At 40.4% G+C, this 115343-nt stretch carries 115 protein-coding genes, 1 tRNA gene and 1 pseudogene (1 of these 117 running past the window's edge); 67 read left to right on the plus strand and 50 right to left on the minus strand.

The features are described from left to right. Positions 1–287: 287 nt before the first annotated feature. Positions 288–986, plus strand: a complete 699-nt coding sequence (locus RBR61_RS00005; RefSeq protein WP_320341461.1) for a Bax inhibitor-1/YccA family protein — start codon at positions 288–290, stop codon at positions 984–986. Continuing rightward, entirely contained in the window at positions 979–1386 is a 408-nt protein-coding gene (locus RBR61_RS00010) for a thiamine-phosphate pyrophosphorylase (RefSeq protein WP_320341462.1), read from the plus strand. The genes RBR61_RS00005 and RBR61_RS00010 overlap by 8 nt, the downstream gene beginning before the upstream one ends. Positions 1387–1474: 88 nt before the next feature. On the opposite strand, the gene RBR61_RS00015 is transcribed toward RBR61_RS00010, so the two are convergent. The 5 genes from RBR61_RS00015 to soxC form a co-directional block, all read right to left on the minus strand. Further along, positions 1475–2440: an MBL fold metallo-hydrolase gene (locus tag RBR61_RS00015; protein ID WP_320341463.1), complete on the minus strand. Its 966-nt coding sequence runs from the start codon at positions 2438–2440 to the stop codon at positions 1475–1477. Positions 2441–2570: 130 nt separating this feature from the next. Then, positions 2571–2861: a thiosulfate oxidation carrier complex protein SoxZ gene (gene soxZ, locus RBR61_RS00020; protein WP_320341464.1), complete on the minus strand. Its 291-nt coding sequence runs from the start codon at positions 2859–2861 to the stop codon at positions 2571–2573. Positions 2862–2914: 53 nt separating this feature from the next. Continuing rightward, positions 2915–3370 (minus strand): thiosulfate oxidation carrier protein SoxY, encoded by a 456-nt coding sequence (soxY, locus tag RBR61_RS00025; RefSeq protein ID WP_320341465.1) that lies wholly within the window; start codon positions 3368–3370, stop codon positions 2915–2917. A gap of 39 nt (positions 3371–3409) precedes the next feature. Then, positions 3410–4561, minus strand: a complete 1152-nt coding sequence (locus RBR61_RS00030; protein ID WP_320341466.1) for a c-type cytochrome — start codon at positions 4559–4561, stop codon at positions 3410–3412. Between the two features lie 13 nt (positions 4562–4574). Continuing rightward, positions 4575–5912, minus strand: coding sequence for a sulfite dehydrogenase (gene soxC / locus RBR61_RS00035; protein WP_320341467.1), 1338 nt, complete (start codon positions 5910–5912; stop codon positions 4575–4577). Positions 5913–6179: 267 nt separating this feature from the next. Between soxC and RBR61_RS00040 the strand changes: the two genes are divergently transcribed. Continuing rightward, positions 6180–6626, plus strand: coding sequence for an MOSC domain-containing protein (locus tag RBR61_RS00040; protein ID WP_320341468.1), 447 nt, complete (start codon positions 6180–6182; stop codon positions 6624–6626). On the opposite strand, the gene RBR61_RS00045 is transcribed toward RBR61_RS00040, so the two are convergent. Genes RBR61_RS00045 through RBR61_RS00060 form a run of 4 tightly spaced genes read right to left on the minus strand, consistent with a single transcriptional unit; the run spans position 6608 to position 9771 of the window. After that, the gene (locus tag RBR61_RS00045) at positions 6608–7300 is read right to left on the minus strand and encodes a methyltransferase domain-containing protein (RefSeq protein WP_320341469.1); all 693 of its coding nucleotides are present in this window, start codon (positions 7298–7300) and stop codon (positions 6608–6610) included. The genes RBR61_RS00040 and RBR61_RS00045 overlap by 19 nt on opposite strands. Further along, the gene (locus RBR61_RS00050; RefSeq protein ID WP_320341470.1) at positions 7297–8118 is read right to left on the minus strand and encodes a metal ABC transporter permease; all 822 of its coding nucleotides are present in this window, start codon (positions 8116–8118) and stop codon (positions 7297–7299) included. The genes RBR61_RS00045 and RBR61_RS00050 overlap by 4 nt, the downstream gene beginning before the upstream one ends. Then, the gene (locus RBR61_RS00055) at positions 8096–8860 is read right to left on the minus strand and encodes a metal ABC transporter ATP-binding protein (RefSeq protein ID WP_320341471.1); all 765 of its coding nucleotides are present in this window, start codon (positions 8858–8860) and stop codon (positions 8096–8098) included. Before RBR61_RS00055 ends, RBR61_RS00050 begins: the two co-directional genes overlap by 23 nt. Then, entirely contained in the window at positions 8857–9771 is a 915-nt protein-coding gene (locus RBR61_RS00060) for a metal ABC transporter substrate-binding protein (RefSeq protein ID WP_320341472.1), read from the minus strand. The genes RBR61_RS00055 and RBR61_RS00060 overlap by 4 nt, the downstream gene beginning before the upstream one ends. A 96-nt stretch (positions 9772–9867) precedes the next feature. Between RBR61_RS00060 and secG the strand changes: the two genes are divergently transcribed. From secG to RBR61_RS00100, 8 genes are all read left to right on the plus strand, one after another. Next, entirely contained in the window at positions 9868–10200 is a 333-nt protein-coding gene (gene secG, locus RBR61_RS00065; RefSeq protein ID WP_320341473.1) for a preprotein translocase subunit SecG, read from the plus strand. A 95-nt stretch (positions 10201–10295) separates the two neighbouring features. After that, positions 10296–10853, plus strand: a complete 558-nt coding sequence (gene frr / locus RBR61_RS00070; RefSeq protein WP_320341474.1) for a ribosome recycling factor — start codon at positions 10296–10298, stop codon at positions 10851–10853. Positions 10854–10859: 6 nt separating this feature from the next. After that, entirely contained in the window at positions 10860–11468 is a 609-nt protein-coding gene (gene pyrE / locus RBR61_RS00075; RefSeq protein WP_320341475.1) for an orotate phosphoribosyltransferase, read from the plus strand. 87 nt (positions 11469–11555) lie between these two features. Beyond that, complete coding sequence (locus RBR61_RS00080) at positions 11556–12662, plus strand: glycoside hydrolase family 3 N-terminal domain-containing protein (protein ID WP_320341476.1); 1107 nt, start codon at positions 11556–11558, stop codon at positions 12660–12662. Then, positions 12662–14134, plus strand: a complete 1473-nt coding sequence (locus tag RBR61_RS00085; protein WP_320341478.1) for a sodium:solute symporter — start codon at positions 12662–12664, stop codon at positions 14132–14134. The genes RBR61_RS00080 and RBR61_RS00085 overlap by 1 nt, the downstream gene beginning before the upstream one ends. After that, entirely contained in the window at positions 14127–15233 is a 1107-nt protein-coding gene (locus RBR61_RS00090) for an anhydro-N-acetylmuramic acid kinase (protein ID WP_320341479.1), read from the plus strand. Before RBR61_RS00085 ends, RBR61_RS00090 begins: the two co-directional genes overlap by 8 nt. Beyond that, positions 15226–16164 (plus strand): phosphotransferase, encoded by a 939-nt coding sequence (locus tag RBR61_RS00095; protein ID WP_320341480.1) that lies wholly within the window; start codon positions 15226–15228, stop codon positions 16162–16164. The genes RBR61_RS00090 and RBR61_RS00095 overlap by 8 nt, the downstream gene beginning before the upstream one ends. Next, the gene (locus RBR61_RS00100; RefSeq protein WP_320341481.1) at positions 16161–16823 is read left to right on the plus strand and encodes an N-acetylmuramate alpha-1-phosphate uridylyltransferase MurU; all 663 of its coding nucleotides are present in this window, start codon (positions 16161–16163) and stop codon (positions 16821–16823) included. Before RBR61_RS00095 ends, RBR61_RS00100 begins: the two co-directional genes overlap by 4 nt. On the opposite strand, the gene RBR61_RS00105 is transcribed toward RBR61_RS00100, so the two are convergent. Continuing rightward, positions 16810–16959, minus strand: a complete 150-nt coding sequence (locus tag RBR61_RS00105) for a hypothetical protein (RefSeq protein WP_320341482.1) — start codon at positions 16957–16959, stop codon at positions 16810–16812. The genes RBR61_RS00100 and RBR61_RS00105 overlap by 14 nt on opposite strands. Before the next feature lie 105 nt (positions 16960–17064). Here RBR61_RS00105 and RBR61_RS00110 point away from each other — a divergent pair, with 105 nt between their 5' ends. After that, on the plus strand, positions 17065–18039 hold the full coding sequence (locus RBR61_RS00110) for a lytic murein transglycosylase (RefSeq protein ID WP_320341483.1): 975 nt from the start codon (positions 17065–17067) through the stop codon (positions 18037–18039). A gap of 7 nt (positions 18040–18046) precedes the next feature. On the opposite strand, the gene RBR61_RS00115 is transcribed toward RBR61_RS00110, so the two are convergent. The 5 genes from RBR61_RS00115 to RBR61_RS00135 all read right to left on the minus strand — a co-directional run bounded on the left by RBR61_RS00115 (position 18047) and on the right by RBR61_RS00135 (position 22994). Next, a complete protein-coding gene (locus RBR61_RS00115) occupies positions 18047–18298 on the minus strand; it encodes an iron oxidase oxidoreductase (RefSeq protein ID WP_320341484.1) in 252 nt (83 codons plus the stop codon). Positions 18299–18432: 134 nt separating this feature from the next. Next, entirely contained in the window at positions 18433–19269 is an 837-nt protein-coding gene (locus RBR61_RS00120) for a D-hexose-6-phosphate mutarotase (RefSeq protein WP_320341485.1), read from the minus strand. Further along, entirely contained in the window at positions 19266–20504 is a 1239-nt protein-coding gene (locus tag RBR61_RS00125; protein WP_320341486.1) for a sugar MFS transporter, read from the minus strand. The genes RBR61_RS00120 and RBR61_RS00125 overlap by 4 nt, the downstream gene beginning before the upstream one ends. A gap of 37 nt (positions 20505–20541) precedes the next feature. Next, on the minus strand, positions 20542–21369 hold the full coding sequence (locus tag RBR61_RS00130; RefSeq protein WP_320341487.1) for an HAD-IIB family hydrolase: 828 nt from the start codon (positions 21367–21369) through the stop codon (positions 20542–20544). 5 nt (positions 21370–21374) lie between these two features. Further along, complete coding sequence (locus tag RBR61_RS00135; protein WP_320341488.1) at positions 21375–22994, minus strand: cation:proton antiporter; 1620 nt, start codon at positions 22992–22994, stop codon at positions 21375–21377. 165 nt (positions 22995–23159) lie between these two features. Here RBR61_RS00135 and RBR61_RS00140 point away from each other — a divergent pair, with 165 nt between their 5' ends. The 5 genes from RBR61_RS00140 (at position 23160) to RBR61_RS00160 (ending at position 31298) form a co-directional block, all read left to right on the plus strand. Next, positions 23160–24788: a CTP synthase gene (locus RBR61_RS00140; protein WP_320341490.1), complete on the plus strand. Its 1629-nt coding sequence runs from the start codon at positions 23160–23162 to the stop codon at positions 24786–24788. Positions 24789–24799: 11 nt separating this feature from the next. Continuing rightward, positions 24800–26401, plus strand: coding sequence for a single-stranded-DNA-specific exonuclease RecJ (gene recJ, locus RBR61_RS00145; protein ID WP_320341491.1), 1602 nt, complete (start codon positions 24800–24802; stop codon positions 26399–26401). Between the two features lie 132 nt (positions 26402–26533). Continuing rightward, positions 26534–28012: an FAD/NAD(P)-binding oxidoreductase gene (locus tag RBR61_RS00150; RefSeq protein ID WP_320341492.1), complete on the plus strand. Its 1479-nt coding sequence runs from the start codon at positions 26534–26536 to the stop codon at positions 28010–28012. Positions 28013–28105: 93 nt separating this feature from the next. After that, the gene (locus RBR61_RS00155) at positions 28106–29080 is read left to right on the plus strand and encodes an MBL fold metallo-hydrolase (protein WP_320341493.1); all 975 of its coding nucleotides are present in this window, start codon (positions 28106–28108) and stop codon (positions 29078–29080) included. 85 nt (positions 29081–29165) lie between these two features. Continuing rightward, positions 29166–31298 (plus strand): hypothetical protein, encoded by a 2133-nt coding sequence (locus RBR61_RS00160; RefSeq protein ID WP_320341494.1) that lies wholly within the window; start codon positions 29166–29168, stop codon positions 31296–31298. On the opposite strand, the gene fliI is transcribed toward RBR61_RS00160, so the two are convergent. Together fliI and folE are read right to left on the minus strand one after the other, a co-directional pair. Continuing rightward, positions 31279–32592, minus strand: a complete 1314-nt coding sequence (gene fliI / locus RBR61_RS00165; protein ID WP_320341495.1) for a flagellar protein export ATPase FliI — start codon at positions 32590–32592, stop codon at positions 31279–31281. The two genes, RBR61_RS00160 and fliI, sit on opposite strands and share 20 nt — an antisense overlap. 27 nt (positions 32593–32619) lie before the next feature. Next, on the minus strand, positions 32620–33204 hold the full coding sequence (gene folE, locus RBR61_RS00170; protein WP_137011082.1) for a GTP cyclohydrolase I FolE: 585 nt from the start codon (positions 33202–33204) through the stop codon (positions 32620–32622). 313 nt (positions 33205–33517) lie between these two features. Between folE and RBR61_RS00175 the strand changes: the two genes are divergently transcribed. Together RBR61_RS00175 and RBR61_RS00180 are read left to right on the plus strand one after the other, a co-directional pair. Next, complete coding sequence (locus RBR61_RS00175) at positions 33518–34753, plus strand: hypothetical protein (protein ID WP_320341496.1); 1236 nt, start codon at positions 33518–33520, stop codon at positions 34751–34753. Positions 34754–34864: 111 nt separating this feature from the next. Next, positions 34865–36370, plus strand: a complete 1506-nt coding sequence (locus tag RBR61_RS00180; RefSeq protein WP_320341497.1) for a multicopper oxidase family protein — start codon at positions 34865–34867, stop codon at positions 36368–36370. Positions 36371–36378: 8 nt separating this feature from the next. Here RBR61_RS00180 and RBR61_RS00185 read toward each other — a convergent pair whose 3' ends face one another. The 4 genes from RBR61_RS00185 to rsmA form a co-directional block, all read right to left on the minus strand. Beyond that, a complete protein-coding gene (locus tag RBR61_RS00185) occupies positions 36379–37101 on the minus strand; it encodes a PAS domain-containing protein (protein ID WP_320341498.1) in 723 nt (240 codons plus the stop codon). Positions 37102–37141: 40 nt separating this feature from the next. Further along, the gene (locus tag RBR61_RS00190; RefSeq protein WP_320341499.1) at positions 37142–38773 is read right to left on the minus strand and encodes an EAL domain-containing protein; all 1632 of its coding nucleotides are present in this window, start codon (positions 38771–38773) and stop codon (positions 37142–37144) included. Between the two features lie 177 nt (positions 38774–38950). Beyond that, positions 38951–40897 (minus strand): ribonuclease J, encoded by a 1947-nt coding sequence (locus RBR61_RS00195; RefSeq protein ID WP_320341500.1) that lies wholly within the window; start codon positions 40895–40897, stop codon positions 38951–38953. Continuing rightward, positions 40869–41672, minus strand: coding sequence for a 16S rRNA (adenine(1518)-N(6)/adenine(1519)-N(6))-dimethyltransferase RsmA (gene rsmA / locus RBR61_RS00200; protein WP_320341501.1), 804 nt, complete (start codon positions 41670–41672; stop codon positions 40869–40871). The genes RBR61_RS00195 and rsmA overlap by 29 nt, the downstream gene beginning before the upstream one ends. 253 nt (positions 41673–41925) lie before the next feature. Between rsmA and hisF the strand changes: the two genes are divergently transcribed. From hisF to RBR61_RS00220, 4 genes are all read left to right on the plus strand, one after another. Further along, positions 41926–42684 carry an imidazole glycerol phosphate synthase subunit HisF gene (gene hisF / locus RBR61_RS00205; protein ID WP_320341502.1) on the plus strand — a complete coding sequence of 253 codons (759 nt, stop codon included), beginning with the start codon at positions 41926–41928 and terminating at the stop codon, positions 42682–42684. Then, positions 42684–43229: a purine-nucleoside phosphorylase gene (locus RBR61_RS00210; RefSeq protein WP_320341503.1), complete on the plus strand. Its 546-nt coding sequence runs from the start codon at positions 42684–42686 to the stop codon at positions 43227–43229. The genes hisF and RBR61_RS00210 overlap by 1 nt, the downstream gene beginning before the upstream one ends. Further along, positions 43226–44314, plus strand: a complete 1089-nt coding sequence (gene rlmN / locus RBR61_RS00215) for a 23S rRNA (adenine(2503)-C(2))-methyltransferase RlmN (protein WP_320341504.1) — start codon at positions 43226–43228, stop codon at positions 44312–44314. The genes RBR61_RS00210 and rlmN overlap by 4 nt, the downstream gene beginning before the upstream one ends. 137 nt (positions 44315–44451) lie before the next feature. Then, positions 44452–44691 carry a hypothetical protein gene (locus RBR61_RS00220; RefSeq protein WP_320341505.1) on the plus strand — a complete coding sequence of 80 codons (240 nt, stop codon included), beginning with the start codon at positions 44452–44454 and terminating at the stop codon, positions 44689–44691. Between the two features lie 426 nt (positions 44692–45117). Here the strand turns inward: RBR61_RS00220 and RBR61_RS00225 are convergent, their stop codons facing one another. Then, positions 45118–46035: an RluA family pseudouridine synthase gene (locus tag RBR61_RS00225; RefSeq protein WP_320341506.1), complete on the minus strand. Its 918-nt coding sequence runs from the start codon at positions 46033–46035 to the stop codon at positions 45118–45120. Positions 46036–46128: 93 nt separating this feature from the next. Between RBR61_RS00225 and purB the strand changes: the two genes are divergently transcribed. The 6 genes from purB to RBR61_RS00255 all read left to right on the plus strand — a co-directional run bounded on the left by purB (position 46129) and on the right by RBR61_RS00255 (position 53509). Continuing rightward, a complete protein-coding gene (gene purB / locus RBR61_RS00230; protein WP_320341507.1) occupies positions 46129–47460 on the plus strand; it encodes an adenylosuccinate lyase in 1332 nt (443 codons plus the stop codon). A gap of 96 nt (positions 47461–47556) precedes the next feature. Next, the gene (locus RBR61_RS00235; RefSeq protein WP_320341508.1) at positions 47557–49923 is read left to right on the plus strand and encodes a ribonucleoside-diphosphate reductase subunit alpha; all 2367 of its coding nucleotides are present in this window, start codon (positions 47557–47559) and stop codon (positions 49921–49923) included. A gap of 1 nt (position 49924) precedes the next feature. Then, on the plus strand, positions 49925–50290 hold the full coding sequence (locus RBR61_RS00240; protein WP_320341509.1) for a hypothetical protein: 366 nt from the start codon (positions 49925–49927) through the stop codon (positions 50288–50290). 90 nt (positions 50291–50380) lie between these two features. Next, positions 50381–51766, plus strand: a complete 1386-nt coding sequence (locus RBR61_RS00245; protein WP_320341510.1) for a Do family serine endopeptidase — start codon at positions 50381–50383, stop codon at positions 51764–51766. A gap of 9 nt (positions 51767–51775) precedes the next feature. After that, entirely contained in the window at positions 51776–52198 is a 423-nt protein-coding gene (gene trxC, locus RBR61_RS00250; protein ID WP_320341511.1) for a thioredoxin TrxC, read from the plus strand. Between the two features lie 33 nt (positions 52199–52231). Next, positions 52232–53509, plus strand: a complete 1278-nt coding sequence (locus tag RBR61_RS00255) for a citrate synthase (RefSeq protein WP_320341512.1) — start codon at positions 52232–52234, stop codon at positions 53507–53509. 14 nt (positions 53510–53523) lie between these two features. Here RBR61_RS00255 and RBR61_RS00260 read toward each other — a convergent pair whose 3' ends face one another. From RBR61_RS00260 to ruvC, 3 genes are all read right to left on the minus strand, one after another. Beyond that, complete coding sequence (locus RBR61_RS00260) at positions 53524–53835, minus strand: pyrimidine/purine nucleoside phosphorylase (protein WP_320341513.1); 312 nt, start codon at positions 53833–53835, stop codon at positions 53524–53526. Positions 53836–53879: 44 nt separating this feature from the next. Then, on the minus strand, positions 53880–54845 hold the full coding sequence (locus RBR61_RS00265) for a PAS domain-containing protein (protein ID WP_320341514.1): 966 nt from the start codon (positions 54843–54845) through the stop codon (positions 53880–53882). A gap of 74 nt (positions 54846–54919) precedes the next feature. Further along, on the minus strand, positions 54920–55399 hold the full coding sequence (gene ruvC, locus RBR61_RS00270; protein ID WP_320341515.1) for a crossover junction endodeoxyribonuclease RuvC: 480 nt from the start codon (positions 55397–55399) through the stop codon (positions 54920–54922). 151 nt (positions 55400–55550) lie between these two features. On the opposite strand from ruvC, the gene dnaA reads away from it, so the two are divergent. From dnaA to queF, 5 genes are all read left to right on the plus strand, one after another. Continuing rightward, the gene (gene dnaA / locus RBR61_RS00275) at positions 55551–56858 is read left to right on the plus strand and encodes a chromosomal replication initiator protein DnaA (RefSeq protein ID WP_320341516.1); all 1308 of its coding nucleotides are present in this window, start codon (positions 55551–55553) and stop codon (positions 56856–56858) included. A 169-nt stretch (positions 56859–57027) separates the two neighbouring features. Continuing rightward, entirely contained in the window at positions 57028–58095 is a 1068-nt protein-coding gene (dnaN, locus tag RBR61_RS00280) for a DNA polymerase III subunit beta (protein WP_320341517.1), read from the plus strand. Positions 58096–58243: 148 nt separating this feature from the next. After that, entirely contained in the window at positions 58244–60553 is a 2310-nt protein-coding gene (gyrB, locus tag RBR61_RS00285; protein ID WP_320341518.1) for a DNA topoisomerase (ATP-hydrolyzing) subunit B, read from the plus strand. 13 nt (positions 60554–60566) lie between these two features. Further along, the gene (locus RBR61_RS00290; protein ID WP_320341519.1) at positions 60567–61967 is read left to right on the plus strand and encodes a GGDEF domain-containing protein; all 1401 of its coding nucleotides are present in this window, start codon (positions 60567–60569) and stop codon (positions 61965–61967) included. Between the two features lie 16 nt (positions 61968–61983). Beyond that, positions 61984–62361 (plus strand): preQ(1) synthase, encoded by a 378-nt coding sequence (gene queF / locus RBR61_RS00295; RefSeq protein WP_320341520.1) that lies wholly within the window; start codon positions 61984–61986, stop codon positions 62359–62361. Here queF and RBR61_RS00300 read toward each other — a convergent pair. Beyond that, the gene (locus RBR61_RS00300) at positions 62350–63585 is read right to left on the minus strand and encodes a CCA tRNA nucleotidyltransferase (RefSeq protein WP_320341521.1); all 1236 of its coding nucleotides are present in this window, start codon (positions 63583–63585) and stop codon (positions 62350–62352) included. The genes queF and RBR61_RS00300 overlap by 12 nt on opposite strands. 144 nt (positions 63586–63729) lie before the next feature. Between RBR61_RS00300 and typA the strand changes: the two genes are divergently transcribed. Together typA and RBR61_RS00310 are read left to right on the plus strand one after the other, a co-directional pair. Further along, on the plus strand, positions 63730–65532 hold the full coding sequence (gene typA / locus RBR61_RS00305) for a translational GTPase TypA (RefSeq protein ID WP_320341522.1): 1803 nt from the start codon (positions 63730–63732) through the stop codon (positions 65530–65532). 110 nt (positions 65533–65642) lie between these two features. Continuing rightward, a complete protein-coding gene (locus RBR61_RS00310) occupies positions 65643–65912 on the plus strand; it encodes a hypothetical protein (RefSeq protein ID WP_320341523.1) in 270 nt (89 codons plus the stop codon). Between the two features lie 18 nt (positions 65913–65930). Here RBR61_RS00310 and RBR61_RS00315 read toward each other — a convergent pair whose 3' ends face one another. After that, positions 65931–66782: a bifunctional methionine sulfoxide reductase B/A protein gene (locus RBR61_RS00315; protein WP_320341719.1), complete on the minus strand. Its 852-nt coding sequence runs from the start codon at positions 66780–66782 to the stop codon at positions 65931–65933. Positions 66783–67225: 443 nt separating this feature from the next. Next, positions 67226–68320: a methyl-accepting chemotaxis protein gene (locus tag RBR61_RS00320; RefSeq protein ID WP_320341524.1), complete on the minus strand. Its 1095-nt coding sequence runs from the start codon at positions 68318–68320 to the stop codon at positions 67226–67228. 276 nt (positions 68321–68596) lie between these two features. Between RBR61_RS00320 and RBR61_RS00325 the strand changes: the two genes are divergently transcribed. From RBR61_RS00325 to RBR61_RS00360, 8 genes are read left to right on the plus strand one after another with little or no spacing between them, the layout of a single operon-like run. Next, a complete protein-coding gene (locus tag RBR61_RS00325; protein WP_320341525.1) occupies positions 68597–69619 on the plus strand; it encodes a ribonucleotide-diphosphate reductase subunit beta in 1023 nt (340 codons plus the stop codon). Then, positions 69603–70346 (plus strand): carbon-nitrogen hydrolase family protein, encoded by a 744-nt coding sequence (locus RBR61_RS00330; protein ID WP_320341526.1) that lies wholly within the window; start codon positions 69603–69605, stop codon positions 70344–70346. The genes RBR61_RS00325 and RBR61_RS00330 overlap by 17 nt, the downstream gene beginning before the upstream one ends. After that, a complete protein-coding gene (locus tag RBR61_RS00335) occupies positions 70330–70977 on the plus strand; it encodes a protein-L-isoaspartate(D-aspartate) O-methyltransferase (protein ID WP_320341527.1) in 648 nt (215 codons plus the stop codon). The genes RBR61_RS00330 and RBR61_RS00335 overlap by 17 nt, the downstream gene beginning before the upstream one ends. 50 nt (positions 70978–71027) lie before the next feature. Beyond that, positions 71028–71861, plus strand: a complete 834-nt coding sequence (locus RBR61_RS00340) for an FAD-dependent thymidylate synthase (protein WP_320341528.1) — start codon at positions 71028–71030, stop codon at positions 71859–71861. A gap of 4 nt (positions 71862–71865) precedes the next feature. Then, positions 71866–72078: a hypothetical protein gene (locus RBR61_RS00345; protein WP_320341529.1), complete on the plus strand. Its 213-nt coding sequence runs from the start codon at positions 71866–71868 to the stop codon at positions 72076–72078. A 13-nt stretch (positions 72079–72091) separates the two neighbouring features. After that, positions 72092–72649, plus strand: coding sequence for a PhnA domain-containing protein (locus RBR61_RS00350; RefSeq protein WP_320341530.1), 558 nt, complete (start codon positions 72092–72094; stop codon positions 72647–72649). Between the two features lie 38 nt (positions 72650–72687). After that, positions 72688–73851 carry a GGDEF domain-containing protein gene (locus tag RBR61_RS00355; protein WP_320341531.1) on the plus strand — a complete coding sequence of 388 codons (1164 nt, stop codon included), beginning with the start codon at positions 72688–72690 and terminating at the stop codon, positions 73849–73851. A 14-nt stretch (positions 73852–73865) separates the two neighbouring features. Continuing rightward, positions 73866–74963 carry a deoxyguanosinetriphosphate triphosphohydrolase gene (locus RBR61_RS00360; RefSeq protein ID WP_320341532.1) on the plus strand — a complete coding sequence of 366 codons (1098 nt, stop codon included), beginning with the start codon at positions 73866–73868 and terminating at the stop codon, positions 74961–74963. A 40-nt stretch (positions 74964–75003) separates the two neighbouring features. On the opposite strand, the gene rpsU is transcribed toward RBR61_RS00360, so the two are convergent. After that, positions 75004–75216, minus strand: coding sequence for a 30S ribosomal protein S21 (gene rpsU, locus RBR61_RS00365; RefSeq protein ID WP_021286775.1), 213 nt, complete (start codon positions 75214–75216; stop codon positions 75004–75006). 434 nt (positions 75217–75650) lie between these two features. Between rpsU and dnaG the strand changes: the two genes are divergently transcribed. Beyond that, positions 75651–77303, plus strand: a complete 1653-nt coding sequence (dnaG, locus tag RBR61_RS00370) for a DNA primase (RefSeq protein ID WP_320341533.1) — start codon at positions 75651–75653, stop codon at positions 77301–77303. Here dnaG and RBR61_RS00375 read toward each other — a convergent pair. Continuing rightward, complete coding sequence (locus RBR61_RS00375) at positions 77293–78117, minus strand: hypothetical protein (RefSeq protein ID WP_320341534.1); 825 nt, start codon at positions 78115–78117, stop codon at positions 77293–77295. The two genes, dnaG and RBR61_RS00375, sit on opposite strands and share 11 nt — an antisense overlap. A gap of 97 nt (positions 78118–78214) precedes the next feature. Between RBR61_RS00375 and RBR61_RS00380 the strand changes: the two genes are divergently transcribed. Genes RBR61_RS00380 through RBR61_RS00390 form a run of 3 tightly spaced genes read left to right on the plus strand, consistent with a single transcriptional unit; the run spans position 78215 to position 80967 of the window. Beyond that, positions 78215–79486 (plus strand): DEAD/DEAH box helicase, encoded by a 1272-nt coding sequence (locus RBR61_RS00380; RefSeq protein WP_320341535.1) that lies wholly within the window; start codon positions 78215–78217, stop codon positions 79484–79486. A 44-nt stretch (positions 79487–79530) separates the two neighbouring features. Then, complete coding sequence (locus RBR61_RS00385; protein WP_320341536.1) at positions 79531–80508, plus strand: argininosuccinate synthase domain-containing protein; 978 nt, start codon at positions 79531–79533, stop codon at positions 80506–80508. A gap of 42 nt (positions 80509–80550) precedes the next feature. Then, positions 80551–80967, plus strand: coding sequence for a hypothetical protein (locus RBR61_RS00390; RefSeq protein WP_320341537.1), 417 nt, complete (start codon positions 80551–80553; stop codon positions 80965–80967). Here the strand turns inward: RBR61_RS00390 and RBR61_RS00395 are convergent. Then, entirely contained in the window at positions 80954–81199 is a 246-nt protein-coding gene (locus tag RBR61_RS00395) for a hypothetical protein (RefSeq protein WP_320341538.1), read from the minus strand. The genes RBR61_RS00390 and RBR61_RS00395 overlap by 14 nt on opposite strands. Positions 81200–81295: 96 nt before the next feature. On the opposite strand from RBR61_RS00395, the gene RBR61_RS00400 reads away from it, so the two are divergent. The 15 genes from RBR61_RS00400 (at position 81296) to RBR61_RS00470 (ending at position 96874) form a co-directional block, all read left to right on the plus strand. After that, the gene (locus RBR61_RS00400; RefSeq protein ID WP_320341539.1) at positions 81296–82930 is read left to right on the plus strand and encodes a flagellar hook-length control protein FliK; all 1635 of its coding nucleotides are present in this window, start codon (positions 81296–81298) and stop codon (positions 82928–82930) included. Between the two features lie 60 nt (positions 82931–82990). Beyond that, entirely contained in the window at positions 82991–83656 is a 666-nt protein-coding gene (locus tag RBR61_RS00405; RefSeq protein WP_320341540.1) for a FlgD immunoglobulin-like domain containing protein, read from the plus strand. An 18-nt stretch (positions 83657–83674) separates the two neighbouring features. Continuing rightward, positions 83675–84931, plus strand: a complete 1257-nt coding sequence (locus tag RBR61_RS00410; RefSeq protein WP_320341541.1) for a flagellar hook-basal body complex protein — start codon at positions 83675–83677, stop codon at positions 84929–84931. Between the two features lie 148 nt (positions 84932–85079). Next, positions 85080–87239 carry a flagellar hook protein FlgE gene (flgE, locus tag RBR61_RS00415; RefSeq protein ID WP_320341542.1) on the plus strand — a complete coding sequence of 720 codons (2160 nt, stop codon included), beginning with the start codon at positions 85080–85082 and terminating at the stop codon, positions 87237–87239. 168 nt (positions 87240–87407) lie between these two features. Then, a complete protein-coding gene (purT, locus tag RBR61_RS00420; RefSeq protein ID WP_320341543.1) occupies positions 87408–88571 on the plus strand; it encodes a formate-dependent phosphoribosylglycinamide formyltransferase in 1164 nt (387 codons plus the stop codon). After that, on the plus strand, positions 88572–89501 hold the full coding sequence (locus tag RBR61_RS00425) for a D-2-hydroxyacid dehydrogenase (RefSeq protein WP_320341544.1): 930 nt from the start codon (positions 88572–88574) through the stop codon (positions 89499–89501). Positions 89502–89535: 34 nt separating this feature from the next. After that, a complete protein-coding gene (locus RBR61_RS00430; RefSeq protein ID WP_320341545.1) occupies positions 89536–89907 on the plus strand; it encodes a DedA family protein in 372 nt (123 codons plus the stop codon). A 29-nt stretch (positions 89908–89936) separates the two neighbouring features. After that, positions 89937–92531, plus strand: coding sequence for an ABC transporter substrate-binding protein (locus RBR61_RS00435; protein ID WP_320341546.1), 2595 nt, complete (start codon positions 89937–89939; stop codon positions 92529–92531). After that, positions 92521–94128, plus strand: a complete 1608-nt coding sequence (locus RBR61_RS00440; RefSeq protein ID WP_320341547.1) for an FAD-dependent oxidoreductase — start codon at positions 92521–92523, stop codon at positions 94126–94128. The genes RBR61_RS00435 and RBR61_RS00440 overlap by 11 nt, the downstream gene beginning before the upstream one ends. Next, positions 94118–94828, plus strand: a complete 711-nt coding sequence (locus RBR61_RS00445) for a 2Fe-2S iron-sulfur cluster-binding protein (RefSeq protein ID WP_320341548.1) — start codon at positions 94118–94120, stop codon at positions 94826–94828. Before RBR61_RS00440 ends, RBR61_RS00445 begins: the two co-directional genes overlap by 11 nt. 52 nt (positions 94829–94880) lie before the next feature. Continuing rightward, entirely contained in the window at positions 94881–95378 is a 498-nt protein-coding gene (locus RBR61_RS00450) for a YajQ family cyclic di-GMP-binding protein (protein WP_320341549.1), read from the plus strand. A gap of 12 nt (positions 95379–95390) precedes the next feature. After that, positions 95391–96029 (plus strand): DNA-binding protein, encoded by a 639-nt coding sequence (locus RBR61_RS00455; RefSeq protein ID WP_320341550.1) that lies wholly within the window; start codon positions 95391–95393, stop codon positions 96027–96029. Positions 96030–96089: 60 nt separating this feature from the next. Then, positions 96090–96177 (plus strand) — tRNA-Ser (locus RBR61_RS00460). A gap of 42 nt (positions 96178–96219) precedes the next feature. Continuing rightward, positions 96220–96528 carry a nucleotidyltransferase domain-containing protein gene (locus RBR61_RS00465; protein WP_320341551.1) on the plus strand — a complete coding sequence of 103 codons (309 nt, stop codon included), beginning with the start codon at positions 96220–96222 and terminating at the stop codon, positions 96526–96528. Continuing rightward, positions 96521–96874: a HepT-like ribonuclease domain-containing protein gene (locus RBR61_RS00470; protein WP_320341552.1), complete on the plus strand. Its 354-nt coding sequence runs from the start codon at positions 96521–96523 to the stop codon at positions 96872–96874. The genes RBR61_RS00465 and RBR61_RS00470 overlap by 8 nt, the downstream gene beginning before the upstream one ends. 36 nt (positions 96875–96910) lie before the next feature. Here the strand turns inward: RBR61_RS00470 and RBR61_RS00475 are convergent, their stop codons facing one another. Next, positions 96911–97315: a hypothetical protein gene (locus RBR61_RS00475; RefSeq protein WP_320341553.1), complete on the minus strand. Its 405-nt coding sequence runs from the start codon at positions 97313–97315 to the stop codon at positions 96911–96913. A 113-nt stretch (positions 97316–97428) separates the two neighbouring features. Here RBR61_RS00475 and RBR61_RS00480 point away from each other — a divergent pair, with 113 nt between their 5' ends. After that, positions 97429–97908, plus strand: a complete 480-nt coding sequence (locus tag RBR61_RS00480) for a hypothetical protein (RefSeq protein WP_320341554.1) — start codon at positions 97429–97431, stop codon at positions 97906–97908. On the opposite strand, the gene RBR61_RS00485 is transcribed toward RBR61_RS00480, so the two are convergent. From RBR61_RS00485 to RBR61_RS00520, 8 genes and pseudogenes are all read right to left on the minus strand, one after another. Further along, entirely contained in the window at positions 97905–99830 is a 1926-nt protein-coding gene (locus RBR61_RS00485; protein WP_320341555.1) for a LapD/MoxY N-terminal periplasmic domain-containing protein, read from the minus strand. The genes RBR61_RS00480 and RBR61_RS00485 overlap by 4 nt on opposite strands. Beyond that, on the minus strand, positions 99827–100450 hold the full coding sequence (locus RBR61_RS00490; protein WP_320341556.1) for a transglutaminase-like cysteine peptidase: 624 nt from the start codon (positions 100448–100450) through the stop codon (positions 99827–99829). The genes RBR61_RS00485 and RBR61_RS00490 overlap by 4 nt, the downstream gene beginning before the upstream one ends. Positions 100451–100479: 29 nt before the next feature. Then, positions 100480–101979: a DUF4080 domain-containing protein gene (locus tag RBR61_RS00495; RefSeq protein WP_320341557.1), complete on the minus strand. Its 1500-nt coding sequence runs from the start codon at positions 101977–101979 to the stop codon at positions 100480–100482. Between the two features lie 155 nt (positions 101980–102134). After that, a complete protein-coding gene (locus RBR61_RS00500; protein ID WP_320341558.1) occupies positions 102135–103562 on the minus strand; it encodes a methyl-accepting chemotaxis protein in 1428 nt (475 codons plus the stop codon). Continuing rightward, positions 103531–104016, minus strand: a complete 486-nt coding sequence (locus tag RBR61_RS00505; RefSeq protein WP_320341559.1) for a PAS domain-containing protein — start codon at positions 104014–104016, stop codon at positions 103531–103533. The genes RBR61_RS00500 and RBR61_RS00505 overlap by 32 nt, the downstream gene beginning before the upstream one ends. 191 nt (positions 104017–104207) lie before the next feature. Beyond that, positions 104208–104567: a CZB domain-containing protein gene (locus RBR61_RS00510; RefSeq protein WP_320341720.1), complete on the minus strand. Its 360-nt coding sequence runs from the start codon at positions 104565–104567 to the stop codon at positions 104208–104210. 33 nt (positions 104568–104600) lie between these two features. Continuing rightward, a pseudogene (locus tag RBR61_RS00515) lies at positions 104601–105518 on the minus strand (methyl-accepting chemotaxis protein); the annotation flags it as partial. Beyond that, entirely contained in the window at positions 105484–105975 is a 492-nt protein-coding gene (locus tag RBR61_RS00520; RefSeq protein WP_320341560.1) for a PAS domain-containing protein, read from the minus strand. The gene RBR61_RS00520 and the pseudogene RBR61_RS00515, both read right to left, overlap by 35 nt. 139 nt (positions 105976–106114) lie before the next feature. Between RBR61_RS00520 and RBR61_RS00525 the strand changes: the two genes are divergently transcribed. After that, positions 106115–107230, plus strand: a complete 1116-nt coding sequence (locus RBR61_RS00525; protein WP_320341561.1) for an MFS transporter — start codon at positions 106115–106117, stop codon at positions 107228–107230. Here the strand turns inward: RBR61_RS00525 and RBR61_RS00530 are convergent. From RBR61_RS00530 to RBR61_RS00575, 10 genes are all read right to left on the minus strand, one after another. Next, a complete protein-coding gene (locus RBR61_RS00530; protein WP_320341562.1) occupies positions 107214–108083 on the minus strand; it encodes a DUF481 domain-containing protein in 870 nt (289 codons plus the stop codon). The genes RBR61_RS00525 and RBR61_RS00530 overlap by 17 nt on opposite strands. Beyond that, positions 108080–108901, minus strand: a complete 822-nt coding sequence (locus tag RBR61_RS00535; protein WP_320341563.1) for a mechanosensitive ion channel domain-containing protein — start codon at positions 108899–108901, stop codon at positions 108080–108082. The genes RBR61_RS00530 and RBR61_RS00535 overlap by 4 nt, the downstream gene beginning before the upstream one ends. Before the next feature lie 45 nt (positions 108902–108946). Further along, the gene (locus RBR61_RS00540; RefSeq protein WP_320341564.1) at positions 108947–109699 is read right to left on the minus strand and encodes a DUF481 domain-containing protein; all 753 of its coding nucleotides are present in this window, start codon (positions 109697–109699) and stop codon (positions 108947–108949) included. 17 nt (positions 109700–109716) lie between these two features. Next, positions 109717–110040: a DUF309 domain-containing protein gene (locus tag RBR61_RS00545; protein WP_320341565.1), complete on the minus strand. Its 324-nt coding sequence runs from the start codon at positions 110038–110040 to the stop codon at positions 109717–109719. Next, complete coding sequence (locus tag RBR61_RS00550) at positions 110033–110344, minus strand: hypothetical protein (RefSeq protein ID WP_320341566.1); 312 nt, start codon at positions 110342–110344, stop codon at positions 110033–110035. Before RBR61_RS00550 ends, RBR61_RS00545 begins: the two co-directional genes overlap by 8 nt. Position 110345: 1 nt before the next feature. Then, positions 110346–111095, minus strand: coding sequence for a metal ABC transporter permease (locus tag RBR61_RS00555; RefSeq protein WP_320341567.1), 750 nt, complete (start codon positions 111093–111095; stop codon positions 110346–110348). Beyond that, positions 111092–111970, minus strand: coding sequence for a metal ABC transporter substrate-binding protein (locus RBR61_RS00560; RefSeq protein WP_320341568.1), 879 nt, complete (start codon positions 111968–111970; stop codon positions 111092–111094). Before RBR61_RS00560 ends, RBR61_RS00555 begins: the two co-directional genes overlap by 4 nt. A gap of 147 nt (positions 111971–112117) precedes the next feature. Then, a complete protein-coding gene (locus tag RBR61_RS00565) occupies positions 112118–113401 on the minus strand; it encodes a hypothetical protein (protein ID WP_320341569.1) in 1284 nt (427 codons plus the stop codon). Between the two features lie 179 nt (positions 113402–113580). Then, the gene (locus RBR61_RS00570) at positions 113581–113847 is read right to left on the minus strand and encodes a hypothetical protein (protein ID WP_320341570.1); all 267 of its coding nucleotides are present in this window, start codon (positions 113845–113847) and stop codon (positions 113581–113583) included. Between the two features lie 33 nt (positions 113848–113880). Beyond that, on the minus strand, positions 113881–114378 hold the full coding sequence (locus RBR61_RS00575) for a 2'-5' RNA ligase family protein (protein WP_320341571.1): 498 nt from the start codon (positions 114376–114378) through the stop codon (positions 113881–113883). Positions 114379–114471: 93 nt separating this feature from the next. Between RBR61_RS00575 and RBR61_RS00580 the strand changes: the two genes are divergently transcribed. Then, a complete protein-coding gene (locus RBR61_RS00580; protein WP_320341572.1) occupies positions 114472–114636 on the plus strand; it encodes a hypothetical protein in 165 nt (54 codons plus the stop codon). Positions 114637–114673: 37 nt separating this feature from the next. Then, a protein-coding gene (locus RBR61_RS00585) for an HAD-IC family P-type ATPase (RefSeq protein ID WP_320341573.1) crosses the window boundary here: on the plus strand, positions 114674–115343 show its 5' end (the start). It continues 1898 nt past the right edge of the window; the window shows 670 of its 2568 coding nt (coding positions 1–670); it begins with the start codon at positions 114674–114676; the stop codon falls past the right edge of the window.

A 115343-nucleotide genomic window follows, 5' to 3' on the forward strand; every position in this document is an offset into this window, starting at 1 on the left:
TCCAGCACCTGTTTTCCAGTTCGCTATCGCTCACCTAGAAACTTCGCTTCGCTTGTTTTGTGGAGGGGAATTATAGACAAATCAATCTTAGAAGTCAATACTTTTGCCTGAGAATTTTAAAACTTTTTTCCGACTGTTAAGTTTTCCATCTACTTTAATAATTTTTACTAATAGTGCTAACTATATAAATATATTGCCATGTTGCTATTTATTAACTCTTTATCTATAAAATTCCTAAACATACAAATATGTAAATCATTTTGTATTACATATATATAAGGAATAACATGGGACTTTACAATCGTGATTATGCGAGAGGAAATGCATCTGCATACAGCACTCAGTCTAGAAGCGAGACGCAAATTGTATCTTTTGTAAAAGAGACTTACAAGCTTTTTGCAGCTTCTATGATGGCAGGTGCCGTTGGCGCTTACGTTGGTGTACCTATGGCTGGGACTATCGCAGCTAACTTTTTCCCTCTACTAATTTTAGAGATTGGACTTTTAATAGGTTTACACTTTGTAAAACATAAGCCTGGTATCAACTTGGCTGTAATGTTTGGCTTTGTATTTATGACGGGTTTAATGTTGTCACCGTTGCTTTCACACACACTTGGAATGAATGGCGGCGGAACTATTGTAGGAAACGCTTTTGCAATGACGGCACTTGTTTTTGGGGCTATGAGTTTTTATGCCATCAAGACAACTAAGGATTTTTCAGGTTATGGAAAGCCGCTAATGATAGCTCTTGTTGTTATTATTGCGTTTTCTATTATTAATATCTTTTTAGGAAATCCGCTAATGGCTGTAATTATATCTGGAGCTGTTGTAATCCTATTTAGCTTTCTAGTAGTTTATGACACTCAGAATATAATCAGAGGCGCTTATGAAACACCGATTGACGGTGCGATTGCGCTCTACTTAGACTTCCTAAACATATTCACCTCTCTTCTACACCTCTTTGGTATATTTGGAAGTGATGAATAACCAACTCTCACCCGATCTTTATCGGGTGATTGATGCTAACTTAAACCGCCTCAAAGAGGGCATTAGAGTTGTTGAAGATATTGTAAGATATAGAGACAACGACAAAAAGCTCTCCTCCCAATTAAAACAACTAAGACACAAAGCAAAAATCGAAGAGACGCTAGAACTGCTTAAAGAGCGTGACAGTGTAAACGATGTACTTCGCCCTACAATCAAAAGCGAGCTCAATCGCACAGATATATCAGCAATAATCCTCGCCAACTTTAAAAGAGCACAAGAGTCTGCAAGAGTACTAGAGGAGCTTTATAAACTACACAGCTCTGAATATAGTGAGAACTTTAAACAGATCAGATATGAGCTTTATACTTTAGAGAAAACTATATTAGTCGGTAATAAATAAAATATTTAGTTGAGATTGGTTTTTTAAGAAGTGAAAAATTAAGAAGATAGGATTTGGCATAAAGCCAAATCCCAAGTAGTACTATTTTTTAGTCTAGACCCATATCAAATTCTAAGTATGCTCTAGCAACATTACCTGCATGAAGTAGATCATAAAGAGCTTTGTCTTTGAACTCTTCTAAAGGCACTGCCTCAACGATGCCTGTACTGTCTACACCATCATCCATTGCAGCTTCAACTCTCTCTTGTAAAAGAGTGAAATATTGTACATACTCATCCGTAGCAGTCTTATCTATAGTAAATCCATGGCCAGGTATAAGAGTTGTCCAGTCTTTAGAGTTGATTGCTTCTAAAGCAGCTAAAGAGCCTACAACAGAACCATCTCTATTTGATGTAACTCTTCCGTTCATAACCAAGTCGCCAGCCAAAATAACTTTATTATCCGGCATATATAAGAAATAATCTTCAACCGAATGGCCCATTCCAACAGGAACATACTCAAGATTTACGCCTGCAACCTTAAACTTTATAGTCTCTTTGTACCATTTGTCAACATGAATGATTTTCGTGCCTCTAATAGCATTTTTAGAGAGAGTTAAAAACATTCTAGAATCTTCATGACCGATCGGATAGTTCTTGTTAATAGATTCAGGCCCTATGATCTCTGCTCCATGAACTTCTTTGTAGTAGTTATTTCCTAACCAGTGATCATCATGCTCATGGCTTAAGATAACATGTTTTACAGGAAGTTTTCCAGCTACTTTGCTTACCGCTTCATAAGCTTGCTTAGCGTATATATAAGATGGTCCAGTGTCCCATAGAACGTAACTGTTGTCACCTTTAATATAACATGTATTTACCATGTTACCGCCGTTCTCTTTTGTCGGAATCTCAAGTGCTCCAAAAAAACACCAGACATTCTCGCTTACTTGTTTTGGCTCTAGATTATACTGAAAATCCGCCTCAGCCTCATGACCGTCTGCAAAAGAAGCTGTTGCAAGCGGCAACATTGCTACTGCAGTTACAAGCAATGGTTTGATCATCTTGTTTAACATATCTGTTTACCTTTTTGTTTAATTTACTCTTTGTAGTAAGAATATAGTTGAAGTGTTGCGTAACAACACATCAAATTTACTCTTTTTGTGAATTGTAGGGACTTCTCTCAAAAGAGAGAAGTGCGAAAAATTATTTTACTTGATCTTTATCGCTGTCAGTGTTGCCTTTGTTATCGATAGTTTCGATAACAAGTTCATCACCTTTTTTACCCTGTACGTTAAACATAAAGTAAGGGTTTTTAGATAGGAATGGTCCTGTTGACGCTTCCCATACAACTTTGCCGTTTATTTTAGCAGTGATGTGAGTAAGATAATCAACTTCTGCTTTTCTTGTCTCAGCTTCTTCTTTACCGATCATCGGGCTGTCAAGTAAGATCTTAACTTCAACTAAACCTTTTTTTTCTTTTGCTTTTATTTTCATAATCTAATCCTTTTTTTTATTTTGTTTATATCTGCAATCTGTTTAGGTTTGGATCAACCTCCACAGCCACCGATCGAAACTTCTACTTTTTGTACAGCTGAGTACAGTTTACCGTCTCTGCCTTTTGCAACTACCGTTACGTTAGCAGTCTTTCTCATCTTAATCTTAGTCATAAGATCAGCAACGCTACCTTCAGGAAGTTCCATTACTACAACAGCACTTCTTGGGTTTGCATCTTGGAATAGTGCAACTACAGCTAAATCTAATTTAGACTTGATACCGATTGGCACAGCGCCACCGTTTTCAGCCAACTTTGGAGCTTTGATCTCGATTTGTCCGTCTATCATCTCTGATGAACCGAATAGCGCCTCGATAGCCTCTTTTGAACTAGGAGCTTCCCAAGCTTTTGGAGCAGTAGCTCTAAAATCAGTAGCACTTAAACTAGCAGGTAATACAGATGCAGCAGCAACCGCTGTAGCACCTAAACTTAAAAATTTTCTTCTTTGCATTTTTTTTCCTTTATATAATGTTAGTAGATCCAATAAGTCTTACTTACTAGATTCTATCATAAATTTAACAATATCTTTAACTTGATCGTCACTAAGGTCCATAGCACCGCCTTTTGGAGGCATTCCGCCAATACCGTTTATTGCATTGTGGTTTACTCTATCCATACCTTGCTCCATTACTGTAGCCCAAGCATTTTTATCTCCAAGTGCAGGTGCGCCCATTGCATCAGTCTTATGACAAACTGCACAAGACTTCTCATACATCTTTTCAGCTTCTGATACTGGTCCAGCATCTTCACTTACAGGAGGAAGATTTCTTTCTGTAGAGTATGGAGGTACTACGGCTGTGATCTCGTTTGCAATTCTTGCTACAGGCTCTTTACCACAGTTAGTCATACAACGAGTTCCGACTGCACCGAAGTTTTTAGGCTCAGCAAAAAATGCTCTAACATTTTCAACACCCTCTGGTCCATCAATATTCGGATAGAAACCGTCACGGTTTGGCATTACGATCTTTTTGAAGTTATCTTGATTTAACTCTTCAATATCTTCACCGTCTATTTGAACACCATTCTCATACAGCAAGTAAGCCGTCATAGCATACATCTGATCAGGTGTATAGCTTTTTGGGTTTGCGTATGGCATAGCATCACGAATATACCAGATAAGTGTACTAGCTTGTGGCCAGTATGAACCAATCGTTCTGTTTGGAGCATCTTTGCCCGGACATGTTCTCTGGTTTTTTAGTGATTCTATTGAACCACCTGTTAGTGTTGGATAACCTTTTCCACCTGCACCAAACTCACCGTGGCAAACAGCACAATCTCTATCATAAAGAACTTCACCCTCTTCAACAGTACCGCTACCCTCAGGCAGACCTGTACCATCCGGCATAATATCCGCATCCCAAGCCTTTAGCTCATTTGGAGTCGGAGCTCTACCGAAGTTAACACCGGTTGTCGGCTGCTCATTAAGAGCATACGCAGTATACATACCGTTTTCTCTCTTATATGTAACACCACCGTCCAAAGCATCTTTAGTCGGGTTGTACATGCCGTTTGCAGCAGACTCTACTTTTGCAGATGACGCACCTGCAGAGCTGCTTGAAGCGAAACAGCCCGTGAAGAACAGCGCACTACTTGCAACTACAGAAACTCCAAGAATAATTAGTTTACTATTTAATTTTATCATTTTCTTCATCTCCCTAACTTGGACAGTTGTCTGTTCTAACTTGAACATTATGAACTGAACCATCTTGTCTTACTTCCCAAGTACAAATTGAGTTTCTATGATAAACACCCTCTACACCTATGATCTCTTTTTCTTGAGTAACAGACGGCTGAACGAATCCTGCATCATCCATTGCACGAGACTGAATCAATAGAGGTTTTCCTTCATATCTATACATATATGAGAATCTTGTCCATGACTTAGGAAGAACGAGTCCTTTAAGACTTGCTTCAACATAGTTGTCTCCGCCATCAAATGATATATCTACAGCCGTAATAGTTCCGTGACCACTCCACGCAATACCTTCAACTTCTACCAAGTCACCCTTTTTAAGGTCAGACCATGGTTTTTCAGGACAAGGATTTGTGATAATTGAGTTAACTTCTAACGGGTAGAAGTGTTGGATAGCTTTACCGCTAGCAGTAAGAACCGTATACTTAGAAGTCTCTTCTTTACAGTACCACGGCTCTGCACCGAACTCTAGACGCTTTAACCACTTAACACACAGGTTAGCTTCCCAGCCCGGCAGCATCAGACGAACAGGATAACCCTGCTCAGGTCTTAGTGCTTCACCGTTTTGAGCCCAAACGATCATCGCATCGTCAAGTACTTTTTCTACAGGAACAGTTCTACTCATCTCTGAGCCGTCAGATCCCTCTGCCAACATCCATTTTGCAGTCGGCTTTAAACCGATCTCATCAAGGATAGTTTTTAGACGAACACCTGTCCACTCTGCATTACTCATCATACCTTTTACGAATTGTAAAGAGTTGAATTGGGGACCCTTCCACTCAGCAGCACCGTTCGCAGGACACTCAAGGAAAAGGATTCTGCTCTCTGCAGGATATTTTTTTAACTCATCCAAAGTCAAAACGATCGGTTTCTCAACAAGACCGTGGATCATCAATCTGAACTTGTTTGGATCAACATGCGCAACACCGTTGTGCGTTCTAGTGAAGTGTAATCCGTTTGGTGTAATAATACCCTCTAGCTCATGTAGCGGCGTCATAGAAACAGCAGCATGCATGTCTCCAGCCGATGAAAGAAGACTTGATGTTCTTCTTACAACATTGTGCTCATACTTTGACGGTATACCATATGGATACTTATTAAGCTCGTCACCTAAAGTTGTTCCCCACTCCACATGGTGAATAATATTTTCATCGTCAGCTGACAACTTAGCCGGCGCTAAGATACTTGTAGCAGCGATAGCACTTACAGAATAAGCAGCAGTTCTTTTGAAGAAATCTCTTCTACTCGATTGCTCTACATTTGTAGTAGTTTCTAAGTTATTTTCAGAAATTTTACTCATTTATCATCTACCTCCTTCTCTTTATCTTGTAGATTTTATAGTATGCACAGTACAAACTTTATGCATAGTACAAAATGCAAGACGGAGATTATATATGAAATTAAATTAAATTGTCAAGCAATATAATCAATAATGTAATAATTTTCTCACATTTTTATATTTCTTCACACTTTGTTAAAAAATTAACCTGACTTATAGTTTTTATAATTGATACTAAAAATATGTTAGAATTACGCAATTATAAAGTTGCTAAAAACGGTGAAAGAAATGTCAAAAAAACGTGTCGGAAAAATAATAGAACTTTTCATCTCCACAAAGGAGAGCTCTACAAGAGTCAATAAGCCTCTTTTGGAACTGGAGCTAGCCGGAGCTGTAGGAGACAAATTTTACGACAAAGACAACAGCCGTTCCATCCTAATTACCTCTGAGGATAGCTACAACCTAATAAAAGAGTATGATATAGAGATGCCCTACGGTTATTTGGGTGAAAATATTCTAATGGACTACAACCCTTACGCATTAAGCATGGGGAGCAGATTTCAGATCGGCACTGCACTACTTGAGATAAGTCAAAACTGTACCATATGCAACCACCTCTCCACACTTGACAAACGCATACCGAAGCTTTTAAAAAATGACAGAGGCATATTCGCCAAAGTTGTCAAACCCGGAAAAATATCAAAAGGTGATGATATCTATATGTTGGAAGAGTAGATAAAAGTTACCTCGAACTCCAAATAGCTCAAAGGGTACTCACGCAGAAGCTTTTTGCTCTCTTTATAGTTCAATATCTTTCTTGACCCGCTAACACCGCTCTTTTTTATATATCTAAACATATCTCTTGTTGATTCAAACTCTAGTCTATAGTTTACAACTTCGCTCTTGGCATCAAAATATCTCTTCGCTAGCTCACACACCTCGTCCGCACTTTTAAGTATGGAGCCAATTGATGCCGTTTTGTTTATGGTCGTAAATGTATTTGAGGTAAATATTGCCAGAGCGACAGGAGCATTTAGTCTCTTGATATTGTCAAAGACTCTCTGTAGATCATCCGCCCACTGAAGAGCTGAAGCGGAAAATATGAAATCATATATATATGTAAGCTTACTTTTAAAAAGAGCATCATCGTTAAAGTCTGCATAGATAAGCTCGATCTTTGGTGATCTTGGATGCAGCTTTAGCATACCCTCTGCAAAATCTACTCCGGTAAAGTGCTCATAATCCCAGTCGATAGCTCTGCAAAGATTTCCGCTTCCGCACCCTAGATCCAAGATATTTTTCGGCTTATGCTTTACATGAGAAAGCAGTTTCTCTATGACTTTTTTTTGTATAACATTGTAGCTGTTATACTCAAGTGCATACTTTGAAAACTCTGAGCTTATCTTCATCTTCTGTTCGCGATAAGGGATATAATGAATACTACGATAATGCACAGCACTATAGTCGCCCCTGAAGGGAGTGAAAAATGAAATGAGAGAAACATGCCAAGCAGTACGCTAAAGAGCGAGAATGCAAGAGAGATAAGTACCGTTTTTAAAAATCCGACTCTAAACTGCAGCGCTGCAATGGTAGGTATGATCATAAGAGCGCCGATCAGAAGACTTCCGACCACCCTGATAGAGAGGGCAATAATAATGGCAACAACGCTCACAAGCACAAAGTTTAAAATATTTACCTTAATGCCGCTTGTCTTTGCAACCTCTTCATCATAGGCGATAAAATAGAACTCTTTTGAAAATAGCAGCAATACCGACAGGGAGATAGCTCCAAAGATCGCGATCACAACAATATCATCGCTGCTTACAGAGAGTATTGACCCAAATAGGTACGAAAAAAGCGAGTTGTTAAACGCCCCTCCAAGAGATACGATTATGATCGCAACAGCCAAAGAGCCTGAGAGCAAAATGGCAAGAACAGCGTCGCTGTAGAGCGTGAATGAACTTCTTAGATACTCGATCAGCCAAGCCGACAAAACGGCAAAAAGCACCGCCGACCAAAGAGGATTGTACTCTGCAACAAGACCGACGGCCACGCCCAAAAGAGCCGAGTGCGCCAATGTCTCACCGATCAAAGAGTACCTTCTTAAAACAACGAACGTACCGCTGATGGAAGCCAAGACGGCAATAATGATCCCTGCTAAAAGCGCTCTTTGCATAAAATCATATTCAAACATCTCTAACATATCAGTGCTCGTGCTTATGAACATGAAGAAGATGCGCGTCTATTCCGTATAACTCGCTCATCTCTTCACAGCTAAGTGCTTGTTTTGGGTTGTTGCAAATTATAGCTTTTTGGTTTATCGTAAAGAGTCTTGCTATATCATCTGCTATTACCCCTATATCGTGTGTTATAAAAACAATAGTGATACCCTCTTTTTGATTTAACTCTCTAAGCAGTGCATAAAACTTTTTTTGAGAAGCGACATCTACGCCTGTATTTGGCTCATCCAGTATCAATATCTCAGGTTTTGAAGCAAGTGCACGGGCTATCATGACACGCTGTCTCTGCCCACCCGAGAGCGTTCCCACCATCTTATCTTTTAAATCACTTATATCCATCTTAGCCATTGCGTCATCCACATACTGCTTATCGATCTTGCTAAAAGCTCCAAACAGACTCCTTTGTGATGTTCTGCCCATCTTTACAATGTCTAAAACAGTTGCCGGAAAAGAGCTGTCTATAAGTGAAGCACGCTGTGGAACGTACCCTATCTTGTGCCACTCTTTAAAGCGTGAGAGTTTTTTGCCGTATATCCTCACCTCGCCGCTTGTCGGTTTCTCAAGCCCAAGAAGCATCCTGATCAGCGTTGTCTTGCCTCCGCCGTTTGGTCCTATGATAGCGATATATTCAGAGGAGAATATCTCCAAAGAGATGTTTGATAAAATAGTCTGCTCTTTTAGAACAAAACTCAAATTTTTAACATCAAATATCGGAACTGTGAATTTCATCGGCACTTTAGGGCTTTTGATATTTTTTGCAGATTTCTTCTCATAATATCCTCATAGCTCAGCTTCTCTTTAGCCTCATCAGCGGTGATATTGCCAAGCGGCTGAAGAACATCGTAAGATACTCCTGCCTCTTCTGCTATGCTTTTTATCGTTTTCTCATTTGCGAACTTCTCAAAAAAGATAGTCTCGACTCTGTGCTCTTTAATAAACTTGACAAGCTTTATCATGCTCTTTGCGCTTGGCTCGGCTTCAGGAGATAGTCCGCTTAGAGCCTTGGTATGAAAAGAGTATCTATTTGCCAGATAAGAGAATGCGTTGTGATTTACTATGATAGTATCGAGCTGACACGAGGAGAGCTGCTCTTTGTAATCTTTGTCAAGATTTTTGAGCATTGCGATGTAGCTCTCTCTGTTTTTCATGTAAAACTCTCTGTTTTTTGGAAAGAGTGCAATAAGTTCTTCTGTTATGCGTTCTGCCGCGAGCATCATATTGTGCGGATCTTGCCAGTAGTGAGGATCTACTCTGTCGTGGTGGTGGTCATCATGATCATGCTTATGTTTATCTTTGCCAAGCTCTATCAGTTCTACATACCGACTTACGTCCACCGCCCTGTTTTTAAACTCAAAACCATCAATCCAAGGCTCAAGACCTGCACCGCTGTAAAGAACAAGATCGCTTCTTGATATCTTTATCATATCTTTTGGGGTCGGCTCGTAGCTGTGCGCATCCACTCCGAATGGAAGGATCATAAAGGTCTCTGCGGTATCGGATGCTATATTTTTTGCTATGTCATAGAGCGAAAAGGTGCTTGCAGCAACCGTTGCTTTGTCACCGCTCTTTTGTTCAGCTGCAAGAGATATTGATGCAATAAGCAGGATTGCTGCTAAAAAAAATCTGTTTTTTAAATTCATTAATGCTTCCGATATTTTTTTGAAATTATATCTTATTTTGCAACAATTGGTTTTTTTGGGTATAATTCGCAACTTTTAAAACTCAGGATATATATAATGACAGCTAGTTTTCTACTTATTGTTCAAATAATTTTAGTCGTAATGATTATAATAGCAGTGCTTCTGCAAAAAAGCTCAAGTATCGGTCTGGGAGCGTACAGCGGCTCAAACGACTCTGTTTTTGGAGCAAAAGGTCCTAGTAGTTTCTTGGCGAAGACAACTTTCACCATAGGCTTTTTATTTGTTGTAAACACAATTGCTCTGGGCTATATGTACGCATCAGCTGCAACTGAATCTGTCGTTGACAATATGATCGAATCAACAGACGTTCAAGCTCCGTCTGCAGCAACTCCGGCACCCGCGCAAAGCGAAACTACACCTCCAAAATAGTTGCAATTTTTTGCAACTACGCACCTTATAAAATCTTTTTTTTAGAGATTTCTCGCTACAATAACGCCACTATTTTTGATATATAAGGAAACTAAATGTTAGATGAAGTATTCGACAAATGCGAATCAGAGATGAGAGCAAGCGTAAATCATATGCTAAAAGATTTTAAAACCCTAAGAACAGGTAAAGTTACTACTTCTGTTTTAGACAATGTAAAAATCGATTACTACGGTACTATGACCTCGCTTGATCAAGTAGGCTCTATTTTGGTAGCAGATGCAACGACTATTGTTGTCAATCCTTGGGAAAAAAATCTTCTCTCAGCTATTGAGACTGCTATATCAAAAGCAAATGTAGGTGCAAACCCGAATAACGACGGTGACCAGATCAAACTATTTTTTCCTGCAATGACTGTTGAGCAGAGACAAGAGTCTGTAAAACAGATGAAAGGGATGGGCGAGACTGCAAAAATCGCTATCAGAAACGATAGAAAACATGCAAATGATAAGATCAAAAAGCTTGAAAAAGATAAAGAGATAACGGTAGATGAGTCCAAATCTGCTCAAGACAATATACAAAAACTTACAGATAAATTTATTGCCGAAGTCGATGGCATACTCAAGACAAAAGAAGCAGAGATACTAAAGGTATAACTTACTATGGATATTAAAAAAATATATATGGATTCAGATGCTCTTTTAGAGGGGCATTTTAAACTAAGCAGCGGCAACCACTCACAATTTTACCTCCAGTCCGCAAAGGTCTTAGAGAATCCAAAAACAGCAAAACTTCTCGCCGATGCACTGGCACTTGAGATCAAAAAAAGCGGCTTGGAGGTAGATACGGTCTGTGCTCCGGCTCTTGGCGGTCTTATCGCAGGTTTTGCTCTTGCTACCGCACTTGATGTACGCTCTATCTTTGCCGAGAGAGTAGATGGCAAAATGACTATCCGCCGCGGTTTTGAGATAAAAAAGGGCGAGAGGGTATTGATGTGTGAAGATATCATTACAACAGGCGGCTCTGCCATGGAAGCCGCAGAGGTCGTAAAGAGCCTTGGCGGAGAGATTGTAGGCGTTGCCGCACTTGCCAACCGCGGGTTTTGTAAGCGCCAAAACAGCAGTGTAACAACGAAACCGAACTGTAAACTTCCGCAAGATATCCCGTTTTTTGCGCTGGAGGATTTCACATTTGAGATGTACTCGCCTGATGAGTGTCCTATGTGTAAAGCCGGAAGCGAAGCTATAAAACCCGGCTCAAGAGGAAATTAGCTGATGTTACGCACTATAATGAGCAAAGCCCATTATAGCGGCAGGGACACTAGTGTCCCTACAACCCCCTAAAGCTACTTCATTAAAATGAAGAGATTTTTTACACTACTTATTAGTACTATAATAACTCTTAGCGCAGCACAATCCCAAACTCTTCCAAATGATGAGAAACTAAAAAAGATGATAGGCAGAATGCTTATCGTCGGATTTGACGGCGAGAGCGTTACCAAAAAGTCCAAGATCGCAAAAGATATACAAAAGTATCACATCGGCGGTGTCATTCTATTTGACCGCCACTTCGACGATAGAACTAAAACAAAAAATATCAGCTCGCCAAAACAGCTAAAAGCACTTACCTCATCGTTAAAGTCATTTGCCAAAAAACCGCTTCTTATATCTGTAGATCAAGAGGGAGGAAAGGTCGCAAGACTAAAGAGCGCCTACGGTTTTGAAGCCACACCATCTGCTAAAGTAGTCTCAGAGATGGATGCCTACATGACAAAACGTGTCTATGACAATCTTGCAAAGACACTCCAAGATGCAGGCATAAACTGTAACTTTGCACCTGTGGTCGATCTGGCCGTAAATCCTCAAAACAGAGTTATATCAGGGCTTAGACGCTCCTACTCAAGCGAACCAAAAGAGGTCGCAAAGTACGCAAAGATATTTATGGATTCACTTCAAGAGAGGGATATTCTATCTGTTTTAAAACATTTTCCCGGTCACGGTTCCTCACTTGAAGATTCACACAACGGATTTGTAGATATTAGCGAAACATGGAACGAGATCGAACTGGAACCATACATAGAGCTTATCCACTCAGGCGGTGTCTCTATGGTAATGACGGCTCATGTATTTAATAGATATCTTGATGAGGTCTATCCAGCAACCCTCTCATACAGAGTAAACACGGAGCTGCTTAGAGAGAGGCTGGGTTATGATGGAGTAATAGTCAGTGATGACTTGCAGATGGGAGCTATCGCTAAACACTACACTCTTGAAGAAATAGTGACACTCTCTATAAACTCGGGAGTAGATATGCTGCTCTTTGGCAATCAGCTTGCCAAGCAGGATACTCATGAACTCGTAGAGACGATCTTGGCTCAAGTAAAAAACGGTTCTATCTCTATGGATAGAATTACAGAGTCAAATAGAAGAGTAGAACAGTTGTTCACCAAGATAAAAACCAAATAATGCAAAGTGCTTTTTCAACTCTGGACTGGATCGTATTTGCCTCCTACTTTATCCTTCTTGCTATTACCTCTGTTGTTTTAAGCCGCACCAAGATCAACACTTCAAGAGACTATTTTTTATCTCCGCATGCGATGCCTATATTTGCCGTCGCACTATCTGTTTTGGCTACATCACAATCAGCCGCTACTTTTTTGGGTGCTCCAGAATACTCTTATACAAAGGACTTTACCTTTATAGGGTTCTACTTCTCCGCACTTTTAGCCGTTATCTTCGTAGCGTATGTTCTCATTCCAAAATATTACGAGATGAAGGCAGTTACCGTTTATGAGCTCCTGGAGTCCAGATACGGAGAGAGCGCAAAAAAGCAGGCGGGGGTTATGTTTCTTATAGGAAGAGTCCTTGCCAGCGGAGCAAGACTCTACATTGGAGCACTGGCAATATCGATGATAATATTTAGCGATATTATCTTCTTGCATGTTGCGCTCTCCATCCTGATCTTAATGCTTGGAGCGCTTGCATACACCTACTTCGGCGGCGTGCGCTCTGTCATACTTAGCGATGTTATTCAAGCCGTTACATACATAGGAGCCGGGGTCGCTGTTCTTATCTATCTCTACTACTCGCTTGAGCATATTGAGATCATAAAAACTCTTAGCGAACATAACAAACTAAACTTTATTGACGGCTCACTTGATGGCAACTTTAGCATTTTCACGCTTCTTGGCGGCTGGCTTCTCTTAAACATTGCGGCATTCGGACTTGATCAGGACATGACTCAAAGGGTACTTGCCTGCAAAAACAAGAATGAGGCGGCAAAATCGCTTATTATCTCCATTTTACTTACCATTCCCGTCGTACTTCTATTTTTGGCAATAGGAGCACTTCTATATCTTTTTTACATGCAAGGCGGCGTGGATCAGAGTTTTGATGGTGAGAAGATCACTATTTTTATGTACTACATACTCAATGAGATGCCTGATGGGCTCAGAGGCTTGGTCACGGTCGGGGCTATTGCGGCTGCACTCTCAAGTACCAACTCCGTTCTTGGCGCTATGGCTTCTATTGCGGTTGAGGACATCTACAAGCCTTGGAGATTAAAACAGAGCCAAATAGAGGAGCAGCACTTTGTAAAAGCCTCAAGATTTGCGGTACTCTTCTTTGCAGCAGTTCTCTCTCTTATGGCGATGGCAAGCTACTTCTGGCAGCGCTACAGCGACCTCTCGCTTATCAGTTTTGCGCTTGGTGTTATGGCATTTGCATATACTGGACTTTTGGGTGTATACTTCTCGGCAATATTTACGTCGCGCGGAAATGAAAAGAGTGTTTTTTGGGCTCTCTTTGGCGGATTTGTGACTGTTTTGGCACTTCAGCCATACAGTTTTGGAATAGAGCTCGCCTTTTCATGGCAGATAGTCATCGGTACCGTTGTAGCATTTTTTATTGTTCAGCTTGGAGGAGCAAAAAATGAGTGAGTATTACATAGGCGTAATGTCGGGAACCAGCCTTGACGGGATAGACATAGCTTATTGCCAGATCAAAGAGCACAGCTTTGAGCTGTTACAATCTGATTCCTACTCTTTTGACAAAGAGATAAGAGAAGATGTTTTAAAAGCTATAAAGACCCCATTGACACTAAAGCAGATAGGCGAACTGGACACACGTCTTGGAGAGATGTATGCAGGCGCGATAGAGCGTTTTATATCTCAAAAGAGGATTGATAAAAAACAGATAACCGCCATAGGCCTGCATGGTCAGACACTGTGGCACGAGCCAAACAGTACGCACCCATTCTCCATGCAGCTTGGCAATCCAAATGTCATAACGGCACTAACAGGCGTTAGCGTTGTTAGTGATTTTAGAAGAAAAGATATGGCGCTTGGCGGTCAGGGCGCTCCGTTTGCTCCCGCTTTTCACCAATACCTCTTCTCAAGGCTAAAAGCCAAGATAGCCGTTGTAAATATCGGGGGAATGGCAAACCTGTCTATCTTGGGAGAGAGGCTTATAGGGTATGATACTGGCTGCGGAAATGTTCTTATGGATCACTGGATCTCACTCAATAAGAAAGAGACCTACGACAAAGACGGAGAGTGGGCTAGATCTGGAACTTTTGACAGAGACCTCTTGGAGCAGATGCTCAAAGAGCCATATTTTTCAAAAGCGATTCCAAAGAGTACGGGGCGTGAACTCTTTAACGCGGACTGGCTTGAGAGAGAGCTGAGAAAGTTCTCCCCAAAAAAGAGCGGCGCACTGAGTATAAAAAAAGAGGATGTGCAGGCAACGCTTTTAGAACTTAGCGCCATGAGTATATCAAATGAGGTCAAAAAAAGCGGTGTAGATATGCTTATAGTTTGCGGTGGCGGCGTTAAGAACAGCTACCTTATGCAAAGATTGGGAGATAGGCTCACAGGAGTAGAAGTTGTTTCAAGCGATGAGTGCGGCGTAAGCAGTGAGTTTATGGAGGCCATGGCATTTGCGTGGCTTGCCCATGAGAGAGTGCACAGAAAATGTGTCAAACTATCCTCCGTAACAGGAGCGTCAAAAGATTCTATATTAGGTGCTATTTATGAGTAAAACCCAAACTTGGTTAAAAACAACATCTTTTAAAAACTATATCATCGAGTCTGCTCTTGCAGATGCAAGCTTTAGAAAATATTACAGACTGCGAGACGGCAGCAAAACTGCACTTTTAATGGACTCATCTCTTGAGATAGCCTCTCTGGGTGCTTTTATAAATGTAACATCAAGACTCCAGGGCGTGGATGTGGGTGTGCCTAAAATATTTGAACACAGCCTCGATGAGGGCTTCTTGATACTAGAGGACTTCGGAAGCAAACACTATCTTGATATCTTGAATCAGAACAACTTTAAAGCATACTACACAAAGGCGATGAACACTATCTTAAAGATGCAAAAAGCCGATGCTGCAGGACTTCCGCTTTACGACAGAGAGTTTTTGCATACGGAGATGGATCTGATGCAGGAGTGGTACATAGAAAAATATCTTCGTCTAAAGCCAAGCGATGCACAGATAAAACTAATAGCAGACACCCTTGAAGCGATCTCGGGCGTTGTACTGGAGCAGCCGCAAAACACGTTCGTTCACAGAGATTTTCACTCAAGAAACATCATGTTAAAAGAGAATAACAAGCTCGGTATCATAGACTATCAGGATGCAATGTGCGGAGCCATTACATACGACCTTGTCTCACTGTTAAAAGATTGCTACGTCGCTTACGACAGAAGAAGCATAAAAGAGCTGGCTCTGGAGTTTCGCGACAAAAAGGGTCTTAAGGTGGACAATGAGACCTTTATAAAATGGTTCGACTTTATGGGGCTTCAAAGACATATTAAAGTGCTTGGTATCTTCTCCCGCCTGCATATCAGAGATAAAAAGAGCGGCTATCTAAAAGATATACCTCTGACATTGAAGTATGTTATAGATACGGCAGGCAGATACAGTGAGACAAAAGAGCTTGCCAACTTTTTAGGAAATATCAAATGAATGCGATGATACTCTCAGCTGGTCGTGGAGAGAGAATGCGCCCGCTCACCGACAAGACCCCAAAACCGCTCTTAAAAGTTCACGGCAAAAGCCTTATTGTCTGGCATATAGAGAGACTTGCTTCTTTGGGGTTCAGTCAAATAGTCATCAATATAGACCATCTCGGAGAGATGATAATGAATAGCTTGGGAGACGGCTCAAAATGGGGAGTCAACCTGCTCTTCTCCGACGAGAGACAAAGCGGAGCGTTAGAGAGCGCAGGCGGCATCATAAACGCGCTTCCTCTAATAGACAGCGAAAAGTTTTTAGTCGTAAACGGCGATATCTGGTGCGACTATGAGTTTGAAACAGGATATGACCTAGGGGATGATCTGGCTCATCTTATCTTGGTTAAAAATCCACAGCATAATCCAGAGGGAGACTTTGCTCTGCATAAGAACAGAATCAGCAACGACACTAAAGGAAGATATACATTCTCAGGCATCGGATACTACTCTGCCAAACTTTTTGAGGGACTGGAGAACAAAAAAATGCCTCTTGCTCCAATTCTTAGAGAAGCCGCAGAGAATGGCAGAGTAAGCGGCTCGCTCTACGACGGGAAATGGTACGATATAGGCACGCCTGAAAGATTGAAAGAGATAAACGCTACTTCTGTATAAACTGCCCGCACGCCTTTGTCTCGGTGCCTTTAAAAGTTTTATAATCTTTATTGCCGTCCAAGTACGATTGATATCTTGCGCACTCGTCGCTCTTCATGCATATCTTGTTATCACACGCTTTATCTACCTGCTGCACATAAAATCCTTAATTTTTTCGCAATTATATCAAACAACAATATCTTAAAAAAGCTCATTTGACATAAAATGATATACTTGGGCAAACAATTATAGAGAGTTTATTATGAAGAATATACTATTTGCCCTTTTACTGAGCGCACCCCTTTTTGCGAAGTATGACAACTGCGTATTTAAGAACAAAGATTATATGGATATTTGTGAAAATGTCGTAAAGAACGGTGTTTCATACGAATATGCGAATAAGTTTCTGCTCTCTTACTTTAAAACAAAAAAATTCGATGAGGTCAGCTACAAATATCTGCAGCCAAAATATATTAAAACCCATAAAAAAAATGAGAAAAAAGCAAACAACGTCCTTGTAAAATATGTTCCCGATATGGTAGCACACCTTAAAGAGTATGCCGAAGTTTATGATTTTACAGAGAAGAAGTATGGCGTGAACCGTGAGATAATCGCCGCTATTTTGATAAAAGAGACAAAACTCGGAAAGATAAAACCGACCCATGACGCATTTATAGTCTTTAACACTTTGGTTGTTCGAACAGAGCCAAACAGCCCAAGAGAGAAGTGGCTTTTAAAAATGGGCAAAACGAATATGGCTTCCATAATAACCCACTGCTATAAAAAAGGGGTTACACCCGAAGAGTGCAACCTGCCAAGCTCCTACGCCGGAGCCGTCGGAATACCTCAATTTATGCCCAACAGTTTTGTATATGCTCACGGCTATAAGACAAAAATCGCGGATTTGACAAAGATGGAGGATGCAATAGTCTCAGCAGCCAACTTTCTGCATCAAAAAGCAGACTTTTCCAAGCTCATAGATTGGAGCAAGATACCGGATATCGTAGATATAGAGTCAACCTGGTATGACTATGAGTTTGAAAACGACAACGCCTCGCTTGTCTATGAGAAAAACTCAAAATCCGGAAAAACGTACGACTGTTTTACCTGTGACAAGGCAGAGCTGCAATACATAAGAGAGTATGCCAAAAAAATAATGCGCTACAACAACTCTTCAAACTACGCCATCGGCGTTATGCGTCTGGCGTATGATGCACACACAATGCTTGAGAAATAAAGTTTGGCTACTTTTTTCTCGGGTCTTTAAAGTAGAGCACACACCAGCCATCCGGGCTGATAGACCCTTCGACTATTTTACACTCGTTCGTATCCGGCAAGAAATGTAGGCAATCTACACACTTTTTTCCATCTTTTGGGCTATCCTGATACATCGTCTTCTCTTTTGTGCCTTTTGCCAAAAGCGGTGTGACACCCCACGTAGCAAGCCCTAAGATAGCCATATATCTGAAAAAAACTCTTCTTGATGAACTGTTCATGGTCATCTCCTAATAGGAATTTATAAGAGATTACATTTAGTTCATAAATGTTACTCTTACAACCATACTCTATTCTTTTTCTCTTAAATTGCCATAAACAATAAAATCTACTCTTTTAATAAAATTTTATTTTATTAAAAAATTTCGGCTTTAAGAGTGTGTGACTTTTGTGGCTTTACTACTCTTGCATCATCAAACGCGTTTGCTGATTCTATGCAGAGCATATGCTCATAAGCATCTTCTTTCATCGCGCTCATTCTTGAAGTTTTCTCTATCCACGGGTTCCAGACGACTACAGAAGATGAGTTCTCATTTCTAACATGTAGCGTTCTGTTTTTATCGCTTAGAGTTATCTCACCATCTACCTCTTGGTAAACCCTATCAACCTCTTGATTAAAGGTTATATCGCCCTCTTGCACCTCTTTTTTCCAAGTAAGCGCATCAAGATATGGCTTTTTATCAAGCCCTTTTATAACGGCATCCGATATATGAGAGAGTGAGAAATATGTGTGAAGAGCCTGCGTTATCTTAAAAGAGTTGCGATCAAGATTTGTAGTTTTTAACTCCATCGTTAACTTATCGGAAATAGTTAGATGTAAATCCAACTCAAACAGATAAGGCCACATCTTTAGACTCCCTTGGCTGTGTGTAAGCCTCAAAATAACAGATGAACTCTTCTCATCAGCCTCACTGCAACTGACGCAGTCCCACATAGCCGTTCTTGCAAAACCGTGCTGAGGCAGAGATCTGTCTTGATGAAATCCAAACCAAGGCCAGCAGATAGGAACTCCTCCGCGGATAGCTTTGCCAGCCTCAAAATCACTCACTTCGCTAAGCCATAAAATAGGCTCTTCGCCAACTCTTTTGTAGTGAAACAGATGTGCACCCTGCAGAGCTATTTTTGCCTCTGCAGAGCTGTTTTTAACCTCAATATATTCAAAACCGTTTGGCAGTTTCTTGTGAGTTATCACAACTCATCCCAAGACTTTATCTTGTGCCACCTCAGGGCGTAGAGGAGTATAAAAAGATAACAGATCATACCCATAAGATAGGTTGACTGCATATCTCCGCTGATATATGATATCTTTCCAAATATAAGAGGAAGGATCGCACCGCCCGCTATTGCCATTATCAAAAGCGCGCTTCCTTGCGCCGTATATTTTCCCAGCCCTTCGAGCGCAAGCGGCCAGATCGTCGGCCACACAAGTGCGTTTGCAAATCCCAAAAGCGCTACAAAGGTCACGGTATCGGGTAGCGTTGCAATACCGCTCCATCCCCATAAAATCTCTGAAATTCCATGACTTTGAGACGAAGAAACTACTCCGAACAAAAATAGTATTCCCAAAAGTGCAGAGCCTATGAGCGCTCTCTCCTGTGAGATATATTTCGGTATAAGTGCGACACCGAGCGCGTATCCAAGCACCATAAAGAACATTACGTAAGAGGTTAGTGAAGTAACATTTATCAAACCAAGATGCTGACCATAAAGACCGATAGTATCGCCTGCTATTACCTCTATGCCGACATAGAAAAACAGAGCGGCTGCACCTAAGACCACGCGCGGAAACGCAAAGATACTCTTCTCCTCCGTCTCTTCATCTTTCTCAAACTCAAGTTCGGGAAGCTTAGAGAACTTCACAAGAGCGATAAGAGAGCCAAGCAGCAGAGCCATAATAATGTAGGGAGCTATAAGTTTTGAGGCAAGCTCCTCTTTTGATTCGGCGGATAGATCTTCCAAAGAGCCTATACCAGAGAGTATAAAGGCGGTAAAAAGAAGTGGTGCGATGACCCCCGCCCCCTTGTTTATAAGCCCCATAATGCTTATACGCGTTGCCGCGCTCTCTATCGGTCCGATGCAGACTATGTAGGGGTTTGATGCGGTCTGCAATATGGTAAGACCCGATCCAAGTGCAAAAAGAGCAAGCAAAAACAATATAAAGCTCGCACTCTGTGCTGCCGGTATAAAGAGAAGACTTCCCGCCGCCATAATCGCCAGACCGAGTGCCATTGAGTTTTTATACCCTATTTTTTCTATCACGTAAGACATAGGCAGAGCCGTTACGGTATAGGCTATGTAAAACACAAAGGTAACAAAGAGAGCTTCAAACTCGTTAAGATCGCATATAACCTTTAAAAACGGGATAAGCGAGCCGTTAAGCCACGTGACAAAACCGAAAATAAAAAAAAGCACTCCTATTATCGTCATAGGAACTATTGTGTGAGTATTCAATATTTTAAGGCTTTTAAACATTTTTGAGGCTCTTAAGATAGTTCGCAACTGCGTCTTCATCGTTTGTGTGGGGCAGAACTATTTTTGCCGCTTTTTTTACGCCCTCTTGTGCGTTTGCCACGGCAATTGATGTTCCGGCCAACTCAAACATGCCTATGTCGTTGAAGTTATCTCCAAAAACACTCAGCCTATTTAGATCAAAACCGATCGCTTCGCTTACGCTTTGTATGCCGTGGGATTTGTCAGCATCTTTGTGAAGAAGCGTCAAAAAGTAGCAGCCCGCATAGGCTTCGGGAGCTAAAATATACTTTATAGTATCCCCAAAAACAGCCCTTAGATGAGATGCCACTCTTCTTAAAAGCTCCTCCTCGCCAAAATAGACTATCTTAAAGTTATCGCTCTTGGCGCGAAGATCTCTCTCCTGATGGTGATGGTCATCTTTTTTATAGTTTTGAAGTATCTTTGTCTGATATGCATTTAGAGTCGTAGAGTATGAGAAAGCTTCGCTCAGATTTTTATCAGCCAAAGAGAGAACAAAAGGGTAGATACCGAACTTTGCGCCCTCCTCTATGATGGCATCCCCGAGCTCTCTGTTTATGAACTTCGTATCGATTATATTTTTGTCCATCGTAGCTATCAGTGCACCGTCAAGCAGTATCATGGGAGCATTGACATGCACATCCTTTAAGAACTGTGCCGTCTTTTTATATGTTCTTGCCGTTGCTATGCTAAGAACAGAGTCAGATCTAAAACTGTTCCATATCTCTTTCGTAAATGGGCTAACTGATAGATCGGTTCGCAAAAAAGTGTGATCCAGATCTGTAATATAGGCATTTTTCATCTTGCTTAATACCGCATTTTACATGTGAGCATTTTTTCAACAAGAAGTCGTCCGACTTCGACCTTGGTATCGACGATAGATGTAATATCGAGATCTTGAAGATTCTCCTTATCCTCAAGCGTAGCAACTTTTACTATAAGGTTTATATCTTTTGTGTGTTTTAAAACGGCCTCGCAAATCGCTCTTTTTTTCTCTATATTATCAAGCGTTACTATTACTGCCGCCGAACTCTCGGCATGAAGCGCCTCTAAGAGAGAGAGCTTTGACATATCTCCCAAATAAGCCTCTTTTCCTGCTGATAAGGCTTCATTGACATGTTTCGGGTTGTTGTCGATTATGACATAGGGAGCACCAAGCTCATCAAGGTTTTTGGCAACAAATTTACCGATGACACTGTAGCCGCACACGATCACATGGTTTTCTCTCGAGACAAATGCGGATGTATCAAGCCCTAAATATTCAAAGCGCGTAATAAAGGCAACAAACCTGTTGATCTTGGAGATAAAGAACGGGGTCACTATCATGGAGAAGATGACCACAAGGACAAAAAGGGACTCAAGCTCTTTTTCCAAAAGACCTCCCATGCTCGCAACCGCGAATATAACAAAAGAAAACTCCCCGACCTGAGAGATCGCCAAAGCGGTCTTTAAGGAGAGCACATGGGAAGATGTTATGCGCACGACAAGATAAGTGATTATCGTCTTTAATACCAGAACAAGCAAGAAGATGCCGACAATAAGCCAGAAGTTATCAATAAAAAAGAGAACATCTATCTTCATACCAACTACGATAAAGAATGTTCCTAGAAGTATATCTTTAAAGGGCGCGATGTCCGATTCTACTTTATGATGATACTTTGTCTCGGCAATTATCATCCCCGCCACAAACGCTCCAAGAGAGTATGTAAAGCCCGCGTATGAGGCTAAAAGCGCAGCAGAGACCACGATAAAAAGAACCGAACCCATAAAAAGCTCATCAACCTCGCTTGACGCCGAGAAGTGAAGAAGCCACGTCATAACCCTTTTTCCGACTATAAACATAAAACCTATGACAAGAACGGCACTTATAAAAGTATCCCTAAGAATAAGAACGACAGACTGATCGCCGCTACTTGTTAAAAATCCCAAAAGTATAAGTATAGGGATGACGGCGATATCTTGAAATATGAGTATCCCGGTCGCACGCTGACCGTACGGGTTGTGTATCTCTTTTGAACTCTTTAGATAGCTCAAAACAACGGCGGTTGACGAGAGCGCAAAGGCAAGTGAGAGGATAAGAGCGGAAGTCGATTCAAGCGAAAAGAGATAGTGGCTTATCGTATAAACGACCAAAGCGGTAAACCCGACCTGCAAAAAGCCGTTGAAAAATATCTCTTTTTTCATGCTGTTCATCTTGGTCAGAGATATCTCAAGACCTATCGTAAACATCAAAAAGACTATACCGAACTCGCCTATATGCTCCAGGGTCGCCGAATCGTTCATATATCTCAAATCAAGCGCATAAACCATTATGGTACCGGTAAATATGTAGCCTATTATCTGAGAGATACCAAAACGTTTTAAAAAGAGGTTTAAAACGGTAGAGACACCGAGTGCCATGACAATATACAAAAGTGCTGAATCCATAAAACTCTTTCAGATATTATTTTAAGGGTTTTAAGAGAGCCCTTGAAGTTTTGTTATTATAGCAAAAGAAACTTTTAGCTTATGCGGTTTAACGGAATCATATACTTAATTTTAAGAGATTCTATAATATAATCGCGATTATGTTTGACATTTTGGAGCTATTTTATGACTAAATATATTTTTGTGACCGGTGGAGTTTTAAGTTCTCTTGGAAAAGGGATAACGGCAGCCAGCATAGGCACGCTGCTAAAACATGCCGGCAAAAAAGTCGGTATGCTGAAAATAGATCCATACATCAATGTCGACCCCGGAACTATGAGCCCGCTTGAACACGGTGAAGTTTTCGTGACAAAAGACGGTGCAGAGACTGACCTTGACATCGGAAATTACGAGAGATTTTTAGATACTTCTTATCTTAAATCAAGCAACTTTACTACAGGTCAGGTCTACTCCAGCGTAATCGAGAGAGAGCGCGCGGGCGGCTATCTTGGACAGACCATCCAAGTTATCCCGCATATCGTGGGTGAGATCGTAAAGCGTATAAAAGAGGCAGGCGAGGGTCATGAGATACTTATCGTCGAGCTTGGCGGAACGGTAGGAGACATCGAGGGTCTTCCGTTTATGGAGGCTATCCGTCAGATGAAACATGATGAAGAGGTAGAGGGGACATTTTTTGTTCACGTTACTCTCATCCCTTACATCAAAGCTGCGGGCGAGCTAAAGAGTAAACCGACACAGCACTCCGTTCAGGAGCTTCGCCGTATCGGTATCACTCCGCAGATGATAATTGCCAGAAGCGAGAACGCGCTGCCGAAAACTTTCAAGAAAAAACTGGCTATGAGCTGTGACGTCTCGGCTGACAGCGTTATTGAGGCGCTTGATGCAGCTTCTATCTATGATGTTCCTATCTCGTTTTTAAGACAAAATATCTTAAAGCCTATATCAAAAGAGCTTGAGCTCGGCGAATTAAATCCGGATATGGAGAGATGGGACTCTCTGGTCAAAAAGATAGTCCAGCCGAAAAACCGTATAGTATTGGGCTTTGTAGGAAAATATCTTGAACTTAAAGAGTCTTACAAATCATTAACGGAATCTCTTATCCACGCAGGCGCGCACCTTGACACGCGCGTAGACATCCACTGGGTGGACAGCGAAGAGATAGAGAGCAGAGATACGGAAGCACTTCTAAGTGACTGCGACTCTATCTTGGTTGCCGGTGGATTTGGAAACCGCGGTGTTGAAGGTAAGATCAAAGCTATAGAGTATGCACGCGTAAACAAGATCCCTTATCTTGGTATCTGCCTAGGTATGCAGCTTACACTTGTAGAGTATGCAAGAAACGTACTCGGCTTAGAGGGCGCGAACTCTGTGGAGTTTGATGAGAACACACCTCATCCGATGATCTATCTTATTGACAACTTTATGGACCAGAGCGGAAATACTCAGCTTAGAACACATAAATCTCCGATGGGCGGCACACTTCGTCTAGGAGAGTATCCGTGCGATACAAAAGAGGGCTCTATCATACGCAAAGCTTACGGCGGAGCAAAGACCATATATGAGAGACACCGCCACAGATACGAGGCAAACCCTGCTTACAGAGCACAGCTTGAAGATGCGGGCATGATCGTAACAGGTGAGTCAAACGGGCTTATAGAGGCGGTAGAGATAAAAGATCATCCATGGTTTTTAGGAGTTCAGTTTCACCCTGAGTTCACCTCAAGACTTCAGACTCCAAACCCTTCTATTTTGGCATTTGTCGAGGCGACTCTAAATCTTTCGCAGCAGAAGTAACCCGCTTAGATATGCATCTTTTTGATGATCTGCCTATACTAGACAAGTCGGCTCTTTTTGAGCTGCTCTCTAAAAGATTTAACAACGAAGAGAAGAAACTCTCGCAGATCCCAAGCCCACAGATGCTTCACGATGCCCAAAAAGCTGCCAAGAAGATAGCAGACGCCATAAGAGAGAGAAAAAAGATAACTCTAGTTGGTGATTATGACGTTGACGGCGTAAGCGCAACGGCTATAATGATAGACTTTTTCAGACAGATACCCTACCCGCTTCAAACAATTATTCCAAACCGTTTCAGCGACGGTTATGGGGTAAGCCCGAACGTATTAAAGAGAGTGGATGCGGATATTGTTATAACCGTGGACAACGGCATAACAGCCATTGAGGCTGCCGAGATCTGTAAAGAGCGGGGAATAGAGCTTATCATAACCGACCATCACACTCCGCTTGAGACCCTTCCCGACGCTTATGCCATCGTAAACCCGAAGCTCTCAAGCTGCAGCTACCCCTTTGAAGAGATCTGCGGAGCTCAAGTCGCCTGGCTTCTTCTTGGGCTTTTAAAAAAGGAGCTCTCCCTCCCCATCGATATGAAAGCGTTCCTGGATATTTTGTGCATAGCTGTGATCGCGGACATCATGCCTCTTACCGATATAAACAGAGCGATCGTAAAAGAGGGTCTCAAGATCTTGATGAACTCGCAGCGACCCTCTTCCATTATAATAAGAGATTTTCTAAACAAGAGCTCCATTACATCCGAAGATATAGGTTTTGCCATAGCGCCTCGCATAAACTCTGCGGGAAGACTTGAAGATGCGAGTATCGCCTTGGAGTTTTTGACTGCTGCAACAACGAATGAAGCCTATACACAATTTGAAAAACTCAACACATTAAATGAAACAAGAAGAGAGACGGAAGCAAGAACTACGGATGAAGCACTTGGACTAGTAGATGAAAAGGATAGCATTATAGTGGTTGCAAAAGAGGGATGGCACGAGGGCGTTGTAGGGATAGTAGCATCCAGACTTGTAGATCACTTCTCCAAACCCGCAATTGTTTTGAGCATAAAAAACGGTGTTGCAAAGGGAAGTGCCAGAAGTATAGGGAATATAGATATATATGAACTTATCAAAGAGAACAGCGCTCTTTTGACAAAATTCGGCGGTCACAAGATGGCAGCGGGTCTCGGGCTTGAAGAGAAAGATATTGAACTCTTCAAATCTGCCATCAACCAAACTGCTTTAACACTTGATCCATCAGACTTCTTATCCTTAGATGAGGTTATCGGCATTCTTCCAAGCAGCGAGATAGACTTTGAGCTCTTGGAGCTGCTGGAGAGTTTTGAACCATACGGAGAAGCAAACTCTCGCCCGCTCTTTTTAATGAAAGATGCCCATATAGTAGAGATAAAGTATTTCGGCAAAGAGAAATCACACACAAAAGTAGTGATTAAACAATCCGTCCACGAAAGAAAGCCAATTGAGCTAATACTATTTAAGAAAACTCTTGAGATGCCTAGTGAAAAAAAGTTAACGTGCAGTTACCGGGTAACAAAAAATGAGTTCAATTCACGAGTATCAGCTCAACTTATTATAAATAAAATATATAATTATTAAGCAAAAATCACCCCATAAAATGATACATCAGTGCCTTAAATAGCATTATTGTTAGAAAAACCGCTATTTTTAAAACTATCTTAAGGCGCAAGGATGTAAAATTGATAACTTTATCACAAAAAAAGGAAAATCATGAAGAAGAACGAGATCTTAGAAGAGATTTTAAACGAAGTAGATAAGCATCCCGAGATTATGTCTCGTCGTGAGGCTTTAAAATACCTAACGATGTCTCCGTTAGCGGCATCTGTTATTGCAAGTGCTACCGTTGGTACTACTGCTGCATCTGCATCTGCGGACGTAAAAGGTAAAATAGTTATTCTTGGTGGCGGTTTAGCAGGTATGAGTACGGCGGCACGCCTTAACAACACTATCTCAAATGCAGATATTACTGTAATTGAGCCGGATCCGTTATCTGTTTCTTACCAGCCTGGTCAAACACTTGTAGCTAGCGGTGTTTGGGAAATTGATGATATTATCTACAAAAGAGACGATTTCGTTCCAAGCGGAGTTAAGCTGATCAAGGGGAGCGTTACTTCTATAGATCCTGAAAACAACAAAGTTGTAGTTGACGGAAGCCAAGATGTAACTTACGATCAACTTATAGTTGCAGCTGGGGCTAACCTTAACTATGCGGCTATCAAAGGCTTAGAGGGAGAGATCACATCTTCTGGAAAAGATAATGCGGCTACAAAAAAAGTAGTTACTCAAAACGGTGTACACTCTCTTTACTTCCAAGACGGTGCTGTTGCAACATGGGCAGGTATTCAAGAGCTTATAAACAAAGCAAAAGCGCATAAAGGACCTGAAAAACTACAGGCACTATTCTCTAACCCAAGAGGGCCTTTCAAATGTGGTGGTGCTCCGCTTAAGATCATGTATTTAACACACGCTCGTCTTGTAGAAGCTGGTGTACGTGATAAAGTAGAGATGACTTTCAATACAAACAACGGCGCTCTATTTGGTATTCCTGATTATAACGCTCCGATCGTTAAGCAGTTTGAAGAGAGAGGTTTCAAAGTAAACTACAAGCATAACCTTGCTGAGATAGACCCTGCTGCTAAAACAGCTACATTCAACAAATGGTGGATGGAGAAAAAAGAGTTTGAAGATGAGATGGGTGATCCGATCTTCAAAGAAGTTGAAGTTAACGAGCCTGTTACATTTAAGTATGACTTTATACATGTTGCTCCACCACAAAAGACACCTGACGTTGTAGGTAAGTCAAAAATTGGTTCAGCTGGCAGCTGGGTTACTGTTAACAAAGAGACTCTTCAATCATCTTTCTTCCCTAACGTATGGGCTGTAGGTGACTGTGCAGGCGTTCCAATGGGTAAAACAGGTGGTTCTGCTCGTAAGCAGTACAAAGTTGTTGTTGATAACGTAATATCTGTTATGAGCGGCAAAGAGCCGACTGCTAAATATGACGGTTATACAGTTTGTCCACTTATTACAGGACTTGGAACTGTTATGCTTGCTGAGTTCAACTGGACTAAAAAGCCGACACCTTCATTCCCTCTTGATCCTACTAAAGAGAGATGGATTATGTGGTTGTTAAAAGTTTATATGCTTAAGCCAATGACAATTCACGGTATGCTTTCAGGTAGAGCGTAAAAGAAAACTACTTAATCCTCCTTATGGAGGATTTACACCGCACATAGTATAATAATCCCCGCAATTAAAATTTTACACAACATAGGAGAGAAGATGAAAAAAGCTACTATTATAGCTTCGATTGCCATGCTCTTTTCAATCTCACTAAATGCTTTCACATTGGGAAATTTAGGTGAGTTCAAATTTGAGAAGATGAATCAGAACGTTTACGTTATGCATGGACCTGAGCTTGAGCCGAACAAAGAGAATGAAGGCTTTATGAACAATCCTGCCGTTATTGAGAGCCAAAACGGACTTATCGTAATTGATCCCGGCGGAAACTACAACGTAGGTAAAAAGATCCTTGCAGAGATAGAAAAACTGAGCTCTAAACCGATAATCGCGGTTTTCAATACGCACAAGCACGGTGACCACTGGTTTGCTAACAAGAACATTAGAGAGAAGTATCCTGAAGTGCCTATCTATGCACTTACATATATGATAGAGCAGGTTAAAGACAATGCGGCTGAGACTTGGTACGGTATCTTGGATAGATTGACAGGAAACCTCGAGGGTACAAAACCCTTTACATTTCCGAGTGATGGCGTTGAGAACAAGCAGACCGTCGTTGTAGATGGAGAGACTTTTGTAATGCGCCACTACTCAAAAGGGCATACAGATACTGATATACTTATAGAGCATACGAACTCGAACACGCTCTTCATAGGTGACAACCTTATCATAAACCGTTTCGGGGCATTTGATGAGTCATCAAGCATTATTGAAAATATAAAACTGCTTGAGAAGATCAAAAATCAAGAGGACGAATTTAAAAAATATACGCTCTACGTTCCAGGTCACGGACCATCAAGCAGCGAAGTAAGCGAAACCATAGATCCATTTTTAAACTATCTTAAAATTATAGTTGAAGGTGCTCAAAAAGCTTATGACGAAGGTATGGCAAGCTATGAAATAAAGCCTGAAGTCGATGAGAACCTAAAAGATTACCACTCTTGGGATGCTTACGAGGGTCAAATGGGTAAACACCTAATGAAAGCCTACTCTGAAATAGAGATGCTTGACTTCTAAAAACAGAGCTGCTCTTTGGCGGCTCTAACTCTTTTTTTACAAAAAATTTCAGTTCTAAAACTACCTTTTTTATCTATAATATTTCATGCCTAAAATTTACAAATGCCAAAGAGCAAAATCAGATATTACTATACTAAAAGCACTTGATGATTCCCTTGTTGCATACTGTACAAAGTTCCACGGCATCAAAATATTTGACTTTAATGAGTGCGAAACAAAAAAAAGTATTGCCAACGCCTATCTGGGTGCAAATGTAGCCGCCTCTGCTTTTAGTCCTAACAATGAACTCTTTGCTTTTGTGAACAGCAATTTCATATATATTTTAGAGATGCAGTCCAAAGAGATCATCCATACGATCGAGGTGCATGACGAAGATGTCGAGATTATAAGCTTTGATCCGTCTTCAAACTATATTATTGCCGGAAGCAAAAACGGAAGGGTTCTGCAGTACAAAACGAACCAGCCCTCACTTCTCTCAAGACTCTGCTCTTTCCCCTATGACAGGAAAAACATAACCAGAGAGAAGCAAAACTTTGTAAGCTCTTTCGCATTTTTCAACAACTCTTTTGCCTGCAGCGGCTACGGAGGTGCTATCTACATAATCGACCTCTATACGCAGACGAACAGAAGCGTTATCACATACAACAAAACCCGTATAAACGCTCTTTGCTTCTTGGATGAAGATACTCTTATATGCGCGAAAGATAACGGGAAAGTAGACATTGTCTCCCTCATGGAGGAAGGCGGTCACAAAAGTATAGATACGCCTATCTCATCGATCAATACAATAATAATAATGCCAAATCCAAACTATATTCTGCTCAGCGGAAACTCAAATATAATTACGATAATTGATATAAAAAACTGCAAAATTGCCCATAGCAAGTATATTGAGGTTGAGTCTAAAATAAGATTCGTCGATATCGTAAACAGCGACTCGCTGGTTGTCGCACTTCAAAACAACGAGATTCTGCATATTGAGCTTCCGGGTATCGCAAGACTCAAATCCCTTATTGCGCACAACTCGCTTAAAGAGGCTTTTGAACTTATTGACAAAGAGCCTATGCTTCAGGGCTCAAGTGAGCATAAAATCCTTGAAGAGAGATTTGAAAAGAGCTATGAGATCGCCCTCAAGGCTCTAATCAACCAAAACAGAGCTCATGCCTCTGGGGTTTTAGAACCATATAAAGAGATAAAATCTAAACAGAGCGTAATAAAAGAGCTATTTAGCGCTTTTGAAAACTATCTAAGATTTCAAGCGCTGTTTTTGGAGAAGAAGTACGCTCTAGCATATAGCATGTGTTCCAAATATGAGCCTTTAAAAAGAACTGTCCAATACAAAAAGATGGAGCAGGTCTTCAGGCTCGCTTTCTCAAATGCACAAAGACATATTATACAAAACAACGTAGCCGGCGCGAGAGCTCTTCTTGCCGAGTACAATACCGTGGTCTCAAAAAAACCTCTTATAAAGCTTCTAATTACTCAAAACAAAGAGTTTGTAGATCTCTTAAGGGCCATACAAAAGAGGGATTTTAAGACAATTAACAAACTTGTAGACAAAAACGAGCTCTTTAGGCAGATACCGAACTATATAGCTATGAACAACCAGATAGAGGAGACTCTCCTCGAAATAGAAGATAGCATAAAAGCGGCACAGACTCACAAAGCAGAAAAACTTCTACTTACACTTGAAGAGATACCTCACATAAAAAAGAGAAAAGATGAGCTGCAACTAAAGTGCAAACATGCCGTATTGCTTCAGGATGCATATGAAAAGAGCGATTTTAAGAGCTGCTATGAACTTTTGGACATATATAAATTTCTGCGAAGTACAGAACTCGGTATGCTTCTGGAGAAACACTGGTCAAAACTTATGAAAAAGTGCGAAGAGTACGCGCTGGATGGAAATATAAAAGATATTAAAAAAGAGTTGGGTCAGCTTCTTGGTTTACCAAGCAGAAGCAACAAGATCGGAGATCTGCTGAGGGTAAGTTTTCATACAAGAATAGGTATATTGATGAAGAAAAACAATTTTAAGGGCGCAGAAGCGATAATATACACATATATAGACATATTCGGGTTAGACAGCGAGATAACTCATCTTATGAAAAAGTTTGAAAAGGTCTCATCGCATAAACTTGCCATAACACAGACCCATGGAGACAGGCCTACAAGAGATAGTTGGAGAGATAACGATATTATAATGAAGGGGCTGTGATCTTTAAAAGTGTCTCTATAGTATCTTTAAAATCGCTCTTTTGCATTGCATTTTGGATCAGAAACTTCTCCATATCATCTTTTTTTCTAATAGCCTCATCCAGATCAGGATCCGTACCTTTTGTGTATGCACCTATGCGGATGAGCATCTCATTCTCTTTTAGTGTGGTGTAGAGTCTTCTGAATTTCAAAACAGCCTTTAGATGCTCATCCGAAATAATGTCGTTCATAACCCTTGAAGCAGAGTTTAGTATGTGAACAGGCGGATATATGCCAAAGTCTGTAAGTTCTCGTGATAGCACTATATGCCCGTCCAAGATGGAGCGTGACTGATCTGCTATCGGGTCGCTCATATCATCCCCTTCGATCAGAACCGTAAAAAAAGCTGTAATTGAGCCTTTGCCCTCCTCTTTTCCTGCGCGCTCCATCAGCTGTGGGAGAAGTGTGAGCGATGATGGCGGGTAGCCTTTGGAGGTCGGAGGCTCTCCAAGAGCCAAGCCTATCTCTCTTTGAGCCATTGCAAATCTGGTTACCGAATCCATGATAAAAAGGACATCAAGCCCCTGATCTTTAAAAAACTCCGCCACGCTCATAGCCGCAAAAGCGCCATATTTTCTCATAAGCGGGGAGTCGTCAGACGTAGCTACCACTATTACCGTATTTTCAAGGTTCCCGCCCAAGTTCTTCTCTATAAACTCAGGAACCTCCCTGCCCCTCTCGCCTATGAGTGCGACAACTTTTATGGGTGCGTCCGAGCCTCTTACAATCATCCCCATCAAGGTTGATTTTCCGACACCGCTTCCAGCAAAGATACCAAGCTTTTGACCTTTTCCGCATGTCAAAAGAGCGTCTATGCTCTTTACGCCGACACTAAAGACCTCATCTATCATACCACGTTTCATAGCAGCTATAGGCGGCTTGATTATCGGCATAAGCTTTGAACCGTTGACTACGCCTTTGCCGTCAATTGGTCTCATAAACGGATCGACCACGCGCCCAAGCAGAGATTGACCCACAGGGATGCTCAAACCCGTCTGGTCCAAAAAGACCCTGTCTCCTGAACAAAATCCCTCCACAAAACTAAACGGAGTGATGTAGAATGTAGGGCCGTCTATCTCTGTGACCATCCCTATGGTCTCTTGGCTGGTCTCGTTTGAGATTATCTTTACTATATCGCTTATGCTTACTTTTAGCCCGCGAGCGGTAATAACGGTTGCGTTTATTTTGACTACTTCACCAAATGCTACCGAATACTTTTTATTTGAGATTTTATCTTTTAATGAAGAAAAAGGCACTAAAAATCTCCTCGCTTTTGAGCTCGTCTAATAACGTGAACCTGTGGGAGAGTTTATCAGAGAGAAGAACTCGCTTCTTGTTTTCTCGTCTTTTTTAAACAGTCCGCGCAGAGCCGATGATGTAGTAGTCGAGTTTATCTTCTCTACACCTCTCATCTCCATACACATATGTCTTGCCTGAATTACAACGGCTACGCCTTTTGGCTGGATAGTATCCATGATAGCATCGGCTATCTGCTCGGTAAGCTGCTCTTGTATCTGCATACGACGGGCAAAAACATTGACTACACGCGGGATCTTTGAGAGCCCGACCACCTTCCCATCAGGTATGTATGCCACATGCACACGCCCGATGATAGGCAGTAGATGGTGTTCGCAAGTGGAGTAGAACTCTATATCTTTTAAAAGTACCATCTCATCGTTTGAACTTGTAAACAGCGCAGATTTGAGTATCTCTCTTGGGTCCTCTTTATAACCGCCAAATATAAACTCGTATGCCTTTTTGACTCTTTGAGGAGTCTTTAAAAGCCCCTCTCTGCTCGGGTCTTCCCCAACATGAAACATCATGGTCTTTACGGCATCTTCAAATTTTGTATCTTGTTTATCAGACAATGTCATACCTTTAAAGTTTTTATTACGATAGAGTATCAAGAAATAGCTGAGAAAATGATGTGATTAAGCACTTTGAGAATTTTGCGTAAAAGTTTCTTTTTTACTTACATGTTATCTTCTAACTAACACTTTTGTATGTTATTTCTCTATATGGCATTTAACACACACTATATACATAAGAATAGTGTAATTTGTCGTATTTTTTAATAATCAACACACATTTGGAATCTTAGTTATTTTCGTTTTTTTAGGTTAATAGGTATATAATGCATTTGAATGAATAGTTAGGCAAATAAAAAATAGAAGGTGTCCTATGGATTCAAACTTATGTATGTTGAAGTACTACAAAAAACATATTTTTCTATTAAAAGACAAGCTAAATGAGCTTGACCCTACCAGTAATGATTTCACCCCACTATTAGAACTTCAACAATATATTATTGAACGGATTCTTGACACTGAGCATAAAATTAAGATAAAAAAAGAAGTGCTTTCTGAATTAAAAAAATCGTTGAAAAATCGAATTAATACAAAAATACAATCAAAAGAGATTAAGTCGAAAATTAAAAAAGCAAATAATTCAATAAATGGTTATAAATATTTATTATATGTTTGGCGTTGTTTTGGTGATGGCATTGTTTTTAAATATGTCAGTAAATGGAATTTAAAACGTTTATTATTCGAAAGCGATTCATCTGAAATAAAACAGACATCAGGATTTATAGGTGGTAAAACTGGGATTAAAAAAGAATGGAGTTTGATAAAAGATGCAACTTCAAACAACGTACCAGCTATCCTTTGTGACATTACAAATGCTATAAGACATGGTGATATATGCCTTTTAGGAGCAAGTGACCCCTATGTAATTGAAGTTAAATCAAGCACAAATACAAATAAACGTGTTGATAGACAAGTTAATGCCATTGATACTATTCATAGCTATTTAAATAATGACGAAGGGAATATCGGAGGTGTTGAAGGAATGTGTAGAGTTGACATTCCTGTGGACGAAGTACATCATAATAATGCAATCAATACTGTGATTGTATCAGCAATGAATGGGGAAGCTATTTCGCTTAGCCCCGAACCAGGTTTATACTACATTGGATTGAAAGTAGGAACAGACAAAAGTTTTGATGAGTTATTCAAAGGTATTAAAGAACCTGTTGTCTACATGCTAAATCAAGCAAAAACGGATAAACGCTGGGATAATTATTACCCATTTACTCTTTCTATAGAAACTCCAGAATCATTATATGCTTTTTTAAATGGTGAAGTTTTTTTACTAGTAATTTTAGATGGTGTAATAATAAAAGAGTTATCAAAAGCAATAGGCTATGATCTTGAAATTATCATGTCTGAAGAGGTCGGTTTCATTTATACAAAAAAAATCGAAGGTTTAGATGAACCATTTAAAGGAATCGCTTCAGAACATTATGTTGGTAGATTAGGGATGGAATTCCAATCGTTAAAGTGGTTTTTTCAAAAAGAAAAGCACTTACTTGCTGAAATAGAAAAAAGTCTCAATGAGCAAGTTCAAAATGCCTAACAAATCAGAGGAGCCAATAAATTACCACCTGTAACTAACTTCTCATCTTAAGCATTTTTTCACACCATTGTCGTCATACTTTTTAAAGCAGCTTTTTATAAGGAGGCGAAGATGAACAGAAGAAATTTCTTATACTCTTTCTCTTTTTCGGCAGCAGCGGCTATTTTGAGCGGTTGTGAAAAAAAGTCTGATAAAAATGCCGAGCTTGAGAGCAAAAGCAATGAAGTTCAAAAAGCAGTTCAGGAATCTCCAAAAGAAATCCTAAACGATAGGCTTGAACCATTTACTCAGGAGCTGAAAATTCCAAAAGAGATCAATTTTAAGCATATTGCAAAAGCGAAGTTTAACGCCCAAAAAAGCCTCTCTGCACTCTATAAAGAGAAAGAAACTGATGTCTTGACATTTCAAGGCGATTTGCCGAACGCTACGATTCGGATCAAAAAAGGAGACGATTTTGAGCTCGATTTTACAAACAGCCTGGAAAAACCGACTATCATCCATTGGCACGGCCTGCTCGTACCCGAGACGATGGACGGCCATCCAAAGGACGCTATCGCCACAAATATGGTAAAAGAGTACAAATACAGAGTCAATCAAAGCGCGGGGACGTTCTGGTACCACACCCATCCGCACGGCAGAACAGGAGAAGAGATCTACTACGGGCTGGCAGGTCTTTACATTATAGAGGATGAGAATGAAAAAGCATTAAATCTTCCCTCAGGTGAGTTCGAACTGCCTCTGATCATACAAGACAGAAGGTTTGATAAAGAGGGCAATCTTGTCTACAAAGAGACTCTGCAGGACAATGTCGGGGTTTTAGGCGATGTTGTCATGGTAAACTCAACTCCTCACCCATACAAGAGTGTTAAAAATAGAAAATACCGCCTTAGAATTCTAAACGGCTCAAGTGCAAGAATCTACAAACTTGCCTTTGAGGGCATCGAAGAGTTCACGTTGATAGGAACTGACGGCGGGCTTCTTGAAGAGCCTGTAACCGTAAAAGATATTTTGATCGCAGTGGCAGAACGCATAGATATCATAGTTGATTTTAAAGATAAAAAAGTGGGTGATAGCGTAATGCTCAAAACTCTGGGATTTAAAGAGGGCAGCAATTTTGGAACAAATTCCGATTATCCGGGCTTTGGTGCAAAAATGGATATTATGAAGTTTCAAATCACGGAGCTCTCAAACGATACAGCCGTTTTGCCTGCAAAACTAACAACTATCCGCAGAATAAAAGAGTCTGATGCGACAAAGAGCAGAACTATCACCATGGAAGTGATAAAAGGCGGCATCTGGACTTTAAACAAAAAGCCTTATGATATGCACAGGGTCGATGAGAGGGTCAAACTTGGTTCTACTGAGATTTGGGTACTTAAAAACAGTGTCCACATGGCACACCCTTTTCACATGCACGGGGTTCAGTTTCAAGTGCTTGACAGAACAGGCAAAATAGACTTTCCGACTGACAAAGGATGGAAAGATACGGTTCTTGTTATGCCTGCGGAGACCGTTCGCATTATAGTAAAGTTCACTATACCGGGTATGTTTGTTCATCACTGCCATATCCTAGAACATGAAGATCACTCCATGATGGCAAATTTTTTAGTAGAATAAAAATTCTTCTAAAGAACTTCTTGGATTTTTTTCAAAAAGAGCGGTACCGATCTAATATCTTTGTATATGCCTAAAAAGTAGCTAAGCTGCTCTTTTTGTTTATCAAAGATAGGGCTTATAGTAATATCTTCATAGACCATATCTCCCTCTTTGGTATAGTTACATATATTTACCTCTACGGACTTCTGTGCACTTATTGCTTCTCTTATCTGCTTAAGGGCTTCTTGCTCCGTATCGTCGCCGTGTAAAAAGCGGCAATTTTGACCTACCGCTTCTTCATACTCATACCCAAACAACTCACAAAATGCCTCATTTACATAAATAATTGGGTTATCATATTCATTTGGGCTAGTGACCACTATTGGGTTTTTTGATTGCTCTATTATCTCAAAAAACTGCTCTTTAAGCTTTAAGGATCTGCTGATCTGCTCACTCTTAAGCATATAATATCCGCCGTATATATTTACAAGGTTTAAACATGGAGCCGATTTTCTAAGCCCTGTTATAAAATTACGTACACTTTTTTCATTGAACTCTTTGTCATGCGAGTCATTGAGCTCATACAATATATCCAGATTTAAAACAGGTTTGTTTATATTCTTAATTAGAAACTTAAAGAGCTTTTTCTGTGAGATGGACAACCTGACATCCACTCCATCTACAAAAAGAGACTCTGTATCCATGCTCCAGTAGCATCTCTTTGTCAATCTTATTAAATTATTACCATTCATTTTTCATTCTTATTTAAATTTTTTAATTCTTTTTATACTATCAAGCTTTATTACAATAGTGTATAAAATCATCCATGCTCAAGGCACTTGAGTGATAAAAACCTTGTGAAAAATCACATCCGATTTTTTTTAACTCTCTGTACTGCTCTTTAGTCTCTATCCCCTCTGCCTGCACTTTGAGATTAAACAATTTTGCCGTATTTACTATAGATTTTACAATATTTAAATCACTTTCATCTTGAGCTATGTTTTTTATAAACGATCTGTCTATCTTTAGCTTGTCTACTTTAAACGTTTTTAGATGATTCAGGCTTGAGTGCTCGATTCCAAAGTCATCCAAAGCTATTTTAAATCCCATTAAATGGAGATTCTCTATATTCTCTTTTGCTACAGAGGCGTTTTTCATTATCTGACCCTCTACTACTTTAAACTCTATCTGCGATTTGTCTATCAAGTAGTTTTCAGATGCATCCGATACATTTAAAGAAAAGGTCGGGCTAAAAAACTGATCTTTTGATATATTGACAGATATGATCAGCTTTTTATTTAAAAAAGTTTCATTCATTATTACCAAATCGTTTAAAACTTTTGAGATAACCATACAGTTGAACTCTTTATCCATATCTCCGGATAAGACAAGCTCAAGAAAATCATCAGGTTCCAGTATGCCCCTTTTGCTGTGCTGCCATCTAACAAGCGCCTCCGCCCCGATAATAGAATCGGTGTGAAAATCTATGACCGGCTGATAATGCATGACAAATTCATTTTGCTCAAGCGCTTTTCTTATCTCTGCCTTCATTGAGAGTTTTGTAGCAGCCTCGCTTGACATAGAGCTGTTATAAATTTTAAAATCATCTCTTTTCGTTTTTTTGACCTCATACATGGCGATGTCGGCGTTCTTCAAAAGCTCCTGCCTTGTTGTTCCATGTTCGGGGCATATAGCAATACCGATAGATAGCGTCACATTGAAGATATGCGTATCTATCTCCAAAGGCTGCCTGATCTTCCTCTGCAGCTTAAGCGCCAACTGCTCTACGATCTCTATGCTTTTTATATCTTTGGCTATTAAAACAAACTCATCGCCGCCTATCCTCGCTACTACATCATCCTCTCTGACACTGTTTAAAAGCCTCTTGGCCACGGTGACGAGCATTTTATCGCCTATATCATGACCGTATGTGTCATTTACCTCTTTAAACTTGTCTATATCTATAAAAAACAGAGCTACTTTAGAGCCTTTTTGTGAAGCTTCTTCAAGTATGCTTTTGAGCTGTTTTTTAAAATAAGATCTGTTTGGAAGCGTGGTCAGTGAATCAAAGTTTGCATGATAGTAGATCTTTTTGTCTATCTCTTTTAATGTTGCGGAATATGAAGAGGTATGGACAAGATATTTCGAAGTCGTATAAAAAAACAGAGATTTAAACCAGACAGAATCTTCCAGTTTTTCAATAGTGAAACTCTTTGACAAAGATAGCTGAGATCTTACATACTCAAATGTTATCTCATACGGTTTGATCTTGTCAAAATTTAAATTTTCTTTCTCTGACATATCGATACCGTAGGCTTCTATGTAGTTACTGTTTGCATAAAAGAAATTTCCGTCTTCATCATAGACGGCTATTCTTGAAGGGTGCAAATCTACAATATCTGCAAAAACATTATTTATACTCAAAACTACCCCGTTGTCTTAAAAGTTTAACCATTTTGCTAAATCTGGGTAATAGTATCGAAAAAGTGTCTAGTAAATTACTACAATAGGATAAAGAGATTAAAAATCAACAACTCTAAAGCGTTGGAAAAAGGAGGTGTATGGTATGCGGAAGATATTCCGCATACCATAAAAATTGGTCTACATTACAAAAATATGCGGAACAATTAGCGGATATTTTTTCATTTTTCTGTAGATATGTTTTCTTACAGCTTGGCGGAGATCGTTTTCAAGCGCTCTTGGATTTTCAAGAAGCCCCTCTTTGATGTTTGCCAAGAAGTGCTCTAGTACATCTTCCATCTCTTTTGCAAAAAACTTATCCTGTTTGTCTGCAACGATTCCAAATGATGTTACTATCGGCTTGGAAAGCATAGTCGAGTGCTGTCCGTCGATCTGAGCCACGATCATTACAATACCGTCTGTTGCAAGTTTTTGACGATCTATTACAATGTCATCTTCTATCTTATGGTTGTTTTGATTGTCAATATATGTCTTACCTGTTCTTACGGTCTTTACTTTTCTCATATATTTAGGAGCTATCTCAACGGTGTCTCCATCGTTCATAATGTATATATTACGCTCTGGAACGCCACACAGTATTGCCGTATCCCTATGTCTCATAACATGATTGTACTCGCCGTGGATCGGCAAAAAGAACTTAGGATTTACCAGACGAAGCATAAGCTTTTGCTCCTCTATGGAAGCGTGTCCCGATACGTGAATATCTTTATCGTTATTGACCTTAGCTCCTGCACGCTGCAGATAGTTTAACATACCCGATATCGAACCTTCATTGCCTGGTATCGCACGTGAGGAGAGAACTATAAGATCGGTCGGCTTGATCTTGACGTGTCTATGCTCCCCGATCGACATTCTAAATAGCGCCGAACTAGGTTCTCCTTGAGAGCCTGTTGTCACTATGAGTATCTCTTTATCGTTCATGTGTGCTATCTGCTCAGGTTCTATGAATATATTCTTTGGCAGTTTTATATAGTCGTACTGCATCGCCACTTCAATGTTTCTCTCCATAGAACGACCGATGACACATACTTTACGTCCGTACTTTACACCGTACTGTATCGCCTGATAGACACGGTGGATATTTGAACTAAACGTAGAGAGGATAACTCTTCCCTCAGCCTTTGAAAACACTCTGTCAAGTGCCGGTGCAACACTTAGTTCAGATGGCGTAGGAGCCGAGTTGTATGAGTTTGTAGAATCGCTTAAAAGACAAAGTACGCCTTTATCTCCATAGTAAGCAAGCCTGTGCAGGTCTGCGGTATATCCGTCTACAGGCGTATGGTCGATCTTAAAGTCACCCGTATGGATGATCGTCCCGGCGCTTGTTGTAATAGCCAGTGAAGATGAGTCGATGATTGAGTGTGTCATATGCATCCACTCTATCTCGAAATCTTCGCCTATTTTATATATTTTTCTCTTCTCAATAGGATTGAAGTACTGCTTGAAATCTTTTATGTGGTGTTCATCAAACTTATTGCCTATCATAGCAAGCGGAAGCGGCGAACCGTATATAGGAAACTGCATCTCTTTGTACAGATACGGCATTGCCCCGATGTGGTCTTCATGGGCGTGGGTGATGATAACTGCTTTTATTTTGTTTCTAATTTCACGAATATATGTAAAATCAGGCACCAAAATGTCTACACCGTGCATATCCTCATCCGGAAAACTCATACCGACATCTATCAGTATCGCCTCTTTCTCAGTTTCAAATACGGTAATGTTTCCACCGATCTCACCGAGACCTCCAAGCGGAGTTATACGGATCTTCTCTTTTGAGTTAAGATCAAGTTTGTAGTGAGGGTTAAGTCTCTGTTTGTGAGCCTCTTGGTTGAGTTCCACAAAAGCTTTTAAACTATCGTTTACAGGCGTACTTTGACGTCTGCGACCTCTTGATGAGTTCTTGTTTTTAGAGCCGCCTGAAGGGTTTGCACCTGCATTGCCTGCGGGCTTGTTGCTGTTTTGACCACTTGGTCTGTTCGGGTTGTTATGTCTTTTATTGTTGTTATATTGTTTACGATTTTCTTGAGAAGTGCTTTTAACGCTTTCCTGATTCTCTTGTTCCATCCAAACTCCTTGTTAGTTTATAGAGTTGGTGATAGTCATCAGTGCAGACCTGATGAGGACGAATCGTTTGTGTAAGACCAAGCTTGTTAAAAGCTTCTTGAAGGAGTGTTTTTTCATACACGGCAGATAGATTTTTCATAAGGGTTTTGCGAGGCTGCGTAAATGCAACTCTAAGCATACTCTCAAAATCCTTATCAAATCTATCGCTCTTTTTTTGTATCAAAAAAACCGCAGAGTCAATTTTCGGCTGCGGCTCAAAAGCAGTTGGCGGAACTTTCACGACCAAGCGTGCCTCTCCTGCGCTTTGAGTTATGATACTCAATGCTCCAAATACCTTATCGCCTTCATGCGCGCAAAATTTCTCTGCTACTTCAAGCTGTACCATTACAAGTATGTTTTTACATTTTGGATCTGCGAGGGCTTTTAGAATTATGTTTGTCGCTATGTAGTATGGCAGATTTGCCACCAGATCATAAGACTCATCTATAAGTTCACTCTTCCAAGCAGTGAGCACATCCCCGCAATGTATGCGGAGTTGCTTGGTTGCGATCTCTTTTTCAAACTTTTTTTGTAACAGTTTACACAAATCGGTATCGACCTCAAAAGCATCTACGCTTTTGACATCTACTAAAAATTTAGTTAAATCACCTAAGCCAGGCCCAATCTCTACGATCTTATTGTCATTGTTGGGCATCGCTTCGACGATTTTTCGTAAAACTGTCTCGTCTTTTAAGAAATTCTGTCCGAACTTCTTCTTTGCTATAATATTTTCCATTGACCGACATAATATAATAATTTTGCTTACAGTTGATTAATATCAATAAAAAATAACTTTGGTGTATAGTACTTTTTTAAAACTGAATATATAGTTAAAAACTATTATTATCTATTTATATAATAATTATAACTACAGCCGAACAGTTATGTTTCATGTGAAACATTAAAAGTACCAAAACTAACTATAAGCCATTATGTGTATAATTTCACTATATTATATAAGGGTGCATTTTAACCCACAAGGTAGAATTTTGAACTATTTTGCAAAAAGAATCATTCCGTGTCTTGACGTAAAAGATGGGCGCGTTGTCAAAGGTGTAAACTTTGTCGGACTTAAAGATGCAGGAGATCCTGTTGAAGTTGCAAAGAGATACAACGAAGAGGGTGCGGATGAGATAACATTTTTAGACATAACTGCATCCAGTGACAACCGTGAGACAATAGTCGATATTGTCGCAGAGGTTGCTCGTGAAATCTTTATACCCCTGACCGTAGGCGGCGGTATAAGAAAACTCGAGGACATCTACAAACTTCTTAATGTGGGTTGCGATAAAGTAAGCGTAAACTCCGCCGCGATAAAAAGACCCGAGCTTATAAACGAGGGTGCAAAAAGATTCGGCTCCCAATGCATAGTAACTGCGATAGATGTAAAAAAAACAGGCGACAGATATAATGTATACCTAAACGGCGGCCGCGTAGATACTGGCATAGATGCAGTAGAGTGGGCAAAAGAGGTGGTCGATCGCGGAAGCGGCGAGATCCTTTTGACCTCAATGGACGCAGACGGAACAAAGGCTGGATTTGAGCTAAACATCACAGAGCAGATAAGCCGCGCGGTCAATGTCCCCGTGATAGCAAGCGGCGGAGCAGGAAGTATGGAGCACATAAAAGAGGCATTTTTACATGGTGCAGATGCGGCGCTTGCAGCTAGTATTTTTCACTACAAAGAGATAGATATAATGGATCTCAAACACTATCTTCACGATAACAACATACCGGTAAGACTCTAATGATAATTTGTGCAGGAAACAATGAGACATTTGATTTTGCAACTCCTATGGGAGTAGGGCTGATAGAATCTGCCATTAATATTACAAGATTATGCCTCTTTGACAAACCTGAGTTTTTACTTTTTGTAGGAAGTGCAGGGAGTTACGGAGAGCATAAGATATTTGACATTGTAGAGTCTAAAACTGCTTCAAATATAGAGCTCGGCTTTTTAAATAATGATGCCTACACTCCTTTGGATAATGTCATATCAACTAACACGGACCAAACAAAAAGAGATGTTATAGTAAACTCGTCAAACTATATTTCCACGAACGAAGAGCTGAGCAAAAAGTTTCTAAAACTAGGCGTAGGCATAGAAAATATGGAGTTTTTCGCTGTTTTAAAAGTTGCGCAAGAGTTCGATATTCCTGCCGGCGGAGTATTTTGCATAACTAACTATACTAACAAAAATGCGCATGAAGATTTTTTAAAAAACCATGATGAGGCGAAAAAAATTCTGGAGACACACGTAAAAAAAAGGATCAAGGAGCTGACTGGCAGATGAAACAATCACTACTTGATTTTAAACTAAAAGAGCTTCAAGAGATCGTAAAACCATCTTTTAGAGCAAAACAGATCTACGGTTGGCTTTATCACAACTACGCTCAGAGTTATGATGAGATGAGCAATATACCAAAAGCGCTTAAAGATGAGCTCGCAGAAAAGTATATTGTAACTCCTCTAAAAATTGTAAAAAAAGAGATCTCTTCCGACGGAACTATAAAGTACCTATTTGAACTTCAAGACTCCAAAACAGTAGAGGCGGTCTGGCTGAAGATGAAGGATGAGATCAGAGATGAGGATGGAAATCTAGCTCAAGAGGCAAAATATACCATCTGCGTATCTACACAAGTCGGATGTAAAGTCGGTTGTGCATTCTGTCTGACTGCTAAAGGCGGTTTTACAAGAGATCTGACCGCAGGAGAGATAGTAGGGCAGGTTGTAGCTCTAAAGAGAGACAATGACCATAAACACAACAGAATGATAAATATAGTCTATATGGGCATGGGTGAACCGCTTGATAATCTTGAGAGTCTCTCGCGTGCCATAGAAATATTTAAAGAGAGTGACGGGCTCTCAATATCGGGCAAGAGGCAGACGGTCTCGACAAGCGGTCTTAGCAGCAAGATCGACAAACTTGGGGAGATGGACCTTGGCGTTCATATAGCAATTTCGCTTCACGCGGTTGATGATGAGCTTCGCACTGAGCTTATTCCTATGAATAAAGCGCATAACATCGCTTCTATCATAGAAGCAGTTAAACGCTTTCCAATTGACACTAGAAAAAGAGTGATGTTCGAGTATCTGGTCATAAAAAACAAAAACGACGATATCGGCTCTGCAAAAAAGCTTGTTAAGCTGCTCTCAGGCATAAAAGCGAAGGTAAACCTTATATATTTCAATCCGTACCCCGGAACAGAGTATGAAAGACCCGATAAAAGCGATATGATAGCTTTTCAGGAGTATCTGGTAAATCACGGGCTCTTATGTACTATTCGTGACTCTAAAGGGATAGATATAAGCGCCGCTTGCGGTCAGCTAAAAGAACAAGATGAGTTTAGCAAGTCTAAAACAAAAGGTATAGAATAATGGGTTATGTAGAGATATTTCAGATTCTGTTTTTGGTAGCTGTTTTTGCAGTAGGAGTTATCGGCTTTATTAGAGCCGCGACAAAGGATGACTAAAAATGTTATCATTTCAACTATTATCTACTAAAGGAGAGCGTAATGGCTTATAAAAAAACCAATGCAGACAGAATAAAGAGAATTTATCAGCTTTGTGAAGATCACTTTGGCGGGATAGTTTTTGTCGGTGTTAAATTTCATAAAAAAATAGGCTGGATAGCAAAAGCACAATTTGACGGAAGTTTTGAAAATCTGACGGCAGATGGAGAGACAAGTACAGAAGCTCTTAGAAAACTAAAGAACCGTGTTAAAAAGATCATCAAAAGATATAACTCTGTCTAATTGAAGATTTTAAAATCTAAGTAATAACAAAACGACCAACACACCAGGGAGGTCGTTTATAAGCATAATGATACCCTACATATATAAATAACTCATAAAAAATTCAATTACATTCTTAAAAAAAATTTTAACATAAAAAATTATTATAAATTTCGTACAAATGTGTACTATTCACACATTGTTCTAATGTGTGAATATAGCTAGTGCTAAGAGATGGTAAATTTTAAAATTTTCTTCATCTTTAAGAATTAATTTATATAAAAAATCGCTGAAGTATAATTTTTCTAGCACGCTTAAAACTCCCTATTTTAGGGATTTATAATAATTATGACAGGAGTTGTTATATAATTATTTAAAATGTCTTCGAAACATATAAAAAGTTATTCACATACTAAGATCGACCACTCAGATTATCTTGAAAAGACTCTAATTTATCCTCATATTCTCTAAACATGCTTTTTCAAAATCGACGCTGCTTTTTATATTGTATTTCTTACCGCTAAACTCAAACTCTAACTCATTTGCGTGAAGAAGCAATCTTTTGGCACCGCTTATTTTAACTCTAGTCTCTCTATCTAGCTCTCTATCCAAATACTTGACAACATACTCTTCACTCTGCCCATAAACTGGATCACCGACTATAGGATGTTTCACATGAAACAAATGCACTCTGATCTGATGTTGTCTTCCTGTATGCGGAGAACACTCTACAAGCGTAGTGTTATGCTCGGGAAAATATTTCAGAGGCTTTACATATGTCAGTGACTTTTTACCGCTCTCGTCTACTTTTACTACCATTCTTACAAGTGCGCTCTTTTCATCATCATATCTAAGCAGAGGAGCATCAATAGTTAGTTCCTCTTTTAACTCTCCGTGAACCATTGCCAGATACTTCTTTTTCATCTCTCTATCTTGAAACATCATCTTCAGATCGATCTCGCTCTTTTTGTCTCTGGCACAAAGAACCAATCCGCTAGTCTCCTGATCTATCCTATGGGCAATATTTGCCTCTCTGCCGTATTGAGCTTTTAGCTCGTCTATGAGAGAGTAGGGTGTATATCTGTTTTGAGGATGAATGAGCATTCCGCTTGGTTTATCAAAGACTACAAAGTTATCATACTCAGCATGCGCTTTTAAACCTTTTGAGAGAGGTTCAAAAGTTATAAACTCTATTTCACCCTCGATCTCCCTGGATGAGACATCCATTATTTCGCCGTTTATCAGCAGGCGTCCTTTGGCTATAAAACGCTGTGCCTCTTTTTGTGTATAACCAAGTTCTCTTATAAGAAAAACAAAGGCTCTCTGCTTTTGCTTAACGAACATTTTTTTTATGACAAACGGCAAATTTTAATCCTTTGTAAGTCTAGATTATGTAAAATAAAGTACTTTTTACTGTGCGAATTCTAGCACAAACAACATAACACAAAGGCGATATATATGATCGAAAGATACGCAAGAGAAGAGATGAGCTCCAAATGGACAATGCAGGCAAAATATCAAGCTTGGCTCGATGTAGAAAAAGCTGTTGTCAAGGCATGGAACAGATTGGGACTTATTCCCGATGAAGATGCCAAAAAAATTATTGACAACGCAGGATTCGATATTAAAAGAATAGATGAGATAGAGGCTGTAACCCGTCATGACCTTATAGCTTTTACGACAAGCGTATCTGAAACACTGGGTGAAGAGAGCAGATGGTTTCACTACGGCATGACAAGCTCAGACACTGTTGATACAGCAGTGGCACTTCAGATGAAAAGCTCTTTGGAGTTGATCATAGAAGATGTAAAGATGCTGATGGAGTCTATCAAAAAAAGAGCTATGGAACATAAGATGACTCTTATGGTAGGAAGAAGCCACGGTATTCACGGAGAGCCTATAACATTCGGTCTTGTGTTAGCTGTTTGGTACGATGAGATGGCAAGGCATTTGGAGAATCTTGAACAAACACTTGATGTTATAAGCGTTGGACAGGTTAGCGGAGCAATGGGTAACTTTGCTCACGCTCCATTAGAGCTTGAAGAGTATACATGTGAAGAGCTTGGATTAAAACCAGCACCTGCATCTAACCAAGTAATACAGAGAGACAGATATGCAAGACTTGCTACCGCGTTAGCACTCATGGCAAGTTCGATTGAGAAGTTTGCGGTTCAAGTCCGTCACTGGCAAAGAACAGAAGTTTACGAGTGTGAAGAGTATTTTGCAAAGGGTCAAAAAGGCTCATCGGCAATGCCGCACAAACGTAATCCGATACTAACGGAAAACATAACGGGTCTTGCTAGAATGATCAGAGCCTATGCTACACCTGCAATGGAAAATGTAGCACTCTGGCACGAGAGAGATATCTCGCACTCATCAACTGAGAGATTCTGGCTTCCCGACTCATTTATAACAAGCGACTTTATGCTTCACCGTATGAATAACGTTATAGCAAACCTGACGGTCTATCCTGAAAATATGATGAAGAACCTAAATCTTACAGGCGGACTTGTATTCTCTCAAAGAGTTCTTTTGGAACTTCCTTTAAAAGAGATAAGCCGTGAAGACGCATACAGGATCGTACAGAGAAATGCGATGAAGGTATGGGAGGAGATACAGCAGGGCAAACCTACCACTAACGAAAAAGGGGAGTCGCTCTATCTTAACCATCTTTTGGCGGACGAGGAGCTAAGAGAGAGTCTAAGCGAAGAGGCCATTCGTGAATGTTTCAACTATGAATACTACACTAAAAATGTAGATAAAATATTTGATAGAGTTTTCAGAAAATAAATGACAAAATTCTGCTAATATTCATTTAGCATAACGAAAGTATGAAAAGATCAAAATTACAAATGCAACACCGTTTGTATGACCTAGGAAGTTAATATGATAACAATTATAAAAAGAAACGGCAGAACAGAACCGCTGGATATTACAAAGATACAGAAGTATACATCCGCAGCGGTAAAAGATCTGGATAATGTTTCTCAGAGTGAACTTGAAGTTGATGCGCAGATACAGTTCCGCGACGGCATAACATCAAAAGAGATACAACAAACACTTATTAAGACAGCGGTCGATAAGATAGACATAGATGCTCCAAACTGGACATTCGTTGCTTCAAGACTATTTCTGTTCAACCTCTACCATCAGGTAAACGGATACACAGGCTACTCATCTCTAAAAGAGTACTTCGAGAGATGTGAAAAAGAGGGAAAGATCCTTCTTGGCCTAAAAGAGATGTACAACCTCGATGAGCTAGAGAAGCATATAGAACCTGAGCGCGATATGCAGTTCAACTATCTCGGTGTCAAGACACTCTATGACAGATACCTCATAAAAGACAGAAACTCCAACCCGATCGAACTTCCTCAACATATGTTTATGGCGATAGCTATGTTCTTGGCTCAAAGAGAAGAGAACAAAGAGGAGTGGGCTGTAAAGTTTTATGACATGATCTCGAAATTTGAGGTTATGCTTGCAACTCCGACACTAAGCAATGCAAGAACACCAAGACATCAGCTTAGCTCATGCTACATCGGTTCTACTCCGGACAATATCGAGGGGATATTTGACTCGTATAAAGAGATGGCACTTCTATCGAAGTTCGGCGGAGGGATAGGCTGGGATTGGACGAACGTCCGCTCTATGGGCTCATACATAGACGGGCATAAAAATGCTGCGGGAGGAACCATACCGTTTCTAAAGATCACCAACGACATCGCCGTTGCAGTTGATCAACTCGGTACAAGAAAAGGTGCTATCGCTGTCTATATGGAGCCTTGGCATATAGATGTTAACGACTTTTTGGACCTTAAGAAGAACTCCGGTGAGGAGCGCCGCCGTGCCCATGACCTCTTCCCTGCGCTCTGGATAAACGACCTCTTTATGCAAAGAGTTCAAGAAGACGGCATCTGGACTCTTTTTGACCCTTACGACTGTAAAGAGCTAACGCTTCTTTACGGCGAAGAGTTTAACAAAAAGTATGAAGAGTTTGAGAACGATGAGAGCATAATAAAAGAGAAAGTAAAAGCTAAACAGCTTTGGAAAAAAATACTGACATCATACTTTGAGAGCGGTAGCCCGTTCTTATGTTTTAAAGATAACGCAAACCGTGCAAACCCTAACAGCCATACGGGAGTTATCAGAAGTTCCAACCTCTGTACGGAGATATTTCAAAACACAAACCCTAACCACTACAAGATAAAATTCATTTTTGAAGACGGTGAGAGCGTTAGTTATGAAGAGGAAGAGATCATCAAAGTAGACAGCGGTCTACAGAAGCCTGCCAAAAAGGTAACTGCGCTTGATGCTATAGGTGGACGTCAGATATACATAGTAGAGAAAGAGAAGATCGACGGGGACACTGCGGTCTGTAATCTGGCTTCTGTAAATCTCTCAAGAATAAATACAAAAGAGGACATCGACAGGATCGTTCCAATCGCGATTCGCGCACTTGATAATGTCATAGACCTTAACTTCTATCCGCTAGAGAAAGTAAAACGCACTAATATGAAGACTCGCGCGATCGGTCTTGGTGTTATGGGTGAGGCACAGATGCTTGCACAAAAAGGTATCTCTTGGGGAAGTCAGGAGCACTTTGACAAGATAGACGAGCTCTTGGAGTCCGTCAGCTTTAATGCTATCTCAGCATCTAGCGATATAGCTCTTGAAAAAGGCTCATACCCTGAGTATGAGGGCTCAAAATGGAGCAAAGGCATTATGCCGATGGACCACGCAAATGCAGAGGTCAAAAAGCTTGTTGACCGCGGCGGGCTTTTTGCATCGGCTTATGAGTGGGAAGAGCTTCGTGCCAAGGTCAAGAAGCAGGGAATGAGAAACGGCTATCTAATGGCGGTCGCACCTACAAGTTCTATCTCGATACTGACAGGTACTACGCAGGCGATAGAGCCTGTATTTAAAAGAAAGTGGTATGAAGAGAACCTCTCCGGACTTATTCCTGTTGTCGTTCCTGAACTCTCCCCTGATACCTGGGCATACTACACTCCTGCTTATGATCTAAACCAGACCGTTCTTATTAAAGCGGCTGCTATTCGCCAGAAGTGGCTGGACCAGGGTCAAAGTCTTAATATCTTTATAACGCTTGATAAGGCAAGCGGAAAGTATCTAAACGAGATATATATGCTTGCTTGGAAACTGGGACTTAAATCTACATACTATCTTCGTTCACAATCTCCAGAGATGGCAAGCGACGTTGAGGACAGAAGTATGGAGTGCGTAGGTTGTCAATAAGATGAGACCGTTGCTAAAAAAAGAGATAGACCCCTTTTTAGATAGATTCGGACATTTTGTTGACTCCGAGTTCAGGTCTATAGAGATCGTCTCTCCTAGCACCGTTAAAATTACTTTAGCAGCTCAAGACAGTGCCAGAGGGTTTGACTGGATAACGGTTGATCTTGAGTTTGACGGTGTTAGCGATGCAAACCTGCCGCAGAGCTCAAAACTTCCACATCTGGATATGAGCGATGGGGTAACGTTGATATCAAAAGGTGACCTCTTTGCCTTTGGCGTAGGCAGCTACGACGCTCTCTCTAACATAACGGACTCCCTCTGCTACATAAAAGCAGGCTCGCTCAAATATTCGCAAGGCGCTTTTTAGCATTAACTTTTCATTACTCCTCCGTTAGCAGTTCGTAAACCATTTAGTTATAAAATTTTGTCAAATACAAAAAACTAAAAGGACTTCAGAATGAAAAAACTACTTTTCCTGTTTGCTCTGGCGCTAACAGTTGTATATGCAAAAGATAGCGTAGAGTTTAAATATGCACCAAAAAATATTGATAGAGAGTTTCCAACAACACAAAACCAGATACTATCCTATAACAACATCCTCGAAAACGTTAGAACGAGCATTGTAAACATCTCTATAAAAAAGGAGATAAAAGGAAATCTATACAGCGCAAACCCCTTCTTTAACGACCCGTTTTTTAGAGAGTTCTTCAAAGGCTACGGAGATATCCCACAAGAGAGGTTCCAAAAGTCGCTGGGCTCAGGCGTAATTGTCTCAAAAGATGGGTATATAGTTACAAATAACCATGTCATTGACGGCGCAGATGAGATCATAGTAAATCTGGCGGGAGATAAAAAAGAGTATGAGGCAAAACTCATAGGCAAAGATGAGAAGAGCGATCTGGCAGTCATTAAGATCGAAGCAGAGAAGCTAAATGCCGTAACTTTTTACGACTCGGACAAAGTAAGGGTCGGCGATATCGTCTTTGCTCTTGGAAATCCGTTTGGAGTGGGTGAGACAATTACTCAAGGAATAGTCTCGGCAACAGGCAGAAGCGGTGTGGGAATAGTTGAGTATGAGGATTTTATCCAGACGGACGCTTCGATCAATCCCGGCAATTCGGGCGGAGCACTTATCAACTCTGCAGGACATCTCATAGGAATAAACTCGGCTATTATCTCAAAATCCGGCGGAAATGTCGGCATCGGTTTTGCGATACCTTCAAATATGGTAACATCTATAGCAACGAGTTTGATAGAGAGCGGTAAATTTACACGTGCATATCTTGGAGTTACCATAGCAGACGTCAGCGAAGATATGAGCAGCTTTTATGATGATAATTACGGTGCACTTATAACGGGTGTGGAGGATAACTCTCCTGCGGCAAAAGCCGGACTTAAAAGAGGCGATCTTATCATCTCGGTAAACGGTAAAAAGATAGAGAGTGCAAGCGAACTTAAAAATACCATAGGCTCTTACGCTCCAAACAGAGTAGTAAATATAAAATTCTTAAGAGAGAAGAGGATAGATGTCGTAAATGTAACTCTTGCTACGTTAGAGGGCAAAATAGTTGCCGGTGAGTTTGAGTACAAGGGAATGAAGCTCTCTGAAATCACACCTGCTTACAAACAGCAACAAAGCCTAACTATCGAAGGTATAATTGTTGAGGATGTTGAGCAGAGCAGCGAAGCATTTGATTCCGGCATCAGAAAGGGCGACATAATAATACAGATAGAAAATAGAGAGATAACAAATTTGGAAGATTTTAAAGCTGCTACGGCAACACAGAGCAAAAAAAGATTTTTCATATATAGAAGAGGCGGCATCTTCGCCACTGTCTTATAAGGAGTTAAAATGAGAGTAGTATGTCCTGTTTGCAAAAGCGTTAACAATGTTCCCCAGAGGGACTCTTACAAAAAAGCCAATTGCGGAAAATGTAAGAGTTCGCTTCTTGATACAAAACCGATAGAGCTCACAAACGCCGACTTTGACGAGGTAGTAGTAAACAGTGATATTCCCGTTGTAGTTGATTTTTGGGCGCCTTGGTGCGGCCCGTGCAAAATGATGGCTCCTAGTTTTGCCAAAAGTGCAACAAATTTTCCGCTCAAAGCGCTATATGCAAAGGTAAATACCGAAAATGAGCAGAATCTCGGTGCAAGGTTCGGCATAAGAAGCATTCCGACGATCATCATCTTTAAAGACGCAAAAGAGGTTCACAGAGTCTCAGGCGCTTTAGATGAGGCGGCACTAAACAAAATGGTAGCGCAATTTCTATAGTATAATTATCATCAAAACTAAAGGGGTATAGTTATGAAAGATACAGTAACACTAACAAACAACCGTGACGGCAAGAGTTATGAGTTTCCCATACTCGACGCAACCGTAGGACCTTCGGTTATAGACATATCAACGCTATATAAAGAGACTAACATGTTTACTTATGACGAGGGTTACACCTCTACGGCATCTTGTAAGTCAGACATAACATATATAGACGGAGAAGCCGGAAAACTTATGTACAGAGGTTACGATATAGCTTATCTTGCAACTCAAAAAAGCTTTTTAGATACCGCTTATCTTCTTATAAACGGCGACCTTCCAAGCCAAAGCGAGCTGGATGATTTTGCCCTGGAGATGAAAAAACGCTCATTCGTGCATGAGGGAGTAAAGAAGCTCTTTGACTCTTTTCCCGACAGTGCGCACCCTATGGCAATTCTCTCTGCCGGTGTTTCTGCGCTCTCTACTTTTTACTTTGACCATTTAAATATCAAAGATGAGAAAGAGTACAGCGAAATGGCAAACAGAATTGTCGCAAAGATTCCCACGCTTGCCGCTTTTTCATACAGGTATTCAAACGGGTTGCCTATAATATATCCGGATATAAACAAAGGTTTTACAGAGAATTTTCTCTATATGATGCGCTCCTATCCTCATAACTACATCGAATTAAAACCTATAGAGATAAAAGCGCTTGATACCATATTTACTCTCCATGCAGACCATGAGCAAAACGCCTCGACTACCGCGGTCAGAAATCTTGCTTCGACAAATGCGCACCCTTATGCCGCTATAAGCGCTGGAATAGGTGCATTATGGGGAAGAAGCCACGGCGGAGCAAATGAGAGTGTTATACGTCAGCTGGAGATGATAGGAAGCGTTGATAGGGTAGATGAGTTCATAGCCAAAGCAAAAGATAAAGATGACCCTTTTAGACTTATGGGATTTGGACATCGTGTCTATAAGAACTTTGACCCTCGTGCTACAATTTTAAAAAATATCCGCAACGAACTTATGAGCGAGCTTGGCATTAGCAGCGAGCTTGTTGAAGTGGCAAATAAAATAGAGCAGATCGCTCTAAACGATGAATATTTTGTCAGCCGTAATCTTTATCCGAATATCGATTTTTACTCGGGTCTAATACTTCAAGCTCTTAAAATTCCAAAAGAGATGTTTGCCGTTATTTTTGTTATAGGAAGAACACCGGGATGGATAGCGCAGTGGAGTGAGTTAAACCACCAGAAAAGTATAAAAATCGCTAGACCTAGACAGTTATACAGAGGTCCAAAAGAGAGAACTCCGGAGTATTGATCCGGAGTTTAAAACTATTTGATATACGAACAGCAGTAGTCTGTGACCGTTTTGACTCTCAGATCGAACGATGAATTTGCAGGTACGTTAAAACTCTCCGGGGTACTGAGTGTTTTCCAATCTTCACCTGGAAGTCTTACATCCAACTCTCCGCTCATCATCTCCATTATCTCAGCCTCTTTTGTTCCAAAAGTGTATTCACCGGGCAACATAATTCCAAGCGATTTTACACTGCCGTCTGCAAACTCGACGGTTCTGCTTGTAACTTTTCCGTCATGGTAAATGTTCGCCTCTTTTTTTATATTTGCATTATTTAAATATGACATTAATCAGATCTCCTAAATTTTATAATACCGCCATTGTAACTAAATTATTCCCAATCGAGTAATCTCTGCTGACCCTCAAGCTGTCTTATATGTGTCACATCTTGTGAAACCTCTATGACACCTTTGTAGTTGCCCTCATCATCTCTGATGGCAAAATAACGGATGTGAATAAATTTGCCTTTAAAGGTTATCCAAAATTCAGCCTCATCCCTGCGGCCGGCTTTAAATTCGCGTAAGATCATTAAAACCTGATCTACGGACTTGGGAGGGTGACAAAACTTTACCTCACGGCCGATAATTCCCGCACTTCTTGGAAATACTCTCTCATCTCCGCGGTTATAGAATATAACGATGTCATTCTCATCCACATATGTGATATCGACAGGCATAAACTTCAAAAGCCAGTTGATCTGCTCCGGCAGCATATAACCCTCATCCAGTTTGATTCTTCCTTCAAGCGAGAAAGGAAGTTTTCTCTTCTGCTTGTCTTGAGATGGGTGTATATATTCACCCTCTATATGTGGAGGATAAGCGGCAGGCGGCGTATCGAACATCCAGCCTATCTCCTCATCTCCTGAGCGCATCTCCTTCCAGTCATCCTCGTCAAGCATACTTAGAGCGTTTGGAAGGAGCCTTCCCTCCTCAACCTGCATAATATGCTCTAGTGAACCGAAAACTCTCTGCAACTGCTGCATAAGAGAAGGCATATTTTTCTCTTCTAATAAAGCTCTTGCACTCTTTATCTCTGCTCTGATATCATCATGAAAAGCCCACATATTTTGCGACGGGCTCGTCCAGCCGTACTTCTCCAGATATGGAAAAAGCTGGTTCTCTTTTCTTGCAAAATGTTTCTCGACAAGACAGAGTTTTTTAAACTTATCTTCAAACTCTTCAAAATTTTCTACTATATCAATACTGCTAATGCTTGATATAAGCCCCCTGATCAGCATATTTTCTTCTAGATAAACTCTTACCGGGTGACCTTCGGGCAGATTTGCATAGGGATTCATAATTTTCCTTGATTTTTTAAAAAAATTATACAGTTTTAAAATTTTTACTCTTTGATTTATAACAAGAGAGGATATTATTGCAGTTTGAGTCTTACTCTTTGAGAGTGTGTTATAGCAACGGCGATGGCGTCCGTTATATCAAGCGGCTTTATCTCTTTTTTTATGTTTAAAAGTCTCTTCGCCATAAATGCTACCTGCTCTTTTGTAGCTTTTCCGTTGCCTGTAAGCGCTTTTTTGACCTGAAGCGCGGTATATTCACTGAACTGCCCGAACTGTTGTAAAAGCATAAGCATAATAGCTCCGCGAAACTGTGCAAGCTTTATAGTTGTTTTTGGATTATGTGCATAAAAGATATCTTCAAGAGCGACTTCATCTATCTTATGGTTTTTAAATATACTCTCAAATGCCTCGACCATCTGCGGTATCTGAAACTGCAGCTCTTCGGCTTTTATCTTTATAAGTCCAGCTTCAATAAGTGCGATTTTTCCCTTCTCCAAAGAGATAAGAGCATAGCCCATATTTCTCGTTCCCGGATCTATTCCTAAAATGATCATCTCTATCCTATTAGCGTCATATTTTCGTATTATATAGCAACTATTTTAATCTATTCACATATTCACAAATTTGTTATTCACATAATTTTAACTCTATTTATGGCAATTATCGCTATTATTCACAAATATAATAGAGACCAGAGGATGAGTTGTGAATATAGGCCAAAAGATTTTACTTCTGCTAAAAGATGAGATACCGGAAATTGAATATAACAGATATATAAAGCATCTTATATACGACGTAAAAAAGTCTACAAGCGATACTGCTCTGTTCTATGCTCCGAACTCTCTGGTACTAAACTGGATAAAAAACAAATACAGCGCAAAAATAAGACATCTTTTTGAAGTACATGACTCCTCTAAAGTAAATGTCAAAATTTTACTTAAAAACCAGGTAGAATCTAAAAAGAGTGAACAGAAAAAAGAGCAGAAACATCAACACTCTCTTTTAAATCCTTCACACACTTTTGAGAATTTTATGGTCGGAGGCTCTAACCAATTTGCCTACGCGGCGGTAAAGAGCGTAAGCGAAAAAGCAGGTGTTCTTTACAATCCTCTTTTCATTCACGGAGGAGTCGGCTTAGGCAAGACCCATCTTATGCAAGCAGCGGGAAATGTTTTTCAAAATCAGGGAAAAATAGTTATCTATACTACCGTTGAGCAGTTTTTAAATGATTTTATACGTCATGTGAGAAACAAGACCATGGAGAGATTTCAGGAGAAATACCGCAAATGTGATGTTCTTCTAATTGACGATATACAATTTTTAAGCAATAAAGAGGGAATTCAAGAGGAGTTTTTTCACACCTTTGAAGCGCTAAAAGGAGTCGGAAAACAGATCATCCTAACAGCAGATAAGCACCCTAAAAAAATAGCGGGTCTTGAAAAGAGGCTTCAAAGCAGATTTGAACACGGTCTTGTTGCAGATATTCAACCTCCGGAACTTGAGACTAAAATAGCAATCATAGAGAATAAATGTAAGATCAACAAAGTTGTTCTCTCTAAAGATATTATAAACTACATAGCGACCGTTATAGAGAGCAATGTTCGCGAAATAGAGGGTATCTTATCAAAACTGCACGCTTATTCACAGCTCATGCATGTAGATATAGATCTGCCTTTTACAAAAAACGTACTAAAAGACCAGCTCCAAGAGAATCGTGCAAATCTTACACTTGATATTATTACACAAAGCGTCGCTAAAGACCTCAATATAAAACCGAGTGAAATACGCTCAAAAGGAAGAAGCAAAAATCTTGTATATGCCAGAAGAATTGCAATATATCTCTGCCGTGATCTGACTCAAAATACAATGCCGCAGCTTGCTCAATACTTTGGAATGAAAGATCATACGGCGATCAGCCATACGTTGAAAAAAATAAACGAACTTATTCAAAACGACGAAGACTTCAAGGTCAAAATAGAAGAGTTGACCAATAAAATAACCTCATCCTCTTAAAAAATATAAAAAAAAAGATATAATTACTTAAGTGAATAGATGTGAAAGATCCGTTACAGGTTCATCACATCTAAAAAGCTCTTAAAATAGGAGTGATTTGATAATATTCACATTATCACTATCTCCTACTACTAATACTATAATTTTATATAAATAAATAGGGATTCAAATGAAGATAACAGTACAAAAATCTATCATTGAAAATATCTTGGTTCATGTTCAACCGTTTCTAGAGAAAAAAGATGCTTCACAGATTACATCTCACATATTAATAGATGTTTCAAACTCAAAACTAAATGTTAAAGCTACAGATTACGAAATAGGTCTTTTTGTATCTACAGACAAAGTAAATATTATTGGTAACGGAACGGTTACCGCAAACGGTAAGAAACTTTTAGATATTGTCAGAATCTTAAAAGACGGAGATATTAATCTCGAAGTTAAAAATGACACTCTTTATATTTCACAATCTCACTCTAATTTTAAACTTCCTACCTTCTCGCATAGTGAATTTCCATCTTTTCCAACTTATGAAGGAAAACCTCGTATCTTAATAAATTCTCATTCGCTTATTGATTCTCTTAAAAAGATAACTCCATCGATCGACAATAACAGTCCAAAGTTTGAACTAAACGGTGCACTTATAGATATAAAAGAGAACGGGATAAACTTTGCATCTACTGATACTAGAAGATTGGCAGTTGTAAATATTGAAAATCAAAACAGCAATGAGCTCTCTATAATAATCCCTAAAAAAGCGATAATAGAGATACAAAAACTATTTTTTGATAATATAGAGCTCTACTACGACGATACGAGTCTTATCATACACTCTGAGCAGTATACGTTTTTTACAAAACTGATAAACGGAAAATTCCCTGAATACTCAAGAATTATCCCAAAAGAGATATCAAAAACGTTAACTCTTCCAAAAGCTATCATGATAGAGTCTATAAAACAGATAACTACTATCTCTTCGGATGTTAAGATAACTTTTCTAAACAACACCATAACATTCGAATCTCTAAGTGATGACAACATAGAAGCAAAAACAGAGATAAATTTTGAGACAGGTTTCTCATCACCGTTTGTAATTGCTATCAACAGCAGACATCTTTTAGACTTTTTAAACAGTATAAACAGCTCCGAGTTCAATATCGGCTTAAATGAGAGCAACCTCCCTTTTGTGTTAAGCGAAGGCAATTTTAAAACTGTAGTTATGCCGATAGTCATTTAAACAATTTATCTCCTTTTATCATTAAAGGAGATACCAAACCGCAGCTTTAAACTTATCAAACCCCCTTTATCAGAGTATAAAACTTTCTTTTAGAATAAATTAGATAAAATATCTCCAATTATGTGACAAAGTTATAATGGAGTTTTAAATGGAAAATTACGGCGCTAGTAATATTAAAGTCCTAAAAGGATTAGAAGCAGTTCGTAAACGACCTGGTATGTATATCGGTGATACGGGTCACAGAGGTTTGCATCATTTAGTTTATGAAGTTATTGACAACTCTATAGATGAGGCGATGGCAGGACATTGTGATACCATAAATGTCACTCTAACAAAAAAAGGGACCTGTATAGTATCCGACAACGGACGAGGTATCCCTACAGATATGCACCCTACCGAAGGAATGAGCGCAGCTACGGTCGTACTGACAGTTCTTCATGCCGGCGGTAAATTTGACAAAGATACCTATAAAGTCTCTGGCGGTCTTCACGGTGTAGGTGTATCCGTAGTAAATGCTCTATCTTCAGAGCTAAAAATGACCATTCAAAGAAATGGAGAGATACATGAACAGGATTTTAAAAAAGGTATACCTCAAGAGGCTCTGATCGTTACAGGTAAAACACGTAAGACAGGAACGACTATAGAATTTGCTCCGGATCCTGGTATTTTTACAGAAACTGTTACATTCGAATTTGAATATTTATCAAGAAGATTCAAAGAACTGGCATATCTAAATCCATTTATAACTATAAATTTCACAGATGAGAGAACAAATACATCTGAGTCATACCACTTTGAAGGCGGTATCGCTCAATACGTTACGGACCTAAATAAAAAACAGGAAGTTGCAAAAGTTTTTGAATTCAGCTCAAAAATAGAGGACATAGAGTTTGATATAGCACTTATGTACAATGACTCTTATGATGAGAAGGTCTACTCTTTTGTAAATAATATCCGCACTCCAAACGGTGGAACCCATGAAGCAGGATTTCGTGCAGCTCTGACACGTGCAATATCAAACTACAATTCACAAAATGGAGCCGCTAAAGAGAAAGATATAAAAATAAGCGGTGAAGATACGGGCGAAGGACTTATTGCAATAGTCTCAGCTCGTGTTCCTGAGCCTCAGTTTGAGGGTCAGACAAAAGGTAAGCTTGGAAATACTTATGTAAGACCGTTAGTTCAAAAACAGAGTTACGAGCTTCTTAGCAAATATTTCGAAGAGAACCCGATCGAAGCGAAAGCTATCGTAGCTAAATCATTGATGGCGGCACGCGGTCGCGAAGCTGCTAAAAAAGCAAGAGAACTTACACGTAGAAAAGACTCTATGAGTGTAGGAACACTTCCTGGAAAACTTGCTGACTGTCAAAGCAAAGACGCTTCTATCTGCGAACTTTATCTTGTGGAAGGTGATTCTGCGGGAGGCTCTGCTAAGATGGGACGTGACAGAGTTTTTCAAGCGATCCTGCCTCTTAAAGGTAAGATCTTAAATGTCGAGAAAGCAAGACTTGACAAGATTTTAAAGTCTGAAGAGATCACAAATATGATAACTGCAATGGGCTGCGGCATAGGTGATGAATATAATGAGGAAAAACTTCGTTATCACAAAATCATCATCATGACCGATGCCGACGTGGACGGTTCACATATTCAGACACTTCTTCTTACATTTTTCTTCCGTCATTTCCGTGCCGTGATAGAAAACGGGTATCTATATTTGGCTCAACCGCCTCTTTACCGTTATAAAAAAGGTAAAAAAGAGATCTACTTTAAAGATGATCGTCAGATGAATGACTTTCTAATAGACAACGGCGTAGAGTCTCTTGAGATGGAAAGTGTGGGGCACAATGATTTGGTATCATACTTTAGAATGGTTGACCACTACAGAGGATCGCTTGAAGCTCTAGAGAGAAGATATGCACTAGTAGATCTTATACGCCATTTCATTGAAAATCCTGACATAATAGGTCTTGATATCAAAAGTATGTATCAAAAAGTTGAAGAGTTTTTAACAAACAATGGAAATAACATTCTTACTAAAACTATCAACGATGATTCTATACATATTTTTGTACAGACAAAAGGCGGAATGGAAGAGCTGCTTATAAATGATGAACTCTTTGGAGCTCCTCACTTTAGCGAAGCTAGTTATATCTATGAAAAGATAAAAGATTGGAACTTGGATTTTAAAGAAGATGTCTTAAAAGTCTTAAACAATATTATCGACTATGCTAAAAAAGGCGCATATATCCAGCGCTATAAAGGTCTGGGAGAGATGAATCCTGATCAGCTTTGGGAGACGACCATGACTCCTGAAAACAGAATCTTGCTTCAGGTAACTATCGAAGATGCAGAACTTGCAAGCGATACCTTTACTCTATTTATGGGTGATGAAGTAGAGCCTCGCCGTAACTATATTCAAACACATGCAAAAGACGTTAAACATCTAGATGTTTAATATTTAATACAATATGCTGCTTCCGGAGATAAAAGAGAGAGAGTACCGTTTTAAGTTAGCGCTTAGAATGGTACTTCCTATTTTTGCTCTGATCATCGCTTTAGTTCTTCACACTTTTATAACAAGTAAAGATACTGTCAGTACTTCGTTTTACATTGAATCGATTCTGATCTTAGTATTTAGCATCTATTTCATTTTTTACCTTATATATAAAGGTTTTGACACAAAAATAACAGAGAGTGTCTCAAAAGCTTTTACAAGAGAGTATATGTATGAGTATTTAAAAAGAGAGATTCAAGACTCTAAAGAGTATACGCTTATACTTTTGAGCGTTGATAATCTTTATGAGATAAACAGCCGTTACGGCATCAAAAACGGTGATAAAGTCCTTTTTAAAACGCTTGAGTGGATAGCAGCGTATTTAAAATCAAAAGATATATACAGCTTTCCGATAGGACGTATAAAGGGCGGTGATTTTATTATCGGGCTTATCGGAGATAAAAGCAGATATAAAACGATAGTGGAGCTGATGTGCCTAAAGAGTGAAGATTTTAAGATAGATGATATTGAAGTACAGATATCAGGGGTTATAAATGATACAAAATTTTCAAGGGACATTGACTATCTTATTGAGAATTTATTTGAACTGCAGAGTAAAAACAGAAGTTACAGATCAGCGGCTGAGGGTAGTGATGATATAAATCCGAATGAACTTGAATATGATGTTATAAATGCAATAAAAAGAGAAGATATATCCATATACACACAGAGCGTCTTTGAAAATGAGAGTGAACTCTTTAAAGAGTGTTTTGTCAAATTAAAAAGAGAAGATGAAAGCATAATACATCAGAAAAATTATATGAAGATATTAGATAAACTTAGATTGATGGGCGATTATGATCTGATAGTTTTGGAAAAAATACTTAAGATGTGCAGAAGATCAGACAACGGCAGGTTTGCTATTCATATCTCTCCTACTTCTCTTAGAAACTATACGGTTCTGACAAAAATAAAAGATATTTTTGAAAAAAACGAGTGTGCCAAGAGTAGGATTATATTGATATTTGAGGAGAGCGAGTACTATCCGAGGATAGAGAAGTTCAATGCTATCTTGCAGCAGCTAAGAAGTTTAGGGGTTCTTATTGCCATAGACAGGCTCGGCTCTCTTCATACAAGTTTTTTATATCTTCGTGATCTGGATATTGATATTGTAAGAATAGATCCATACTATACGAAAGAGAGCGAAGAGAAAGAGTATAAAAATATTATAAGCGGTTTTAATGTTATGGCACATGAAAAGGGTGTTAAGACATGGGTAAAGATGATAGAGAGCCAGAGCAGCTTGGATCTGGCAAAAGAGTTGAAGATTGATTATATGCAGGGCAGATATATAGCGCCTTTAGATAAAGATTAAAATAACAGGAGTTAAGATGAAGTACGGTGAAAAAATAGTAAATGAGTTTGATGTAGAAAAAGATCTGGAGATATGGCCCAATGAGCATAAAAGAGACTATCTAATAAAGATGACGCTTCCGGAGTTCTCTTGTTTGTGTCCAAGAAGCGGATATCCGGACTATGCGACAATATATTTGGAATACACACCAGATGAGTGGGTTGTTGAGCTAAAAGCTATAAAACTCTATATAAACTCATTTAGAGACAGACACATCTCTCACGAAAACGGTGCAAACGAGATATATAGTGTCTTAGAGAGAAAACTGAAACCAAAATATATGAAAATAGTGGCTGATTATAATCCAAGAGGTAATGTTCACACTGTTATAGAGATCGACAGTTCAAGACTTTAGGTAGTTTTTTAGCCAATCAAGAGCCTCTTTATGGCTCTTAAACTCGCCATGCATCTGAGCTTCGTAGGCGCTGTTTAAAATCTCTGAAAACAGAGGTGAAGGGGCTAGCCCAAACTCTAAAATATCTTTTCCTGCCAGAAGTGCGGGAAGTTTTTTGTCGAGTATATCCAACTCTTCGGCTCTCTTTTTTACCTCTTCGCCCGCCTTGTAAATTTTAGAACTGCTCTTTGCAAAGTAGATAGAACGACTCAAAATTATAAGCTCCTCAATATTTACTTCAGCGGCAAGTTTGTACAATCGGTAATCATTTAAACCTTTTTCGTAAATATTATCTATCTCATTATGTTTTTCAATTAGCAGAAGAGATCTATTTAAAATCTCTCTCTCATCTGTCAGTTTTTCTATAAAATCCTGCGCATTTTTTTGAGAAAAGTTATAACAGAGAGCCGCTAACATTAAAACGATGTTTGTCTGTTTGTTAGCTGTCCGCTCTTTTGCGATTTCATCTATCACAGAGATATTTTGAGTATATAGATCACTTCCGAACTCCCTTAAGAGTTCAAATCCTCGTGATGGTTTTTTTGCGTAAAGAAGAAGTTTTTTTATCTCTTCAAAAATTCTCTCTTTTGGAAGCTCTTTTAAGAGTCCCTTTTTAACCATATCTTTACATATAGAAAAGAGATCATCTTCAATTTTGAGCTCAAATCTTGTAGCAAATTGAACAGCTCTTAAAACTCTAAGAGGGTCCTCTCCAAAACTCTCCAGATTTACGGCTTTAAGTGTTTTGTTCTTAAAATCATCAAGACCGCCAAAGGGATCTAATATCTTTCTCTCTACAATATCATAGCCTACAGAGTTCATCGTAAAATCTCTTCTTGACGTTGCAGTTTTAAAATCAAGTGTGGTATCTATAGTTACTTCAAATCCTCGATGCCCGGATTCTATTTTGCTGTCACTTCTTGGAAATGAGAAATCAAGATCATACTCTTCAAAGTAGAGTTTACATACGCCGAAACTCTTTCCGACTACATTCACACTGCCAAACTCTTTTAGTATATTTTGCAGTTCTGCAAACGATGATATACCGTAAACCTCAATATCTATATCTTTTGACTCAATATCGGCAAGATAGTCCCTTATATATCCGCCGACGATAATAGGTCTTATACCGTGATATTTTAGTTTCTCAAATATAGTATCCAGTATGTCAGGGTATTTAATCATACATATCCTAAAATAAGTAGCTCTTCTTGCTTTTGAATGTATTATAACACTACTTTTACGTAGATATAACATTATTTTAGGTATAATCGCGAAAATTTTTACCTTGGTTTCATATATTTTTAAGAAACCAAAGAAGGAAGCCTTGTGCAAAAGATTAGAAATATTGCAGTAATCGCCCATGTTGACCATGGAAAAACTACACTTGTTGACGGATTGTTAGAGCAATCTGGAACATATGGAGCTCATGAACATCATGATGAGAGAGTTATGGATAGCAATGATTTGGAGAGAGAACGCGGTATTACTATTCTTTCAAAAAATACGGCTATCCGCTATAAAGATTATAAGATTAACATCATAGATACTCCGGGCCACGCCGATTTTGGTGGAGAAGTTGAGCGTGTTTTAAAGATGGTCGACGGTGTTTTGGTACTTGTTGATGCGTATGAGGGTGTTATGCCCCAGACAAAATTCGTTGTTAAAAAGATGCTTGCACTCGGTAAAAAACCGATCGTCGTTATTAACAAGATAGACAAGCCTTCTGCTGATCCTGAGCGTGTTGTAGATGAGATGTTCGACCTTTTTGCTGCTATGGATGCAACTGAAGATCAACTTGATTTTCCTATTATCTATGCAGCTGCGCGTGACGGAATAGCAAAGCTTGACATGGCTGATCCTGATGGAAATTTCGAGTGTATATTCGAGACAATCTTATCGCAGATCCCTGAACCTGAGGGTGACAGAGAAAATCACACTCAAGCACAGGTATTTACGCTTGACTATGACAACTATGTAGGAAAAATAGGTATTTCACGTATATTTAACGGTGTTATCAGAAAAGGCGACAACGTTATGCTTGCAAAAGCTGACGGCGAACTTGTAAAGGGTCGTATTACAAAGCTGATAGGTTTTCACGGACTTAACCGTATGGAGATACAAGAAGCTGAAGCGGGCGATATAGTCGCATTTGCAGGCTTGGAGACAGTTGATGTGGGCGATACGGTATGTGATCCGGCAAACCCGATGCCTCTTGACCCTATGCATATCGAAGAGCCAACTTTGACGGTTGTATTCTCTGTAAACGACTCTCCGCTTGCAGGACAAGAGGGCAAGCACGTAACTTCAAACAAGCTAAAAGACAGACTAGAGGCTGAGATGACTACAAACGTAGCTATGAAACTTGAAGTCGTAGGCGAGGGTAAATTTAAGGTCTCAGGACGCGGCGAGCTTCAGATCACTGTTCTTGCTGAAAATATGAGACGTGAAAATTTTGAGTTTGGAGTATCTCGTCCTGAAGTTATCGTAAAAGAGATCGAAGGTATAAAATGTGAGCCGTTCGAGCACCTTGTTATCGATGTACCTGAAGAGTTCGGCGGTACTGTTATCGAGCGTCTTGGAAAAAGAAAAGCCGAGATGAAATCGATGGTTCCTATGGGACAGGGTTTCCAAAGAATAGAGTTTGAGATACCTGCACGCGCACTTATCGGCTTTAGAGGACAGTTCCTGACAGATACAAAAGGAGAGGGTGTTATGAACCACTCTTTCTTAGAGTTCCGTCCATTTAGCGGAAGTGTTGAATCAAGAAGCTACGGCGCGCTTATCTCTATGGAAAACGGTGAAACTCTTGCATATTCACTATTTAATATTCAAGACCGCGGGGTTCTTTTTATCGGGCCTCAAACAAAAGTATACGAGGGTATGATCATCGGTGAGCACTCTCGTTCAAACGACCTTGTAGTAAACCCTATTAAAGGAAAAGCACAATCAAATGTCCGCTCAAGCGGTGCAGATGAAGCTATTAAACTTATTCCGCCTCGCGATATGTCGCTAGAGCGCGCTTTAGAGTGGATAGAGGATGATGAGCTGTTGGAAGTAACGCCTCAGAGTATCCGTATTCGTAAAAAATTCTTGACTGAAAACGAAAGAAAAAGACACGCACGTAAGTAATCTTAAAAACCAGGCACATGAATATCATGTACCGGGTTTCCCTTTCAAATAATCGTAATTCTGCTATACTATTTCACAAAAATTATTCAACATATGCTCCAAAAGGATAAATGATGGATGGAATCCCCTATATAGTATCCCTTATTGTCATTGCTATCATGGCTTTTGCTTTGTATCGAGGAAATAGTTTTAAGTTGATGTTTCTTGTATTGGCAGTGGGTATATATATTATATATTCACATGAGACAGGCAATACCGCTACAAAATATAAAGATGAAATGCTGGAATCTCTAGATAAGTCTGCACGGGATTTCAGCAAATCCCGCGGAGCAGAGGGGTATGACGAAGACAAGATAATAAAAGAGGTAGTAAAAGAGTAGCAATGCTCTTTTAAAATACTAAAATCTCTTCACATAGCCGTGACAGTAGGGCTTGCTCCCTTTTTTCTCATAGTAGTCCTGATGAGATTCGTCAGCCGCATAAAACTCCGATTTTTCGACTATTTTTGTGGCGACTCTGTATCCGTTTGCTTCAAGTTTTTCAATAAGAGACTCGACTGTTTTTCTCTCATCCTCGTTGTTTACAAATACTGCAGAGAGGTACTGTTCTCCGATATCCGGTCCCTGTCCGTTTGTCTGCGTAGGGTCGTGAATTTCAAAAAATGTTTTGGCGATCTCTTCGTATGGGATGACGCTGCTGTCATAAACGACCTCTACGGTCTCAAGATGTCCCGTATCTGTACGGACCACTTCGTAATAGCTTGGGTTTTTCACATGTCCGCCCATAAATCCTGAGATGACCTCTTTTACGCCATCAAGCTTTTGCAAATAGTACTCGACTCCCCAAAAACAGCCGCCCGCAAAATAGGCGTAAGAGAGGTTTTTATCTTTAATGTCAGGCTTTTTTACAAGGTTGAGAGAGATAGAGTTGACGCAGTGTCTTGTATTTTTTGCCGTAAACCCTTCTCCTTCAAAAACATGACCCAGATGAGCTCCGCAGTTGGCACAGACTATCTCAACTCTTCTGCCGTCCGCATCAGGAATTCTCTTGATGGCGCCCTCAATGGCATCATCAAAACTCGGCCATCCGGTGCCTGAGTCAAACTTTGCGCTCGAATCAAAAAGCGGTGCATCGCAGATCTTGCAGGTATAGATACCTCTTGATTTTTCATTTGTGTATTTACCCACAAAAGGTCTCTCTGTACCTTTATGAAGAAGCACGTTCTTCTCTTCCTCGCTAAGCTGTTCTATCTTTTTTGTCCATGGTTTAAAATCAGATGCATTCATTGTTGTAATTATAAGCATGAAAAATATAAAAATTTTCACACATTGCTCCTTATAATATTTTTGAAATATTATAAGCAATATAAATTTATTGCAATATAGTATATTTTTGTGCTGATAATTTATAAAGTTAGTTTTATATTAAGGGCACTTCTAAAAACCCTTACAATTTTTGCTTTAAGAGATTTTGTGTATATCGAGGCGACACGAAGAGTCATAGCTAAAGCTACGGCGATGAGAGGCAACGAAGATAGGCACAAAATCTATAAAGCCCGAAGGGAAGGCAACTTTTTAACTATTTTATCGTCAGATTTCTTACTCTTAGCTACGGCTAGGAGCTTCAAAATCTTCCTCAAACTAGTTTAAAAATTTGCTCTTCAAAAATCAGCAAAGAGTTTTTAGAGGTGCCCTTAATCTTTATCATGAAGTATCTTATCCAATGTGGAAAATACATCATCACTGCTTTTTTCCATCTCGTCAAAAGCACTTTGTAATATTTTTATATCAATATTGCTTTTGCTCATCAAGTCAAAGATCTTACGGGTACTCTCATGTACGATACTGTGTGGAACTTCTAGTTTGCTGTAATTTGAAGTATCGGCAAAGTTTGCTTTGCCTTCGCCTTCATAGTACCATTTGCCTAAACGGCAGTTATGATGGTCAACAAATTTGAACTGTTCTTGCTTTGTTGCAACGGAATAGTATGTGTTTACTTTCCAGAGTATATGGTCAAGTTTTGCCAGAGACATAAAAACCCTATCCGCCGTAAAGCCCATGCTGAGAAAAGACTCTTTCATCTCCGCAGAGTCACGTACAAGACAGTCGTTTAGTTTGATTATTAGGTTATTTGAATCTGATATGCCGTCTTGTATCTTTTTGGATTCATTTGAGATGCTCTCAACATCCTGCTTCATAGACTGAAGAGAAATATTTATCTCACTTACTGCTTTGTCCGTTCTGTCTGCAAGTTTTCTCACCTCGTCTGCAACAACCGCAAAACCTCGTCCGTGTTCGCCTGCTCTTGCCGCTTCAATTGCCGCGTTAAGAGCCAGCAAATTCGTTTGATCGCTTATATCTTTGATAAGCGATAAGATACTGACTATATCATTGGTTCTTTCTGCCAGGCCGCTAACGGTAGACATGGAACTCGCTGAAAGTTCATTCAGATCATCAAGGTTGGTAACTGTATCAGAGATGTGATGTCCAATCCTCTCTATGCTGTTTACAAGCTCATCTGTTTTGCTTAAACTGTTTTTGGAGGCATTTACAGATTCAGCCATATTGCTTTGAATATCGATAATATTTGCCCTTAGATGTTCATTTTGTGATTTCATCAATACATCGGCAATGTTATCTTTGGGCGCTGATTTTATTTTAGATAACTCTTCTTCAAGTTGTAAGATTCTATTTTTATATTCGTTGTTAGTATTGTTAAGCAGGACTATCTCATCTTCAAGTATTTTATAATCATTTAACGATGTGCCAAATTTTTTTAAAAACCACACGAAAACAACCTTTAATTCATAAATATCTAACAATATCATTTTTACTTTATCACAAAATAAATTTTATAGATATCATTAGATTTATGGAAGTATAAAAGAACAGTGTAAAATAGTACTTTACACTATCTTTACATATTTTTTACAAACTAAACAAATAGCATTATTCCGGCATTCAAATGAACAAGCAGTATAAAATATAATCAAACTATTCTAAATTTATGAAATCAAAATCTTCATAAAGATATAATCCTATTACTAAATTTTTAGGAAGATGAGATGAACAGAAAAAAGATATATAATCCTGAATCAAAAGAGAATGTAAACGAGAGAAGAATATTCGGCGGCAATCCGACAGGTATATTTGAACTAAACGATATCAAGTACCAGTGGGCATACAATCTTTGGGAGATGATGTTAAACAACACATGGTTTCCAAAAGAGGTCGATATGACGCGTGACGTCAGTGATTATAAGCAGATAACGGATGTAGAAAAAGCTGCTTACGACAAAGCTCTTTCACAACTGATCTTTATGGACTCTCTTCAAACAAACAACATTATGGACAATATAAATCCCTACGTGACATCTCCTGAGATCAACCTTATCTTGGTTCGTCAGGCTTACGAAGAGGCGCTTCACTCACAAAGCTACGCCGTAATGGTTGACAGCATCTCCGTAAACTCCAAAGAGATATATGATCTCTGGCGCCGCGATATGATGCTAAAGAGCAAAAATGACGCAATAGCTGCGGTTTATGATGAGCTCTCAAAAAATCCGACAGAACATAATTTCGTAAAAGCGTGTTTTGCGAACCAGATCTTAGAGGGTATCTATTTTTACAGCGGATTTGCGTACATCTATACGCTTGCAAGAAGCGGCAAGATGCTTGGTTCTGCTCAGATGATAAGATTCATCCAAAGAGACGAGGTGACTCACCTTGTTCTTTTTCAAAACCTTATAAATTCACTTAGAAAAGAGAGACCTGATCTTTTTACCGAGCAGTTAAAAAGCGAGGTTATAGAGATGTTTAAAGAGGCGGTCAGACTTGAATCCGACTGGGGAAAATATATTACCGGCGGACAGGTACTGGGTCTTACAGATGCGATAATAGAGCAGTATATCAAGTATTTGGCGGATGACAGACTTGCAAGTGTGGGCTTTGCTAAACTTTACAATGTTACCAACCCTATAAAATGGGTCGATGATTTCTCAAAGTTCAATGACCAGAAGACAAACTTTTTTGAAGGAACGGTCGCAAACTACTCAAAAGGAAGCTTAAGCTTTGACGACGACTTCTAAGCAGGGCGGATACAAGCTCTGCTCACTTCTTTTTGAAACCACGAAAAACTACGAAGCCAATCTGCAAAAACTTTTAGATCTGGTAAATGAAAGAGACAAAAGATCCCTTATCGTTGCTCCTGAGGTCTGTTTAACGGGCTTTGACTATGAAAATTACGATGAAGCAGTAGAGTTTTCACACAGAGCGGATGAGGAGCTTAAAAAAGCATCTGAGGATAAGATAATAATCCTTACAATGCTTGAGAGAAGAGGCGAAGAGGTCTTTAACTTTGCCAAGATATTTCATAACGGAGAGATCGTCTATGAGAGAGCAAAGGCTAAGCTGTTTCGTTTCGGCGACGAGCATAAATATATGTCGGAGGGAAGTGCAGACGATATTAAGATCGTTGAGATCGATGGCATAAAAATAGGCATCCTGATCTGCTTTGAGCTGCGTTTTAAAGAGTTCTGGCAGAAGCTGGAGGGGTGTGACGTTATAGCGGCTCCCTCATGGTGGGGAGTTTTAAGAACAGAACACTTTAAGATCATAACCAGGGCACTGGCTGTTATAAACCAGTGCTATGTGGTCGCAAGCGATTCGCAAAACGACGAATGTACCAAGATGAGCGGCATAATAACTCCTCACGGCGAAGAAGAGAGAAATGAGAATAGCGCTTGCTTGGAGATAGAGTACAACAAAAACGAGATAATAAAAATGAGAAGATATATGGATGTCGGCATTGGATAGAATAACAGCAACAAAGACAGCAAAACTGGCCGAGGAGTGCCACAAGAAGTTCTCTTTGAGCGAGAGTGTAAAGAGTGCTATTGCAAAAACCAACAGAGAGGAGTTCGTTCCGGCAGGATTTAGACACAATGCCTACAAACTTGATGCTCTGCCGATGGGCTCTGCACAGTGGATAAGCTCCCCTTTGACGGTTGCGAAGATGACGGAGTATTTAGAGCCAAAAGGTGCGGACAGGGTTTTGGAGATAGGGTGCGGAAGCGGCTATCAAGCGGCAGTTTTGTCGCATCTTTTTCGTGGAGTTTTTACGATCGAGAGGATCGAGCCGCTTATACTTGAAGCAAAATCACGTTTTAGAAAACTCGGCATAGGCAATATCCATACGCGTCTGGATGATGGACAAAACGGCTGGGCACAGTATGCTCCCTATGACAGGATCCTCTTCTCGGCAACTGCAAAAGAGATACCGCAGAAGCTTTTTGAGCAGCTAGGTGAGGGAGGAGTTTTGATCGCTCCTATGCAGGTCGGCTCAAAGCAGATAATAACACGTTTTAAAAAGAGTGGAAGTTCTCTGAAAAAAGAGGAGCTCGAAGAGTGTGATTTTGTTCCGATTTTAGACGGAGTTCAGAAGTGACTCTAAGCTTATTGTTGTAAAATAGTATGAATACAAAGCAGGATAGATCTATGGAAGAGATGTACGGTATCAAATACTCAAAGCCAGAAGTTGTTTTAATGCAAGAGACAGGTATAGGAGTGGCTGAAGCTGCTGCTAGAACCTGTTACGACTCGTTTGCGAACAGTGAAAATGAGGCGATAAAATATATCGAGACTCATATGCCAGATAACGAGACCTGCTCTAAGATCAACGAGATTGAGGAGTCAAATCTGCTACATGATCTGGCATGGACACATTTTCATCACTCTATTTTAGAGCATGCAAATCTCAGTTTTCTTATAAGAGGAACAAGCAGAGGGGTGCTTCAAGAGCATGCACGCCACCGCATACAGGCTATAAGCGTGAGAAGTACGCGCTATACTATGAGCTCTGTCATCAATGCCTTTGTCGCTTCGCAGACGGCAGAAGATAGAGAGTTTTTTATAGAAAAAGTTTTGAGCTTCGATATGTTCGTAACTTGCGATGAAGAGTACAACAGAATCGAGATAGGCGCGATTTACGATAAGTTAAAGTATCAGTCAAAAACTCTAGATAACTTTAACGAGATCGCCGTGGCAAAAAGCTCGCTGCCGCTTCTAGATGAGCTAAAAGGGAACCCTAAGGCACTCTTTGAAGCACTTGAAGCTGGAAAAAAGAAGCGCAATGTCGGAGATGCGTTCAAGCATATCATAACCGACAACGTAAAGGTCGATATGGTGGTGACATTTAATCTCCGCAGTCTGAAAAACTATCTCACGCTTAGAGACAGCGGCGCTGCATATTTTCAGATAAGATGGCTTGCTCAGGAGATGATGAGAAAGACACCGTCAAAATATTTAGATCTAATAATTAAAAAAGGTTGAGTTCATGTGGAAATATATTTTAGTAGCGAGTTTTATCTTTAGCGGATGTTCATATTTTGAGTTTAACGCTGCAATGTGTGAAAACATCGGACCAAATGACGACCCTCAGATGATCGAGGAGTGCAGAAACTATAATGAGGAAGAGGCGCAAAAAGCATTTGACAACACAAAATCAAAACCTGCAAGCGATGAAGAGATAATAGAGTTTAAAAAATAGTATAGGAGAGATAATGAGCATAGAAAAAGAGTTAGAGGCAAGAAGCGGCGGCGTATGTGAGCTTTGCGGAAGCAGTGAGGGGCTTAGCGCCTTAGAAGTAGCACCTTCGGACGGAAGTTCTGAGCAGTCGATATATGTGTGCGCAACATGTAAAGAGCAGATACAAAACCCGGATAAGATGGACGAGACACACTTTAACTGCCTAAATGACAGTATGTGGAGCGAAGTTCCTGCAGTTGCAGTTATGTCATACAGACTTCTAAAAGCTCTTGGAAGAGAAGATCTTGTTGATATGATGTATATGGAAGATGATGTCAAAAGCTGGGCAGAGGCAGGTTTGAGCAGCGCATCTGAGAATGTAGTTGTAAGAGACTCAAACGGAGTCGTTTTAAATGCGGGTGACAGCGTTGTTATCATTAAGGATTTGGATGTCAAAGGTGCAGGCTTTACTGCAAAGAGAGGCACTACGGTCAGAAATATAACGATCCCTCATGATGTTGCAGACCATATAGAGGGGCGCGTAAACGGGACAAAGATCTACCTAAAAACAGAGTTTTTGAAAAAAGCGTGATCTGCTCTGTGGCGGCAGGCTTTATATAAAAGGCATATATGAACTCTTTAAAATCAGTAGCCCTGAATATATCGATACCGCTTTTTATATCTTTAACATTCGCATTTATAGCATACTACGAAGCGAAGATACCCGAGATCATCTTTGATCTGGTTCCATACCTTTTTTATGCAATAAGCGCACTTATCTTATGGGTTTCATGGCACTTTAACCGAAACAGATTTATATTTATAGTTATACCTCTGTTGTTGATAAATCTCGGATTTGAGTATCTGGGTGCAAAAAAAGCGACAGATCTTTTTTTATACGCCTCTTTGCTCTATCCTCTCCATCTTCTTCTGTTTTTATCTCTAAGAGAGAGAGGGCTCTTCTCGATCTGGGGTATCTTAAAGATAGTGTTCTTTTTGCTTGAGATAGGAGCCGTAGCGTACTTCGTGGCCTATCCAAACGATGCTTTGACAGCTCTATTAAAGAGCAAGCTTTTTGCCGCATCTTTTTATCCGCTGCAGGATATCTCCGTTGCGGTAGGAATATTTGTGCTCTTTATAATGGGCGCGCTTTTGCTCTTTAACAGGTATCTGATCTACAACGGTTCATTTTTTATAATTACCGTTACCTTTTATGCGGGATTTTACTTTATAAAAACAGCTCATGCTTATGAGCTCTCAATGCTCTCGATCGGTATAATAATTTTTATTTTGCTCATAAGAGAGTCCTATCGCCTGGCTTTTTACGATGAATTGACCTCCCTTCCCGGAAGAAGAGCGCTTGTTGAAGATATGGCAAAACTGGGAATGAAGTACTCGCTTGCTATGATAGACATCGACCATTTTAAGAAGTTTAACGACACATACGGACATGATACCGGCGATGAGGTCTTAAAGATGGTCGCCTCAAGACTCGCAAACGTGGGTGGAGGCGGAAAAGCCTACAGATACGGAGGGGAAGAGTTTGTTCTTCTTTTCCCTTCAAAAGATGCAGATGAGTCATATACCCATACGGATATTTTAAGAGATACTATCGCAAAGAGCCCCTTTACCATCAGAAACAAGAAGGGCTCTAAGACGATATATATAAACATCTCATCGGGAATAGTGCAAAAAAGCTCAAGTGACAGAGACCCGTTCGCTGTTATGAAGAGAGCCGACAATGCCTTATACAAGGCAAAGAAAGCGGGAAGAAACCAAGTTATAAAAGCTTAAAAAAGAGGTAGAAAATGGAAGCACATTATAGATTTTACGAGATAGACAAAGATTTTAGAAACCCATATGCGAGGGATAGAGACAGAGTTATTCACTCGGGAAGTTTTAGAAAACTGGAGTATAAAACGCAGGTTTTTTTAAATCAGGAGGGGGACTTTTTTCGCACGCGCCTGACCCACTCCATTGAGGTCTCGCAGATCGCCCGCTCTATAACTTCCCACTTGGGGCTAAACGAGTCGCTTGCCGAAGCGATAGCTCTTTCTCATGATCTAGGGCACACGCCGTTTGGGCATATCGGCGGAGATACACTTGATGAGTGTTTGAAGCGTGACGGATTCGGTAACGGTTTTGAGCACAATTTTCAAAGCTTCAGAGTTGTCTCATCGCTTGAGAAGAGGTACAACGGATTTAACGGTCTGAATCTTACTTTTGCTACTCTTGAGGGGATACTTAAGCACTCATACCCGTACAAGAAAAGTTTTCTTCCTCCTGTCATAGATGAGCAGTTCAATTTGGATACCCATCCGAGCATCGAAGCTATGGTAGTTGACCGCGCAGATGAGATAGCCTATATTACCCATGATATAGATGACGGCGTAAATTCTGGATTGATAAGTTTTGATGACCTGCAAGAGAGCGAGTTGATAAAAGAGATACTAGAGAAAGTAAAAAACGAAGGTGTAGAAGAGTGTGATGATGAGATGTTCAGATACCGCTTCGTCTCACACCTTATAAACCATCTTGTCTATTCGCTTATAGAGTACTCAAAAGATAGGGTAGATAACTCCAAGATACTATGTGCGACAGTTGATAGCAAAACAGAGCTCCCTATCGGTTTTGAGCCGAAACTAGAGACCGAGATAAAAAAACTCAAAAAAATACTCTTCTCAAAACTCTACCAGCACAAAGACATAATGGTAAAGATGTTTGCCGGAAAACAGGCTATACGCGGTCTTTACAGCGGGTTGAACGAAGAGCCGAAGATGCTGCCTGCATTTTATCGCGCTCAGCTCTCAAGCAGAAACAAACATAGGGTTATAGCCGACTATATAGCTTCAATGAGCGATAGACACGCGTTGTCGTTTTATAATGAGATGTACGGGAAGTTGTAGTTTGTAGAAGATTGAAAAAATATAAGCCCGAAGGCTTATATTAGAGGCGTGATTCGTAACGTCTCATCATATAAAGACGTTTAAGCATTTTCTTACGAGACGCAATTTTGAACTTCTTACGCTTTTCAGTTTCCGTTTCGTGGAAACGGCGAGCACGAGCTTCTGTAACGATTAAGTTACGGTCAGTCTGCTTCTTGAAACGGCGGTAAGCTGCATCAAAGTTATCGTCACTGCGTAGTACGATACCTGGCATATCACATCACCCACTTTCTGTAAAATTTGAAATCGAATTGTATCATAAATATCTTCAAATAAGATTTTCTTTTGTAAAAACAGTGATTTTTCTATTAAAATTGATACAAGTCAATGAGTCAAATTTCTAAATCAGATAAAATTCATCCGATTTAGAAATTAAGAGCGTAATGCGTTCTTTCCAGAGGTTGCTGAATGAAATAGATTCATTTTAGCCGTTTGCAGCGTTGGGTGTCCACCAAGCTTAGAGTGTTGCTTATCGCAATGCCGAAGTCAAATACTCAGATTGATGTACCGGATCATAAGAGTAGAGATATTTACCGATATCTCAAATTTTATTTCTCCTTCTAAAATAGGTCGTAGAGTGACCTATTTTAGTGATTTGCACATAATTTTCCAAACTCCTTTTAACTAACATTTTTGTATAATTTACTTATGATTACCCAAGACTCCATAGAAGCCCTGAAGGCGCGCCTTGACATTGTTGATGTAGTAGGCTCATACGTAGAACTTAGAAAAGCGGGTGCGAACTATAAAGCTCCATGTCCTTTTCATGATGAAAAAACCGCTTCGTTCGTAGTAAGCCCTGCAAAGCAGATATATCACTGTTTTGGATGCGGTGCGGGCGGTGACAGCATCAAGTTTGTTATGGAGCATGAAAAACTAAATTATCCGGAAGCTTTGGAGAAACTTGCCTCTTCATACAACTTCTCTCTCTCATACAGCGAGGGCAAAAGAGACAGGCCTCGCTCGCAGTTTATGGAGAAGATAAGCAGCTGGTATCAATATCTGCTCACAAACAACAAGACGGCACTCTCATATTTAAAAGAGCGCGGCATCTATGACAGCAGTATGGAGAAGTTCTCCATAGGTTACGCACCAGACTCGAACAGCACTATTAACTACATAAAATCCCAGTTTTTAAATATGGGTGAAGCCATAGAGATGGGTGTTGTGGGGAGTGACGGGGCAAAGAGCTATGCAAGATTCATTGAGCGCATAATATTTCCTATACACTCCGCAAACGGTACTATAGTCGGTTTTGGAGGCAGAACGATAACGGGACATCAGGCAAAGTACGTAAACTCACCAGAGACTCCCTACTTTAATAAATCACGCCTTCTCTACGCTTACCATCTTGCAAAGCAGAGCATACATAAAACAAAACAGATCATAATAACAGAGGGGTATCTTGATGTTATCATGCTGCATCAGGCAGGGTTTGACAATGCCGTAGCAACACTGGGTACGGCACTAACACCTGAACATCTTCCGCTTTTAAGAAAGGGCGAGCCTGATATCGTAATGGCGTATGACGGTGACAAAGCCGGGCGTGCGGCGGCACTTAAGGCATCAAAACTATTGAGTGCCGGCGGCTTTAGCGGAGGGGTCGTTATATTCAGCGAAGGCGTTGACCCTGCGGACATGGTAAAAAAAGGCGCTCTAGAGGAGCTCTCGGAGATGTTTAGGACACCTCAGCCATTTATCGAGTTCGTGTTAGATGAGATCATATCCCTTTACAATCTTCGTGACCCAAAATCAAAAGAGCTCTGTATGCAAGAGGCTATAGGTTATCTTAAAACACTCTCCGCCATGCTTCAGGACAGATATAAAACATATTTGGCGCAAAGACTCGGCATAAACCCCTCTTTTGTAAAACTGACTAACCAGACTAACACTAACTATAACAAACCTGTTGATGACAGAAGCCGCCATAAAGATATGTGGGAGCTCACACTTATCAAAACCGTATTGGAGCATCCAGAGTTTATAGATCAGATACTAGATGTGCTGGATCCGTCGCTTCTGCAGTTTCACTCATATGAGTTTGCTCTCTCGCTTAGAGGAAAGTTTGATGACCCGGCATTAATGGCCATCTCTGTTGATGAGCAGATAAAACCTCTTAAAGATGAGGTCTCTCTTAAGGCGGAGCTGATCGCATTTTTAAAAAAACATTATGAGAGGGAGTATAAGAAGGTAAATATGCAAAAGGACATCTCTTTTGAACAGAAGGCCTTTTTTATACGCAAGTACAGAGGGATAATCTCGCAACTCCAAAGAGGCGAGCTTGTAGCCTTTAAGAGCTAGGCTCTTCGCTCTTTTTCTCTTTGCGCTCTTTGATGGGAATTACTCTTCCTACGCTTTTAGGAGCTGGGGCATCTTTTGGCTTTCCGTCATAACGGTGATTTCTCTCTCCGCTTTTGCCTGAGAATTTCGCTTTGCCGTTCTCGTCTTTGCCTAAAAATTTATTTGGTTTTTTATCAGACTTTGCAAATTTGTTGAACTTCTTATCTTTGTTCTCTTCATCTCTTTTAGGTTTGTCATACTTTGGTTTGTCAAATACTTTGCGCTCCAGTTTTTCACCATCTTTTTTAGGTCTGTCATATTTGGGTTTGTCAAACTTCTTTTTTTCATATTTTGGTTTTTCATTTGCTTCGGGATTAAAAGCGTACTCTCTTTTTTGAGCAGGTTTTGGAGCTATCTTCATCTTCTGCTCTTCATACTCAAACCCCTCAACGATCTCCTGTCTTATAACTCTTTTAAGAAGAGTCTCTATCGGATAGAGCTCTTTTTGTTCACTTACATCAAGCAATATCGCAGCACCCTCAGTAGCTTTTGCTATTCTTGCCAAGTATGTTAAAGGATCTTGCGGCAGATCGTAACTGATAAGGAGTTCGCATTTTAATTCAGGCATCTTTGATAGCTCTTCATCGTTAAAAACTTTAATATTGTCATTGTTAAGTGCTTCTATTATTAAAGCGCTGTTTTGAGCTGTCGCAACTAAAATATCGAGCTTTGCATTTTGTTCTATCAGCAAGTTAAGAAGCGATATTTTTTTGTCGCTGGGACACGGATGAACACGGTGTTTGTTGTGTTTTAGAGTTATTTGATTGATTGGCATAAGATGTCCTGCGAGGGTTTTTAAAATTTAGTTGGTATTATATCTCACATTAGCATAAATTATGCTATTATGTATTAATATTAAATTCAGGAATACAATGTCATTTAGCACGTTAGGTTTATCAGCTCCTTTACTAAAAGCTGTCAAAGAACAAGGGTATAGTGAGCCCACACCCATCCAAAAACAAGCAATCCCGGTCATTTTAAGCAAAAAAGATATTTTAGCAGGCGCTCAAACAGGAACCGGCAAGACCGCAGGTTTTACACTGCCTCTGCTTGAACTACTAAGCAGCACAAAACCCGCAAAGCAAAAACAGAGCATAAGAGCGCTTATTTTAACTCCTACAAGAGAGTTGGCGGCACAGGTCGGCGAGAGCGTCGAGCTTTACGGAAAGTATCTTCCTTTTAAATCGGCGGTTATATTCGGGGGAGTCAAGATAAATCCTCAGTTGGTAAAGCTGAAAAAAGGGGTTGATATAGTTATCGCAACTCCAGGAAGACTTTTGGACCATATATCCCAAAAGAGTATCGACTTAAGAGATGTTGAGTTTCTCATACTCGACGAAGCAGACAGAATGCTCGATATGGGTTTTATAAACGATATCAAAAAGATATTGGCAATTCTTCCAAAACAGAAGCAGACACTTCTCTTTTCTGCTACCTACTCTGATGAGATCAAAAAACTCTCAGACAAACTGCTCAACTCTCCTGTACTAATAGAGGTTGCGCGTCCAAACAGAGCTTCAGAGATCGTAAAACAGATAGTCTACCCTGTTGACAGAGAGCGCAAGCGTGAGCTTTTGACCCATCTTATAAACGAGGGAAAATGGAAGCAGGTTCTAGTTTTTACCAGAACAAAGCATGGAGCCAACCGTCTGAGCGGTCAGCTTGAAAAAGATGGCATAACCGCCGTTGCCATACACGGGAACAAGAGCCAAAACGCAAGAACAAAAGCACTAGCTGATTTTAAAGCGGGCGAGGTGAGAGTTTTGGTCGCGACAGATATTGCGGCAAGAGGAATAGATATTGACCAGCTTCCGCATGTTATAAACTACGAACTTCCAAACGTCTCAGAGGATTATGTCCACAGAATTGGGCGAACAGGACGTGCGGGTAATGAGGGGGAAGCGATCTCTCTTGTCTGCATAGATGAGCAAGAGTACTTGGCAAATATAGAGAAGCTGATAAAAAAAGATATCCAAAAGGTGTGGCTAAAAGATTTCAAGCCTGACCCAAGCATTAAAGCCGAGCCGATAAACAGAGGCGGCAACAGAGGTCAGAGGGGTCAAAAAACTTCAGCTAAACCGCAAAGCAGCAAGTCGCCCCAAGGTTCGTCAAGAGGCTCCTCTGGCAGAAGAAGAGATAAGTAGTGTATAATTCTATAAAATAAACTATCAATTTTAGAAGGAAAAAGATGAAAGCAGTCGCACTATTTAGCGGTGGATTAGATTCAACTTTAGCGATGAAACTTATAATAGACCAGGGAGTGGATGTTGTAGCCCTAAATATCAACACCGGTTTTGGAAGCACTAAAGATCGACTAGAACATATGCAAAATATGTGCGCTCAGGTCGGTGCAGAGCTTAAGATAGTCGATATAGAGAGCGAGTTTTTGCAAGATGTACTTTTTGACCCAAAACATGGTTACGGTAAAAATTTCAACCCGTGCATAGATTGCCATGCAAAGATGTTCGCGGTCGCAAAAAGGGTTATGGAGGCTGAGGGAGCCTCATTTTTAATAAGCGGTGAAGTTTTAGGGCAGCGTCCTATGAGCCAAAATAAGGATGCGCTTCAAACCGTACTGAATGAGAGCAACTGTGAGGGACTGCTGCTTCGCCCGCTCTCCGCAAAGGCGCTGGATCCGACTATTGCTGAGATAGAGGGGTGGGTAGATAGAGAAAAACTTGAAGGCATTAGCGGAAGAAGCCGTGACAGACAGCTCGAACTTGTAAAAGAGATAGGGCTTGAAGACTTTGAAAGCCCAGGTGGAGGCTGTCTTTTGACGGATGAGAACTTTGCAAAGAAGATGTTTGATTTTATAAAATATGACACTTTTGAAGTAAAAGATATACCGGTTATGAAATTTGGGCGTCATCTAAGACTTCCAGACGGCGCGAAGCTGGTTGTGGGAAGAAACAAAGATGAGAACGCACATCTGCAAAATATACAGAATGATAAATATTACCACATAAAAACTATCGGCTTGCCGGGTCCGCACTCTCTTCTTAGCAAAAATGCGACTAAAGAAGACAAAGAGCTTGCGGCAAGAATAATTCTGACATACTGCAAAACCCAAGAGAACAAAACATATACGCTTAGCTTTAACGAAGAGGAGTTAAAAGCGGTGCCGTTTGATTCAAGGGATGAGCTAAAGCCGTATACGATAATGTGATTTTTGGATATACTGTAGAAAATTTTAAATTTGGAGCGATAGATGGCGGGGATACATTTTGGATTTGACAACTTTAGACAACTTCTTGATCTTAGCATAGGATTGGCCGAGAGGCTTGATGAGAACCGTGCCGAGAGTTTTACCCTTTTGTATTGCGACTTTTCGTCGGTTGAAGCTTCTGTTATAAAAAGCTCTTTGGAGCAGATACTTAGAAATTCTGATGCTATTGTACATAACGGTTCAGACTACTTTTTTCTGCTTCCATACACGGACAAATACGGAGCCAGGATCGTTAAAGATATGTTTGAGGAGTTCTTTGCCAGAGATCTAAACAACTCTATGGTAAGTTATCCTGTGGACGGAGAGAGTTCAAGAGCACTTGTTGAAGAGCTTGCAAACAACATAAGCGCCACATACAAAAAAGATCTTAAATGTCTTGAGGATTTCAATCTTTACTAAAACCGTACTCCCTTGAGTTTTTGTAAAACTCAAGGGCTTCTGATATCTTCTGCTCTTTGTAGACCTTTTTATCACACACATACCTGCATTTTATTTTACTGTTGTTTCCGGCCATAACGTTTAGCTCACTCTTTTTTGTCTCATAGGCAGACATATCAAAGCTGTGTCTCTTTGATTCAAAAGGGCTGCCGGCAATCAACAGTATCGGAAATAGTAGTATCTGTAGTTTCATAATCCAAAATTATAGCTATATTTTTTTAATATTTTCAGGTGTGGAATAATTTGTGCTATCTCTTTTAAAAATCTATGATTATAAAGGTGGTGCAAAGTGATACTCTTAGATGGCAAAAGTAAAAACAGCTCATCGTCACCGCTGGCTTTAGTTACTCCCAAAAATGAAAAGGGGATCTCTTTTTCGGATCTTCTAAAGGGCGTTAGTGAAAAGAGAGATACCAAAGGCGTTCAAAACGGCTCTTTAATTCTCTCTCTGGGAGCTGAAGCAAAGAGCGTTAAGCCTCTGCAGGTTGATCTAAAAGCACAAAACAGCATCAGTCTAAAGAGCGGTGATGATTTAACTCTCTTGCAAGATGACGAGGAGCTATCGGCACTCAATCCCAAACTCCTCTCTTCGCTTACAAAAGAGGAGATGAAAGCACTCAGCATAGAAGCAAAAAACTATCTAAAAGAGCAGATACAAAACAGCGACGGTTATAAAAAAGCTCAGATAAAAGAGCTTCCAAAGACTCTTGGCGGACTGGTGGAAGTTGCTAAAAAGTTTGATATAGATATAAGCAAGATAAGTTTTGAGGAGTTAAAGGGCGCAGTTAAAGATAATGCAAACCTAAAAGATGTGCGCTCAGAGATCGTAAAAGAGATCGCATCCGCAAATACTCAAGCTTCTCAAAAAGAGCCGACTCAAGAGACATCCCCAAAAGAGACGGCATTGCAAGCGAATGAAAACTCTAAGAAAGATGCTCATAAGGAAGTACGTCAAGAGATGCCAAAAGAGGCTCTAAAAGAGGCATTGACTCAAACAAAAGAGACGACAACATCATCCAAAAATATAGATTCTAAAGAAAAAGATGCACAAAGAGCAGCTGCAAATGCACAGGCAGCCCAGACTCAAGCTTCCCAAGAGATAAGCAAAGACGAGAAGTTCACACAGGTGCAAAAAGAGGTAAAAGAGACACCTCTGTTTAAGGCGCAAACTCCGCAGCAGCATGCGACAACAGAGCAGATAGTTCAGGTTAAGGCAAACACTGCGCATAATAAAACGGAAGAAAAAACTCCTAAGACAAAAGCGGATGAAACGCTCAAACTTCTTCTTCGTGAAGATAAGCCATCTCTAAACAGTTTGGCGCTTACTGCTGATTTTTCCGTGGCTACCGCCAAAGTGATAGCGCCAAATCCTACACAAGACGGCATTAAAACGCTTGAGCAGCTTCTTGGTGGAGACTCTGCCCCTTCTGAGCAGAGCACTTCTTCTGCAAAAACAGAACAATTGAGTACCCACAAAGCCGATAGTTTTGAAGTTAAGCTAAATGAAGCAAAACAGATGATCAAGTATCTTTCCAACGATGTGAAAAACGCGATCGATGATTACAGATCACCCTTTACAAGAGTTAAGATCCAGTTAAATCCTGCTCACCTCGGAGAGGTTGACCTGACGGTAGTGCAAAGAGGTAAAAACCTGCATGTCAACATCAGCTCAAATAACGTTGCTGTAAATACTTTGGCAATGAATGCAAACGAGTTAAGAGTGCAGCTAAACAACAGTGGAATAAATAATGCTACATTGAATTTCAGTGACGGCTCGCAAAGCGGCGATACCAATGCTGGTGGCGGACATCAGCAGAGACAAAATGAGCAGAGAGCTCATGAAGAGTATAGCTATTTTGAGAACGAAGAGATACACGAAGAGACACTAAGCTCCCTGGAGATCGTGGTCCCTAGATACATATAGATAAAATCTGCCTCTAATGAGACAGGTTTCAAACTTATGAAATAAATTAAGGAGTTAATTATGGCAATTACATCAACAGGCTTAAATGCCGCTACAAATGCGGAGTATACAGCTCCTACAACGGTTGAAGACAAGTCGGTTTTAGGCAAAGACGATTTTATGACCCTTTTGTTGGTTGAGCTTCAAAATCAAGATCCTACAGAGCCAATGGACAGTGAAAAGATATTATCGCAAACCTCACAGCTTGCAACGCTTGAGGCTACTGAAAATACCAATAAAGCACTCTCTGACTTGGCTGCATCGCTGGGTAACTCACAGCAGTTCAGCACGATAGCGGCAATAGGAAAAACGGCTGATACAGGGAGCAATGCAATCGTATTGGACGAGGGAAGCGAGACAACTTTTGAGATATATTTCCCAGATGACATAGAGCAGGGAAGCGTTGAGATACTTGACGTAAACGGAAATATAATAAAAACACTTGACGTAGGCACAAATCCTAAAGGTGTTTACCAATTTACGTGGGACGGAACGGACAAGAGCGGTAACGCGGTAGATAGCGGAATATACTACTCAACCGCTTCATATAAAAATCCAAACGGCGATGATCTTACGACAAGAGTCGGGGCATATCCTATAGAATCAGTTAAGTTTGAGGGCAATGAAGCATACTTTAAAGTAGGCTCAAGTTACATAGCTCTCTCGGACGTAAAAGAGATTTATTAACAATAGAGGTACACCAAGATGATGAGTCAGGCTTTTTATACGGGTATAAACGGGATTAAAGCCCATCAGTACGGGATTGATGTTATCTCCGATAACTTATCGAATATCAGCACTAACGGCTTTCGCGGCTATACGACAGAGTTCTCATCACTTTTTGAAGAGGCTCTGGTTACTGCTTCATCATTCTCAAATGCCGGTAGCGGTGTAGGTATAGGAACAAAATTAAATGCAGTTGCTATGAATGAGAGTCAGGGTGTTTTTAAACTAAGCGACAGAAGTACCGACTTGGCGATCATGGGTGATGGCTGGTTTGGTATTCAAGCAGAAGGCAAGCCTCTCTATACACGTGATGGCGCTTTTACGTTCGATAAAAACAGAGACCTGGTCACAAATGACGGGTACTATGTCCTAGGAACAATGGGAAACAATATAAATGACGGAGTTTTGACACAGCAGCTAGCCGAGGTGGAACTCGGAGCCGTAAATACTCAGCAAAAACTTCAATTTCCAGAAGATCTTATTTTTCCTGTTCAGCCTACGACAGAAGCTAGTTTTTACGGTAATTTGACCGCACTGGATGAGACAAGAGTTATAAGCGCCGGGATCATAGATGCCCAAAACAACAGAAACAATTTAAGACTTGAGTTTACAAAGAGCGTCCCTCAGGTATCTCCCGGGTCACAGTGGGATATAACTGCAACCGTTGAGAATCTAGAGGGCACTGAAGTTTATACAACAAACAGCGGAAGAGTCACTTTTGATGCCGCGGGCGCTCTGCTCACCAACACTCTTACATCAATTAACAACAACGGGACAAATGTAGCGATCAATCTTGGAAGCGGATACGACGGTGTTATAGCTATGGGAGACAAGTTTAGCAGCTCAAGTTCTGCAAACGGTCTTGAGGCAGGTGATCTTCTGGGTTACGACATCAACAAAAATGCCGAAGTGGTAGCTACTTTTTCAAACGGAATGCAGAGCGCGGTCGGAATGATCGCAGTATACCATTTCCAAAACGACAGAGGGCTTGAGCGTATTAACGGTGCAAGGTTTGCTGAGTCGCAAAATAGCGGAAGACCGATATTTTTTCAAGATGAGAACGGCAAAAGTATTATAGGAACCGATATTACAAATTTCAAACTTGAGGGTTCAAACGTCAGGATGGAAGTAGGTCTTACAGAGATAATAGTTATGCAAAGATCGTACGACGCAAACTCAAAATCTATCACGACTGCCGATGAGATGCTCCAAAAAGCATTGAGTATGGATGCATAATAAAGTTGGAACATTAAATGCTAATTATTCTTACTAATAAAAATAATTTCGCCTCTTTCGAGGCAGGCGAGAGTGCCGATACGGCTAGCGCGGTCAAAGGGAGTTCTTCTTGCTTTGGCGTTAACTACTTAATAACAAAGGATTTAAGATGTTAAAATCACTTTTTGCCGGTGTGTCCGGACTACAGTCGCACCAAGTTGCGATGGACGTAGAATCAAATAATATCGCAAACGTAAATACTATAGGTTTTAAATATTCACGTGCAAACTTCTCAGACCTTCTTGCTCAGACCAAGGCGATAGCTACTGCTCCGCAGGGAGAGCTTGGCGGTAAAAACCCGGTACAAGTAGGTCTTGGTGCGAGTGCAAGTTCGGTAACTAAGATATTTGCACAGGGTTCTGTTCAAAACTCAGATAAAAATACCGACGTTGCTATTCAGGGAGACGGATTTTTTATAGTCTCTCCAGATGGCGGAAATACATATAAGTACACACGTTCCGGTGACTTTAAATTTGATGCAGGTGGTAACTTTGTTGATAATAACGGATTTATTGTTCAGGGGTGGTTGAGAGATCCGGTAACAGGGTATGTTGACGCTACAGCGCCTATTACAAATATAAACATACCGCCGGGGCTTACTACTCCTGCATCTCCGACGCAAAACGTCATCATCAAAGCGAATCTAAACTCAGGTCCGCGTGTCGATAACTTTTCTTCTGAATATAGAGTAGAGAGTTATCCGGCGGGAACTGCCATTCCTTCACCTGCTGCGATCGATGAAAACGGAAACCCTATAGAATCTGGCGATATGGGCGTAATGTTCAATGAATCCGGTGAAGCTTTTAATCTTCAGGCAGGTCAGGGTATATGGGCATCATTTGTAGATACAACTACGACTGCTTCTGCGCCTGTTACCGCTAATACAAATCTAGACATTTCATTTGAGCTGGATAATGGTACGATAAAGCAGATAACAAGTACTGCTCCGGGTGGAGAGACTCAGGCTCAAACCGCTTCAAGATTTGTCTCAGCTATCAATGCTCAAACATCGGTAACGGGAATTGAAGCTGTTTATGATGCAGGAACCGGAGAGATAACGCTTACAAACAGCAACTCTAACTCAAATGCTTCTCACAATATTAGAATAAGCGCAGTCGGTGCGCTTGACGGAAGTGGTTTTGTCGTGGGAGATTCAGCTACTACGGCTTATAGATATCAGTATGATCCAACCGGTCCTACGACGGCGGAAGGGTTTGACAAAAAATTCAGAACGATCGCCGATCTTCGCGAAGGTCTAGAAAAAGAGGCTAGAGCAACTGCCGGCGACGGCGACCTTGATGGTCTTTTTGAAAACAATATAGAGATAATCATCAATGAGCAGGGTAAATTTGAACTATCAAATCCGGGCGGTTCTATAGATGGCGATTATGATATAAATCTATCTATTACAGGTATGAATTCAAACAGTATTACCGGTGGCGGACTAACTGAAAATACGAAGTTTACAAGAAGCATGGAAGCGCTTAACGCAACTCTGCCGGCAGGCAGTACCGCAACTGCGTTTTCACAAGGTTTTAATGCGGCGACACACTCAGCAAGTATTGATATCTTTGACTCTTTAGGTTCAAAACACACTTTAAGAACAGAGTTTAGAAAAGTTGCTGTTGATCCTTCTACGGGAAGTACTTGGAATATGAAAATAAGTGTTCCGGAACCCGCTACGATAGATACGATAACTCCATACAACGAAAAAACCGGTTTTATTAGATTTAACAGCGACGGCTCACTGGCTACATATAATCCGCCAAACGTTTCGTTTACGGCGAACAACGGTTCTGCTCCAAATCAGCAGGTTGCAATTGAGCTCGGTACATCAAATGCTTTTGACGGTATGACGAGTTTTGACTCTGCATCATCTACTTCAGGAATAAGCCAAGACGGTTTTACCGGAGGGGATTTGGTTGGTATCAGGATTGACCAGAGCGGTACACTTGTCGGTTCATTCAGTAACGGACGCTCTTTTGGTCTTGCACAGATCGGTATGGCAAAGTTTACTAACAACGAAGGTCTTACGACTGAGGGCGGCAACGTATATATTCAGACTGCAAACTCCGGAGATCCGATCATTGGAACTGCTGCAACGGCAGGACGTGGATTTATGCAAGCAGCTGCACTAGAGGCTTCAAACGTTGACTTGTCACGCTCTTTGACGCAGCTTATCATCATCCAAAGAGGGTATCAGGCGAACGGTAAAACGATTACCACTTCAGATACGCTTCTTGAGACACTTATTGGATTAAAACGATAACTTTTAAATCTATTTTGTTATAATTCCTTTAACTCAACAAAGTAGTTTTAACTCTCTTGCTATACTTACTTAGGCTTCACCTTGGGTGCCCCAAAATCAAAGATTTTGACCCTAAGGTTGCAGAATCGTTCGTATAGCATGTAGTTAAAATATTTACAAGGAATTATTATGCGTTTCTCCGCTCCTCTAAAATCAAACTCAAAAAAAATTATGCTTCTAGGCTCTGGCGAACTCGGCAAGGAAGTTGCAATCGAAGCTCAAAGACTAGGTCTTGAGGTAATAGCCGTCGATAGATACCAAAATGCTCCGGCACATCATGTAGCACACAGAAGCTATGTCGTAAATATGCAAGATAAAGATGCCGTTTTGGAGATCATTCACCGTGAAAAGCCTGACTATATTCTGCCTGAGATAGAGGCTATCAGCATCGATGCTCTTTTTGCGGCAGAAGACAAAGGGTATAACGTTATTCCAAACGCAAGCGCCGTTAGCAAAACGATGAATCGTAAAAATATCCGTACATTTGCGGCTGAAGTTTTAGGTCTAAAAACAGGTCCTTACGAGTTTGTCACAACAAAAGAGGGGTTGAGCGAGGCAGCAGAGCGTCTTGGTTTTCCTTGTGTAATAAAGCCTGTTATGAGCTCTTCGGGGCACGGGCAGAGCGTGGCAAGAAGCGCAGATGACATAGATGCTTCATGGGAGATAGCAAAAGAGGCGCGCGGCGATGCAAGCGAGCTTATAGTAGAGGCTTTTATAGATTTTGATTATGAGATAACGATGCTCACGGCTAGAAACGGCAGCGAGACTGTTTTTTGCGAGCCGATAGGGCATGAGCAGAGAGACGGAGATTATGTATTCTCATGGCAGCCGATGCAGATGAGCCCGCTGGCAAAAGAGCGCTCGCAGGAGATCGCTAAAAAGATAACCGACGGTCTTGGCGGTCGCGGTCTTTTTGGCGTTGAGCTCTTTATCAAAGGCGATGAGGTTTACTTCTCCGAGGTATCTCCTCGTCCTCACGATACCGGGATGGTAACGCTCATCACCCAGTCTCAAAGCGAGTTCGCGCTTCACTTACGTGCCGTTTTGGGTCTTCCTCTTGGCTTTACCTTCTACGGTGAGGGTGCAAGTGCCGCGTTTAAGTCTGAAGTTCACAGTTACGCTCCTGTTATAAGTGTTGATGAGAGCCTCTTTAGCGATAACAGTTTTGTTAGAATCTTTTCAAAGCCCGAAGCGCATAAAGGCAGACGTCTGGCAGTCGCGCTTGTTTTTGATAAGGCCGACAAAGCGCTAGAGAGAGCAAGAGAGCTGATCCAAAACATCAAGGACAGCTAGATGAAGATTGTTATCCTTGATGCGCTAACTTTTGGCGATACATCTCTTAGCGGGTTTTTTAAGCTCGGAGATGTCGATGTTTTTCAGACAACTTCGCCCCAGCAGACACAGGAGCGTATAGCCCATGCGGAAGTTATTGTTACTAACAAGGTTGTTATAACATCTGAGCACATCTCAAACTCTCCCGCTCTAAAACTTATCTGTGTCGCCGCAACGGGTATGAACAATGTGGATTTAGAGGCCGCAAAAAAGAGGGACATTGAGGTAAAGAACGTCTCAGGATACTCGACCGATTCAGTTATTCAACACACTTTTTCTATGCTTTTTTATCTTGTAGGGCATTCCAGATATTATGATGAGTATGTAAAAGAGGGCTCTTACGCAAAAAGCCCTATTTTTACAGATGTATCACAACCGTTTTTTGAGATCAAGGGTAAAAGATGGGGAATCATAGGCTTGGGCGAGATCGGACGCGGTGTTGCAAGGGTGGCAGAGACTTTCGGTGCAGATCTCTGTTACTTCTCAACAAGCGGTAAGAACTCAAGTCAGGATTATGAACAACTAGAACTTGAAGAGCTTTTAAAAACATGCCATATCATCTCCATACACGCACCGCTAAATGAGAAAACCGCAAATCTTCTGGGATATGAAGAGTTGTTAATGTGCACAGAAGGAGCCGTTGTTTTAAACCTAGGACGCGGCGGTATCATAGATGAGGCGGCGGTTGCAAAAATAATCGATGAGAAAAATATCTCTTTTGGACTCGATGTTTTAAGCCGTGAACCGATGGAAGAGAATCATCCGCTCTTAAGTGTGAAAAACCGAGCTAATCTCTACATAACCCCGCACATTGCATGGACAAGCGTTGAAGCAAGGCAGAAGCTTATAGCCGGCGTTATAGAAAATATAAAATCATCAATAAGCAGATAACATAGCAGAGCTTACTCTTTTTCTATCCGCTTTTTTGGCCGCTACCATTTTTCCATTTAGCTCCGAAGTCGCCTTCGTCGCGGCCCTCTCAAGCGGTATGCCTGAGCTAAATGCACTTCTTTTTGCCTCAAGCGGAAATATCCTTGCCATAATATTGAACTACTTTTTGGGCTATCTGCTTTACGAGAAGACAAAGGAAAAACTTTTGGCATCCAAAACCGGGGCAAAAGCTTACGGGTATGGACATAAATACGGCTACTATGCACTTTTTCTCTCATGGCTTCCTGTAATAGGCGATCCTCTCACACTTGTTGCCGGTGTCCTCAGGCTGAGATTTATCTGGTTCGTCTTAATCGCTGGAAGTTTTAGGATAGCAAGGTACTACTTTTTAACTCTTGTGGTATAATCTACCACATTTAAACAGACGGTAATCTTATGAAATATATATTTACTCTTATGCTTATTGCTGCTTCTCTTTGTGCCGCTGCAAAACCTATGCAGAAGGTCTCTTTGCAGCTTCAGTGGCTGGACCAGTTTCAGTTTGCGGGATACTATATGGCAAAAGAGAAGGGTTTTTATGCAGACGCCGGCTTTGATGTAGAGATAAAAAAGTTCACCAATGAAACAGATGTTGTCGGTGACGTTTTAAGCGGAAAAACGACATACGGCATAGGGCGCTCAAGCCTTATCTGGAACTATGCCAGAGGAAAAGAGATCTCTCTTTTGAGCGCAATATTTCAATCTTCACCCCTCACACTCATAGCACTGAAAACCTCAAATATAGAGAACATAAAAGATTTTAGCGGCAAAAAGATCATGATAACAGAGGATGCCGTTGAGACAGCATCCGTCCATGCCATGATAAAGTCTTCAAAAATAGATGAAAAAAGCATTGAGTTTAAAAGACATACTTTTGATATTGAAGACCTGATCGGCAAAAAGGTGGATCTCTATGCTGGTTACATCTCGAACGAGCCTTATCTGCTTCAAGAAAAAGGTATAAAATATAAGCTCTTTTCTCCAAAGGAGAGAGGTTTTGATTTCTACAGCGATCTACTTTTTACTTCGCAAGATTATGCGCGTAAAAATCCACAAAGCGTCAATAGTTTTAACAAGGCATCCATAAAGGGATGGGAGTACGCTTTTAAAAATATAGATGAGACGGTTGAACTAATATATAAAAAGTATAACCCGACAAACAAGACGAGAGCAGCTTTGATGTTTGAAGCATTTGAGTTGAAAAAGCTTGCATACATAAAAGATATCCCATTTGGAAGCGTTAGAAAGAGCAAGATAGAGAGGATACTCGATATATACAGGTTGATGGGGCTTGTAGAATCGGAAGTAGATATGAGTGAGCTTATATTTAGCAGCAGGGATGTGTTCTTAACCAAAGAGGAGAAGGAGTATCTTAGAAAAAAGCAAGAGGTGAGTGTCTGTGCGATATCATCAATGCTGCCTCTTAGCGATCTCGAGCATGGGGAGTTCATAGGTGTGGCTGCCGATATTTTAAAACTTACAAAAGAGAATATCAACGTAGAGTATAGGTTTATAAAAAGCAGCGGCTGGGAAGAGGCTATGCAGAAGGTATCAAACAAAGAGTGCGACATTCTGCCTATGTCCGTGCCAAAAAGAGAAGATAAAGATATAAGATATACCACTTTTTACCACCATGAACCGCTTGTTATCGTAACAAGAAAATCGCAAAACTATATAGTAGATGTAGACAGTACCATAGATAAAGAGTTTGTCGTAGCAAGTGGAAACCCTTTTGTAAGAGACCTCAAAAAGAAGCATCCGTGGATAAAGCTAAATTATGTAGACTCTTTAAAAGATGGTTTTAGAGCGGTAGAGAGAGGAAAATATTACGGATATATAGACACCCTTATAAGTACGGCATACGCTTTTAAGAACAGCTCTAACGGACATCTGAGAATCTCAGGTCAGTTTGATGATAAGATCGGTATCTCTTTTGGAGTAAGAGGCGATGATGCGACACTTTTTAACATTTATGAAAAGCTATCAAGAAACCTTAAGCATCCCGATGTGCATAACTATTTTAACAACTGGGTGTCGGTGAACTATGTGAACAGCGTAAAGTTTGAGTATTTAAAAGAGACACTTTTTCTGGTTCTTGTAGTGATCTTTATATTTTTCTACCGTCAGCATATTTTTAAGAAGAAAAACAGTGAGCTTGAAGAGCTTAAAGACAAACTGCTAGAGCTTAATCAAACGCTTGAGCTTAAGATATCGGACGCGGTAAACGAGATGCAGAAAAAAGATACATATCTGCTCCATAAATCGCGTTTGGCTCAGATCGGAGAGATAGTCAGCATGATCGCTCATCAGTGGAAACAGCCTCTTAGCACCATATCTGCTCTTAACATATCCATGATCATGGCAATAGAGCTTGAACAGTATGATCTTTCTGATGAAAAACAGAGAAAAGAGTTTTTGGATTTCTTGGACAAAAAGCTTAAAAAGATCGAGTTCTATACAAATAACATGGGGCAGATCATAACCGATTTCAGCGATTTCTACAGACCGAACAAACATCAGGAAGAGTGTACGTTAAACGACCCTGTTTTTCAGGTCTACTGGCTGCTTGAGGGGAGCTTGGCATCTGAAAACATAGACCTCTCTTTAGAACTCGGCTCCACAAGCAGAGTCAAGCTTTTTAAAAATGAGTTTGTACAGGTCTTGGTAAATATTATAAACAATGCAAGAGAGCAGTTCAACGAAAAAGGGATAGAGGATGCCCAGATCTCTATAAAGAGTTACGATATAGACGGTGTTGCGGTAATGGAGATAAGTGACAACGCCGGAGGGATAGATGAGAAGATAATAGATAAGATATTTGACCCCTACTTCTCGACAAAGTTTGATAAAAACGGTACGGGATTGGGTCTGCATATGTCGAAAAATATCATAAAGCAGCACAAGGACGGCAAGCTGTACGTCGAAAATATTCAAGGCGGGGCGAAATTTATAATCGAAGTAGGTATAAGCGAGGATAAGGATGAAGAGTAGAGTAGTAGTTGTCGGAGCTGGAGGAGCAGGGCTTGTCGCCGCTTTAAATGCTCACGAAAACGGCGCAGATGTAGTTTTGGTTACAAAAGAGTATCCTACAAGGAGTCAGACATGCATGGCTCAAGGCGGGATAAATGCCGTTTTGCATGAAGCAGACGGTGACAGCGTGGAGATGCATATTCAAAACACGCTTAAATCGGCAAACGCTCTGGCTGATGAGAGCGCGGTCAGGTATATGTGCCAAGAGGCGCCAAAAGCTGTCGCATGGCTTGATAGCATAGGTGTTCCTTTTAGCAGAACGCCAAATTCCAAGATCGCTCAAAGAAAGCTCGGCGGTGCATATGCTGCACGTGCTTGTTACGCTCAGGACTATACGGGTCTGAAGATCCTTCACACGCTTTACGACAGATGTCTGGCAGAGGGGATAGAGATATTAAATGAGAGATATCTGCTGGAGCTTTTAAGCCAGAGTGATGAGAGCGGTAAAAAATATATACGCGGCGTGAGTCTGCTTAATAAAAGAAGCGGCGAGGTGGAGATATTGGAGGCTTCTAGCGTTGTTCTGGCAACTGGCGGGTACAGCAGGGTCTACAATACCTACTCCACAAACTCGCTATCTTCCACGGGTGATGGAGTTGCTGCAGCACTGCGTGCGGGGGCAAGAGTGAGCGATATGGAGTTTGTGCAGTTTCATCCAACGGCGCTAAAAGGCTCATCAATCCTTGTCTCCGAGAGTGCAAGAGGTGCGGGCGGGCATCTTTTAAACTCAAAGGGCGAGAGGTTTGTAGATGAGCTTCTGCCGCGCGACGAGGTCTCAAAAGCAATTCATGACGAGATACAAAAAGGTGAGGAGATATACCTTGACATCCGCCATTTGGGTTCGGAGTTTATAGAAAAAGAGCTTCCTCAAGAGGCAAAACTTGCAAAACTTTATGAGAATGTTGATCCCTCACAAGACCTTATCCCTATAAAACCAGCAGCGCACTACACCATGGGCGGCATAGAGGTGGACGCTTACTCCTCTACATCTATCGAGGGGCTCTTTGCAGCCGGCGAGTGTGCGAACCACAGAGTCCACGGAGCAAACAGGCTTGGTGGAAACTCTCTTTTGGAGCTTGTAGTATTTGGCAAACAGGCCGGAGAAAACGCTGCTAAATATGCAAAAGAGAACTCAAAAGAGAGAACTTTTGAAAAAACAAAAGAGTTTTTTGAGAACGAGATCGCAGATATAAAAAGATACACGAACGAGATAAATTTTTATGAGAAGCAAGCACTTTTAGGCGAGCTTTTTTATAAAAATGTAGGAATAAAGAGAGACAAAGAGGCACTGCAAGAGACTCTCAAAGAGGTGCAAGAGATGAAAAGTGCTCTGCCTAAGATGGGTGTTAGCGATAAAACAAAAGAGTACAACACGAATCTTGTAGAGTTTTTGGAGTTTAAAAATATGCTCACGGTTGCCGAGACGATCCTGCTTAGTGCTATAAGCAGGGAGGAGAGCAGAGGTGCGCACTTTAGAGTAGATTTTCCTCAAGCAGATGAAAAATATAGAGCGCATACGATCGTAGATGCAGAGGGGATGGTGAGCTATGAAAATTAATATTCAAAGAGATAGCGTTGTGACGTATGATGTGGATATGCAAGGTGCGACTCTTTTAGAGGTGTTAAATGAGATAAAAAGAGCACAAGACCCATCCCTTGCTTATAGCAGCGGTTGCAGAAGCGGTGTGTGCGGAAGCTGTGCTCTTAGAGTAAACGGACGCGAGGTCTTGGCGTGTTCACATCACGCAAAAGACGGCGACTTGGTAGAGCCGCTTCGTAACACGCCTGTTCTTCGTGATCTCGTCGTTGACATGGAGAAGGCTTACTCATTTAACGCAAAGGCAAAAGCGTGGCAGAGTTCACTTGCCAAAGGCTTAGAGCTCTCAGAGGAGAATCAGCATATAAACGAACTTCAAAGCGACTGCATACTGTGTGCTTCTTGTTATAGCGCTTGCCCTGTATATGCAGTAAATAGCGAATTTTTAGGACCGTTCTCACTAACAAGAGTTTGGCGCTATGTTAGCGATAAAAGGGAGTCAGATCCAAAAGAGAAGATAGACGGAGTGCAGACAAACGGTGTCTGGGACTGTACTTTGTGCAATGAGTGCACACTTGTCTGCCCGCAGGGGATCTCAAGCAAGGCAGATATTGAAAAACTAAGAGCAAAAAGCTCAATATTGGGTTATATGGATCCAAGTTTTGGTAATTTTGGCGGAGGGTTCGGCGGCGGCTTTAATGACGGCAGCCCGGTTTTTTAAAACAGCTAACAATATGTTATAATCTGCCATTATGTTATAAGGGGTTATAAAGATGGCAAAAGAACACTCGTTTGATATCAGCGCAAAGATCGATATGCAGAACTTTAAAAATGCTATAAATCTTGTGGACAAAGAGGTTGCAAACCGTTACGATTTTAAGGGAACGGCGTACGAGGTAAACTACAGAGAGAAAGACAAACTTTTAGTGCTGGTTGCTTCAAGCGATAACAAACTAGAGGCACTTAAAGACATTGTTATAGCTAAGCTTTTAAAACAAAACCTCTCCTCAAAAGTGCTAGAAGAGCTAAAGACGGAAGACTCAAGCGGCAATAACAGAAAGGTCACTTTTAAAATAGTTGACTATATTGAGTCAAAAGAGGCTAAAAAAATCGCAGCAGAGATAAAAAACCTCAAGCTTAAAGTCACTGCCCAGATAGAGGGCGACTCTATAAGGGTCAAAGGCAAAAATCTTGACGACCTGCAAAAAGTCATTAGAGAGATCAGAGCTATGGAGTGGGAAGCCCCGCTTGTTTTTGAAAATATGAGATAGAGGGAGCATTTTATGATAAAACTAACTATTTCAGATGCCGCAGAAAAACTTGGAGTCTCAAAAGAGGCGATCCATAACCGTATTAGAAGAGGCTCGCTTGAGAGTGTTATGGAGGATGGCGTAAAGTTCGTTTTGATTAGCAAAAACAAAAGCTCAAACACTCAGCCCGTAAGAACTTCTGCAAAAAAAACTGCACCGCAATCGGATGAGAGGTACTATAAGTTTTTAGAGGAGCAGAATGCAAAACTCCAGCAAAAGGTTGAGACACTACAGAGCGAGACAAGAACTCTAAGAGACCAAAAAGAGCAGATGCTTATAGAAGAGAGAAGAAAGATAGAGCAGATATACAAGGATAAAGATGAGCAGTTAAAAAGCATCATAAACGCTATCTCTTCAAAGTTTATTCTAAATGCTCCGCAGGAGCCTCTTGAAGCGGAGATAGAGCACATTCAAAAAGAGGATACGGCAGAGGAGAAAAGACTTGTTCCTCTTGGAAAATATCTAAAGAGCAAAAACTTCTCAAAGAAGAAGAGAGCAAAGATAAAAGATGAGTTCAAAGCAAGAGCGCAGAATGATCCAAGGGTCATTGAGATAGACAAAAAGTACTATATCGATCTGCAAAAATATGACTACAGTGATTTTTCTCTCTAAAAAAGAGTCTCTTTAGAGCTCCCCTTAAGGGTTTTGAGGGTAAAATTGCACCTCCTAAACGGACAGCTGGCCGAGTGGTCGAAGGCGCACGCCTGGAACGCGTGTATAGGGCAACCTATCGAGGGTTCGAATCCCTCGCTGTCCACCACATAAAAAAACATCCAAAAAATAACTATGGTATAATCTTGGCATGAATAAAGAATCAATAATTAATTATTTAACTAATGTTAAAGATGTTTACGCACAAGAGGGTTTCTTGATAAAAGCGCTTTTTGGTTCATACTCTCGTGATGAAGCAGATGCTGATAGCGATGTGGATATTCTTGTAGAAGCCACGCCTAAATTTGCCAGTAAGTACGGTTTTGGCGCAATAAAACGTATCAAAGAGATACAAGCTGAGATAAGCAAGGCTATAGGGTTGCCTGTTGATCTTGCGGATATAACAGGTATGAGCAAGACAGGCAAAAAATTTATTATAGACAGAGCTATATATGTCTAAAGAGTCTATTAGCAAAGTATATTTGATACTTGAAAAAATAGAGTATATTGAAGAGATAGTTAAAAACAGCGGAAACATTACCAGAGCGTTAGAAGACCAAGTAACTAGCAGACCCGCAATCCTGATGCACCTCACAGCGATAGCAGAACAGTTTAACAAGCTTAAGAGAGAACATGCGGATGATATTTTAAGTGCTTTTGACAATAACGATGTCAAGGGTATGTATGATGTCAGAACTTACATAGCACATGATTATGAAGGTGTTAACCTAGCGATAATCGAGTGGATCATAAGAGAAGGTCTGCCTAAGTTTAAAAAGCAGTGCAAAGCCATTATAAAAGAGTAACAGTGTTACCTATGTGTTACCTTTTTAATCTTTTACTCAATCATCCAAGTTGTAACCCATCAATACGCTAATTTTCTCATCTATGATATCTATATTTTCACTATTGTCGCAACCGTGAGTTAGAGCAAATTTTAAAAGGTAGTCTGTTTCGGCATCATGTATCTTTGTGTCAAGAAAAAGCGTATTTGGAGCGTTCAGCTTTTGCATAGACCCTTCTCTCATGCCAAAGAGCTTATCTACCGACACTTCAACAATCCCCAGCTCTTCTATCTTTTTTTGATTATCCTGATACTCTTGGGAGTTTTTATATGCACTTGTCTCGACTCTTGTTGTCTCTTTTTTTATCTCTTTTATATACTTATATTTGTCCTGAAAAACAAGAAACATACCTGCACTAAAAAGTCCTATTGAAATGGCTATCAATACTATTAATACTTCCATATCGTTACTTTCCTTTTTCTCAATTTTGACGATTATATCTTTGTATGATTAATGAGGGCTTGTTTTAATAGGTTTTATTTTTTGTTGGGTATAATAACTAAAAAAGTGGTACGATGGAAACAGAGTTTATTATAAAAGCGATTATCGGACTCATTATAGTTTTGGCTGTTTTAATCTTTTTACTTTTTTTAGAGCCTAGCAGAGATGCAAAGAGCGAGCCAAAACGCCAAGTGGCGACAGAGGTACAAAAAGAGAGCAAAGATGAGAGCAAAGAAGAGGCCTCCTCTTCTGTAAACACTGATCTGTTTCATCTGGTCAATATCATAAAAAACAGAAGATCAAATGAGGATACTCTCTCAGAAGCGCTTGAGCTTATTATAAAACATCACGGAAAAGTTCATAAAAAGCTCGGTCTTAGACCTCATCCCGATTTTGATACATATATAGACATTTTATTTACTATATGCAGACATCCAAACGCCAACAAAGATATGATAATAACTTTTGACAGAGAGCTTGAGAGGCTCAATCCAGAGTATAAAAAAGAGATAAACGAGGCGATAGCAAAAGGTCTAAACTCCAGAGGATTTTAATCCAGCTCCAGAGTCTCCGTGACCTCCCCCTGCACTATATAGATACCTTTTTCTTTTAGCATCTCAAGTGTCTCTATATCACTCACCCCTACCGCAATAAGCGATATTCCGACACTGTCGGTTATCAGCCTCAGAGATGATATGGACTGATCACTCTGCGTCAAGAAGTAGCTGCTCTCCGCTTTTATGTATGAAGGTCTAAGATCCTGCAGATACTGGTAATCTTCACTCTCTCCGATAAACTCAAATATACCTATATCTATGCTGTACCTTCTAAAGAGCTCTATATACTCTCTGATGTTTTTAGAGTCCTGACGGACAAGTCTGTCAGGAAGTTCAATTATAAGTTTGAACGGAAGCATAGCCGCATTTGCGCGAAGAAGTTCGCTTATGCTGTGGTAAGTCTCCTGTTTTTCTAAGTACTCTTGAGGTAGTCTGAGTGAGTATGTCGAAGCACTAAGGAGAGTAAGAGAGTCGTTAAAGAGCATGGTTACTATTTTTTTGTAAATGTCGCAGCTGAGACCTGACTGTATAGCAGGAGCCATAAATTGGGCATAGCCGTAAGAGCTGTTTTTGTCTAAAACAAGATGTATGCTTAGGACATTATGCACCAATTTTTTGTTTTTTGTATCTATTACGCCCCATGAAACAAAAATAAATCTGTTCTTCTCTATGGCGTTTTTGATTATAAGTTTCCAAGCCTCCTTACCCATAACTTCAACGGCAGTGTCCGCTTTTTCAAGATGTATATGTTCACGATTAAATTTTGCCTGTGCCAATGCATTGTCTGAGCGTGAAAAGAGTTCGGAAATAGTGTCTTTATGATTGTACTCGTAGATCCCTATATATGTCAAAGTCTCATGCTGGTCAAGCCCTGCGGAGTCTATGGCGTTAAAGCAGCTTTTTTGTATGTTTTTTGCAAGATCGATGGCATCGCTGCCCAAGTAACCTGGTAGAAATATAGAGAATTCAGTACCGTTGATTCTTGCAACAATGGAGTCGTTTATATCTTTTGTGCTTTTTCTAAAGACCTCCGCAACCGCTATGAGCAGTTTGTCTACCTGCTGATGACCTATCTTTTCATTGGCTTCGATTATCCCTCCAAAGGCTACGATCATGTTTACGCCTTTCTCATAAGGGGAGTCGACTTTAAGGTATGCCGGAAGTCTGTCGATAAGGTATTTACGATTTTTCAGCTGAGTGTTCTCATCCGTGTATTCAAGCTCTTTGTGTGCTTTTAACTCCTCATTTCCTTTGTCGAACATTGCTTTTACTTTTGAGACCATGTTGTTCATACCGAGAACTACATCTGCAAGTTCTTTGGTGTAAGGGATGTTCTCTTGGATAATAAACTCATTTTTTGTGATCGCTGATGCCTGTTTTTGAACCTCTTTGAGAGGTCTGAGAATAGCATGCAGCAATAGATTAAGAGCAGCAAGAGATAGTAAGGCAATAACACCAAAAGAGATCAGCAAGTCCATAAGGATTGAGTAAAGCTGTTTATATGCGTATGTCGAGTCGCTTTGAACTTGCAGAATCCCGACCTGGCTCCAGCCTGCAGAGACATTGGCAAAAGCGATCGGAGCTTTAAGTGTTACTAGTTCTATAAACCATTCGGGAACGATCACGATATCACTCTCAATAACTCTCTCATAAAGAAGATTTTTCTCAACATCAACAAGTGCTATTTTACGGTAGTTTCCGCTGTCAAAATTTGCATTTATCATGGTAGACATCATTGAGAGATCACCGTTGGCGCCGCCAAGTGAGAGACTAAGAGAGGTAGCCGTGTTTTTGGCATCTTCATAGAGCCTCTCCTCAACGCCTCTGTTTACGCTTTGAAAGTTCAGTACCAATACGGTTGTAAGAATGATAAGTAAAAATAGTGATAATAATAAGGCTGTCTGTTTGTAGAGTGTCATATCTTTTTCCTTTGCATGTTGAGCTTTAGCTCATCCCATTTTTTGTGTGATTTTTCATTTTTTTTATCTGCTTCATCGAGAACATCACCGTTAAAGTTATAGATAGGGGTCAGATCCTTTCTCTGTGATGCGGGAAATATTTTGCGGTTATAGTTGTCTAAAACAAGCGGTTCGCTTTTTGGTGTTTCAAAGTAGGTCAGAACCATATGCGGCTCTTTAAATTTTGTAGAACGGACATAGCTAAAGAAGAGTTTTTTGTAATCTACCCCGAGATATTTTAGAGCAAAATATTTGCTGATCACATAGTCCTCGCAATCCCCTCTGTCTTTACCCAAAAACTCCCAAGGCGTAGCCCAGTAATCGCTTTTGCCGTAGACTTTCATGTCGCTGGAGTATCTGACCTCGTTAAAAAAATCGTTTACGGCCTCAAGTTTTTCGAGGTCCGTTTTGTCCCTTACGCTATCGAGAGTATCTTGAAGCAGAGCGAATCTCTTTTTTGCATATATTTTATATTTGTTGTTTATCTCTTTAAGAAGAGAATCTTCTACGTACGGCTCTTGCGCATGGGTTGCGTGTGCAAACAGCAGCGATAATATTAAAAGCACTTTTAGTTTAAACATGCGATGATTATATCCAAAAATCTCTGATATTACTGCTGTCTTTTATTGAAACCGGACGTGCCTTCTCTATTTTTTATGCTTATAGTTTGGGCATATCTCTTTAGGTAGCTCGGAGTTGCTCTGCCTTTTATTTTCATCATATCTTCAAGCATATTTTTTGCAACAAACTCCTCATCTATTTTTCTTATTTCACAAAGATATTTGAACAGAAGTTCACCGAGCCTCTGCAAAGAGATCTGCCATGTGGAATCGGTTTGAGAGTATATCCAGATGCTAAAATCGTAAAAGTTTTGAAACACGCTCCCATCTTGCCAGATCAGTTTTACGCTACGCTTAAAGTTGCCGCTGTTGTAGGTAAGGTCCCAAAATCTTGCAAATCTTTTCATTATCTGTATATCCATAAACGAGAGCGTGGATGTCTGAAGCACGTCGTATGGCGGTATGTCACTATATACCATCTCGCATTCTATGTCGTGGCGATTTATATATGTGCCTGAGAGTTTTTTAAGAATCCCTATCTGTATCTCGCTATCGCTCAACTTTACCAGCTCATCCAGATTGGCTCCAAAGCTCTCAAGTGTCTCGCCCGGCAGTCCTACTATAAGGTCAAGATGCATATGTGCATGGGTTCTCTCTTGCAAAAAACCGATATTCTCTTTTATCTTCTCAATTTTCAAAGGTCTTGAAATGTTTGCGGCGATCTGCGGGTTGAGAGTCTGTATACCTATCTCAAGCTGCAGTGCACCCTCCGGAAAGAGGGCTATTTTTGCCTTGAGTGAGTCTGGAAAATGGTCCGGTACTACTTCAAAATGGGCAAAATAAGGAGGCTCTTTTGCCAAAAAAAAGTCCAGCAGTCTGTTGGCGGTCTTAATATTTAGGTTAAAGGTTCTATCTATAAATTTAAACGCTCTGGCACCTCTTTGCCAAAGAATCTCAAACTCCTCTAATAGTCTCTCAAGGTCAAACGCTCTTACCTTCTCATCCATGGAAGAGAGACAGAACTCGCACTCAAACGGGCATCCGCGCGACGCTTCGACATAGATATACCTGTTTTTTATATCATCATCCGTATAAAATTTATATGGGAGCTCTATTTTTTTAAGAGAGGGCATGCTCATTTTAACAACTCTCTCATCTGCAGAGTTGTTAAAAATCTTAACGCAGAGTTCATAAAACGCTATATCGCCCTCACCCTGAATAATAAAGTCTGCACTCTCCAGATCTACCCTAAACGGCTCATGCGAGACCTCAGGTCCTCCCAATATTATCTTTGTTTGCGGAGATACTTTTTTGATGATGTGAATAAGCTCGCTTACATAAGTGACATTCCATATATACACACCGATACCTATGATGTCAGGTTGATGTACAAGAAGCTTCTCTGCGATGCTCTGGAGCGCATCATTGATGCTGAACTCCAGGATCATAGCATCATCTTGGAGCTCTTTTAAGTTGGCATAGAGATATCTAAGCGCAATTGATGTATGCGTGAATCTTGAGTTAAGAGTTGTAAGTATGATTTTTTTCATAAGGGAAGTTTAGCATAATTATCCACCCCTAAAGGGGGGAGGAAGGAATGGATAATAAAATAATTTATAGGTTGTATTGTCTCAAAAATGAAAGGGGTTGAACATAATTGAGATGCACAATTATATTAATTATAAGTTAATAGCGAGTAAATAATTTAAAATTCTTTCACAATATTGTCAAGTTGTTTAAACATCTCATCTGCAGCCTCTTCCATCGCTTTGAAATTCTGAACTATCGTATCGACATTCTCGCTCTTAAATGTCGTGTTGTTCTTTATAAAAGAGAGGTTGCCCGCAATAGAGCTGTGAACTTTTTTATGAACCTGCCCGATAACTCTGTAAGCGTTAGTATGCCCGAAATACTCTGCGCCTTCGTTAGCGTACCACTTGCCTATGTTACAGCTGTTAGAGTCTTTGTATACGTAAGACTCTTTTGAGTCAAATATCGATGAGTAGGCATCTGTTTTAAATAGAGCAAGCTCTACCTTCATCGAAGTCGCCATTAGTCTGCTCTCTATTTTTCTGGAAGTGTCAGCAGACTGCTCTGCTGAGGTGTTTAGTTGAGAGAATGTCTGCTCAAACTCGTTTACAACGCTGTTGGATTTTTGCGCAATATCTGAGATGTTGTCGGAATTTGCGCGGATGTCGTTGGAGTCTTGCTGGAGCGTAGATATCGTTATCTCGATCTCATTTGTAGCTTTTTGAGTTCTCTCTGCCAGTTTTCTTACCTCATCAGCAACAACGGCAAAGCCTCTTCCGTGCTCACCAGCGCGAGCTGCTTCAATTGCGGCATTAAGTGCAAGAAGGTTTGTCTGATCCGCAATATCTTTGATAAGCCCTACTACGACCGATATCTCGTTCGATCTGTGTTCAAGATTTACAATAGCGTCATGAGAAGATGAGATAAGGTTTACAAGAGTGTTGAAGCTATCGCTTATATCCTTGACATCCTGCAGGCTTTTTGATGATAGAGCCGCCGTTGTTTTTGACACATCCGCAATTGCCGTAGAGTCTTGCTGTGCAAGGACGATGTCGCTATGGATAGTCTCAAAAGCGTTGCTTGCTCCGCCGCTTAGCTTGTTGAGCTTTTGCGAGAGTTCGCCTTTTATCTTTGAAGTGTAACCCTCTGCAATATAGCCCATAATACCGTTTAGCTCTTTTGACGTGCTGTAGAAACTTCCGTGAAGTCCAGATGCGTATGTAAGCCTGTAGTTTTTACCGCGTGAAGCGTAATCTACCGATGCGTGTACATCTCTCATAAATGCTTCAAGCTGATCAAGAGCATCGTTTAGGCTCCATGCAAACTGTGATTCTATAGAGTCGTTGTCTGGTATATGTGTAACACGTCCCTCAAGATTTCCGTCTGCAACCTCTTTTAAAACCTTTATCATCGACTGGTAGGTCGGAGATTTTAGCTCGCAGTCGTTGTCAACTTTTATAAAAGCAGAAGCGGCTAAAGCCAAAAACATTAAGCCCAAAAGGATAAAGTTCTGAATTATTAGAGCATAAACTCCGACAGAGAGAACCGTTAAAAAGAGCAGGACAGTTTGTCTATTTTTGAAGAGAGATGATAAGTTCGTCATAACCTACTCCTTTTTCTTGTAATATGTCCGTTAGAACTTTAAATGAAGCCTCTACGCCTTCGCTTTTCTCAACTCTTATCATCTCTTTGTAGAGAGGGATGATGACTTTCAGGGCTTCAGGATTTGGCTTTCTTCTAACAGAGTAGTAGCCTATGATCTTGCCGTTCTTGTCAACCGAGGCAGTAACATTGGTAAAGACCCAGTAGTGATTGTCGTTTTTTGTTCTGTTTACGACAAATGCAAAAACCTCTTGTTTTGTAGGGATAGTATCCCATAGATATTTAAAAACAGCCTTTGGCATGTCGGGATGTCTGATGATACTGTGCGGCTTTCCAAGGAGCTCCTCCTCTTTATATTCCGCCATCTTCATAAATATCTTATTGCAGTAGGTTATTTTACCCTTGAGGTCTGTTTTAGATACGATAAAGTCATTATCTGCCATCTCTTTTAGCATAAAAACACCTTTTAGTTAATTAGTGAGGTTTACTTTGTCTTTCAATAATCCTTGAAATATTGTCAGAATTGTAGCATAAGTTTTTAGTTTTTTAAGAGGATTCTAATAAAAAATTATAAAAAAATGTGATAATAAGCAGGGAACGGAAGATGGTATGAGAAGTTGAAGGTATATGTAGAACTATATTTTTGTTATTTTTTAATATGCTCTTCAACCATCTCGTCAAGTTTTGAAAAAAGCCTCTCTGAAGCATTTTCCATGTCCATGAAGTTTTTAACGATCTTTTGAGGGTTCTCTTTTTTGAGAACATTGTTCTCTTTTATGAAAATCTGATTTTTGAAAACGGCGTTATGAAGCTGGGCATGCAAAGGTCCGATCTCTTGAAATGCTTTTGTGTGTCCAAACTCTTCCCTTCCTGCTCCTTTGTACCATACGCCCATTCTGCAGTTGTCGTGGTCGACAAAGGTTTTTTGTGCATCTTGATCCAAAACTGCACTGTAGGCAGTTGACTTAAATAGAACGTGGTCAACCTTTAAAAGTGTTGTAAGCATTCTGTTTTGAATTTTTACAGATGCATCTGAGGATTGATTTGCGTAGGAGTTTAGTTCATTAAACGTCTCTTCAAACTCATTGATCACTTCGCTTGAGCTTTGAGCGATCTGAGATATCTCATCCGAGTTTGAACGCATCTCGTTTGCTTCCTGTTGAAGAGTAGAAATATTTATCTCTATCTCCTGTGTCGCTTTTTGGGTTCTCTCTGCCAGTTTTCTTACCTCATCCGCAACGACGGCAAATCCGCGTCCATGCTCGCCTGCGCGAGCAGCTTCTATGGCCGCATTGAGCGCAAGAAGGTTCGTCTGGTCGGCGATGTCCTTTATCAGAGCCGCTACATGCGATATGTCCTGACTTCTCTGTTCAAGAGTTATTATAGCACTGTGTGATGAGGAGATGGAATCGACAAGAGTGTTTAATTTTTTGCCTATCTCCATAACGCTTTGCAGACTTTTTTCAGATGAGAGTGCTGTTTTTCTGGAGAGTTCTGCTATCTCTGTCGAATCATTTTGAGAGTTGTTTATATCTTTTTGTATAACTTCAAGCCCCGCACCTATGCCGCCGCCGAGTTCGCTCAGTTTTGATGATAGGTTGCCTTTGATCTTTGTCTCGTAATCATTTGCGATGCACGAAATGGCCATATTTAACTTCTCGGACGTGGAGCGGAATATCCCATGCAGGCCGGTAGGATTCGTAATTCTGTAGGTCTCTCCTACAGAAGCGCTCTCTATTGATGTCTCTACATCTCTCATAAATGCTTCGAACTGGTCAAGAACATTGTTTATTGTCCATGCAAAAGCCGCCTCTTTAGAGCCGTCGTTTGGTATGTTGGTTATTCTGCCGCTAAGTTTTCCATCAGCAGCATCTTTTAACACATTTATCATCAGCTCCTGCATTTGTCGATGCGTAGATTTGTTACTGCTGGTTTTGAAGAGAGATAATAAGCTCATTGTATCCGACCCCTTTTTCTTGTAATATGTCCGTTAGAACTTTAAATGAAGCATCTACCCCGCTCTTTTTTTCAACATCAACCATTTTTGCATAAAGCGGAGTGATAACGTCGAGTGCCTTTTCATTCGGTTTTCTTCTTACCGAGTAGTAGTCGGTGATATTTCCGTTTGCGTCAACTGAGGCGGTGATGTTCGCATACACCCAGTAGTCGTTGTCGTTTTTGGTCTTGTTTACAACGTAGGCGAATACTTCCTGTTTCTTTGGGATTGTCTCCCACAGGTATCTGAAAACCGCTTTTGGCATATCAGGGTGTCTGATGATGTTGTGAGGTTTGCCGATAAGCTCATACTCCTCAAACTCGGCCATCTCCATAAATATCTGGTTGCAGTATGTTATGCGTCCTTTTAGATCCGTCTTGGAGACTATGAAGTCTTCATCTCGTAAAGTTTTTATCATCCCGCGCTCCTTGTTTGCAGCTTCTAAAATTATATATAAAAATTGTCTTTAAATTGTGATTAAGTTGAAATATTATATATAGAATTAAGTTTTAAATATTTGCATACAACATCTTTATATCTTTAAGATATAATCTCGCATGTCATTTTTATTAGCAATTTTTTACTTTTTTTACTTCTCGATAATCGGTGTTTATATAATATTTCTGCCGAAGGTATTATCCATTGCAGGTTACTCTGCAAGCGATATCGGCATCATATTTGCGGCGGCTCCGCTTGTGCGTTTCATTGTTCCCTTTGCATTTATAAAAGGTCTTAAAATAAATGTGAAGAGCTTTAATATATCGCTTCTTATAATGTGTTTTAGTTCCGTATCATTTTACTTCTCGCTTGATAGTTTTTATAAACTTCTTTTCTCAAATATCGCTCTTGGAGTGGGACTTAGCATCGTTCTTCCATATGTAGAACTTATTTCTCTTAAGTATCTGGGTAAAGAGGAGTATGGTAAGATCAGGCTTTTTGGTTCTGTAGGCTTTATCTTGGTGGCAATGGTGCTGGTAAAGTTTTTAAGTTCGCCGAGTGTTGCACTTATCTACCTGCTTGTCTTGACATTTGTCACATCCGCTTTTGCCTATGTGATAGTAAAACGTGCCGACGCACTATTGGAGAGAAGCGAAGAGGTTACAAATGATATAAATATTCTAAAAGATTGGAGACTCTGGGCTGGGCTCACGCTTATGCAGGTGAGTTTCGGCTCGTTTTACAACTTTTTTACCATCTATGTGACCGATCACGGAGTCACTCTTGATATAACGGTATATCTCTGGAGCTTTGGTGTTGTTGTCGAGATTTTTATGCTCTATTTTCAGGGAGCACTCCTTCGCAGAAATCTTCTGTTGATACTTCAGTTAACTACGTTCGCTACTGCTCTTAGATGGTTTATAGTATTTATATTCCCTGATAATGTGACAATGCTTTTTATATCCCAGGCTATCCACGCTCTTAGTTTTGCACTGTTTCACTCTGCTGCTATCAGCTACCTGTTTTATCTTTACAAGCACAAATCGCTTGCACAGCAGTTCTTTTCGGGCATAACTTACGGATTTGGAGCGTTTGCGGGGGCTCTTATTGCAGGGTATGTGTATGAGCTATATCCAAGCTACCTCTTTTTAAGTGCGACTCTCATCGCACTTGGGGCAGCTTACTCTCTCTATCTTTGGGGAGCTGAGCAAAAAAAGATCAGTAGTCGGCTATAAGATTAAAAGAGAAGGTTCTGTCTGTTGAGGTTTTTCCATAGGCGGGCTTGTTTATATAATCCACATAGTAGCTGACACCCGCAGAGAAGATATTCGATATCTTGAGCAAGAGAGCACTTTTTGAGTAGACAAAGTAGTTATCCGCATCAGAGAACTCCGATCTGTAGCTAAGCGTCTGGTTGAACTTCATATTTTCTCTTATTTGAGCGTTGTAGAGAAGCTGTGCTCTATATGCCGCATAAGAGTTCGTATAGCCGTCGTTTTGGCTTATGCTTCCTGCGGGATACGGGTATGAAACAGGCACGCCTGCTAGGGTGTAAGTGTCTTCAATATCATCGTACGCATAGAGTATATTTCCGTCAAACGACAACTCTTGGGTCGTGGTTTTTAAAACTTTGTATTTTGCACCCGGACCGGTATAGAGCTGATAGTTGTAACCTGAGAATTTGTCATCTTTGTAGCCCAGCAGATAGTTTACGGATAGTCTTTCGCTAAGAGCATAGTCATATACAAGCTCGCTTAGAAATCTGTTCTTGCTCTCGATACCGTCCTGTTCGCCGTATTGGTAAAGCAGAGAGAGTTCAAGGGAGTGGTTGTCAAAACTGCCTTTGATTTTTGTATCTACGTTAAAAGCTTCAGAGTCTGAGTTTCCGGAGTTTACGATATACCCAAGTTCTGCGTGGGTATTTAGTTTATATCTAGGTGTCGGCAGCTGAGACTCCAAGCGCTTTATGTTTTCGTTTAGTTTTGCTATCTCGGCTTTTGCGCTCTCTATCTCACTCTTTATCTGCGCCTCATCTGCTGCTAGAACAGATGCTGCGATAAGAGATAAAATAACTACTGTTTTTTTCACTTTTGCTCCTCTTTTTGTATATGTATGTTCATCTGCGGGAACGGTATGGAGATGCCCTCTGCGTCAAACGCAAGCTTTACCTTTTCAAGCAGGTCAAAGTGTACGTCCCAGTACTGTTCTGTTTTTACCCAGACGCGAACGACGAAGTTTACGCTGTTGTCAGCCAGCTCACCGACTGCTACAAAAGGGGCAGGGTCTTGAAGGACTCTCTCATCCTCGTTTGCGATGCGATTTAGTATATCTTTTGCAAGTTTTAGATCATCACCGTAGTCAATGCCAAAAACAAGGTTTACTCTGCGCGTAGGCTTGCTTGAGTAGTTTGTTATGTTTGAGCCTATAACTGAAGCGTTTGGGATCATTATGGTCTTATTGTCCGGTGTTACCATTATCGTCGAGAAGAGATTTATCTGCTCTATCGTTCCCGATGCGCCAGCTGCGTCAATGAAGTCGCCGACCCTAAAAGGCCTAAAGATGATAATAAGCACTGCTGCACCGATGTTTGAGAGCGAGTCTTTGAGTGCAAGACCTATAGCTAAAGATGCCGCACCGAAAACTGCCAAAAATGAGGTGGTGTTAATACCAAGAGCATTGAGAGATGCAAGGATAATAACGATAAGCAGGGCAAAGTAGATAACGTTTTCTAAAAACTCCACCAGAGTGAGATCGACCTCTGCTTTTAGCATCAGTTTTTTTGTAAAGGCGGTGATCTTTCTCACTCCCCATTTTCCTATAAAAAATATCGCTATCGCGGCAACAATTTTTAAACCGTACTCGCTCGCGTAAACAATAGCCAAGTCGCTATATTTTGAGATATCCATGCTCTATCCTTTTGTTGGTTTGCGATGATTATAACAAAACGAAAATTAAAAGTTAAAGATAAAAGAGGTGTTTTGCGTAAAGTCGTATCTCTCAACACCCACAGGAGGTTTGCTGTCCGTATCGTAGGAGAGAGTGAACTTTAAAAAAAGATTTTTATAGATGCTTAGTTTCAGCTCCACTTCATGAGATTGAACGTTATCGCCAAAGTCGTTTAGTTTTGGCTGATAGTAGAGCGTATATGCGATCGATGAGTCGTTGTTTAAGTTTATAGAGTATGCAAAATATGCGTTTGCTCTTATATTCTCTTCAGATGGATTGATAAGCGGATTGTTGTAGGTTATATCTTCATAAAAGGCGCCTAGACCGAGGTAGCCTCTTGAGTCTTCAATCATATCTTTGAGTTTAAATCTTCCGCCAATGCCCGCCAGAGCTCTGCTGTTTATATGTTTAAACTCATCATTTTCAAGCTGCAAAAAAGCTTCGCCTCTGACTATCTCTTTGGTGATGGCGTGAATATATCTTGCATGCGAGAAGAGCTTGTTCGTGTTCTCCTCCCCGTTTGCTTTGCCGTATGCTCCCGATATCTCCGCCCATGAAACATAGGTAGTGTTGCTGTCGTAGGTCACTCTTGCCGAGGCCTTGTAGCTGTCCGTGTCGCTGTTTCCTCTTTTTGTCTCAAGTGCAGCTTCTATTGTGCTAGAGAAGCCCGGTTTATCCCCTATCTCAACGGGAGAGATCGTAACCAGAGCAAAAAGGTGATGGACGCTAAAGAGTGTGATGAGCAGTAAAAATTTCATAGCGTGAATTTTACCCGCTACTTTATAAAACTCTTCTTGATTCGCTCTATTTCGTTAATGATGGCGGAGTATTTTTCTTTATGTACTGATTCTGTCGTATGGATAAGGTCTCTGTATTTGAGGTATGTGTTCCAGACTTTTTGTGAAGCTTCTGTTTTGCCTTTTTTGTGCAGCTCAAAACAGACGGATGCGTTGATGAAGCCTTTTAGAAGTTTTACTTCATCGCTCTCTTCAAATCTTCTCTCATACCAAAGAACTTCCAGATCTTCATGTGCGTCGTAGAAGTTTTGGTTTTGCAGATTTTGTATAAAACGATCAAGCTGCTTGTCATGCTCAGTCATCTAAAACCGTCATATTAATTCTCCAGTAGCCTCTGCCACCCTTTAGAGAGATGCAGTGATGTTTCGGGAACTTCTCTTTGAACTCTTTTAGTCTGTTAAGAGTCGCCTTCCCCGTGTCGCAGTAAAATACAAATACACTTCCTTCAGGCTCTTCTCTTAGTTCAAAAGGGTTATAGAGAACTGTGTCGGCATTATCAATGGGTGAGAGTATAGTATCTATAAGCAGTACTTTTATACCTTCTGCTTCTAGCTTTTTTTTGTTTTGTAAAAACTCTTTTTGCGTCCACTCGTTTGGAAATTCCATATCAACTCTTAGTAGCTTTTTTTGATGTTGCCAAAACAGTAACGGCTGTCAATGCGGCGCCTAAAAAGACGATAGCGTAGCCGGTAGGCAAATCGTAGAAGTATGATAGTGTAATTGCGCTTATACTAAAAAACCATCCAAAAAAGAAACTTCCAAGTAAAGGCTTTTTAAAGTTTAGCGAGAGTGCCACGAACGGAGGTGCGATAAGAAGCACGAAAACGACAAAAACTCCCGCTAGTGAGACCGAGGATGTGACCGTTATGGCAAGAAGCGAGAAGAAGAGAAGCTCTTTTAAAAAACCGTTTAATCTCGGATAGACAAAGTAGAGAGCCAAGGCGATAAAGCCGTATATAACTCCGCTTTTGACTACTTCGCTAGGAGGCGTGAAAAGGATATCGCTTGCAAGAAGTGATTTAAAATGCTCCATTCCCTCAGCCGAATGTGCTAATACCATCATAATCCCGCTCGCACCCAAGACGTAAAGTATCCCGATAAACGCCTCAAGATGCAGTTTTCTTGTTGAAGCAAATGCTATAAGAAAGGCACTGAGAAGCGCAAAACCTAGTGTTAAAATATAAAAGTGCTCTTCGTGAAAATAGCCAAGACTGATAGATGAACCAAGAGCTGCGAACTGCGCTATTGCAAGGTCGGTAAAGATAATGCCGCGCTTTAGTATCTCCATGCCAAAGTAGGAGTGAAGCATCACGAGAATGATTACGAGAGCGATGGGAACAAGCAGAATGTCTATCATTTTATCGCACTTGTAAGATAGTCAAAAAGAGCGCTCAGATTGTCGATATCTTCCAGCGCTTCTATGTCGTGAGGCATTAAAACCACCTTTATTCCAGTTTTCTGGCTTATAAAATCGGCTGTTTTTGTCGAGTGGTAAACATCATGCAAAATACAGCAGGGATCCTCTTTTTTTATAAGCTCTATCGTTTCAATTACGTGTTTTGAAGATGGCGGGATTCCCGGAAGAGGCTCGATTGTCCCGATGTTTAAAAGTCCGTATGCTTTGTTAAAATAGGCCAGGTTGTCATGAAACTGTATGACTTTTAAACCCTTTTTATCAGCCATTTTTTGGCTCCACTCGCTCATCTTTTTATTCCACATATCTGAAAAATCGGCAAAGTTCTTCTCATAAACATCTCTATGTTCTGCGTCCATTGAGATTAAAAACTCTTTTATGATATTTGCAAGGAGCAGAGTGTTCTTTGGGTCAAGATGAAAGTGCGGGTTTCCGTCCGGGTGGACATCGCCATCTTTTCTATCAACCTCGCTTGGTTTGTTTATAAGCTCTACATGATGTGAGAGATTTAAAAATGTTGTAGAGGAGGGCGACGTTTTTGGATTTCCTGCGCGGTTTATAAGTGGAGGAAGCCAGCCGATCTCAAGTTGTCCGCCGTTCATGATGAGCGCATCCGCATTTCTCATCTTTGCAATAAGCGATGGACGCGGAATGATAAAGTGAGGGTCCCAGTTTCCTTTTGCCAAAACCGTAGTCGTGATATGCTCGCCGCCTATTGTTTTGGTAAGTACGCCGATATACGGGTAGCTTACTGCGACATTGAGATGAGCTAACAGCGTTAGCGGCAGAAGTGTTATAAGTGTTAGTAGTTTTTTCAAATGTACTCCAATCTGCCTCAAATGAGGCTAATAAATTTCTTATATAACCTTACGAAGCGAATGATTCTGCAACCGTAGGGTCAAAATCTTTGATTTTGGGGTACCCACGGTGAAGCCTAAATGAGCGAGTATGAGTTATAATAGACCTTAAAAACTGTGAGCCGCGTGAGCACCAATAGAGATATTTGCTTGAAGAATAATAGTGTTTATCTTCTCTCTTTGACCATCTTCGTTGAACATTGCATAGTCTTGGCTGTACTGCAGTCTAAATCTTGCAAATTCGCTTGTGTGGTACTCTACCATTGCCGTGTATTTGTCAAGTCCGTCTGGCTGAGGTCTGTCTGTGCTGCCCACAGTAACATCATTTTTGAGTATTGTGTCGTATCTTAGACCCATTCTCCAGTTTTTATCATGCGTATAGATAAGCTGAGAGTAGAGACCGCCCTGTTTTTTAAGAATTGTAGGAGATACAAAATTGCCTAGATCGTTATTTGCATACTGAATACCGTCAAGTTCTCTCTCTAGATATTCACTCTGCCATTTGATAGAGCTATAAGAATCGAGAGCATGCAGAAGAATAAAATCGGCACCGTAGAGTTTTGCATCACCGCTAAAAACATGTGGACCCTCTTCATCTTCGCTATGGTCAATTCTTGATTCGCCTTGCGCATAAGAGATACCGCCTAAAAGTGTTGTAGCGCCAAAGTCGTGAGATGCTTTGATGTATCCCACATAAAGAGATGCTCCGTCATTTCCTTCTACAGTTTGAGGATCTGCTGCTGCATTTATAACCGTCAAATCAACCGACTCTTTCCCAAACATCTGCTCATTTTCACCCTGAAGTATCTCAAAACCTGCCATAAGGTAAAAAGGAGTAGGCGCGGTCCACTGGATCTGCGCACCTGTTTCATTGATGCCGTGCATGCCTAAAAACGACTCATATATAAGAGGCATATCCGCAAAATCCCATGCGTGGTGATGCTGTTCGTTGAGGTAGCCAAAGTTTGAGTTAAACTTTCCGCCCTTCAGTTTTGTGCCGTATCCTAGAGCATTTGAGGTAAAGAAAAGCTCCTCTATCTCAACACCGTTCTCTGAGAAGTGAAATATACCGTCCATTGTAAAAAACGGATCTACCGAGCTGGACAATACAAGCTCCGCATAGTTCAGGTTAAATCCGTTCTCTGCGTTATATGTTGCATGATTGTCATCGCCGTGTGAGTGTGAACCCAGCAGGCCGTGAACTATGCCAGGAACTTCCAAATGTCCCACTTCGGCATCTTTTACACTTCTATCAACATAAGAAGCATCCATAACCAAAGAGATGTCCGGAATGAACTTTGACTGATCAAAAGTTCTTTTTTCTACCGGAAGTACATCCGCACCATAAACTAAAGCCGCGCACAGTGTGCTTGATAATAATATTTTTTTCATAATTTTCTATCCTAAATTGATAATATTTTTTATTTTTGTAGTGATTATTTGAGTGTTTTTCATAGCGCATACCAGCTTATTTAGGCTTCACGGTGGGTGCCCCAAATTCCAATATATGGAATTTGACCCTTCTGTTGCAGAATCATTCGCTTAGTATGGCTATGAGTAATTTAATTAAATTAGGATATTCTTGGCGGAGCGCGGTTCTGGTTGGAGTGTGTCTCTATATGAAGATATGAAACAGGTGCCTTGTGAGCGATAGCTTCAAAGTGAAAAATCTCAACATCTGATGTAAATTTGACTGCATCATCAGATACCAAGTTGTTGTTAACCGTACATACCAGACAGCTTGATGCGTCGTTATGCTCAATATGCTCCACTTCATGGATGGCAGCAAAGCTTGTAACAATAGCAAAGAGTATCGAGAGCAGTACGTTAAATTTCATAAGCGCAATTTTATCATATTTTTATCAATATCATTAAAATTTCTTAATTGTCTCGTACTTAACACCACTCGGATAGAAGTTGCTCTGCATAAGCTCAACAGTTATTCCGGTAGTACCAATCTCTCTGTTTTTATAGCTCTTTAGCAGCTCGGCAAAAGCTCGCTTATCGTTGATCTTTTTCATTCTCATCAAAGTGACATGAGGCGTAAACGCTTTTGTCTGCTCTAAAGAAAATAGATCGCAGATAGATGATTGAAGAGCGTCCAACGCATAGCCTCTTGGCTTAGCATACAAGATATTGTTGTGTGAGAAGTATTCCAAAGAGTCAAGAGTTAGCGGTTCGAGTTTTTTAAAAGCAGACGGGAGTTTTTCAAGCAACTCCTCCACTGTGTAGGTATTGCCGAAATAGCATATTGTCGCGTGAAGATTATCCCCGCTTGTCCATCTGCCCTCTATAATATTTTTAAAGTCTGATTTGAGTTTGTCGTAATCGTTAAGATATGCTCTAAGAGCCAAAAACATAGGGTTCATAAGCTCAAGTATAGCATATAAAGCATAATCGTTATAGTTTAAATTAAGCTCATAGGGACTATGATATAGCATATTAAAATCAAAGGATTTAAGATGATCGATAAGAGAAAAGTTCAAAAGATCGTAAAAAAAGAGTTAAAAGCGATACTCAAAAAAGAGCTAAAACAAGAGGTCAAAAAGAACATTAAAGACTTTAAAAAGAAAGACAAAGCAGAGAATAAGGGTGCCAAAAAGAAAAAAAGCGATAAGAAAAAGTAGCCTCAAGTTGAGTAGAATTTTTTTGAAATAATGCTCTATGTTTCATACAAAAAGCACGGATGAAACGCTTAGGGAGTTAGAGTGCAGTGTTGATGGGCTGAGCAGTGACGAAGTTGCGCTGCGCACTCGCCACTACGGTAAAAATATTTTACCAGAGGGTGAGAAGCGCACTCTTTTAAACATATTTACCCAGCAGTTTAAAAGTCCTGTTATCTATGTCCTGCTTATTGCTGCAGTTATATCTATAGCTATAAAAGAGTTCAGCGATGCCGGCTTTATTATGGCGGCGCTTCTTGTCAATGCCGTGGTCGGAACATATCAGGAGTACAATGCCGGTGAGAGGGCGGATGCGCTTAAAAAAGTTATCAAGACCTATGTGAATGTTCTAAGAGACGGCAACAAAGTCGAGATACTAAGCGAAGATGTGACTCTAGGCGATATTGTCTTTTTTGAGTCAGGCGTAAAGGCTCCCGCCGATATACGCCTTATAGAAACGAATGATCTGCAAGTAAACGAATCGCTTCTTACAGGCGAGTCCATCGAAGTAAGCAAAAATCCGCAATATATCTCTCAGGATGAAGATGAGCCAATAGGCGAGAGACAGAATATGCTCTACGGCGGCTCATTGGTTACAAAAGGGCGGGCGATCGGCGTCGTGACGGCAATCGCACAGCATACGGAAGTCGGCAAGATAGCATCTCTTTTGG

The sequence above is a fragment of the Sulfurimonas sp. genome (genome assembly GCF_034005705.1).
Classification (GTDB): domain Bacteria; phylum Campylobacterota; class Campylobacteria; order Campylobacterales; family Sulfurimonadaceae; genus Sulfurimonas.

Bases quoted from the DNA above. Each gene is read 5' to 3' on its own strand.
- RBR61_RS00390 (WP_320341537.1), top strand. From the start codon at position 80,551: ATGGCGGGGATACATTTTGGATTTGACAACTTTAGACAACTTCTTGAT.
- RBR61_RS00485 (WP_320341555.1), bottom strand. From the start codon at position 99,830: ATGACACTCTACAAACAGACAGCCTTATTATTATCACTATTTTTACTT.
- RBR61_RS00265 (WP_320341514.1), bottom strand. From the start codon at position 54,845: ATGAATCCCTATGCAAATCTGCCCGAAGGTCACCCGGTAAGAGTTTAT.
- RBR61_RS00410 (WP_320341541.1), top strand. From the start codon at position 83,675: ATGATGAGTCAGGCTTTTTATACGGGTATAAACGGGATTAAAGCCCAT.
- RBR61_RS00310 (WP_320341523.1), top strand. From the start codon at position 65,643: ATGATGGATGGAATCCCCTATATAGTATCCCTTATTGTCATTGCTATC.
- soxC (WP_320341467.1), bottom strand. From the start codon at position 5,912: ATGAGTAAAATTTCTGAAAATAACTTAGAAACTACTACAAATGTAGAG.
- RBR61_RS00345 (WP_320341529.1), top strand. From the start codon at position 71,866: ATGTGGAAATATATTTTAGTAGCGAGTTTTATCTTTAGCGGATGTTCA.
- trxC (WP_320341511.1), top strand. From the start codon at position 51,776: ATGAGAGTAGTATGTCCTGTTTGCAAAAGCGTTAACAATGTTCCCCAG.
- RBR61_RS00450 (WP_320341549.1), top strand. From the start codon at position 94,881: ATGGCAAAAGAACACTCGTTTGATATCAGCGCAAAGATCGATATGCAG.
- RBR61_RS00115 (WP_320341484.1), bottom strand. From the start codon at position 18,298: ATGAACAGTTCATCAAGAAGAGTTTTTTTCAGATATATGGCTATCTTA.
- RBR61_RS00465 (WP_320341551.1), top strand. From the start codon at position 96,220: ATGAATAAAGAATCAATAATTAATTATTTAACTAATGTTAAAGATGTT.
- RBR61_RS00210 (WP_320341503.1), top strand. From the start codon at position 42,684: ATGATAATTTGTGCAGGAAACAATGAGACATTTGATTTTGCAACTCCT.
- rlmN (WP_320341504.1), top strand. From the start codon at position 43,226: ATGAAACAATCACTACTTGATTTTAAACTAAAAGAGCTTCAAGAGATC.
- rsmA (WP_320341501.1), bottom strand. From the start codon at position 41,672: ATGGAAAATATTATAGCAAAGAAGAAGTTCGGACAGAATTTCTTAAAA.
- soxY (WP_320341465.1), bottom strand. From the start codon at position 3,370: ATGCAAAGAAGAAAATTTTTAAGTTTAGGTGCTACAGCGGTTGCTGCT.
- RBR61_RS00160 (WP_320341494.1), top strand. From the start codon at position 29,166: ATGCCTAAAATTTACAAATGCCAAAGAGCAAAATCAGATATTACTATA.
- RBR61_RS00525 (WP_320341561.1), top strand. From the start codon at position 106,115: ATGTCATTTTTATTAGCAATTTTTTACTTTTTTTACTTCTCGATAATC.
- RBR61_RS00505 (WP_320341559.1), bottom strand. From the start codon at position 104,016: ATGCTAAAAGAGATGGCAGATAATGACTTTATCGTATCTAAAACAGAC.
- RBR61_RS00340 (WP_320341528.1), top strand. From the start codon at position 71,028: ATGGAAGAGATGTACGGTATCAAATACTCAAAGCCAGAAGTTGTTTTA.
- RBR61_RS00385 (WP_320341536.1), top strand. From the start codon at position 79,531: ATGAAAGCAGTCGCACTATTTAGCGGTGGATTAGATTCAACTTTAGCG.
- RBR61_RS00535 (WP_320341563.1), bottom strand. From the start codon at position 108,901: ATGGATATCTCAAAATATAGCGACTTGGCTATTGTTTACGCGAGCGAG.
- RBR61_RS00570 (WP_320341570.1), bottom strand. From the start codon at position 113,847: ATGAAATTTAACGTACTGCTCTCGATACTCTTTGCTATTGTTACAAGC.
- RBR61_RS00350 (WP_320341530.1), top strand. From the start codon at position 72,092: ATGAGCATAGAAAAAGAGTTAGAGGCAAGAAGCGGCGGCGTATGTGAG.
- RBR61_RS00135 (WP_320341488.1), bottom strand. From the start codon at position 22,994: ATGGATTCAGCACTTTTGTATATTGTCATGGCACTCGGTGTCTCTACC.
- RBR61_RS00175 (WP_320341496.1), top strand. From the start codon at position 33,518: ATGGATTCAAACTTATGTATGTTGAAGTACTACAAAAAACATATTTTT.
- frr (WP_320341474.1), top strand. From the start codon at position 10,296: ATGTTAGATGAAGTATTCGACAAATGCGAATCAGAGATGAGAGCAAGC.
- RBR61_RS00355 (WP_320341531.1), top strand. From the start codon at position 72,688: ATGAACTCTTTAAAATCAGTAGCCCTGAATATATCGATACCGCTTTTT.
- RBR61_RS00440 (WP_320341547.1), top strand. From the start codon at position 92,521: ATGAAGAGTAGAGTAGTAGTTGTCGGAGCTGGAGGAGCAGGGCTTGTC.
- RBR61_RS00470 (WP_320341552.1), top strand. From the start codon at position 96,521: ATGTCTAAAGAGTCTATTAGCAAAGTATATTTGATACTTGAAAAAATA.
- RBR61_RS00195 (WP_320341500.1), bottom strand. From the start codon at position 40,897: ATGGAACAAGAGAATCAGGAAAGCGTTAAAAGCACTTCTCAAGAAAAT.
- rpsU (WP_021286775.1), bottom strand. From the start codon at position 75,216: ATGCCAGGTATCGTACTACGCAGTGACGATAACTTTGATGCAGCTTAC.
- RBR61_RS00495 (WP_320341557.1), bottom strand. From the start codon at position 101,979: ATGAAAAAAATCATACTTACAACTCTTAACTCAAGATTCACGCATACA.
- flgE (WP_320341542.1), top strand. From the start codon at position 85,080: ATGTTAAAATCACTTTTTGCCGGTGTGTCCGGACTACAGTCGCACCAA.
- RBR61_RS00375 (WP_320341534.1), bottom strand. From the start codon at position 78,117: ATGCCAATCAATCAAATAACTCTAAAACACAACAAACACCGTGTTCAT.
- RBR61_RS00125 (WP_320341486.1), bottom strand. From the start codon at position 20,504: ATGACGATAATAGGAGTGCTTTTTTTTATTTTCGGTTTTGTCACGTGG.
- RBR61_RS00220 (WP_320341505.1), top strand. From the start codon at position 44,452: ATGGCTTATAAAAAAACCAATGCAGACAGAATAAAGAGAATTTATCAG.
- RBR61_RS00445 (WP_320341548.1), top strand. From the start codon at position 94,118: ATGAAAATTAATATTCAAAGAGATAGCGTTGTGACGTATGATGTGGAT.
- soxZ (WP_320341464.1), bottom strand. From the start codon at position 2,861: ATGAAAATAAAAGCAAAAGAAAAAAAAGGTTTAGTTGAAGTTAAGATC.
- RBR61_RS00435 (WP_320341546.1), top strand. From the start codon at position 89,937: ATGAAATATATATTTACTCTTATGCTTATTGCTGCTTCTCTTTGTGCC.
- RBR61_RS00475 (WP_320341553.1), bottom strand. From the start codon at position 97,315: ATGGAAGTATTAATAGTATTGATAGCCATTTCAATAGGACTTTTTAGT.
- RBR61_RS00150 (WP_320341492.1), top strand. From the start codon at position 26,534: ATGAAGAAGAACGAGATCTTAGAAGAGATTTTAAACGAAGTAGATAAG.
- queF (WP_320341520.1), top strand. From the start codon at position 61,984: ATGAAGTACGGTGAAAAAATAGTAAATGAGTTTGATGTAGAAAAAGAT.
- RBR61_RS00335 (WP_320341527.1), top strand. From the start codon at position 70,330: ATGTCGGCATTGGATAGAATAACAGCAACAAAGACAGCAAAACTGGCC.
- RBR61_RS00050 (WP_320341470.1), bottom strand. From the start codon at position 8,118: ATGTTCATAAGCACGAGCACTGATATGTTAGAGATGTTTGAATATGAT.
- RBR61_RS00100 (WP_320341481.1), top strand. From the start codon at position 16,161: ATGAATGCGATGATACTCTCAGCTGGTCGTGGAGAGAGAATGCGCCCG.
- RBR61_RS00055 (WP_320341471.1), bottom strand. From the start codon at position 8,860: ATGAAATTCACAGTTCCGATATTTGATGTTAAAAATTTGAGTTTTGTT.
- RBR61_RS00130 (WP_320341487.1), bottom strand. From the start codon at position 21,369: ATGAAAAATGCCTATATTACAGATCTGGATCACACTTTTTTGCGAACC.
- RBR61_RS00300 (WP_320341521.1), bottom strand. From the start codon at position 63,585: ATGATTAAATACCCTGACATACTGGATACTATATTTGAGAAACTAAAA.
- RBR61_RS00290 (WP_320341519.1), top strand. From the start codon at position 60,567: ATGCTGCTTCCGGAGATAAAAGAGAGAGAGTACCGTTTTAAGTTAGCG.
- RBR61_RS00500 (WP_320341558.1), bottom strand. From the start codon at position 103,562: ATGACGAACTTATCATCTCTCTTCAAAAATAGACAAACTGTCCTGCTC.
- recJ (WP_320341491.1), top strand. From the start codon at position 24,800: ATGCATCTTTTTGATGATCTGCCTATACTAGACAAGTCGGCTCTTTTT.
- ruvC (WP_320341515.1), bottom strand. From the start codon at position 55,399: ATGATCATTTTAGGAATAGATCCGGGAACGAGAAATATGGGCTATGCT.
- RBR61_RS00380 (WP_320341535.1), top strand. From the start codon at position 78,215: ATGTCATTTAGCACGTTAGGTTTATCAGCTCCTTTACTAAAAGCTGTC.
- RBR61_RS00555 (WP_320341567.1), bottom strand. From the start codon at position 111,095: ATGATAGACATTCTGCTTGTTCCCATCGCTCTCGTAATCATTCTCGTG.
- RBR61_RS00540 (WP_320341564.1), bottom strand. From the start codon at position 109,699: ATGAAATTTTTACTGCTCATCACACTCTTTAGCGTCCATCACCTTTTT.
- RBR61_RS00245 (WP_320341510.1), top strand. From the start codon at position 50,381: ATGAAAAAACTACTTTTCCTGTTTGCTCTGGCGCTAACAGTTGTATAT.
- gyrB (WP_320341518.1), top strand. From the start codon at position 58,244: ATGGAAAATTACGGCGCTAGTAATATTAAAGTCCTAAAAGGATTAGAA.
- purB (WP_320341507.1), top strand. From the start codon at position 46,129: ATGATCGAAAGATACGCAAGAGAAGAGATGAGCTCCAAATGGACAATG.
- dnaG (WP_320341533.1), top strand. From the start codon at position 75,651: ATGATTACCCAAGACTCCATAGAAGCCCTGAAGGCGCGCCTTGACATT.
- RBR61_RS00045 (WP_320341469.1), bottom strand. From the start codon at position 7,300: ATGAAGATAAGCTCAGAGTTTTCAAAGTATGCACTTGAGTATAACAGC.
- dnaN (WP_320341517.1), top strand. From the start codon at position 57,028: ATGAAGATAACAGTACAAAAATCTATCATTGAAAATATCTTGGTTCAT.
- RBR61_RS00095 (WP_320341480.1), top strand. From the start codon at position 15,226: ATGAGTAAAACCCAAACTTGGTTAAAAACAACATCTTTTAAAAACTAT.
- RBR61_RS00040 (WP_320341468.1), top strand. From the start codon at position 6,180: ATGTCAAAAAAACGTGTCGGAAAAATAATAGAACTTTTCATCTCCACA.
- RBR61_RS00325 (WP_320341525.1), top strand. From the start codon at position 68,597: ATGAACAGAAAAAAGATATATAATCCTGAATCAAAAGAGAATGTAAAC.
- RBR61_RS00180 (WP_320341497.1), top strand. From the start codon at position 34,865: ATGAACAGAAGAAATTTCTTATACTCTTTCTCTTTTTCGGCAGCAGCG.
- RBR61_RS00240 (WP_320341509.1), top strand. From the start codon at position 49,925: ATGAGACCGTTGCTAAAAAAAGAGATAGACCCCTTTTTAGATAGATTC.
- RBR61_RS00140 (WP_320341490.1), top strand. From the start codon at position 23,160: ATGACTAAATATATTTTTGTGACCGGTGGAGTTTTAAGTTCTCTTGGA.
- RBR61_RS00080 (WP_320341476.1), top strand. From the start codon at position 11,556: ATGAAGAGATTTTTTACACTACTTATTAGTACTATAATAACTCTTAGC.
- RBR61_RS00030 (WP_320341466.1), bottom strand. From the start codon at position 4,561: ATGATAAAATTAAATAGTAAACTAATTATTCTTGGAGTTTCTGTAGTT.
- RBR61_RS00425 (WP_320341544.1), top strand. From the start codon at position 88,572: ATGAAGATTGTTATCCTTGATGCGCTAACTTTTGGCGATACATCTCTT.
- RBR61_RS00260 (WP_320341513.1), bottom strand. From the start codon at position 53,835: ATGTCATATTTAAATAATGCAAATATAAAAAAAGAGGCGAACATTTAC.
- RBR61_RS00010 (WP_320341462.1), top strand. From the start codon at position 979: ATGAATAACCAACTCTCACCCGATCTTTATCGGGTGATTGATGCTAAC.
- RBR61_RS00090 (WP_320341479.1), top strand. From the start codon at position 14,127: ATGAGTGAGTATTACATAGGCGTAATGTCGGGAACCAGCCTTGACGGG.
- purT (WP_320341543.1), top strand. From the start codon at position 87,408: ATGCGTTTCTCCGCTCCTCTAAAATCAAACTCAAAAAAAATTATGCTT.
- RBR61_RS00510 (WP_320341720.1), bottom strand. From the start codon at position 104,567: ATGCTTACAACACTTTTAAAGGTTGACCACGTTCTATTTAAGTCAACT.
- RBR61_RS00405 (WP_320341540.1), top strand. From the start codon at position 82,991: ATGGCAATTACATCAACAGGCTTAAATGCCGCTACAAATGCGGAGTAT.
- RBR61_RS00395 (WP_320341538.1), bottom strand. From the start codon at position 81,199: ATGAAACTACAGATACTACTATTTCCGATACTGTTGATTGCCGGCAGC.
- secG (WP_320341473.1), top strand. From the start codon at position 9,868: ATGACAGCTAGTTTTCTACTTATTGTTCAAATAATTTTAGTCGTAATG.
- RBR61_RS00565 (WP_320341569.1), bottom strand. From the start codon at position 113,401: ATGAAAAAAATATTATTATCAAGCACACTGTGCGCGGCTTTAGTTTAT.
- RBR61_RS00015 (WP_320341463.1), bottom strand. From the start codon at position 2,440: ATGTTAAACAAGATGATCAAACCATTGCTTGTAACTGCAGTAGCAATG.
- RBR61_RS00185 (WP_320341498.1), bottom strand. From the start codon at position 37,101: ATGAATGGTAATAATTTAATAAGATTGACAAAGAGATGCTACTGGAGC.
- RBR61_RS00520 (WP_320341560.1), bottom strand. From the start codon at position 105,975: ATGATAAAAACTTTACGAGATGAAGACTTCATAGTCTCCAAGACGGAT.
- RBR61_RS00110 (WP_320341483.1), top strand. From the start codon at position 17,065: ATGAAGAATATACTATTTGCCCTTTTACTGAGCGCACCCCTTTTTGCG.
- RBR61_RS00480 (WP_320341554.1), top strand. From the start codon at position 97,429: ATGGAAACAGAGTTTATTATAAAAGCGATTATCGGACTCATTATAGTT.
- RBR61_RS00235 (WP_320341508.1), top strand. From the start codon at position 47,557: ATGATAACAATTATAAAAAGAAACGGCAGAACAGAACCGCTGGATATT.
- RBR61_RS00490 (WP_320341556.1), bottom strand. From the start codon at position 100,450: ATGTTTAAACTAAAAGTGCTTTTAATATTATCGCTGCTGTTTGCACAC.
- RBR61_RS00360 (WP_320341532.1), top strand. From the start codon at position 73,866: ATGGAAGCACATTATAGATTTTACGAGATAGACAAAGATTTTAGAAAC.
- pyrE (WP_320341475.1), top strand. From the start codon at position 10,860: ATGGATATTAAAAAAATATATATGGATTCAGATGCTCTTTTAGAGGGG.
- RBR61_RS00155 (WP_320341493.1), top strand. From the start codon at position 28,106: ATGAAAAAAGCTACTATTATAGCTTCGATTGCCATGCTCTTTTCAATC.
- RBR61_RS00085 (WP_320341478.1), top strand. From the start codon at position 12,662: ATGCAAAGTGCTTTTTCAACTCTGGACTGGATCGTATTTGCCTCCTAC.
- RBR61_RS00255 (WP_320341512.1), top strand. From the start codon at position 52,232: ATGAAAGATACAGTAACACTAACAAACAACCGTGACGGCAAGAGTTAT.
- RBR61_RS00455 (WP_320341550.1), top strand. From the start codon at position 95,391: ATGATAAAACTAACTATTTCAGATGCCGCAGAAAAACTTGGAGTCTCA.
- RBR61_RS00060 (WP_320341472.1), bottom strand. From the start codon at position 9,771: ATGAATTTAAAAAACAGATTTTTTTTAGCAGCAATCCTGCTTATTGCA.
- RBR61_RS00580 (WP_320341572.1), top strand. From the start codon at position 114,472: ATGATCGATAAGAGAAAAGTTCAAAAGATCGTAAAAAAAGAGTTAAAA.
- RBR61_RS00545 (WP_320341565.1), bottom strand. From the start codon at position 110,040: ATGACTGAGCATGACAAGCAGCTTGATCGTTTTATACAAAATCTGCAA.
- RBR61_RS00550 (WP_320341566.1), bottom strand. From the start codon at position 110,344: ATGGAATTTCCAAACGAGTGGACGCAAAAAGAGTTTTTACAAAACAAA.
- RBR61_RS00575 (WP_320341571.1), bottom strand. From the start codon at position 114,378: ATGAACCCTATGTTTTTGGCTCTTAGAGCATATCTTAACGATTACGAC.
- RBR61_RS00005 (WP_320341461.1), top strand. From the start codon at position 288: ATGGGACTTTACAATCGTGATTATGCGAGAGGAAATGCATCTGCATAC.